This is a genomic window from Elusimicrobium sp. (genome assembly GCA_015062115.1).
GTDB lineage: Bacteria > Elusimicrobiota > Elusimicrobia > Elusimicrobiales > Elusimicrobiaceae > Avelusimicrobium.
Genome location: SUVG01000007.1, coordinates 1 through 111715, shown reverse-complemented (window position 1 = coordinate 111715; position 111715 = coordinate 1). Strand labels below are relative to the sequence as shown.

Sequence of the window (111715 nt, the reverse complement as noted above, 5' to 3'; positions counted from 1 at the left end):
GAATTTTTCTGCAGGGAATAACCGGTAAGCCCACAAATTATCAAAGGCTTCCGGTTCCGGGGTAACATCTATCCAGGAAAATTCCCCGTCCTCGCTTACGCGCATATTTCGCGGGCCTAAAAATAAGGTATCGGCCGCAACAACCGGTAAAAAAACATTTATTAAAAACAGGAACAAAAGTGTTTTTTTCATAGGTTAATTTTTTTAATAATGGGACGAAGTACCGCCGAAAAAGGGCGCACGGTAACTTGCAACACGGGCGAGGTCTGGCGGCGTTTTAAGTCCGCTTGGTTTACGCGGGTTAATATATCCGTTACCATGCCTGGTTTGACGCGAAATTTTTTTGTAATTTCTTCCGCCGTTAAATTATCTTCCAAGTAAGCACGCAAAATTTTATCCAACACGGAGTAGGGCGGAAGGGTGTCTTCATCTTTTTGGTTGGGCGATAATTCCGAAGTGGGCGCACGATCAATAATACCCTGGGGGATAATTTCTTCTTCCCTATTTATATATTCCGCCAATTCATAAATTTCGGTTTTATACAAATCGCCGAGCGGTTGTAAATTTCCGCCCGAATCACCGTAAAGCACCATGGAGCCCACGGCATTTTCGCTTTTGTCGTCCGTGGAAATAAGCATGGCATTATATTCGGCGGCCAACGCCCCGAGAACGGCCGTACGCAGGCGGGATTGCAATTCCTGCTGGGTTACTTCTTTGGGTTTGGAAACAATATGTTCAAACACCTCGTTCGTTTTTTCAAGAACAGGGTTTACCCCGACTTCTTCTAAATTAACACCTAAATTGAGGGCTAATTGTCCGGCCAGGGTTTTGCTCAAATCGCTTGTGCAGAAAGAAGGCAAAGAAACACAGTGCACACTTTCCCCGCCCAAAGCACGGGCCGCCAACACAGCCGTAACGGCGGAATCAATCCCGCCGCTTAACCCAAACACCACTTTATCAAAACCGCTTTTATGGGCATAATCTTGCACACCGAAAGTCAACGCGGAAAGAAGTTCCCCCTTCTCCTCTTTTTTGTAGATAATAGGCGTATATTTTCCGTCCGTATCAAAAGTCAACACCTGTTCGCGGAACAGTTCCCCCAACAAAACAAGTGTACCTTTCTTATCTGCTACAGCAGTAAGCCCGTCAAAAATCATTCCGTCCCCGCCGCCTAACAAATTACACAGGCAGGAAGGCACCGCATACTTTTTGGCAAATTTTTTAAGGGCATCTAAGCGCGTGGTAATGTTTCCTTTTATATAAGGGCGGGCAAGCAGGAAAAGGACTGTGTCGGCGTCCGGGTCGGGCTGAAAGTCTTGCGGGTCGGTCAGGGTAATTTGAATATTTTTCCCGTTTAAGGAAATAAGTTCCGAATCAAAAATCTTGGTAATTTTTCCTTTATATATATAAGCGGCAGCGGTGGTATGGGCTTTTCCATCTTTTTCCAGATATCCCAGCACGCATGGAGTATTTTTGATTTCCTTGGCAATTTCTTTCAAGGTAACAGCGTTCTGCGTTTGAAGACATTTATCATCAAACAAATCAAACAGAGGGCAACCGCACAAGGCCGCTTCCGGGAACACAAACAAATCTGCCTGCGGGGCCGGGGCACGCAAAAGTTCTACTATTTTGCGGCCGTTGCCGCTTATATCCGCAGAAAGCGGATTAAAAGAAACCAAGTTGATTTTCATAAATTACCTCTGTTTTTATTCTAGCAATTTTTATTTCTTTTTTTATTCCCCTAATCTTGCGGAAAATTGCTAAAATAAAGCATAAACTTAAACTATTTTGGAGGAATTGTAAGAAATGAAAAAATTACTCGCAGTTGTAGTCTTGTTTTTGGCAACGCTTCCGGCTGCGGCCGAAACGGCTGTTTTTAAGCTTTCGTTGTGGGATCATTTGGCTTTAGCCACTCCCGCAAACACGCAAGATGTAACAGGCGTAGATTTTGGTATTATGTCCAACACGGCTACCGTTACCGGTGTTCAGTTAGATTTGTTAATCGCGCAAACGCAATACGAACTCAAAGGTCTCAGCTCGGCTTGGATTGTTAGCATGGTTGGTGAAACTTACGGTGCCCAAGCGGCCCTGCTTACCAAAACCGAAAAACTGACAGGAGCCCAGTTGGGTGTTGTCAACATGGTGGAAAACAGCGGCACGGGTGTTCAATGGGGTTTCTTTAACAAAGCCGAATTTATCCATGGGGCCCAATTAGGTTTTGTCAACTATGCCCGTACGATTGAAGGATTGCAAATCGGTTTAATCAACATTGCCGAAAACGGTTGGTTCCCGGCCATGGTTTTTGTGAACGGACGCTTTTAGTAGGTATAGAAGTAAATAAAAGGAGAAATATACATGAAAAAACTAGCAGTGTTATTAGCCTTTGTGCTCTGCGCCGCGCCGGCTTTTGCTGAAAGCGGTATTGTAAAACTCTCTTTGTGGGGTAAAAGATTGGCTATCGCCGCTCCGGCGAACACCCAACACATTACCGGGTTGGAACTCGGTATCGGTTCGGATACTGATTACCTGGCCGGTGTTCAGTTGGACTATGTGTACGGTAAGGCCGGCGAAGTGAAAGGGGTACAAAGTGCTCTTCTTTCCCGCTCCAACAAATTGACCGGTGCGCAATTGGCCGCTATCAACTTATCCGAAGGATATTTGAAAGGCGCCCAACTCGGTTTCTATAACCAAGCCGAAAGTTTGACCGGTGTACAGTTGGGTTTCGTGAACAATGTAAAAAACATTCACGGGTTGCAAATCGGTTTGGTAAACATTGCCAAAAACGGTTGGTTCCCGGTAATGGTACTTGTAAACGGCCGCTTCTAATTTATTTAGAAACACATGAACCGCGTACCACTAGGTGCGCGGTTTTTTTATTTATGGTATAATATATCAGGTGTAAATTGAGCGGGAGAGCGAAAAAAGTTCGTAAATCCAAGCCTGTCCCGACGACACCAACGGCCAAAGCCACCCGGGTAACCTCTACCCAAATTTAGGCGGCGGCCACAGGAGAATAAAAATGAGCAATGTATCTATGAAAGCCATGCTGGAAGCCGGCGTGCACTTCGGTCACCAAACTTCCCGCTGGAACCCCAAAATGGGTCGCTTTATCTTCGGTGAAAGAAACGGCGTCCATATCTTAGACTTACAAAAAACCGCCAAAGAACTTAAAAAAGCCTGCGCTTTTATTAAAGAAGAAAGCAAAAAAGGTTCCAAATTTTTGTTCGTCGGTACCAAAAAACAAGCCCAAGAAGCCATCCAAGCAGAAGCCGCCCGCTGCGGTGCCTACTGCATCCATGAAAAATGGTTGGGCGGTACGCTTACCAACTTCCAAACCGTAAAAAAATCTGTCGAAAGACTTAACGAATTGGAAAAATGGGAAGCCTCCGGCGTGTTCAAAGCCATCTCCAAAAAAGAAGCCAGCAGACTCGGTAAAGAAATGTTGCGCTTGCAAAAATTATTGGGTGGCATCCGCGATATGAAAGTATTGCCCGATGTGGTTTTTGTAATCGACCCGGTTGATACCGCCGGTGCTGTGCGCGAATCTTACGCGCTCGGAATCCCGGTAGTAGCCGTGTGCGATACCAATGCCGACCCCGATATGATTAGCGTTCCGGTTCCCGGTAACGACGACGCCGCGCGCTCCATTAAACTTTTCTGCGCCGCTATCGCCGATTCCATTTTGGAAGGTAAAGCCGAATTGGAAGCCGTAAAAACCGCCGAAGCCGCTCCCGCCGACAACCCGGTAATGGCCCAAGCTTTTGAAACTGCCATGTTGGCCGCTGAAAAAGCCGAAGAAGCCAAAGAAGAAGTTGCCGCCGAAGAAGTAAAAGCGGAAGAAGTGAAAGCGGAAGAACCTGCTAAAGAAGAAGTAGTGGTAGAAGAAGTAAAAGAAGAAGTAGTAGCCGAAGAAGTAAAAGCGGAAGAAAAACCCGCCAAAAAACCGGCCGCTAAAAAAAGAACCACTACCAAAAAAACCACGGCTACCAAAACCAAAAAAACCGTAAAAGCCAAAGCTGAAAAAGCCGAAGAAGTTACGGAAGAAAAAGCCGAAGAAGCCAAATAAATTTGCTTCAGGGGAGGTTCCCGCCTTAAAACGGGGACTTCCCGCCAGTTTTACCTTCACTTAAATAGGAGAAACAAATGTCTTTAGCCGAAGATATTAAAGTTTTAAGAGAAAAAACCGGGGCTGGTTTGATGGACTGCAAAAAAGCCCTGATGGAAAACAACAACGATATGGAACAAGCCATCGTGTTCTTACGCAAAAAAGGTTTGGCCGATATGGCTAAACGCTCCGACCGCGCCACCAAAGAAGGCCGCGTCAGCGTAAAAACCGACGGTAAAAACTATGCCATGGCCTACTTGGGTTGCGAAACCGACTTCGTAGCCAAAACCGATGCCTTCATTCAACTCGCCGAAGACTTGGCCCAATATGTATTGGAACACCCCGGCGTAAACTACAATGAAGACGAATTCATCAAAGGCCAAATCACGGAAAAAGCCCCCAAATTCGGGGAAAATACCACCTTCAAAGGGGCCTACAACTGGGCCCCGGCCGAAGGTTCTGTGATGGCGTACTATGTTCACTCCGACAATAAAAAAGCCTCTTTGTTGGAACTCGCCGCTTCCGGCGCCTCCGACTTGGAAGCCGTAAAAGAAATTGCCCGCGGGCTTGCCATGCACACCGTAGGTATGCAAAGCAGCTGGATCAAAGCCGAAGATATTCCGCAAGAAGTAATCGACAAAGAATTGGATATCTACAAAACCCAGGCTTTGAACGAAGGCAAACCGGAAGCCGCCATTGAAAAAATGTTGCCCGGTAAAGTTAAAAAATTCGCCAAAGAAAACTGCCTGTTGGAACAAGGCACCATTAAAGACAACAAAGTTACCGTTGCCGATTATTTGGCCGAAGAATCTAAAAAACTCGGTTGTGAACTCAAAGTTGTACGCTTCGTTCGCTTCTAGTTTTAGAGCCCCTCACAAGAGGGGCTTTTTTTTGTGCCTGTGTGCCACCGCGCAAGCAGAAGAAAAAGCCACTCGTTTTGTGGTAAAATAACTTAAATATACTTTTGCTAAAGAAGGAGATTACCCATGCCTGCCACCTGCCTGCAACCTAAAAAGAAAAGAGTATTATTAAAACTTTCCGGAGAAGCCTTGATTAACGAAGGCCAACGCGGAATCAACCCTCAAGCCCTTAAAGAAATCGCCGAAGAAATTGCAGACGCTTACAAAAAAAGCTGCTGTGAGTTAACCATTGTTATCGGCGGCGGAAATGTGTGGCGCGGCGTGCGCGACGGCGGCGGGGTAATCGACCGGGTAAACTCGGACAGTATGGGTATGCTTGCCACTGTCATCAATGCAATAGCCTTGCAATCTGCCATTGAAGAAGCCGGCGTACCTACCCGCGTGCTTACCTCTATCAACATTTATCAACTGGCCGAACCCTTTGTGCGCCGCAAGGCCTTGCGCCATTTGGAAAAAGGACGCATTGTTATTTTTGCGGGCGGTACGGGAAACCCCTTCTTTACAACCGATAGTGCCGCCGCGTTGCGTGCCTCGGAAATCAATGCAGATGTCCTGTTAAAAGCCACGCAAGTGGACGGCGTGTACGACAGCGACCCGCGCAAAAACCCCGATGCCAAACTCATCAGCCGCATTACCTATGCGGAAGCCATTTCCAAACAACTCCAATTTATGGATACCGCCGCCTTGGCCCTGTGTTTGGAAAATAAAGTACCCGTACAGGTATTCAACTTGCACAAAAAAGGGAATATTCAAAAAGCCCTCTGCGGGGAAGAAGTAGGTACTGTCATTTATTAATATGAACAATATAAGTGCCACTACTTCGTTATGGGTAGGGCTTTGGCTTGCAATTGCCACGGTGTATTTTATTTATCATTATTTCAAAAAACCGAAAAAATCACGCCCTAAAATGGATAAACTATTGAATCATTCTAAGCAAGATTCTACCCACGAGCAAGGGCCGGACGGTTTCCCTATTCCCCCGTCGGGTATGTATTTGCACGATAAATACGCACAGCCTTCCGTAAACGCCGAACAAAACCCTTCTCACGTGGTTACTATTAATAAATTTTTATTGTATGCTACGAGTTTATTTTGTGCCGGATATGTGGTGGCATTTTTTGCGTGTCTTACGCCTTCGCAAAATACAGTATTATTTTTGATAGGGGTAGGACTCTTCTTGATACACGCGTGCTTTCCCGCGAATTGGGTACGAAAAAACTTTCCCATCACCCTGGGCATTTCGTTTTTTTTGGTGCTAGTTTGTTTTACCCTCGGCACCGAAATCTATGATATAGAATTTGAAAGAAGAACAAAACTGATTTCCGTTTTTACACAATTATATATGGTTAGTTTTGCCGCTTTAAGGTTGAAATATAAGATTTCTTCCGCTAAATAACTAACGCTAAACAAGTTTGGCAAAAAATAAATATCGCCTTCTTGCTACGGAAGTTACCCAATAGTTTTTCTTTCTGCTCTTTTTAGCGGGCGGCTTTTTTTCACTGCTTTTGCTTGGCATTTTTATTTTGTCGTCAAATACTAAAAAATCTATCCCTATGAAAAAACTTATTTTTTTATTTGTGTTGTTTTCCCTAACTGCTTGCCAAATGCAACAGTCGGAAACCGTTTTGGCCGAGGTTGCCTTGCCCGAAAACGCCCCAATCCAAACGCCCGCTGTATCCCTTCCTTTATGGGAAGATACTTCATGCGAGCAATTACCCTTGCCGGAGAACACCCACCCGAATCTTTTCTGCAAAAAAACGCAAGAGGCTTTTTGTTCGTTCTTTGAAAACGGACACCCTTATTACGGGGAACAAGAAACCGAAACAGGTAAAGTGGCCTATCTTACCAACAAGTGGGGCTCATCCGTAACGGTTACCGTTTACGACAAAACAAACCGCCCGCTGACCGAACGGTACTACGCTTACGGGCAGATGAAACGCGCCGCCAATTTTGAATACGAAAAAGACCTCATCAGCCGTATTTGGTGGGACGAAAACCAAACGCGTCTGTATCAAACCAATACGGGCGGGCGCACCCTAAACAAATTCTACTTTTCTCCCCAAGGAACTTTTATCCAATATCCCGACGGAAACGACATGGGCGAAATAACCGGTAGTTGGACAAAAGACGGAAATAAAATTTATTTGGAAGGAACCTTTCTCTACGAACTCCCTATCCAAAATACAGCGCCCGACCTTTGCCAGATTTTTGACGGTTCTTGTGCCACAAATGACAGCACGAAATAGAATTGCTATAATTTAGAAAATACATTAAAAACGAGGTTTTATTTTATGGAAGGCATCACTAATTTGCTTAACAAATCCAAAACTCAAATGGGCGAACATGTAGCCCGCTTAGAACGCGACTTGGCTACCATTCGCACCGGCCGTGCCAGTGCAGGGCTCTTGGAAAATATCCGTGTAGACTACTATGGCACCCCCACCCCCATCAAACAAATGGCGATGATTAACATTTTAGATGCCAAAACCTTGGAAGTGCAGCCGTGGGATATCAGCTCCTTAAACGATATCGACAAAGCCCTTCAAAAAGCCGATCTCGGTGCCAGCCCGGTTAACGACGGTAAAGTAATCCGCATCACCTTGCCTTCCATGACCGAAGACCGCCGCAAACAACTGGCTAAAAACATTTCCAAAATGAGTGAAGATTTCAAAGTGGCCGTTCGCAACGAACGCCGCGATGTATTGGAAAAATGCAAAAAAGCCCAAAAAGCCGGCGAAATTACCGAAGATGACTTGAAACGCTACGAAGCCGATGTGCAAAAAGCCACCGACGCGCACATTGCCCAAATTGAACAAGTCATTAAAAACAAAGAAGCCGAAATTATGAAAATCTAAGTTTTTGCTTGCAATAAAAAACCCCCGATTCCTCGGGGGTTTTTCTTTTTTGTGCAACCTCTTTTCATTTTTTTAACTAAAAAAGATAAAATATAGATATGTCTAACCAAAGTAAAAATACTACACCCCGCCATGTGGCAATTATTATGGACGGTAACGGCCGTTGGGCCAAAAACCGCCTGTTGCCGCGTTTGGCCGGGCATAACGCAGGAGCAAAAGCCGTAGAACGCACCTTGCAGGCTGCCCAAAAAGCAGGGGTGGAATTTTTAACCTTATATGCTTTTTCCACTGAGAATTGGGCCCGTCCACAGGAAGAAATAGACGGCCTTATGAAACTTTTGGAACAGACGCTGGATAAATATACCCAAGAAGCCAAAAAACACCGTGTGCGCCTGTGGGTAAGCGGAGAACGGGAAAAATTACCGCCCGCTATTTTGGCTAAAATTGACGAGGCCGTTTCTTCCACCTCCAATAACACGGGCTTGACGCTTAACCTGGCACTCAACTATGGGGCCCGGCAGGAAATTGCCCACGCCGTTAACCGTTTGCTTATGCAAGGGAAAACCCAAATCACTCCGGCCGATATCCAAGCAAACCTTTACCAACCCGCATTACCCGACCCGGAACTGATTATCCGCACCTCAGGAGAAGAACGCCTTTCCAACTTTTTGTTGTGGCAAGCGGCCTATAGTGAATTTTATTTTACACCTGTCCTGTGGCCGGACTTTGACGAAACGGAATTCCAAAAAGCTCTGACAGCCTATCAAACCCGCACCCGCCGATTCGGAGGAATCTAATGGATCCGGTTACCCGTTCCCGTGCGGCTGAGATATTGGCCCGCATAGAGAGAAATTCCTCCCCCTCCTTCAAAAAACAGATGAAGGCGCGTTTTGGCATCAACACCCAGTACGCCGTCGGCACACCCGTTACCACCCTGCGCCTGTTACTAAAAGCAATTCCCTGCCCGGATCAGGACTTGGCCGAAGCCCTTTGGCAAACCGGTGTACACGAAGCCCGCATCTTGGCCTCCATGGTGGCAGACCCCAAACAAATGACCCGCGAGAAATTGGACGCTTGGGTAAAAGAATTAAACTCTTGGGATATCTGCGATTTGTGTTGCCAAAATTTATTTTCCAAAGTAAAAAATCCCGCCAAATTGGCTGAACGTTGGATTAAAAAGGAAGACGAATACACCCGCCGCGCCGGGTTTGCCGTTCTCTGTTTTTTAGCATCACCCCGCGCTAAAACTACTGACGAAGATTTAATCAAATTTCTACCCCTCGTCAAAAATCATGCCGCCGACCCGCGCCCCATGGTTTACAAAGCCGTTAATTGGGCGTTGCGCAATATCGGCAAAAAAAATTCGAAACTTACCCCCCATGCCCTTACCTGTGCGGAAGAAATTTTGTACCTCTACGAGGACAATAAAACTGCTCAATGGGTAGCCAAAAATGCACTTTGGGAACTCAATACCCCCAAAATAAAAGCACTCATAGCCAAACGCTAAATTTCCCACCGTTTCCCTTTAGGCGTTTTAGTCGCGCACGCGCGTACGGAAATATAGTAAAATAAAGATATGCTATTACCTAGAATACTAACTGCCCTGATTGGGATTCCCGTTGTTATCGCCGCCATCCATTTTGGCGGTATCGTTTACATGACTTTTGTGGGTTGTGTAATCTTGCTTTGCCTGTACGAATACGGCCTAGCGTTAACCGCCGGTAAAAAACCCGTGCATCTGGTAAGCCTGATGCTGTTTGGGTTGTTAATGGCCGTTGTCGCCATTTTGGGCCGTGCTACCATGCCGGGTTTGGAACTCCCGGACAACTTATATCCCTTCACTATCAGTGTGGTTATCTTCGGGGTGCTTTTGTTTGAAGTTCTTACCCCCAAACGCTCGTGGGAACGCGTGTGCAACACTTTCACCGGTATCTTCCTGATTCCGTGGGCTTTAGCACACATGATCAATATCCGGGATATTGCCACCTACGGCGAATACTTAACGCTTTTTATGATTATCACGGTGTGGGTGTCCGATACCGGGGCCTACTTCAGCGGACGCTTCTTTGGGAAACACAAATTAAACAAAGAAGTCAGCCCCAAAAAAACATGGGAAGGTGCCATCGGCGGTACTTTGCTGGCCGTGGGCGGTGCGGTGCTGATGCGTAACTTGTTTCTTTCCACCCTTTTCTCCGTACAGGAAGCCATTTGGATGGGGCTTTTGGTAGCGGTAGTAGGCCAAGTATCCGACTTGGCCGAATCGGTGCTTAAACGCTCTTGCGGTGTGAAAGATTCTTCCAATCTTCTGCCGGGGCACGGCGGTTTCTTAGACCGTTTCGACTCCTACCTCTTGTTGGCGCCGTTATTCTATTATGTGGTGCTTTACACTTTATGAAAAATTTAGTCATTTTAGGTTCCACCGGTTCTATCGGCACTTCCGCGCTTGATGTTGTAGCCCGCCTAGGTACGGACTACAAAGTCCTCGCGCTTTCCGCCAACAACAACACGGAACTTTTTCTTAAACAACTCCATGCCTTTAAGCCGCGCTTTGCCGCGGTATTAAATCCGGAAAGTTACGAAAAAATCAAAGATCAAATTCCCGCCGAAACGCGCCTTTTGCCGCCGGAAATCGACAGTCTTTGCTTTATGGCTTCTTTACCGACGGCCGATTTGGTAGTCAGCGGGGTAGTAGGTGCCGTAGGCTTTCAGCCGTTAGTAGCGGCCATTAAAGCCGGCAAAGTAATTGCCCTTGCCAACAAAGAACCCATGGTGATGGCCGGTAAAACCCTTATGACCGAGTGCGACCGCTGGGAAGCGGCCATTATCCCCGTAGATAGCGAACCTTCCGCCATTTTCCAATGTTTAAGCGGTATTGCCGATGAATACGGCTACCACAAAATTGAAGACCAAATTTCCAAAGTATTTTTAACCGCGTCCGGCGGGCCTTTTGCCAAACGCCAGGGCTCTCTTTCCACCGTTACACCGCAAGAAGCCCTTAACCACCCGCGTTGGAAAATGGGTAAAAAAATTACGATTGACTCCTCTACCCTCATGAACAAAGGGTTTGAAGCCATCGAAATTATGAACCTGTTTAACCTGCCCGAAGAAAAAGTGCAAATTGTGATTCACCCGCAGTCTATCGTGCACTCGGCTGTGGAATTTCACGACGGGGCTATTTTGGCGCAAATGGGCGAACCCGATATGCGTGTACCAATTCAGTACGCAATCACTTACCCGCAACGCTTGCCCGGCCCCGTGAAAAAATTAAATCTTTTTGAAGCGGCTAAACTGGAATTTTTCGAGCCGGACTTAACCCGCTTTCCGTGCTTGGACTTGGCCCTTTCCGCAGCCCGCAAGGGTGGCATTTTACCTGCCGTTTTAAGCGCGGCGGACGAAGTGGCCGTAGATGCATTTTTGAAAGAAAAAATCCAATTTACCGATATTCAAAAACTCATCTATACGGTGTTAAAAGCCGCTCCGCAAACCTCGGGAGTAGCCACCATTAACCAAGCCTTAGAGGCAGATGCTTGGGCACGCGAAGCGGCCAATGCTTCCTTGGCAGACAAAACCTATACCCAAGCCATTATTTAGGAGAAACAAATGTTTTTAACCGTACTTGCCGTACTCATCGTACTGAGCCCGATTGTAATTATCCACGAGTTCGGGCACTACATTGCCTGCCGATTAACCGGAATCCGCGTAAAAGAATTTTCGTTTGGTTTCGGTAAAATTTTGTGGCACAAAAAAGTGGGCTACACGGATTATCAAATTCGCCTTATTCCGTTTGGCGGGTTTGTGGAGCCGGCCGGCCCCATGTTCCACCCCGAAGGTGCCGAGGAAGCCCCCAAACCTTACGAGTTTGCCGCCAAACCTTGGTATTCCAAGTTTTTCATGGTGGTAAACGGCGCCTTGTTTAACTATTTGCTCGCGGCACTTATTTTCGGCGTGCTTATTTACATCAAAGGTATGCCGGAAACGGACGTTACCAAAATCCCGGCGGTGGTGGGAACCGTGGCCGAAGGTTACCCGGTGGAAAAACTGGATATGAAACCCGGCGACTTAATTTTATCCGTAAACGGAAAAGCAATTTCCCATTGGAAAGACCTGACCGACACCTTGGCCGCCCGTCAAGAAAAAGATGTAACCCTTACTTATAAACGGGGAGAAGAAACCCTTTCCGCTACGGTAAAAAACGATGATTTCAACCCCAAATATCCCAATACCTTGGGTATTACGGTAGAGGCCGTTTACAACCCCGTAGCTTGGTGGGAAGCGGCAGGGTTGGGGTTCTACCAATGTTATTATTGGACGAAAATGTCCCTTTCCTCTTTGGCGGAAAGTTTCACCAAAAAGAAAGCCCCCGAACTCGCCGGCCCGATTGGCATTGTAAATGTAATTCACCAATCGGTACACCGAAGTTTGCTCGATTTTGTGTTTTTAATTGCCCTGCTTTCCGTAGCCGTGGGTATGTTCAATTTATTCCCTATCCCGATATTGGACGGAGGCTACGCACTTGTTTATTTATGGGAAGGGCTGACCAAAAAATTGCCGACCGAAAAAACCCTTAATATTGCGGTAAATATCGGTATGTATATTTTAATTTTGCTCGTTATTTATGCGTCTTATTCCGATATAAAACGCATCTTCTTCAAACCCAAAACCGCCGCCGTGGAAACTACCCCGGCCCCGGAAATTTCAGCCGAAGCGGAGAAAGCAAATGTACAAGACTAGAGAAGTAAAAGTAGGCCCTTACACCTTGGGAACCGGCCACCCCGTGCGCGTGCAAAGTATGTGTAATACCGACACTCGCGACGCCGAAAAAACGGCGGCGCAAATCAATTTGTTAGATGCCGCCGGTTGCGAAATCAACCGCGTGGCCGTGCCCGATATGCAAGCCGCCCAAACCATTGGAGAAATTAAAAAACGCATTTCTTCCCCCCTCGTGGCCGATATCCATTTTGATTATAAACTGGCTTTGGAAGCCATCAAACAAGGCGTAGATAAAGTGCGCATCAACCCCGGCAATATCGGCGCTGTGGAAAACACCAAAGAAGTGGTAAAAGCCGCCGCGGATAAAGGGGTTGCTATTCGCATCGGGGTAAATGCAGGTAGCGTAAAATACCTTAAAAGCGTACAGGGCCGCATGGAACTTTCCGACGAAAAATGGGCCGAAGTAATGGTAAATGAAGCCCTGGAACAAGCCAACATTTTGGAACAATTAAATTTCAAAAATGTAGTGGTTTCCTTAAAATCGGATAATTTCAAACGCACCGTTCTGGCCAATGAACTCTTTGCCAAGCAAAGCGATATTCCGCTCCATATCGGCTTAACGGAAGCGGGCAGTTTTTTAAGCGGTGCGGTAAAAAGTTCTGTTGCGTTGGGAACGCTTCTTCAAAAAGGAATCGGCGCCACGATTCGCGTTTCGCTGACAGAAGACCCGCGCCTGCAAGTGCGTACCGCGTACGAAATTTTGAAAGCCTTGGGCTTACGCGAATACGGGCCGAATTTAATTTCCTGTCCCACCTGCGGCCGCACACAAGTAGATGTAACGGGTACGGTACACGCCTTGGAAGAACGCATTTACGCGGACAAAGACCTGCTTGCCAAAGCCACCGGGCTTAAAATTGCCGTGATGGGTTGTGTGGTAAACGGCCCGGGCGAAGCACGCGATGCTGATTTTGGTATTGCCGGCGGCGTAGGCGAAGGTCTTTACTTTGAACACGGCCAAACCATGTTCAAACTCCCCCAAGAAAAATGGGTAGATTTTTTAATTGATAAAATTAACACTTGGAAAAAATAAGGAAAAACTAAAAATGAAACTATCGAATTACTATATTCCCACCCTTAAAGAAGCACCGAAAGATGCCGATACCCTTTCCGCTAAACTGATGATTCGCGCGGGGCTTATCCGCAAACTGGCTAGCGGGCTTTATGAATGGCTGCCGCTCGGCCTTAAAGTTCTTAAAAAAGTAGAAAATATTGTGCGCGAGGAAATGGATAAAGCCGGTGCGTGCGAAGTGTGGTTACCCGTCGTGCAACCCAAAGAACTGTGGGAACAAAGCGGCCGTTGGACTTTCTACGGCAAAGAACTTTTGCGCTTTGCCGACCGCAAAGATGCCGAGTTCTGCATCGCCCCTACCGCCGAAGAAGTCATCACCGATTTAGTGAAAAAAGATGTTTCCTCTTACAAGCAACTTCCCGTGTGTCTTTATCAGTTCGGCACCAAATTCCGCGATGAAATCCGCCCCCGCTTTGGCGTAATGCGTGCCCGCGAATTTTACATGAAAGACGCCTATTCTTTCGCCGCGACGGACGAATCTGCCAGTGAGTGGTACCAAAAAATGTACGATGCCTATCAACGCATTTTTACGCGCTGTGGGTTTGAATTTAAGGCGGTAGAGGCCGACACGGGTTCTATCGGCGGTAATTTCTCGCACGAATTTATGGTACTTGCCGAAACGGGCGAAGATGCCATTGCCAACTGCCCCGCCTGCGGTTATGCCGCCAATACGGAAAAGGCCGAAATTCAAGCCCCGGCGGAAGAAGTTATTAACGAGGCCGACCTCCTGCCCATGGAAAACCGCACCACCCCCAAAGCCTACACCGTGGAAGATGTGGCCAAAATGTTAAATGTTCCCACCTCTAAACTAATTAAACTGCTCGTGTTTGTGGCGGACGAAAAACCGGTAGTGGCTTTGGTACGCGGCGACCACGAATTAAACGAATTTAAATTCAAAGCCCTTCTTAAATGCACTACGCTCGAAAAAGCCAGCGAAGAAGTGTATACCCAAGTAACGGGTTCCTTCGTCGGGTTTGCGGGCGCACAAGGCTTAAAAGAAAAGAACCCGAATGTAATGATTTATGCCGATAACTATGTGAAAAACATTGTAAACGGCGTAGCCGGCGGAAACGAAAAAGACGTCCACACCGTCAATGTTACCCCCCGCCGCGACATTAAAGTAGATTTGTATGCCGACTTGAAAATGGCCTCCGCCGGCGATAAATGCGCCCGCTGCGGAGCCGAATTTTCTTTCACGCGCGGCATTGAAGCGGGACATGTGTTCAAACTGGGAACCAAGTACTCCGCCGCCATGGAAGCCAACTTCTTGGACGAAAAACAAACTTCCAAACCTATGATTATGGGTTGCTACGGAATCGGTATCAGCCGCGTGGTAGCCGCCGCTATCGAACAATCTCATGACGATAACGGCATCATCTGGCCGGCGCCGATGGCTCCGTTTGATGTGGCTTTGGTCGCCATTGATTACGATTCCAACCCCGAAGTAAAACAACACACAGACGAAATCTGCGCCAAATTGGAAGGCGCGGGCTTATCCGTGTTGCTAGATGACCGCGATGAACGCCCCGGTGTGAAATTCAAAGATATGGACTTAATCGGTCTGCCCCACCGCTTGGTAGTCAGCAGCCGCACCGTAAAAGACGGTCAATGCGAATACAAAAAACGCTCGGAAAAAGATGCCGTCCGTTGGAACCTGGCAGAAGCCGTTGAAAACTTGCTGAAAGCCGCCGGCAAATAAAAGATATAACATAATACCCCCGGGTTTAAGAGCCCGGGGGTATTTTTTTTGATAACAAAAATTAGAGGAGTCCGGTATTTTGAAATTCTTGGCACAAGGCCGCCGAAATTTTATTGGCGGTAGGATAGGCGTAGCAAATAACTTTGTCCATATTATCGGAGTTCACGCTAAAATAATACTCTGTACCCAATCCGCCGTTGCCGTTTACCCGTTGGGCAACCGCAATTTCCGTTGCTCCGGTACCTTGGCAACTATAGGCAAAATCTTTCGTTCGGTATCGGTGCTGACCGCTATAAGCGATCGTAGAAGATTTAGGGAATTGCAAATCTAAGGTTTCCATTTCCTCAAAAGAGGCATAGCGTCCGTTGGACATATAAAAAATTTTTTGGGCTTCTACAATCTTTTTCACTAAGATAAGGGCCTCCGTCATGCGAGATTTTTCTACCGCTTTTTGATATTGAGGCAGAGCCACCGCAGATAAAATACCGATAATAAGAACAACTACCAACAGTTCAACCAAAGTAAACCCTTTATTCATAAAATTCCTCTAAAGTTTAGTTTTTTTTATTCTAATAAATTTTTGACTTTTTTGGAAATGAAAAATATAAAACAAAAAACCCGGGAGAAACTCTCCCGGGCAAATAAGAGGAAAAAACAACTTATTTAATCATACCGCCGGCGTTGCCGTTAGCAATGTTTTTGCAGATGGCAGGGGCACCGGAGGTGGCATCAGCAGTCAATACAGCGGTAGCAGGGGCTGCCGTGCATTGGCGGCGAATGGTACCATTAGAGTCAATGGACAAGTTAATAGAGTATTCGTTGTCCGCGCTGGTGGTAGCCGTACCGTTGTTGGCGCGTTGAGCGGTAGCCAAGAAGGTAGTGTTAGTAGCCGTGGTGCTGGCAGGAATAACAATTTTAATGATGAAGTTCTTTGTGGTAATGGTGTTAGTGGCAGTGCTGCTAACGCCGGGCAACTGCAAGTCCAACACGCTCAAATCACCGGTGTATACACCTTGGCTCATTTTGTAGATTTGTTCGGCAGTAGACAAGTTACCAAGCAAGGTCAAGGCTTCGGTCGCGCGGGATTTTTCTACCGCTTTGGTATACTGCGGCAAAGCAGTAGCAGACAAGATACCGATAATGAGTACCACTACCAGCAATTCGATGAGGGTAAACCCTTTGTTCATAAGTGTATCTCCTTTTGATGAATATAAAGAAATGTCCTACCCTTATAATATAGTTTAGTTTTTATTTTTTTTCAAGTAATTTCTGGCAAGCGTTCCCAAAATGGTATAATAAGTATTATGATAGATAGAATCAAACGCTTAGAAACCCTTTTTTTGGAAGAAATCAACACCATCATCACCAAAATGGCCGCCAATGGCGATTTTGGCGGGTTCGTTACCATTACCGCGGTGCGCATCAGCAAGGATTTGGCCAACGCTAAAGTATATTTTTCCGTGTTCGGCAGCCCCGAAGACCGCAAAAAAACGCAAGAGTCTTTGTCTTTGTTGCGCAAAGAAATCGGTGCACAATTACGCGGACGCCTGCACTTAAAACGTATTCCTTCTTTTAGTTTTGAATATGACGACACACCGGAAAAAGCCTCCCGTGTAGAAGCCATTTTTCAAGTAATCGAAAAGGAACACGAAAATGAAAAATAGAGAAGAAAGTTTAGCCCGCGTGTGGGAAGCCCTCCGCGCCGGAAAAAAATTTTTTATTGCCGGGCACTTAAACCCGGACGGTGATTCCTTGGGTTGCACGCTGGCGATGACTTCTCTTTTGGAACGCCTGGGAAAAACCGTTTACGCTTATGCCGCCCCGGCAGTAGGGAACGATTTGAAATTCTTACCGGGTTTGGAAAAAATCCATGTAGATATCCTTCCCGAAAATCCGGATTTTGATACCGTCCTTTTACTGGAATGTTCCGACCGCCAACGCGGCGGCGATTTGGAAAGTGTCCTTTCCAAGGCCAAAACGCTCATCAATGTGGATCACCACTTGGTAAGTGATGCTTACGGAACAGTCAACCACATAGATTCCAAAGCCTCTTCTACCGCAGAAATTATTTTCCAATTATTTGAAGCCTCCGGAGAGGAGAACCTGCTTCCTACCCAAGACGAAGCCACCTGCCTTTATACAGGCCTTGTAACCGATACGGGCCGTTTTGTTCACTCCAATACCACGGCAGAAGCCCTGCGGGTTGCTTCCGCTTTGGTAGCCTTGGGGGCAGATGTGGACCAAATCAACCGCGTGATTTATTTTACCAAGTCCTACATTGAACTGAAACTCTTGGGTCGCGCGCTTGAAAAAATGGAACTTCGTTTTGACAATAAATACAGCCAAATTATTTTAACCCGCCGCGATTTTGAAACCTTCGGTGCCACTTCTGCCCAAACGCAAGGTATCGTCAGCCAGCCCACCATGATTCCGGGCGTGGAAGTGTCGGCCCTTATCAAGGAAGAAGAAGATAAAGTTTCTATCAATCTCCGTTCCCGCGGGGCGGCAGATGTCAGCAAAATCGCCCAAACTTTCGGTGGCGGCGGCCATGCCCGCGCTGCCGGGTGCAAAGTAGTCGGTAAGCCGTTAGACGAAGTAGCCGATGAACTGGCTAAAGTGGTACATGATGTTGTCAAAAACCTGCACTGAACCCGCTAAAAGCGGCATTTTGCTTATCCGTAAACCGAAGGACTTTTCTTCGCACGATATTATTGCCATTTGCCGACGGGTCATGAAAACAAAAAAGATAGGCCACAGCGGAACCTTGGATCCCATGGCTACGGGACTGCTTATTTTGCTTATCGGGCGCGAAGCCACGCGCAAGCAAGACCAATTTCTAAAATTGGATAAAGTATATAGTGCCACCTTAACTTTGGGAGAAGAAACCGATTCCTGGGACGCTTACGGAGAAGTAATCCGCACCGCGCCCGTCCCCTCCCTTACGCAACCCCAACTGGAAGAAGCCGTTAAATCTCTCAGCGGTAAAATCCGCCAACCGATTCCCTTTTTCAGTGCCAAGCGCATCAACGGAAACCGTATGTACGAACTCGCCCGCAAGGGAGCAGAAATGGAACGGAAATACAACGAAGTAACGGTAGAGTGGTTGCGCGTACAGCTCGACAGCCCTTCCCAAATTTCTTTTACGGTTCGTTGTTCCTGCGGAACTTACGTGCGCTCCCTCGGGTATATGTTGGCCGAAAAATTGGGAACCGCAGGACATTTGACCGTTTTAACGCGCGAACAAATCGGCTCTTTTGAAGTGAAAGATGCCTTTGACGGGAATTTACTTAAAAATTGCGAAGCGGAAACCTTATATAACCGCTTATTACCGGTGATTTAATGAGAAAGGGAAATAAATTTATTACCATCGGCACTTTTGACGGCTTGCACGCCGGGCACCGTTTTTTATTTAACAGGCTGGAAACCCTGGCTGCCCAACATTTAATGAAGCCTCTTGCGCTTTACTTCCCCCTTCCGCCCAAAACGCTGTTAAGCACCCAACCGGAAATGACGGTGCTGTCCACCCCGCAAGAAAAACAAAAACTTTTTAGGGAGTTGGGCGTTCCCGCACAGGCCCTTGATTTTGAAGCGTGCCGTAATTTGTCTCCCGAAAAATTTTTTAACGAAGTCCTCCTAAAAAAATACCGCATGGGCGGGTTGCTCGTCGGGTTGGACTTTGCCTTCGGCAAAGATCGGGAAGGAAGTTTAGCCTTCTTGCGCGAAGAGTGCGCCAAAAGAAATATCCCTTTCGAAGTAGCCAATTTTTACCTGGCAGACGGCGAAAAAATATCCTCTTCCCTCATTCGCAAAACCTTGGCCCTGGGGGATATTCCCCAAGCAACCGAACTTTTGGCCCAATCGTATAAGTTGACGGGAACCGTTATCAAAGGTCACCAACTGGGGCGCAAACTGGGTTTCCCCACCGCCAATTTGGATACGGGCATCTACAAAATTCTTCCGCTGGGCGTATTTGCCGTAAAAGTGCGGGTAGGCAAAAAAATCTACGACGGGTTTTGTAATATCGGCTTTCGTCCCACGGTAAACCCTATTCACAACAAATTACCGCTTGTGGAAGTAAACATTTTTAATTTTAAGAAAAGCATCTACGGCAGAAAAATAACCGTTTTCTTCGCGGCTAAAATACGAAATGAAAGCAAATTTAACGGCCTTGATGCATTGGTGACCCAACTTAAAAAAGACCAAGAAAAAGCGCGCGAATTACTCAAGAATTTTCGGCTTATATAATTTTTTGGTTTTTATGAACCGAAATGATAAAATACCTCTATGAAAAAGCAACGGATTTCCCTTTTCATCATCACCCATAACGAAGAAGCCAACATCGCCAAGTGTATTTTAAGCGCAAGAGAATTAGTAAACGAAATTGTGGTTGTTGATTCTTTTTCTACGGACAAGACGGTGCAAATCTGTCGCGAGTTGGGCGCAAATATCTATACCCGTAAGTTTGAAGGATACACCAAAAAAAAGAATTTTGCCCTCTCTAAGGTATCCAGCCCTTGGGCCCTTTCTTTAGATGCCGACGAAACACTGACCCCCGAACTGGTAGAAGAAATCCGCCAAGCCGTGCAAGACGAAACCGTTGCCGGGTACAAACTCCCCCGAGCCAATTTCTTTTTGGGCAAACGCATGAAGTACAGCGGAATAGCCAAGGAGTATCTCTTACGCTTAGTACGCACTGAAAAAGCCGAGTTTCGCGGAGGACTTGTGCACGAAACCCTTTGCGTGCAAGGGAAGGTTAAAAAGTTAAAGAAAACTTTTAACCACCATTCCTATACCGACATGGAAGACTATTTTGTTAAGTTCAACAAGCATACTTCCCTTGCTGCCGAAACTATGTTCAAAAAAGGAAAAAAATGTAACCTTGCGGTGCTAATTTTGCGCATGCCGTTTGAGTTCTTGCGTCGGTATGTGTTGCGGCTTGGATTTTTGAACGGTGTGCGCGGGTTGATTTGGGCCACTTGTTCCACTTTTTACACTTTCGTCAAATATATTAAACTTTGGTTCTTATGGCAACGCAAACGCTTTTGATAATTTTATTGTCTTTAACGCTTTTGTTTGGACTGGCTACCTTAGCGTATTTGTTTTTCCGCAAGGGCAAACCTACCTTATTGATACTAGTGGTGGAAAAAATAGGAACCCCTGCCGAAAATTCCCGCTTAAAAGAAGAGTGGGTATCTGTTAAATCTCTCGAAAAAACCCTCAACACGCTTTGCAAAAAAGGTTTTTCCTTTGTTTCTTTAGCCGACCTAAAGGAAGGGCACAAACTCCCCCCGAAACCGGTTTTACTTGCTTTTATCGGGGGCTACCAGACCGTATTTACGGATATTTTCCCCCTCTTAAAAACCTGCCGAATTAAAGCATCGGTATTTCTTTCTCCGTCGTTTGTAGATACTTATAATGCCTGGCAATCCCCCGAGGACGAACCTTGGCAAAAGATGCTTACGGCCAAACAATTAAAAACCCTGCAAACAAGCCGCCTGATTTCCTTCGGGACGCTCCCCTTAAACGGTAAACCCTCTGCCGACCAAACTGCCGAAGAAGCCTGTTTTGAATTGACGGAAAGCGCTTTTCGGTTAAAAAATCTTTTGGGATTAAAGGCCGAAGCCTATGCTTGGAACGACACGGAAAAAGAAAATCTTTCCGCTATTCAAAACCGGAGCGAAATGCCTATTCTCTCCTTCCAAAAAGGCATCAATCCGCTACCTGAAAAAAAGGTATTCAAAACACTTCGCTTGGGCAAAAACCCGCTTTTTACCCGTTTTCAAATTTTCAAGCAACGCTAATTTTATTATTAACGAACAAACAAAAAGCCCCAACCGTCAGTTGACCGTTGGGGCTTTTGATAAAACACATTGCTTAATGAGCGTTTTTTATCTTGGAAAATTTGGGATAAAGCGTATCCGTGAATTTATTAAATTCCGTTTCGCCGCCCAAAATTTTCAAGTTTACCGATAACACATACACATCTTTTGTTAAAATTTCGCGCCAATTATCGGGGAATTTTACAAAGTCCTTAAAAGTAGTGATAAGGGGAAGGCCGCCGCGCGTTTCTTCAAAAGTGCGCAGGTTTTCTTCGGTATAATGTTGGTGGTCGGCAAAGCGCCATTTTTGTTTCAGTTCCAACCCCAATTTTTCCAAAGTGTTTTCAAAGGTTTCCGGGTGCCCTAACGCGGAAAAACATACCGCCGGGCCTTTAATATCCTTCAAATCAATTTTTTTGGAAGTACAAATGTCAAAGTAGTATTCCGGTTCGTGTACGCTTTCCAAAATTTCCACCAAATCGTTATGTACGCGGATTTCGTCTTTGATGTCTTCCAACTGGCGTTGGGAAACTTGATCGCAATGTGTAAGCACCACCAGGTTAGCGCGTTTAAGGGCCTTCATGGGTTCGCGCAAAATGCCGTATGGCAAGAGGCCTTTGTTTCCAAAAGGATTCTTGGCATCTACGAGTACCACATTGGCATCGCGGTTTAAGCGGTGATGTTGGAAACCGTCATCTAACAAAATAATTTGGCTTTTGAAACGGCGCAAAGCCTCGATAGCGGCCTCGGCCCGATTGGAAGAAATAACAATCGGCACTTTGTACTGGCTCAGCACGCGGCTCATCATAAAGGGTTCATCACCCGCCAAACGCCAATCGGCATCGGGGTTATCAAAAAGCACCACGGGGCCTTCTGTTTTCTGTTGGCGTTTATAACCACGCGAAACGATTGCCACGCGAATCCCTTCTTTGGCCAAAGTGGTAGCCGCTAACAGAACTGCGGTCGTTTTCCCTGTGCCGCCGGCCGTAATATTGCCGATGCACACCACGCGGGAGTTCACGCTTTTTACCGATTTCCAACCGTTTTCGTAAGAAATACGATCTAGCCAAGCCCCCAGACCATACACTTTGGAAGCCCCGAGCAACACACCGCGGCCGATTATGTTTTGTTCCAAATTTTCCTTTAGTTTAAGTAAATCCATTTTTATTCCTCTTTGCCAAAAGGCTTTTAGATATTTTACCATTTCCGCCAACATTTCAAAACCGGGAGCATTTGAGGCAAAATTGCTATAATGAGAATATGAGCAAAGCCCGTTTTCAAAAAACCCCTTTTCATTATTTTCAATACCTCGCATTAAAATTTTTCTGTGTGAGTCTTTCCTTGTTGCCGTACAGTTTCTCCATCTCGGTAAGCCGTCGGTTAACGGGAGCCGTGCGTTTTGTAATGCCCAACCGTTTTAAGCGCACCGTAAAGGATATATCCCTTGCCTTTCCCGAAATGAGTGAAGATAAAGCCCGCCAAACCGCCTTGGAATCTTGGCGGAACATGGGAGCCATTATGGCGGAATTTATCCAACTAAGCCGTATGTCCCCGGAAAACTTCAAAAAACATTGCCGGGTAGAAGGCATGGAAAAAGTTTTGCAAGCCGAAGGGAAAACCGGCGGTATTATCCATATTGGACACTTTACCAACTGGGAAGCCTTCGGTTTGGCGGCGTCCATTTACGGGGCGGACAAAGCCGTGCTGGCCCAACGGGTAGATAACCCGTATGTGGACGAAGAAATCAACCGCTTACGCAATGTTTTCTCGGGCCGAACCTTTTACAGTAACCATGAAGACAAACCCTTCTTTGCTTGTATGCGTTGGTTGAAAAAGAAAAAAATGCTCGGCATTTTATTTGATCAAAACACTATTTCCAGCGAATTGTGGATTCCCTTTATGGGCCGCACGGCGGCTACTTCGCCGATTACGGCCTTACTTTCCATTAAAATGCAAGTGCCGGTGTTCCCCGTTAAAGTATCGCGGGAAAAGGACGGCACGATCTTGTGTACGATTTTAGACCCCGTTATCCCTCCGCAAGAATACAGTGTGGAAAATGTCCGCAAATTTACCAAAACATTGGTGGGTTACTACGAACAATTCCTGCGCGAAGATCCGGCCTCTTGGTTATGGGCACATAACCGTTGGAAACGCGAAGCCGAAGGAAACCGCTATTTGGAACAACACCCGGAGGAACGGATATGAGCGAAAAAATAAAGGCCGTATTTTTTGACAGAGACGGCACGCTTATTCACGAAAAACCCGGCACCTATTTAAGCGACCCCGCCAAAGTGCGCCCGTACAAAAGCGTACGCCCTGCCTTGGCCCTGTTAAAAAAACACGGATATAAGTTCTTTATTGTTTCCAACCAATCCGGCATCGGCAGAGGATATTTTACGGCAGACAAAGTAAACGCTTGCCACCAACGCCTTAAAAAACTGCTTAAACCCGCTGTAATAGAAGAAATTGTTTTTTGTCCGCACGCGCCGGAACAAGCGTGCAACTGCCGAAAACCTCACCCCGAATTGGGGCTTAATTTGATTAAAAAATACAAAATAGATGCCACCCGCTCTTATATGGTCGGAGATAAAAGAGCCGATGTGGAATTTGGGCACAACCTTGGTTTCAAATCGGTGTTAGTTACTACGGCAAACGGAAAAAATCACCTCAAAAAATACCCAAATTTATCTCCCGAAAAAGTAGCCACCAACTTGCTGAACGCGGCGCGTTTTATCGTAAAAGATGCGGAGGAAAAATGAACTGCCGTTTGTTTGTAATCGGTTTATTTTTTGTTTTTGTATGCGCCTGCGCTTCTAAACAACCGCAAGACGCCCTTATCTCCCCCGCCACGCAAGAACAAACCGCACCTATCCAAACACAAACTGCCCCTGTCCAAACTCAACCCGTACCCGCGGAAAAGGAAACAGCATCTCCCGTTTCTTCTGCGGTAAAAGCGCCGGAAACAAAAACAACCGTTTTGCCCGAAGCAGTCCCCCCGAAGGAACAGGAAGTTCCTGAAGTTTCGCCTGCTTCCGCTCCGCAAGAAACCCCCGAAGACTTTGTAAAACAAGCCCGCGCCAATCAAACACTTTCCGCGCCGGCCGAAGATACACCCGTTTTTGAGGACGAAGAACTTATTTCGTTGGAAGGCCGTCTGTTAAGTCCGCTGGCCTACGAACCCGTTTCCGCCACGGCTGAGCAAACAGCCCCTTGGAAAAACGAAGAATTAAAATACGGGCTTTACTATTCTTTTATCAAAGCAGGAACGGCTTACATTAAAAACCGCGGTATTACCGATATTAACGGACGAAAAGCCTATCTGATTCAAACCTCGGCCTTTTCGGCCCCGGTTATCGATGCGGTTTACAAAGTACGAGACATCAATCTTTCTTGGTTGGACGCCCAAAATTTTTACTCCCTCGGTTACGCACAAAGTTTGCGCGAAGGCCGTTACAAACGCGACGAGTGGTTGACCTTCGACTACAACAAAAACACCTACTACGGCGAAGTAAGAAAAAAAGAGGAACCCCGCATCATTTCGGGAGAACTGCCCATCAAAGTGCTGGATATGTTAACCTCGCTTTACTATGTACGCGCACAGAAATTGGAAGTAGGCAAAGACATTGTTTTCGACATCATCAATCGCGAAAAACAATATCCTCTCGTCGTTAAAGTGCTGGGAAAGGAAACCATTAAAACCGATGCGGGAAAATTTGATTGTATTAAGGTAGAACCCATGTTCCGCGGCGAAGGAATTTTTGTCAGCAAAGGAAAAAGCCTACAGGTTTGGCTGACGGACGACGAATACAAAATGCCCATCAAAATGAAAGTGGAAGTTTTTATCGGCAGCGTTTACGCAGAACTACTGGAATACAAGCGCAATTAAAGATATAATGGAAAAATAAACAAAACGGGAGTGTCTATGCAACAAGTAGCAACCAATCGTTTGAAAGAGATTTTGAATAATTTTGAAGGAAAAGAAGTTATCGTCGTAGGCGACATCATGCTCGACCACTTTATTAAAGGTTCTGTCAGCCGCATTTCGCCGGAAGCCCCTGTGCCGGTAGTAGATGTTAAAAAAGAATTTTTTGTAGCCGGCGGCGCGGGAAATGTGGCCGTCAACTTGGCAGCCTTGGGTGCTAAACCCGTCATGATTTCCGTCGTAGGACAAGACTTGGGCGGCGAAATGTTAAAAGGTTTCCTGCGGGAAAAAAATGTAAGCATTTACGGCGTTGCAGAAGACCCGGATCGCCCCACCACGCAAAAAATTCGCGTCATGGCCGACCAGCAACAAATCGTCCGCTTTGACCGCGAGAGCAAAAAAACCATTTCCCCTTCCGTTTCTTCCGTTTGTATGAAAAGTTTTGAACTTGCCATCAAAACGGCAAAGGGGGTTATCCTTTCCGACTACGGCAAAGGTATGCTCAGTGACCATAATATCCAAACTATTATCGAAACCTGCCGCAAGCATAAAATTCCGGTGTGTGTAGACCCGAAAATCGACAATTTCAAAAAATACAAACACATCACTTGTATGACCCCCAACACCAAAGAAGCGTGGGAAGGCGTGGGCGAAAACCCCAAATCCGGCGAAGAAGCCATGGAAGCCTTGGGAAACAAAATTTTGAATATGCTGGAAGCCGAATCTATTTTAATCACCCGCAGTGCCGACGGTATGAGTTTATTCGAAAAAGGCAAAAAAACCCCCTACACGGTGCCCACTGCCGCGCGCGAAGTGTACGATGTTACGGGTGCCGGGGATACGGTTATTTCCGTGCTGACTTTGGCCTTGGCCGCCGGGGCTAACCTGCGGGAAGCCTCTGTGCTTTCCAACTATGCGGCCGGCATTGTGGTAGGTAAATCGGGCACGGCTACGGCCACCCGCACCGAAATTGAAGGAGTATTGCCATGAGTAATGTACTAATTGCGATTCCTGCCCGTTACGGGTCTTCCCGCCTTCCCGGGAAAATGTTAAAAATTTTAGCGGGTAAACCCGTTATTCAACATGTGTACGAAGCCTGCGTAAAGGCCAATGTCGGCGAGGTAATCATCGCAACGGAAAACCAAATTGTGGTGGATGCCGTGGCAAAATTCGGCGCAAAAGCCGTGATAACCAGCGATGCCTGCCAAAGCGGTACCGACCGCATTTACGAAGCCGCGCAAAACCGCCCCGAACAAATCATTATCAATGTACAAGGGGACGAACCGTTCGTGCAACCTTCCACGATTCAAAAAATTGTGGAGTTGTTGCAAAATGACCCGTCTTGCGATATTGCTTCCGCCGTGGCCCCTACGCTTGATGAAAACAAAATCAACGATCCAAACTGCGTAAAAGCCGTGCTGACCAAAGACGGAAGAGCCCTTTATTTTTCGCGCTCCCGCGTGCCTTTCAAACGGGAAATTACCGAAGAAAACAAGAATATTCCCTACTGGCAACATTGCGGTATCTACGGCTACAGACGCGAAGCCTTACAACGCTTTGTATCCCTGCCGGCAAGCAACTTGGAACAGTTGGAAAAACTGGAGCAATTACGCGCGTTGGAAGACGGCATGGTGTTAAAGTGCGTAGTCATCGATTCCGCCGGCCCGGCCATTGACACCGCCGCCGATTTGGCGGCTGCCGAAGAATACTCTTTGAAAAATCGCTAACAGCGAAGGACTCCCGCCCCGGCGGGAGTTCCTCTTTTTGTATCATTTTTAATTTGTAAAGGAGAAATATATATGTCTAAATTCATCATCATTACCGGTGGTGTGGTAAGTTCCTTGGGGAAAGGAATTTCCGGCGCCAGCATCGGTAAATTACTGCAATTAAACGGCCTCAAGGTCAACATGATTAAGTGCGACCCGTACATCAATGTAGACCCCGGCACCATGTCCCCCTACCAACACGGGGAAGTATTTGTAACCACGGACGGAGCCGAAGCCGACTTAGATTTGGGCCACTACGAACGCTTTTTAGATGTCAACATGACCCGCGGCAACACCAACACGGCAGGCAACATTTACCAAACGGTTATCGATAAAGAACGCCGCGGCGAATACTTGGGTGCTACCGTGCAGGTAATTCCGCACATCACCAACGAAATCAAAAAACGCTTTACCGCTTTTGAAAACGATGTAGATGTATCCATTATCGAAATCGGTGGTACGGTGGGTGATATTGAATCGTTACCGTTCTTGGAAGCGGCCCGCCAACTCCGCTTGGAAAAAGGCGCCCAAAATGTTATTTCCGTTCATGTCACACTGATTCCCTACATTGCGGTGGCACAGGAACTGAAAACAAAACCGACCCAACACTCCGTCAATAAATTGCGCGAAGTAGGTATTGAGCCCAGCATGCTCATCTGCCGCACGGAACAACCGATTTCCCAACACTTAAAAGAAAAGATTTCGCTTTTCTGCAGTGTTCCGTCCAAAGCTGTTATTGAGTGCGCGGACGCGAAATCTATTTATCATGTACCGGAAATGTTTTATAAACAAGAAGTGGATAAACAAATTATCAACCTCTTGGGCTTAAAACCCACGCAAGAAGTGGATACCGACTGGTTCAAATATTTTGACGATGCTTTAACCCCCTCTAAAACGGTTAAAATTGCTATCGCAGGGAAATACTCCGAACTGCAAGATGCTTACAAATCTGTCAGCGAAGCCTTGCGCCATGCCGGCATGAACAACGACGCCAAAGTGGAAATTTCCTATGTGAACACCGAAAAAGACAATGTGGTAGAAAAATTGGCCCATGTGGACGGCATTTTGATTCCCGGCGGGTTTGGTAACCGCGGAATTGAGGGTAAAATCGAAACCATTAAATATGCCCGCGAACAGAAAAAACCGTTCTTGGGTATTTGCGTGGGCATGCAGTGTGCGGTAATTGAAGCCGCCCGCAACCTGTGCGGCCTCCACGATGCCAACTCCACCGAGTTCGACCCCACCACCAAAGACCCGATTGTAGATTTGATTCCCCAACAGAAAAATGTGGTTTACAAAGGCGGCACCATGCGCTTGGGCAACTACACCGCGGACTTGAAGGAAGGCTCGTTGGCTGCCCGTTTATACGGCAAAGAACAAATTGTGGAACGCCACCGCCACCGCTACGAAATGAACCCGGCCTACGTAAAACAATTGGCTGATGCGGGGCTTAAAGTTACCGGTTGGCACGAAGGCGCCCTTCCCGAAATTGTGGAAAGGGAAGACCACCCCTACTTTATTGCGGGTCAGTTCCACCCGGAATTCGGCTCCCGTCCGATGAAACCGCACCCGCTTTTCGACGGGCTTATCAAAGCCAGTTTGAAGCAAAAAGAAGGAAAATAAACTTCTTTCGGTTTTGAATCAACCACCTCCGTTTTAGCGGAGGTGGTTTTTTATAAGTAAGAAGGGCGGATACTCAAATAAACCCCTCAAGCATTACTATAAAATTACAGGCAAAAAAATCCCCGGGCATTAAACCCGGGGATTTTATAACTTATACTAAAAACATTACAACCACACAACTTGATCAGCTGTACAGCTTTCTCCTGTATTTTTTAATCCCAATTTTATTATATAACCTTCATAAGTCTGTCCTGTATAACCAGACCACGGACAATAAGCTTGATAAGTACAATCTAACCCCCCATGTTCCATATTCATTTTTACTCCAGGAACAATATGGGAAGGACAGGTTCCTGTTTGAGCGTTCAAACAATTAACATGGCCAAAAGCATCTGTATATCTAAAAGTTTGCTTGGCTTTTTCATAAACAACGCCACACGAAAATTTAGATTCCCCGCCAGAAGGAGGAGTAGAGGAACTGCCAAAGGTGCAATTTGCCAAAGACAACACTTTCACCTTTTTCGGTGTCGTTTCCGCAGTCGTGCGTTCTTCCCATTTTAAGGTGCACGAACTAATAGAAGTCGCTCCTTCCAAAGACGAACTTCCTTTCGGATAGGGAATATCGTTCCCATGTAACCAAAAACCTTTCGTAGTGCCGGCACTATGCAAAGAAATAGAGGAACCACCATCCCCCGCAATTTCCACATCTCCGCCACTTAAGGTATTTGCTCTTTGTAACAAGACGGAATTTCCGTCCATTGTGTTGCTCACCACGGAGTTGCCATCCTTAAAGGTTCCTTCACCGCCTCTCACAAATACATTAGGGATATACGCACTGCTGTCGCCACTAAATACCGTGTTCGGCATATAAATTTCAGAACCGCTGGCTCCGTCCACAGATCGAGGACTAGTCTGCGCAGTGCCCCCGCCGGAAATGGTAAAATACTGGGGAGCAGTAGAGCCTAATTTCATCCTAACGGTTCCACCGCTACTGATGTTAAGGTCGTTTGTTTCCAAACCGCCAACCAAAGTAGCAGAATTTGCCACCTTGAGATATCTATAATCACCCATGCGGGAGGGGTTGAAACTTACCTCGGAAACAATTTCCCCGTGGCAAACAACCGCACTGAACAACAAGAATAAAACTAATAATTTTTTCATATAGTTTGTCCCCTTTTTTAACAGGATACTCCTTTGTATAGTTTACTAGATGAAATGCGAAAAATCAACTCCTTTTTTTCTACTCTTTACCCAGGCAATTTTGGTAGAATATTAAATATGGCAAAAGCAGTAACGATTCAAGAGAAAAATCCGTTTAAATCTAAAACACTCTCCAAACTTCTCATTAAATTTTCCGCACCGGCAATAGCCGGTATGTTTGCAAACGCACTTTACAACATTATCTCCCGCATTTATGTAGGGCAAGATGTGGGGGCCCATGGCCTGGCCGGTATTACCATTTTGTTCCCGTTGGGGTTAGTGTATATGGGCTTTAGTGCGCTTATCGGGGTAGGGGCTAACGCGCTTTTTTCCATACGATTGGGTGAAAAAAAAGAAGATGAAGCACAGCTCATCTTGGGTAATGCTTTTATTTTGCTGGCCATAGTCTCCGCCACCCTGACTATTTTAAGTTACTTGTTTTTAGATCCCATTTTAGGTTTTCTGGGAGCCGATAATGAAGTGCTCCCTTATGCGCGTGATTATGCCCTGGTGGTTCTGCCGGGATATTTTTTATTTGGCATCGGCGTGGGCATGAACAACTTTATCCGCTCCTCGGGCCACCCCAAAACCGCTATGGGCACGCAACTTATCGGTGCGTTTATCAACTTGGTTCTTGGGCCGTTGTTTATCTTTGCATGGGGCTGGGGAATTAAAGGCGCGGCCGCCGCTACGGTGGTGGGGCAGGTAATTTCCTTTTTATGGGTAATTTTGTTTTTTACCGGAAAGCGTAGTTTTTACCGCTTAAAACCCCAATACTTCCGCCTGAAAAAATACATTGCATTGGACAGTATGGCTATCGGTTTTTCCCAATTTGCGTTTCAATTGGCTTCCAGCACGCTCAATGTTATTTTGAACCACTCTTTGCTAAAATACGGCGGCAACATTGCTATTTCCGCTATGGGAATTGCCGTCAGCGTAAACACCATTGTGCTGATGCCGTTAATCGGCCTTTCCCAAGGGGCACAACCCCTTATCGGCTACAACCACGGAGCGCGGAAATACTCCACTTCTATCCAAACTTTAAAAATGGCTATTCGTTGGGGTGTATTTATTACCACTGCGGGCTTTCTGCTCATTGAAACTTTTGCCTACCCCATTGCGGCTGTTTTCAGCGCGGACGATACTGCCCTTACGGAACTTGCCGCCCGCGTAGTACGTATTTTGAACATTATGCTGCCGATTATCCCCCTGCAAGTGCTGACAACCAGTTTCTTCCAGGCTATCAATAAACCGCTAAAAGCCGCCTTTTTAAGTCTTTCGCGCCAAGTACTGCTGATTATCCCGCTAGTGATTATTTTGCCGCTCTTTTGGGGTTTGGACGGCGTATTTTACGCACCTGTATTTGCAGACACTATTTCCACCGTATTGGCATTGTATCTGTTAAAGCGGTTTTTCGGTAAACACGGACAACGCTTCTTCTTTGCAAAGAAAAAATAATCGTTTTCCCCAACAAAAAACCGGCCCCTTTCCGGAGGCCGGTTTTTTATGTATTAAAACCTTTACTACTTGATGAAATGACACCCGATACTTCGCTTATTGCGTAAAGCGGCGTAGGTAATCATCAAGGCCGTTTTGGTTCCGTTGCGTAAATCTAAAAGTTCTTGGCAAAGGGCGGTTCCTTTATAAAAGGCATCAATTTCGTTTTGCAGATGACGCAAAATTTTTTCCGCACGCACCAAGTGTTTTTCGCTGCGAATCAAGCCTACATAGTTCCACATCGTACTGCGAAGGGTGGCCAAATCTTGCTTGATAAGGTTGATGTCCGGCTTTTCTTCGGGAACAACCCACTCTTTGGGTTGAGGGATATGGAAAGTTTGCGCGGCAATATCTTTGGCGTCCTCTTCGGCACACAAATAGCCCATGCCCACGGCTTCCAACAAAGAAGTGCTGGCCAAACGGTTCGCGCCATGGTAGCCCGTGCAGGCCGTTTCCCCAATGGCATTGAGGTGCAAGATATTCGTTCTCCCTTCCGGCGTAGCATAAATACCGCCGCAGAAATAGTGGGCGGCAGGCACTACGGGAACAGGTGTTTGGGTCATATCAAAACCTTCTTGCAGACATTTTTGATAAATAGCGGGGAAGCGTTCTTTGGTTTCTTCGGCCGGTTTGTGTGAAATATCCAAATAGGCACAATCGTGCGAAGTTTCCAAACGCTCTTCTTCTATCGCGCGGGAAACCACATCGCGCGGGGCCAAATCTTTAAGCGGATGGTACTTCTCCATAAAGGCTTCGCCTTTTACATTACGCAAAATGGCCCCTTCTCCGCGTAAAGCCTCGGACAACAGAAAATTCTTCCCTTTTGCAAACACCGTGGGGTGGAATTGCACAAACTCCATGTTCATCACGCGCGCACCTACACGGTAAGCCATGGCAATTCCGTGGCCGTAGGCATGTTCGGAATTGGTCGTGTGGCGGTAAATCTGCCCCACACCGCCTGTAGCCAAAACCGTCTTTTTGGCACAAACGGCAAACACTTCGCCCGTTTTGTTATCCAACACATAGGCACCGAAAGCGGTAAGCGGGTGGTAGCGGTCTTTCAAATCTAAAGAACTGTGGGAAAGCGTTAACAAATCGATAGCAGAAGCATTTTCCATTACCGTAATAAACGGGTTTTGACGGACAGCTTCCTGCAAGACAGAAAGCATCGCATGCCCGGTAGTGTCTTTGGCATACAAAATACGATTTTTGCGGTGGGCCCCTTCACGCGTAAAGCGAAGAGAGTTGTGTTCGTCCCTGTCAAAAGGAACCGATAAATCTTTTAAGAAGATTTCCTCCACCGCTTGGCAACCGGCTTTGCTTAAAGAACGCACGGCCTTTTCATTACAAAGGTCGGCCGTAGCCAAACGGACATCTTCCAATAAATCTTCCAAATTCAGGTTGGGCTCGTAAACAATCCCCCCCTGCGCCAGGTCACTATTGGTTTGGGGCATTTCCCCACAACACAAAAGTAAGGTCTTTAACCCCTTTTTAGCAGCTTGGTGCGCATAAACACAGCCGGCGATTCCAGCGCCGACCACCAAACAATCGGTATGTAATACTTTCATACTTATATTATATAAAAGGGATAAGACAAAAAGCAGGAGAAAAAGATAAAAAAAACTTGCTTATCCCATTTATATTTGTTATTATATAAACCCAATTTTTACAAGCACATTAAAAAATTGTATAATATTAGAGCAAGATAAGAAGTGTCTCCTTATCTGAGTTTTACAAAAAAGGAGAAAAATATGTCGAAAATGTTGGAAAAAATCGCTGAAGCGCTTATCATCTTAGGTGAAAATATCAGCGGTGCCAATTATATGATTGGTCGCGACTAAGCGCCAAATACCGGGCAAGAGGCTCGGTTTGCAAGCAGTTTGAAGCCGGTTTAGACAATCACCGGCGGACAGGGGAAGAAAATCTTCCACCTGTCTAAAACGGCAAAAAGACACTCCGTAAAGCACAAGCTTTATGGTTTTTTTATTTTATACTCCCTTTTTATCCATAAAAAAACCGCCCTTCCAAAAGGAAGAGCGGAAAGAAAAAAGCATTTCTTATTTGGTACACTGGTTGCTGCTGCAAGAAGTATAACCCATGGTTACGCACAAATCTTGCCCGGCAGAGTTGCTGAAAGTACATTCCGTGCTTCTTCTCATGTTAGAGCCGAAGGTTTCCGGATAGACCACAATGGCATAGTTCCCGGCCGTACTGCCTTTCATGCGTTGGGCTTTGGTGTAACCATCATAAAGCGTAATTTCAAAGTATTTGGTTTTAGTGCAATAACTGCTGGAAGTTGTGCAAGCACGGGAATTTTCCAATCCGACATCCAACTTGGCTAAAGTCGGGCGGGAGGTAGCCGTATTAGAGCCGCTGAGGAGCGCATGGTCGTTGTAATAGCGTTCAGCCGCTTGCATAATGGTGCTGGCGGCCACCAATCCTTCGCTAAAATGGCTGCGTTCCACTGATTTCTTAAAAGAACCTAAGCCTACCGTGGCCAAAATAGCCAAAATAACCACAACCGCCATTAGTTCGGAAAGTGTAAACCCGTGATTTTTCATTTTTAGATGTTGAAACATAAAAAACCTCTCAAAAAAGTAGATACCTTTATTATAGCCTTTTTTCACGCGCTTGCAAGGAAAAGATATTGAAAAAACCTTCCAAAACCGATATACTAAACGGAAAGGAGAAGATTTATGAGAAAAAAACTTTATCGTTCCGGGTTCACCCTTGTTGAACTTTTAGCCGTCGTTCTTATGATTGGTATTTTAACTTCTATTGCCTTGCCGCAATACCGCCGCTCTGTACAACGCGCGGAAGCCATGGAAGCCATGGTCAATTTACGCTCGTTATTTGATGCCGCGCGCCGTTACCGCGCCGCCAACGATGCGGCCCCCACTTCCTTAAAAGGGTTGGATGTTACCTTTTTCGATGCGGCGGAAATTTCTGGTGGATTTGAATTAGGTAAGTTCCGCTATCATTTTTTTGATGATTATATCGAAGTTTCCCCGCTGGACGGAGGATACGGCCTTTTGATGTTCTACAATCACCCCACTTACGGAAAAGATACACTTCTGTGCGGAGGCGATACAACCGGTAAATATGCAGAAATTTGCGACCGCTTGGGCGGAGATTCTGTCGGCGGTGGTATGTATCTTATCAAATAAACTGTTTCTATACAAAAAGGCCGTTCGTAAAGAACGGCCTTTTTTATTTTCTTTTTTTACGCTTGAAAAATTTGGAGGGAGCCCCCTTTTTGTGCTTGTGGGCGGAAAAACCTTTATCCGTCCGTCGGAAATTTTTTTGTAATTTCTTTTTACTGGCTCCTACTTTTACTGTACGAAAAGGGTTTGGCTCCTCTTGCGGTTTTTCCTCTAAAATAGACTCGGTTTGAACAGCCTTGCGGAAAGTTTTTACTTTGCGAAGAGGCGTTTTTTCCTGCGCTTGGGGAACAGGTTTTTTCTTTAGTTCCTCGCCTTGCGGCAAATACACTTCCCCTTCGGCTAACAATTTTTTTGCCAGTTCCGTAGCCTTGGAAGGTTTTTCCGCACGCACCGGGCGTTGTTTTTTGCGGTTACGGGCATGGGCAGAACCTTCTTCCTGTGCCACAAATTTAGGTTCAGGTAGCGGTTCAATCGTTTTTTGAACAGTCTTAACCGGAATAGAAAATTTGGTTACCTTGCAAATATCCTGCCACTTATCGCCGTCGTCTGCGATAAAGGAAATGGCACTTCCCACAGCGCCGGCACGGCCCGTACGACCGATACGGTGGATATAATCTTCCGGGCATTGGGGCAAATCGTAGTTAATTACATGGGCAATGTGCGGCACATCGATACCGCGGGCGGCCACATCGGTAGCCACCAGAATCCGTACCGTTTGGTTTTTGAAAAACTCTAGCACTTGCCTACGGCGGTTTTGCCGTAAATCACCATGCAAGGCATTACATTTTTGACCGTAGAGTTTCAGTTGTTTGGCCAGGCGTTCCGCCCCGTGCTTGGTGCGTGTAAAAATCAACACAGAGCCTTGGCGGGAATTTAATTCGTGCAGTAATTGGGGTAATTTTTCGCGTATGGTTACTTCTACCACTTCCTGCAACACCAAATCGGCAGGCGAAACGACCGAACCGATTTGCACCCGTACGGGGTTTTTCAAAAATTCCTCCGCTAAGGAAACGATTTCCTTAGGCATTGTGGCCGAAAAAAGAAAAGTTTGGCGCGGAGCAGGCAACGCCGCCACGACGCGGCGCATATCGTCAATAAAGCCCATATCAAGCATTCTGTCGGTTTCGTCCAACACCAAGTAATGCGTGTTTTTTAAGATGATACTTTTGCGTTGCATGTGGTCAATCACGCGGCCGGGGGTAGCCACAATCACACGCGGTTTGGAGCGCAAGTCCGCAAATTGTTTATGGATATTATCCCCCCCGATAATCAGCACGGTTTTTAAGGGGTTTTCATCATCGGTCAGTTTTTTAAGTTCCTCGTAAGTTTGCTGTGCCAGTTCCCGAGTAGGCGACAAAATAAGTGCATTTTCTTGCGGATTTTCCTGCAAATGTACCACAAGCGGTAAAAGAAAAGCCAGCGTTTTCCCCGTGCCGGTTTGGGCAGTGGCTAAAACATCTTTGCCTTCCAGTGCGGGGCCGATGGCTTTTTGCTGGACGGGAGTAGGCGTTGTGATGCCTTGCGCGGTAAGGGCCTGTTGCAAAAATTCGGGTAAAGATAAAAAAATGTTCTTCATCGGTTATTCTGCTCCGTTTAGGGCGGCCTCGTATTCTTCGTTTAGGCGCAACCACTCTTCTTCCGCGTCTTTTAACTGACTGTTTAGAAGCGCCAGTTCAATACTGCTGTCTGCCGAATAAGCCGCCACCAGTTGTTCTTCCAAGGCGGTTTTACGGGCAGTTAATTTTTCTATTTTTTCGTCTAACGCGCGAATTTCTTTTTTCAATGGGGCTACCCGTACGCGGCGTTCGGCGGCGGCTTTACGCTGGGCTTCTTTGGAAGTCATCTTGTCGCTAGCCAAATCGTTACGGTCGTTATTTTTTAAGAGTTGCGCTTTATAGTCGTCCAAATCGCCGGTAAAAGTTTGGCAGGTTCCGCGGCGCACCAACCACAAAGTATCACAGGTCAGTTCTATTACGTGCAAATCGTGCGTAATGAGGATAACCGCTCCTTCGTAATTATTTAAGGCTTCCAACAAGGCTTGACGAGATTGAATATCCAAGTGGTTGGTGGGCTCGTCCAAAATCAGTAAATGGGGCGCATCTTTAGTGATAAGTGCCAATAGCAGGCGGGACTTTTCCCCCCCCGAAAGTTTGCCGATTTCCGTGTCGGACTTGGCTTTATTGAGCCCAAAGGCCCCCAGTTGCGCGCGCACCTGCGTTTCCGTGGCCAAAGGCATGGCGGCGGAAAGTTGCTGGTAAGGGGTTTTTTCGACATCTAATTCTTCCGTTTGATGCTGGGAGAAATAGGCAATTTTCATTTTTTTGGCTAAGGTCATTTTTCCGCCCATTAACAACAAACGGTGCGACAAAATTTTAGCCAAGGTAGATTTGCCGTTTCCGTTGGCACCCAGTAAAGCAATGCGGTCGTCCGGCTCGATACGAAGGTTTAAGTTTTCCAACACGGGTTTTTCGTCATATCCGGCAATACCGCCTTCTATGGTAACCAAAGAATTTTGGAGTCTTTCGGGTGAAGGGAACTGAAAGTGGGCTTCCGGGTCTTTGGGAATTTGGGGTGCGCTGCCTAATTTTTCAATCATTTTAATACGGCTTTGCGCCTGTTTGGCTTTGGTGGCTTTGTAGCGGAAACGATCCACGAACGACTGCAAATGTGCCACCACCCGTTCATGTTTGGCGGCGGCCAAACGGGCCCCTTCTATGGCGGCGGCGCGGGTGCGTTCGTAGGTATCGTAATTGCCGTTGTAAAGTTTTAATTGGGCCTCTTCCACATGGATAATTTTATCGCATAAACGGTTTAGGATATGGCGGTCGTGGCTGATGATAAAAATAGTTTTGTCCAGGCGTACTAAGTAGTTTTCCAACCACATGGCGGTTTCCAAATCTAAGTGGTTGGTAGGCTCGTCCAATAACAAACAGTTGGACGGGGCATACAAGGTGGCCGCCAGATTGGCACGAACTTGCCACCCGCCGGAAAATTCTTTTAAGGGGCGTTTGAAATCTTCGTTCACAAACCCAAGCCCGCTTAAAATAGCACTGGCACGGGCTTCTGCGCTATGAGCCCCCAAAAATTCCAATTTATCAAAAACTTCGGCCATGCGCTCACCGGAAATTGAAGGGTTTTCCAACTCTTTATTTAGCGCGGTTAATTCTTTATTGGCAGCAAGGACATAATCTAAAAGCGGTACGGACGGGTCGGCAATTTCCTGCGCGACGGAAGCAATCTGCGTGCCGCGCGAAACATCTATTTTTCCGCCGTCGGGGGAGAACTTCCCTTCAATCAGTTTGAATAAAGTAGATTTTCCGCACCCGTTCGGGCCCACAAGCCCCACCTTTTGCCCGTCTTGAATCATGACGGATGTGTCTTCAAACAAAGTGCGTAAACCGAAATGGAAGGAAAGGTCTTTAATATCTATCATAGATAACTATATTTTACTAAATATAGAGACCCTCCGCGGGAGCAGTTTTGCGTAAAAAACCCCCGCTTTTTTGCGGGGGTTTTATTACTATTGAATTTATCATTTACAGCTAGAATTAAGGCCATGTCTTTCTAACTACATAATATGTATTCGCCCCAAGGATACTTCCCACTTCCCCCGGTTCTGCATACTCCGCACAAATTTTTTTCGCGGTTTCCCCCCCGGCAGAAGTGGCAATACAATTAACTTGAATCTGTTGGGGACGGTTGTTATAATGGTACAAACGGACTTCCCAAAGAACTTTGTTTATTCCATCCGATTTGAACTGACAGTATCCCCCCTGTCCTTCTCCAAAACAATTCCAATCTCCCACATCTATACTCAAAGATTCTAAATCTGTTGTATAGTTTCCGGTGGCTAAGTAATGCTCTATTTGTGCCAATTCCATGGCTTTTACACGCGCCAAACCTGTTGCCGCGCGAGATTTCATAACAGATTTTTCATATTGCGGAAGTGCCACGGCAGACAAGATACCAATGATTAACACCACGACCAAAAGTTCTATCAAAGTAAAACCCTTTTTCATACAAAACCTCTTATAAATAAGTTTTCGGCAAGCAAACAACATTTTAATTCTTTCTGCCTGCCGATTAGGTACATTGTAAGAAAAAAAAACGGGTCAAGCCTTGGGCGAGAAACCCCTTCTTTTACGACCCCAAAAAAACAAAAAAGTAGTCGCCCCGAGGCGCGTTTTATAAACCGGGTAAAAGCGGGTTTAACAGCACAACAAAACAAATTTATTTTCTACGACGGTAAATTTCAAAAACTAAATCAGCAGTTTTTCCGTTCCCCCTCTGTAAATTTGACATCTCGCCAAATTTGTTAAAATATCCAAAAGGAACCCCTATGAACCGCAATATTTTATCCCTGGATTTTTACGGAAACGAAATAACCGCCGTGTTAGCCGCACAGGACGAGGAAACCAATACCCTCCGCCTGCGCCATGCGTTGCGCCGACCCGTAAAAGCCTTTTCCGGGGCTCTGGTGCGGGATATGGTTTCCGCCCAAGAAGAACTTACCTCTATTTTTACCGAAATTGCCGAGTATGTATCCGAAAGCCCGGCATTGGTGGTAGGGGTTCGGGGCAATTTTCTATCCTTCAAACACACAAGCGGTTTTAAGTCTATCGAATCGCGCAACCGCATGATCACCCAAGCCGAAATTGATGCCGCCATACGCAATTCCGTTCCCGTTACTTTAAGTGACACTTTGGAAGTGGTGGATATTTTGCCTCTCTCTTATACGATTGACGGAAATGTAGGTATTACCAACCCAAAAGGCATGTCGGGGTTTACCTTGGAAGCGGAAACCTTTATTTCTTATGCGCTTGTTACCCATTTGAACAATCTAAATAATGTGCTGACCCAAAGCGGCTGCAATGCCTATCAACTGATGCCTACCTGTGTGGCCTTGGGCGAAACAATCTTAAAGGCGGAAGAAAAGCAAGCCGGTGTATTACTGCTGGACTTGGGAGAGGCCGCCACTTCGGCCTTGATGTATCACAAAGGAGCCTTGGTGGACGCGTGGGAACTGCCTATCGGCCGCCATACCCTGCATGAAGCCGTGGCGGAACTGTTACAAAACGATTTGGAAACAACAAAAGAAATCCTGCAAGATTATGAACCCGGCTCGGACGAAATTATGGACGAAGTATTGGAAGATGCCGGCATCAAACTGCTTGAGAAACTGAAAAAAGAATTGGTGCAATCTTCTCTTTCGTACTTACGTACGCCGGCTTCCCAACTGGTGCTATGCGGCGCGGTGGCAGATAAAAATTTGCTGAAATTATGTAAAAAAGTGTTGGGAACCCGCAAAACACGCTTGGGAATTTTTGAAGATTTAATCGATGATTGTAACGCCACCCACCCAGCCTATGCGGGGGCGCTCTCGCTCCTTACCCATGCCTTGGAACGCGAAAACAACGAACAAGGCGTATCCCAAACCAAAGAACCCGGCTTGTTGGACGGACTTTTAAGCAAACTGGGGCTTGGGCAACTTTTCTAAAATTACAAAGAGAAAACAAAAACGGACGTATTTTTTATCCGTCCGTTTTTTATGGAATACTTAAAAAGGGACTTGGTTTTACAAGCCCCTTTTTATCAATCGTCAGGCGGCCGCAGCGGCTTCTTCTTCCGCAATTTCGGCGGCCTTTTCGGTGCGCTTTCTAAGCAAGTGCGACAAGATTTTTTTGCGCAAGCGAATAGAACTCGGCGTAATTTCGGCCAGTTCGTCCGGCGCGATGTATTCCACCGCTTGTTCCAAACTCATTTGGCGCGGAGGAGTGAGCACATAAGATTCGTCGCTGGCTTTACTGCGCATATTGCTTAAGTGTTTGGCTTTGCACGGGTTGACTACCAAATCGTTGGAGCGGGAGTTCTGCCCCACAATCTGGCCCGCATATACTTTTACCCCGGGGCCCAAGAAAAGTTCGCCGTTGTCTTCAAGAGCAAAAAGCGCGTAGGGCGTGGTTTCGCCGTCTTCTTTGGCGATTAACACCCCGTTGCGGCGCAAATCCGGCAGGTTTACTTTAGGATAGTACCCGTGGAAACTGTGGTGCATAATACCCGTACCGCGGGTGTTGGTTAAAAATTCGTTTTTGAAACCGATTAACGCACGGGAAGGAATCAGGTATTCCAAACGCAGGCGGTCTTCCCCTTCCGCTACCATGTTTTCCAGTTTGGCCGCGCGCGTACCCAAGAGCGTAAACACCGCCCCTTGAAATTCGCTTTTAACATCTAAAATCAGGTATTCCATCGGTTCCAAAATTTGGCCGTTTTCTTCCTTGTAAATTACTTCGGGAGAAGATACCGCAAGTTCAAAACCTTCGCGGCGCATATTTTCAATCAGCACCGTCAAATGCAGTTCCCCGCGGCCGAAGACCTTAAATTTACCTTCGCCTTCCAACTGTTCCACTTTCAACCCCACATTGGTTTGGGCTTCTTTTTCAAGGCGGTTTTTGAGGTGGCGGCTGGTAACAAATTTACCCTCTTTTCCGGAAAACGGACTGTCGTTTACCATAAAGTCCATGGACATGGTGGGAGCATCAATCGTAAGCGGAGGCAAGGGCTTTAAGGCATCGGGGCGGCAAATGGTATCGCCCACATCTACCCCTTCCAAGCCGGCAATGGAAACAATATCCCCCGCTTGGGCATCTTCCACTTCCACTTTGCCAAGGCCCAAGTAGCGTTCTATTTTGGCGGCTTTGGCCTGAGATACGCTGCCGTCGTGATGAATAAGCGCAACGGGTTGGCCTTTTTTGATGCTACCTGCCAAAATACGCCCGATACCCACATGGCCCAAGAAGTTGTTGTAATCAAGCATGGTTACTTGCATTTGCAAGGGCTCGTCCAAACGGGCTTCCGGCGCAGGGACATGACTTAAAATCGTATCCAAAATGGGGGCAATATCGGCACCTTGTTCTTCCATTTTCAAACTGGCCCAACCGGCACGACCGGAAGCGTAAATAATCGGGAAGTCCAATTGTTCGTCCGTAGCACCCAATTCCATAAAGAGGTTGAACACTTCGTCCACCACTTCGCTGGGGCGGACATGGTCGCGATCCATTTTGTTAATAACCACGATGGGGCGCAAGCCGAGGGCCAAGGCTTTGCGAAGTACAAAGCGGGTTTGCGGCATGGGGCCTTCCACGGCATCTACCATCAAAATAGCGCCGTCCACCATACGAAGAACGCGTTCTACCTCACTGCCGAAATCGGCGTGACCGGGAGTGTCAACAATGTTAATGGTGTGGTCTTTGTAGCCGATAGAAGTACATTTGGCTAAAATCGTAATACCGCGTTCGCGTTCCAAGGGGTTGGAATCTAACACAGTGTCTTGGGCTTGGTCTTCTTTTACTTTGAATTCTCCGGCAAATTTAAGCAGGGAGTCCACCACAGTGGTTTTACCGTGGTCTACGTGGGCAATAATGGCCACATTGCGTACATCTTGGCGGGTGTTATTCATACTAAGTTAATTTCTTCCTAATTAATTTCCACAAAAATACCCGCAAGTGCGGGAGTCGGCGGGCGCATAAGCACCCCGCAATAAAAAATTCGTAGATAGTATATTTTACTATTTTTTGAGCATATTAACTATAGAAACCCCTTTTTTCTTACGCTTAAAATTGGCTATAATACCCTTATGCAACGATTATTGGAAATGCTACTGGCGCTTGCCATCTTGTATGCGGTCTATGCGCTGGGCATGAAAAAATGGAATTATACCTCTCAAGCCGACCGGGAAAAACGAAAGACTGAACTTAAAAAATTAGGTCTTTCCAACACCTTTTATTTTATTCACGAATACACTTTCTTGGTGCTGAACCTGGCCAGTGGCGGGTTGTTTTCTTTTTATTGGATTTATAAACAATGGCAAGCCGTCCTGCAAGGGTTTAAGCGTTTGGAAGGCGGCCCGCTGAAACACGGGGCGTTCGTACGAACTTTAGGCGGAGGATTTACCTTTTTTACTTTAGCCGCGCTTATCAACCGCACCTGCGAATATATGCGTAAAAAAACAGCCTGGCCGGCCGGCCTGTGGGGAACCCTGTGGCTGGGCGGACTGATGCTCGTATTCTGCCCCTTTGGAACCTTCTACCGTTTAACGGGGTATGCCCTGTTCTGCCTGGCACCGGTGGTATATCAAAAACGCTTGAACGCCCTACCGAACGAGCAGATTTCCCCTACCCCCAAAATGACGGAAATTATCGCTAGCGTAATGGGACTGCTTGTTGCGCTTTGTGTGGCAGTAGGGGTGAGGGTGTTCTTCTTTGCTAAGTAAGAGAACAACGCGTCGTTTGACCGGAGCAATTACTGTCCGGCAACAGATAGAATCTTCTTCCGTAAGTTTGGCGTAGCAAGGTGCCGGAAAGCCCCTTGCAAAACTCATCTCCTACACAAATAACACAACCACATTTACTAAATGCTTTTCCATGATGAACATACAAAAGGCCTTGGCCTTTGTAGGTGCCGCTTTTCCATAGCGCATAACTAAGATGAACACTGTAGTCATCATTGGAAAGTTCAAAGTAAACATTTTCCGGTGCAATATCTCCGGCAGAATTGGTATTGTAGGGAAGCGATAGTTGGGTAATGGCCGTAGCACGAACCCCATTTTCTAAAAAATAAATTCTCTCTGTATCCACAAACGATTTTAGAGCCGTTTGTAACTGAACAGATTTAGAGCGTAACACGGCTTTATTATACTGTGGTAAAGCCACCGCGGATAATATACCGATGATTAAAACCACTACTAAAAGTTCTATCAAAGTAAAACCTTTCTTCATGCAAAACCTCTCTTAACCCATTTTACGGCAAGTAAACAACATACTATTTTTATCAGCCTGCCGCTTAGGGGTATTGTACGAAAAAAAAAAAATAGATCAAGGCTCTAACAAAAAAACCTTACCTAAAATTAGGTAAGGTTTTTTTGTTAGCAAAAGTAATTACAATTCCTTTTGATAAACGCGGTAGCGTTTGGAAGGGTGACAACCGCTTTCCATAATGCCGCGAATGATGCCTTCGTTATCTTCCAACACCCAGGATAGTTCGGCCTCGTTCCATACGGCTACCCCATGATCTACAATGTGTTTGATAAGCACCAAATCTATTCCGCGTTTGCGAAACTCCGGTGAAACCCCCAACATAATCAGGCGGGCATCTTTAATCTTGCGCCAAGCCCATAAGGCTTTTAATATCCGCCAAGGATTAGCCAAACTTCCGCGAAGTTCTTTCAAAGCATGGTTCATATTGGGAATAGCGATATAAAACCCGGCCGGTACGCCGTCCACTTCCAACACGCAAGTACCTTCCGGCTTTACTACCAGTTTTAACTCGTTTACCACATCGGCCATACCTTGTTTATCAAGCGGAACAAAGCCCCAGTTTTCCGCCCAGGCTTTATTGTAAATATCGCGGATAATTTCGGCTTCCTGTTCCAAATTTTTCAAGTTTAAGCGGCGAAGGGTAATGCCTTTTGCGCGTTCACAACGGGAACAAACCTTCAAAAACCGTTCGGAAAATTTATCCTCTTTTGTGCGGTGGAAGGCAAGCAAATCTTTTACTTTGCTAAAACCCGCCTTTTCAATCAACTCCATATAGTAAGGAAAATTGTAAGGCATCATAATAGCGGGCATGGAATCAAAACTATCCGTCAGTAACCCATACACATGGTTGCTGGACGGATTAGCCGGGCCGCGTACGGCAGATACACCTTTGGCACGCAACCAATCTTCGGCTTTGGCAAAGAGCGCGGCTGAAACTTTTTCGTCATTGATACAATCAAAAAAACCGAAAAAGCCGATATTTTCTTTTTGGTATTCATTATGGGCCTGGTTCACCAAGGCCATAATGCGGCCGACGGGTTTGCCGTTTTGACAGGCTATAAAAAGGGCTCTTTCGGCATGATGCCAAAAAGCATTATCCTGCCGCAAAAGTTTAACCGTATCCGCTTTCAATTCCCCCACCCAATAGGGGTTGTCCTTATACAGTTCAAACGGAAAATCTACAAACTCTTTTAATTCGTTATCAGTAATCAACCGAACTTGCACACTCATATTTCCCCCTCAAAAAATAAAGCCCCGCCGTCAGCGGGGCTTTTTACAGTAAAACTATTTAATGATTCCCACCGCACGGCCCGCTTGCGCAAACGCCGCGATGATTTTTTCCACATGTTCGTCCGTGTGGGTAGCCATCAAGGTAAGGCGCATAAGTGCGCGGCCCGGAGGCACAGCAGGACTTACTACCGGGTTGGAGAAGATGCCCATTTCGTGCAAGGCGCGCCACATTTTGAAGCAGTTTTCGTTGCTTCCTACATGTACGGGCAAGATGGGCGTAGTGCTGGTGCCCAAATCAAAACCAAGGTCTTCCAAACCTTTTTTAAGTTTAGCAGTTAAGCGGAACAAATTGTCGCGACGCGAGGTATCGTTTTCAATGAGTTCCAAAGCTTTTGTAATGGAAGCCACAGAGGCCGGAGGAAGCGCGGCAGAGAAAATTTGGCTGCGCGCAGAGTGGCGGATATAGTGAATCACTTCTTCGGAGCCGACCACAAAACCTCCGACGGTGGCAAAGGTTTTGGAGCAGGTACCCACTACCAAATCGACTTCGCCGTTTTCCAACCCGAAGTATTCGCAGGTGCCGCGGCCCGTTTTACCAATGATACCCGTAGCGTGGGCATCGTCCACCATAATGCGGGCGCCGTATTTTTTCCCGATTTTTACAATTTCGGGCAAGGGGCAGATGTCCCCTTCCATACTAAACACACCGTCCACAATAATCAGTTTACCGGCTTCTTCGGGGAGTTTGGAGATAACGCGTTCCAAATCGGCAGGATCGTTGTGCTTAAAGCGCACCATCTCGCCTTCGGAAAGTTTAATGCCGTCCAAGATGCTGGCATGATCCAATTTATCTACAATGGCATAGTCGCCTTTTTTAACAAGGCAAGACACCACACCCAAGTTCATCTGATATCCGGTAGAGAAAATCAAACCCGCTTCTTTGCGCTTAAAATCGGCGATTTTTTGTTCCAACGCATCAGCGGCTTTGGTGTTTCCGTTCAAAAAGCGGGAACCCGCACAGCCCGTGCCGTATTTCAAAGCGGCTTCACTGGCGGCTTTTTTCATTTCCGGGTCATCGGCCAAACCCAAGTAGTTGTTGGAACCTGCCATAATATAGGTTTTTCCGTCCAATACCACTTCGGGCCCTTGCGCGGACTCAATCGGTTGGAAATAACCGTAGATGCCCATACGCATGGCAATTTTGGCGTCCTTAAAATTCCTGCATTTCTCAAAAATATCAGACATGTTTTTTCCTCGCAAAAAATCCCCCGGGGCCTTTTGCCCGGAGTATTTTATTTACTTACTTTTTTAATAATGTTTGTGGTGGAACGGCCCTTTAACAGAGCAAAGCGCACCACTTTTTTTGCAAATTCACGGCCCACAATTTCGCTGGGTTTATAATCGCCCCCCTTCACAAGCACATCGGGGCAAACGGCTTTGATTAAATTATACGGGGTATCTTCCTCAAAAATAGCCACGGCAGATACGCTTTCCAATCCTGCCAACACCAAAGCACGATCCGCTTGTGTGTTAACGGGGCGGGTAGGGCCTTTTAACCGACGGACGGAAGCATCGCTGTTCATACCGACAATCAACACATCGCCTTTAGCGCGGGAGAACTCCAACACACTCACATGCCCGGCGTGCAAAATGTCAAAACATCCGTTGGTAAATACAATTTTCTTGCCGGCGGCGCGTTCATTTTCCACGAACTTTTTTAGCGCGCGCGGGCCTAAAATTTTATTTTTGGCTTTCACTTTTTTCCTGTTCCTTGGCCATCATGCGTTCAATGAGGCCCGTATCCATATTGCCGTTTATGAAATCTTCGTTTTCCACTATTTTGTGGTGAAACGGAATCGTGGTTTGTACCCCGCCGATAACAAATTCGCCCAAGCAACGGCGGCTGCGTTCCAAAAGTTTGGCGCGGTCGGGGGCGGTAACGATTAACTTGGCAATTAAACTGTCGTAATAACTGGGGATAGTGTAGCCCGTGTACATATGGCTGTCCACACGAACTCCCAAACCGCCGGCAGGAATCCACTCTTCAATGGTGCCGGGGCACGGCGTAAAATTTTTAGAACTGTCTTCCGCGTTGATGCGGTGTTCAATGGCATGGCAATTGATGGTGGCTGCTTCTTCCTGCGTGATGTGAAGCGGTTCGCCCTGGGCAATTTGAATTTGCATTTTCACCAAATCTTGCCCGCAAACGGCCTCCGTAACCGGGTGTTCCACCTGAAGGCGCGTGTTTACTTCCATGAAATAAAATTCTTTATTTTGCGCCATCAAAAATTCCACCGTACCGACGCCGCGATATTTAGCGGCTTTTACGAGTTTGCAAGCCGCTTCGCAGAGTTTTTTGCGGGTAACGGCATCCACAAACGGGGAGGGTGATTCTTCCACCAATTTTTGGTGGCGGCGTTGCATACTGCAGTCGCGCTCGGCAAAAGCCACGACATTACCATAGTTATCCCCCGCCACTTGTACTTCAATATGGCGCGGATTCAAAACGAGTTTTTCAAAATAAACACGGTCATCGCCGAAATTGGCTTTGGCTTCGCCTTGGGCCGTCTTCATCATGCGTTCCAAATCTTCTTCTTTTAAGCATGCACGCATCCCTTTTCCACCGCCGCCCAAAGAAGCTTTAATCATAATAGGAAAACCGATTTTGCGGGCTACTTCGCGGAAGTTTTTACCGACTACTCCGTCGGAACCGGGCGTAATCGGCACGCCGGCTTTTACGGCAATATCGCGCGCGGTAGATTTGACGCCCAACATGGAAATAGCCTTGGCGGTCGGGCCGATAAAAGTCATACCGGCTTTGGTAACGGCCTCGGCAAAATCGGCATTTTCGGAAAGAAAACCGTACCCCGGGTGCACGGCATCGGCCCCCGTAATTTTAGCCGCAGTTACAATCGCATCAATGTTTAGATAACTTAAAGAAGAAGGCGCAGCCCCAATGCAAACGGCTTCGTCGGCCATGCGCACATGCAGGCTGGAGCGGTCGGCCTCGGAATATACGGCCACCGAACCGATGCCCATTTCTTTAAGCGTGCGAATTACACGCAAGGCAATTTCGCCGCGGTTGGCGATAAGAACTTTTTTGAAAGGAGTAATTTTGATTTGCGCGGACATGACTGACTCCTATTTTTCAATAAAGAAAAGCGGCAAACCAAATTCTACGGGAGCCCCTTCCTGGGCGGTAACGACACGGAGTTTACCGGAAACGGGAACCGTAATTTTATGCTTGGCAGAAACGGTTTCCACAAAGCCCAAAGAATCCCCTTCTTTTACTGCTTGGCCTTCCTTAAAAACGAGGTTTTTTCCTTTTTCCGCCGCATGATAAATACCTACCGCCGGGGAAGTGACCGGGACAAGAGAACAAGCAAATTGCGCAGGTTCGGGCAGGGCTTCTTGGGTTTTTACTTCGATAGAATCGCCGTCTTTTTCGTAACAAAATTCGGCTAAATCGGTGGTCTTAAGCCAATTGGTAATTTCCGTAATCAGTTTGGTGTCCATAGAATCCTCGAATTTGAAAATATAAATACGATTGTTTTTATTTTACCATTTTTGGCCCGACTCCGCACAAAGCACCTAACCCTTTTTTAGGGGTTTAGATTTTTTTTTGTTTTTCTAAATTAACAACAAGGGGGTTAAAAAATGAAATTCATTAAGTTTATTTTTTGGTTGGCTCTTTGCCAACTGGCGGGCCTGGTGGGTTCGGAAGCCGTCATGGAAAACATGGACTGGTACAACCAACTAACGGCCCCGCCGTTTACTCCGCCCAACGGCATTTTCGGGCTGGTATGGGCCGTATTGTATGTGCTGATAGGGATAGCAGCTTTTTTGGCACTTAAAGACTTTCCAAAGTCAACTACCAAAAAACCCGCTTGTTTGTTTTTACTGCAACTGGCACTCAATGCTTGCTGGACTCCTATTTTCTTTGGAGAACAAAACTTGGGAGCGGCTTTTATCTTGGTGGCAGGTATGCTGGCGGAAGGGGTGTGGCTGTTAAAAGCCTTTTACAAACAAAGCCGTTGGGCCGGCAACCTGATGATTCCTTATATGATATGGATTGCCTTTGCCACTTATTTAACCGGAGCATTCTGGCTGCTCAACCGTTAGTACTTAAATCAAGCATATAAAAGAGTAAAGGCATAACCTGTGGGTTATGCCTTTACTGATAAGTTCTTATATTTTATTTCTTTAATTGTTTTACTAAACTGATTCCCAATTTAAGCGCTTTATAAAAACCGGTGTCTAACAAAGAAGACACATTGTCAATCAGTTCAAAAGTGCTTTTGGTTTTTTCTACATTTTCCGCGGTAGTTACAGCCAAGTATTCCACGGCTTCGGCCGTGCGGGAAATTTGCAAAAGCGTCCGCACCGCAAATACTACAAACGCTACAAAAGCCACTACGGCTACTAATACACACCATTGATAAAAGTTCATATTTATCCCCCCTTTATTGGTTTCTTTTTCTTCATTTAACTACTTTGGGCCCTTTCCGTCAACCCTAAAAAAAGATTATATTACTTCTTTATACAAACTAAAGTGCAAAATTTTTTCCTTATTTTTTAAGCAATATGCCATTTTCTAAAAAAATTGCTTGACAAATATCTCACTTATTAGGAATAATTACTAATAACAAATAAAATATTTTTTGTTTGTTCGGGTTTATAAAATTTTGATTTTATCGACGATAACTCTTTTTTTATCGGGCCTTAAAAAAATAATTTTTAGACGAGATTTGCATTTTTAGTCTGTATTTGTCAAAATTTTAATAACCGCTAGTTCTGCACTGGCGGAAACACCCCACTAAAACTTAGGAAATGTAATTATGGAAAACTCTGAAGTAATCACCCATATCGTCAAAAGAGACGGTACAACCCAACGTTTTGATTCTAAAAAAATTACGAAAGCGATTTCTAAAGCCGCCGAAGTAACCGGAGAATTTGATGCGGAAACCGCCAAAAAATTGACGATCCGCGCCATTAACATTATTCAACAACTTTATTCCGATACGGTTCCCAATGTGGAAAACGTGCAAGACATTGTGGAAGATGTGCTGTTGACCTCTAACTACCACAAAACGGCCAAAGCCTACATCTTATACCGCGACCAACACGCCCGTATGCGCGAAATTACTTCCAAATTCAATGTAGATTTGGTAGACCAATATTTGCAAAAAATGGATTGGCAAGTAAACGAAAACAGCAACATGGGATATTCGTTGCAAGGGCTTAACAACTACATTTCCTCCGAAATCAGCAAAGTATATTGGCTGAATAAAATCTACCCGGACAATGTAAAACGCATGCACTCGGAAGGCGATTTCCATCTGCACGATTTGGGCCTCTTGGGTGCCTATTGCGTAGGGTGGGATTTGCAAGATTTACTCTTAAGCGGGTTTACCGGCGTAGTGGGAAAAGCCGAAAGCAAACCGGCCAAACACTTCCGCACCGCATTAGGACAAGTAGTTAACTTTTTCTATACCTTACAGGGTGAAAGTGCCGGGGCTCAGGCCTTCAGCAACTTTGATACATTGCTCGCTCCTTTTATCTATTACGATAAACTTTCTTATGATGAAGTAAAACAAGCCTTGCAAGAATTTTTGTTCAATGTAAACGTGCCGACCCGCGTGGGTTTCCAAACGCCGTTTACCAACTTAACGCTGGACTTGACCGTTCCTTCTTACTATAAAGACCAACCGGTCATTATCGGCGGTAAATTGCAAGACAAAACCTACGGAGAATTCCAAGACGAAATGGATATGCTCAACCGTGCGTTCTGCGAAGTAATGCTTGCCGGGGACGCCAAAGGCCGCGTATTCACCTTCCCGATTCCTACCTATAACATCACCCGGGATTTCGATTGGGATAACCCGAAACTTACCCCGTTGTGGGAAATGACGGCCAAATACGGTATTCCGTACTTTGCCAACTTCATCAACTCCGACATGAACCCCGAAGATGCCCGTTCCATGTGCTGCCGTTTACGCATCGACAACCGCGAACTCAGAAAACGCGGCGGCGGCTTATTCGGCTCTGCCCCGCTGACGGGTTCTATCGGTGTGGTAACCATCAACTTGCCGCGCTTGGGTTACCTCTCCAAAAATGAAGAAGAATTTTTTGCCAATTTGAAAGACCGCATGGAAGTGGCCAAAACCAGTTTGGAAATCAAACGTAAAATCATTGAACGCTTCACGAAAGGGAACCTCTATCCGTACATGAGTTTCTACTTGCGCAGCGTCCGCCAACGTTTCAACGAATACTGGAAAAACCACTTCTCCACGATTGGTTTGGTGGGCTTAAACGAAGCCGCGGTAAACTTAATCGGCGAAGATATCGGTACCGAAAAAGGAAAAGCCTTTGCCGAAAAAGTGCTTACCTTCATGCGCGAAACCTTGGTTTCTTTCCAAGAAGAAACCGGCAACAACTACAACTTGGAAGCCACCCCGGCAGAAGGTACTTCTTACCGCTTGGCCAAATTAGATAAAGAACGCTACCCGGAAATTATCTGCGCCAACGAAGCCCTTTACAAACAAGGCCACCAACCTTTCTACACGAACTCTTCCCAGTTGCCCGTCAACTATACGGACGATGTGTTCGAAATGTTAGATTTACAAGCGACGATTCAATCCAAATACACCGGCGGAACGGTACAACATATCTTCACCGGTGAAAAAATCAAAGATTTGGAAGCGATGAAACGCTTTATTAAAACGGTGTGTGAAAAATATGTATTGCCGTATTTCTCCATCACGCCTACGTTCAGCGTCTGCCCCAAATGCGGTTACATTGAAGGCGAACACTTTGAATGCCCCAAATGTAAAGCAGAACGGATGCAGGAACTTGAACGCAAAGTAAAACTTTTAGAAGAACAGTTGTATAGCAAATAGTTCTTCCACCTATACCTTTTTTGGGTTATTTTTCGCCAAAAGATAACCCAAAAAAGCAGTTGAAACGGGGGTACGAAAGTGCCATAATAAAGTACGGGTTTTCACGGGCCCGTATGCCGTAAGACCAGCCATAAACTCTAGGAGAATAATTATGACCGCACAAGAAAGACAAGCCGTAGAAAACCAAATTTCCGAACTTAAAAAAGAAATGGCCGAAGTACATGGTTCCAAATGTGAAGTTTACTCTCGCGTAGTAGGTTATTTGCGCCCGGTACAAAACTGGAACAACGGTAAAAAAGAAGAATTTGCCATGCGCAAAACCATGCATGTGGAATGCGGCTGCGACTGCAAATAATTTAACCCCATTGCTGTGGTGTTCGGATGAAAATAGGCGGATTGATTAAATTTACGCTCATAGATTTTCCGGGAAGACCGGCGGCGGTAGTATTCACCCAAGGTTGCAATTTCCGTTGCCGTTATTGTCACAACCCGGAACTGGTATATCCGCATCTTTTCACCGAACCCATGGCAAAGGAAGAAGTATATGCCTTTCTAAAACGCCGCCAGGGCACCCTGGAGGGCGTTGTTGTTTCCGGCGGGGAACCCACCCTGCAGGAGGGATTACCCCAGTTTATGGCCGATTTGAAGGACATGGGCTATGCTACCAAACTGGACACCAACGGAACCCGCCCGGAAGTGCTTAGAAATTTGATTGAAAACAAGTGGGTAGATTTTATTGCTATGGATCTAAAAGCCCCGTTGGAAAAATACTCCCTTATTACCGGGGTAGATTTCAACCCTTCCGTGCTTTTAGAATCGATTGACCTCATCCGCACCAGCGGTCTTGGTTATGAATTTAGAACTACCTACGACAAAGAAGTGCTAACCGATGCGGACATCGCGGCCATTTCCCAATTGGTAGCAGGTAAAAACTACCGCGTACAGGAGTGTCTGCCGGTATCCAAAGAAAAGGCCTCGCTAAAGGTGTTACACTAATCCTTTTCCGCTTTACGAAAAACCCGCCTCAAAGCGGGTTTTTTTTTGTCAAAAGCACAAAAAAATCTCCGACGATGTCGGAGATTTTTTGTTATGAGTAAAATGTTATTTTCCTAAATCTTCTGCCAACGCTTCTTGGAAGGCATCAAAGGCATCGCGTTCTTGGTTTCCGCCTCTCATGGCACATTGGCAATGTTCGCTTCTATCGTAGAGGACTACGCTTTCCATGCGCACATAAGATTCTACATGAATTTGGTAAGAACCGCCGGCAATCTTTACTTCCGTATTGATTGTTTTAGCGATATCTTTGGCGGCAGCCGCATTGGCTTTGCGCAAAGCCATATAGGAATCGCGCACGTTGCGCAGGGCGGTAAACATGGCTTCATAGCTGTAATAATCTAAATTAGCCGCATGCTTTTTGAAGGTACCGAATTCCTTTAATACAGTTTCCTTCATTACGTTGGTAAACTCTTTTTGGGGAGCTATTTGCTCTATCAGTTCGGCTTCATAATATCTAATGGTACGCACAGAACCATAACCGTTCAAACTGTCTTCCGCACGGTATTCTACGGCTTGCAAGTTTTTCATGGAACCGTAGGGATGGTTACAAAGTTTGTAGACTTCTTGATAAAGTTTATAGTTTTTAAGTTTCAAAGCGGCTAAATCTTCGTTCAAAGATTCAACTTTGTACAAGAGAGATTGCGCCCAAGTAGAACCCGTTTGGTTTTGGGAGCCTTCCACCAAAGCGGCGTGAGAGGCTTTAACGGCGTTAATTTCTTTCGCAAAGGAAGGATTTTCAGCCGCCAACACATACAACTCGGCATTAACTTTTTCCGTAGCAGTGGCTACAGCCAAATCGGCAGCCAACGCTTCTTGGAAACTGTCAAAATCGGCACGATCTTGCGATTCGGAATAAATCATCACCGATTCCATATTGCAATAACTTTCCACCCGGATAGAATAATTTCCGTTATCAATGGAAATGGGAGTGTTGATGATAGGGGCCACTTCGCGCGCGGCAGAAGCATCTAAACGGCGAAGCTTCATGTAGGAATCACGCAAGTAAATCATAGATTGGAAAATAAAACTCCAATCCGAGTAATGCACACGGGCCACACTCTTTTTGAAGGTTTCAAAATCGGAGATTACTTCTTTTTTCAACGCACTCACTTCTTCTTGGCGCGTTTTTTGTGCGCTTTGGGCCTTGCTTGCTACCTTGGCAGATAATTTAGCCGTTTCCGCCGCAGCAAACAAGTTCGGCGCTAACAAACCCGTCAATACTACAAAAACCAACAGTTTTCTCATAACACTCTCCCGAGTAAAAAGTTTACTTCTTACTATTATTCTAAAAAAACAAACTGCACATAACAAGAGTCTTTGGACCTAGATTTTTTCTGGGCCCTTGTCCCTTTAATACTTAAACTCTCCCTTCTCGTACACTACCTGGGTAGAGCCGTCTTTCAAGCGGGCGGTGACCCGTTTATTTTCGGTATTGATTAAATCCCAGTGTAAGGAAGAATCGTTAAAGCCCAATTTTTCCTTCATTTTTTTATCCAACTTGCTTTGCGGGCCGGAGAAAGTATCGGCATAACTCGCACCGATAGCCACATGGCAATTGCCGTATTTCCCGCCGAAGTTTTCATCAAACAAAATATCCGCCATGAATTTATTGATTTTGGAAAAACGGCGATCCGTGAGCGAAAACTCGCCGATTTGCGCCGCCCCGCGGTCCATAGCCACCATTTTGCGTACAAAATCTGCCCCTTGTTCGGCGTCTGCCTTTACCACGCGCCCGTTCTTAAATTCCAACCGAACGCCTTTTACATAGTTTCCGCTTCGGTAAGAAGACAAATCGGCAAAATAAACCCCGCGGGTTCCGCGCCAATCGGGAGAGGTAAAAATTTCAAAAGACGGTATGTTACACCCCCCGCCCGCAATAAAGCGGCGTTGGGAACCCAAAAGGACTTCAAAATCCATATGTTCGCTTTCTACACGCAAAGTATCAATAGGCAAAGAAGTTAACCACGCCCCGATTTCGTCGATTTGCTTGGTTACTTCCTTCCATTTTTTTACCGGGTCTTTTTCGTTAAGAAAACACGCCCGCACAATTTGATTGGAGTATTCCTTCACACTAAGCCCGGCACGCCCGGCCAATTCTTCGGTAGGATAATTACACAGCGTCCACGAAAAAAGACCTTGTTGTTCCCGCTCGTCTAAAATTTCCCGGATAGGTTTGCGCGCCACGGCATTTTTGGCAATACGGGCAGGATCTATATTTTTTAAGTGGGTTAAATCTTGCGGAGCATGCAACGCAATCAACCCGTTGATTGCTCCTTGAAATTCTTTTTCGCCGGGAGCCATAAAAGAAAGTTGTTTATTATCACCCAATTCATAAAAAGATTTTGAAAAACCTTCCGGCACCATAATGCGCGTAACTACATTAAAACGGGCCGCCAATAATTTTTTATAAATAACTTCAGCAAGCGGCAAGGCTGCCGTATCGGTGCGTAAAAGCACGGTATCGTATTTTTTAAATTTTCCGTTGCGGCGGGCGGCTTGCATGGCCCAAATCATCACATCTGCATATCTTTCGTTTTGTAATTTCGTAAACATTTTTATTTTCCCCTTCTACCTATTTAATGTTATAATAGCAAATAAAGAAACACGAGAGAAACCTTATGAAAAAAATCTTTCTTTTAACCCTTTTGTCTTTTCTTTTTTCCCCGCTTTGGGCCGATGTATCCCCCAAACCGGAAATGGCCTTTTCGTTTATTTATAATACCGAGGCCAAACCGCTTATTGACCCCCTCCATAGCGAACAAATCCAATGTAAAGATAACCAATGCATGGAAACAAAACCCCTCGGTAAATATGGGATTCAAAAACTTTACTGCTCGGCCGGCACTTGCTTCTCCATTGCCTACGAATATGACCATTTCCAAAAACTGATTATCGCCTTTGAAGACGGAACAAAACGCGAAAGCAATGTGTTTCAAGTGCCCGATTCGTTACGCTCCCGTTTTAATGTATATGTGGACGAAGACAAACTAACCGTTGAGCCGACGGACTTGCTCCCTCCTGCCGGCGATTGGGTTCGTACGGATGCGTGGCTATCGTTGGGAATTATTCTGGTATTGGAACTGTTGGCTGCCGCCATGTTTTTGGCTTATATCCAAAAACCGTTTACCGTGTTGTATAGCGTAGCCTTGGCAAACCTGCTGACTACTGCCGTCTCTTGGCTTGTTTTGGCCCGCTATGTAAAAGAAACAGCCTTCCTGTGGTTTTTCTGTCTACTGACGGAAACCTTCATTATCCGCCTGATGAACAAGCGGAAAATGTCTCTTAAAAATTCTTTCCTGCTCAGTTTGGTCATCAATGTAACCAGTTATTCACTGGGCATGATAATTGCTTTTTGGTTAGACCCGCTCATTTTTTAATTCTTCAACCGGCCCGACAGCCGGCTGTTTTATAGGAGTTTCTATGTCTCGTTACGAACGCATGAAATACAATCGCAGCGGCAAAAGCGGACTTAAATTGCCTTCCGTTTCTTTGGGGATTTGGCACAATTTCGGCACTCACGACGATTTTAATAATATGCGCGCCATGTGCTTAACCGCCTTCGACCACGGCATTACTCACTTTGATGCCGCCAACAATTACGGCCCCGTTCCCGGTTCGGCGGAAGAAAATTTCGGCAAAATTTTAGCCACCGATTTAGCCGCCCATCGCGATGAACTTATCATCAGCACCAAAGCCGGCTACACCATGTGGGAAGGCCCGTACGGAGATTGGGGCAGCCGCAAATATCTTCTTTCCAGTTTAGACCAAAGCCTCAAACGCTTGGGCATTAAATATGTGGATATTTTTTATTCTCACCGCATGGATCCGCAAACGCCCTTGGAAGAAACCATGGGGGCCTTGGCCACGGCGGTACACAGCGGGCGCGCATTGTATGCCGGTATTTCCAATTACGATAAGCGAACTACCCGCCGCGCGGCAGAGATTTTGGAAGACTTGAAATGCCCGTTTATCATCAACCAAATCCGCTACTCCATTTTTGACCGCCACATCGAAAAAGACGGCCTTAAAAAATGGGCCGGAAAAAACGGCCTGGGCCTGATTGCTTTTAGCCCGCTTGCGCAGGGACTTTTGACCGATAAATACTTAAACGGAATCCCGCAGGATAGCCGCATATCCAAAAGCGGAATATTCCTGAAAGCCGAACATTTAACGGAAAAACGCTTGACCCAAATTCGCGCGTTGAACGAAATTGCCAAACGCCGCGGACAGACACTCGCGCAAATGGCTTTGTCCTGGGTGTTAAAAGACGAAGATATCACAAGTGTACTTATAGGAGCCTCTAAGCCCGAGCAAATTGCCGAAAATGCGTATGTAGCCGAAAAAGCCACCTTTACTGAGGAAGAATTGGCAGAAATCGATGCTATCTGCGCCGAATAAAATTGAATACAAAAACCCCGCTCAAACGAGCGGGGTTTTTAGTCATTATATTTATTTCAAAAAATAAGTAGCGAAACCGCCATCACAAACATTCCGCCGACAACGCCCCAAATCACTTTATGCCCTTCGCCGTATTCGTGGGCAGTAGGTAACAACTCGTCTAAAGAGATATACACCATAATGCCCGCAATAAGAGCAAACATCACACCAAACGCGGCATCGTGCAAAATGGAGCGCAGTAAAAGAAAGCCCGCCAAGGCTCCCAAAGGTTCGGCCAATCCCGAAAGAGCACTATAAAAAAATGCTTTCTTGCGAGATCCCGTTGCATGATAAATCGGCAAGGAAACAGCCACCCCTTCGGGGATGTTGTGAATAGCCACCGCTACCGCAATAGATACCCCCAATGTGGCATCTTTCATACTGGCCATAAAAGTAGCCAAGCCTTCGGGAAAGTTGTGAATTGCAAGTGCCAACGCCGTAAATAAACCCAAATGTTTTAACTTGGAAGATTTATCCAAGGTATGTTCTTCCACATGGTGAGAAGGCAACAACGTATCAATCAGCCACGCAATCACTATCCCGCCGAAGAAGATTCCCACCCCCCACCAAGCACCGGGTTTTTCACCGTATAATCCTTGCAGGGTTTGCGTTGCCTGCGGGAAAATTTCCATAAAAGAAACATAAATCATCACCCCGGCCGAAAAACCAAGGCCCATGGAAAGGGCGGATAAATTCTTCTTTTTAATAAAAAAAGCTAACGCTCCGCCGACGGCTGTGGCCGCCCCGGCAAAAAAACTGAGCAGTAATGCACTTAAAATGGTATTCGTCATAAATATATCATAGCAATAATTAAGTTGAGGATAAAAAAATTCTTCATTAAAAAAATAATTAGAAAACCCCCCTTCTCTTTTTTGCGGGAAAATGCTATTCTAGAGTTCCAGGCAGCAGACGGTTCTAACTTAAGGAGGCGTACTTTATGAGAATGATTGATGTTATCATCAAAAAAAGAAACGGTAAAACGCTTACACAGGAGGAATTTAATTTTGTCGCCAACGGCGCGGCTAAAGGCACCGTGCCGGACTATCAACTTTCAGCTTTCTTAATGGCGTGTTTCTTAAACCCGCTTTCCGACAAAGAAACCGCCGCTTTCACCAAAGCCATGGCCCTTTCCGGCGGGCGTTTAGATTTCAAACATATTAAATTCCCCAAAACGGACAAACACTCCACCGGCGGTGTGGGTGACGGTATTTCCGTAGCGCTTGCCCCGTTAGTGGCCTGTGCGGAAGTGGCAGTGCCCATGATGTCCGGCAGAGGATTGGGGCATACGGGCGGAACGCTTGATAAATTAGAAGCCATGAAAAACTTTACTGTTTCCGTTCCCGTAAAAGATGTTTATAAACAAGTAGAAAAAACGGGTTTGTGTATGTTCGGCCAAACCAAAGATTTGGCCCCCGCCGATAAAAAACTCTACGCTTTGCGCGATGCTACCGGCACCGTGGAAAGCCGTCCGCTTATCGTAGCCAGTATCCTTTCCAAAAAATACGCGGAAGGTGTCGGCAGTTTACTAATGGATGTTAAATACGGTTCCGGCGCATTTATGCAAAAACTGGAAGACAGCCGCAAACTGGCCAAAGCCTTAGTTACCACCGCCAAACTCCTGGGCCTTAAATGCCGTGCCATGATTACTTATATGGATCAGCCTTTGGGCCGTGCCATCGGAAATGCAAACGAAATTTACCAAACCATTGAAATATTAAAAGGCAATAAAACACTCGCACCGGACTTCTATGAACTTCTCATGCAAGAAGCCGTACAAATGCTTTTGCTGAGCGGAAAAGCAAAAGACGCCAAAAAAGCGCGAGCCTTCTTTGAAGAACAAATCGAAAACGGAAACGCGTTGGAAAAATTCCGCCAGATGCTCAAATGGCAAGGAGCCAACCCGGATGTGGCCGACCACCCGACCAAACATCTCAAAAATGCAAAACTGTCTTACAAGTTTTGTGCACCGAAAGCGGGATATGTGCAACACATCGATGCCAAAACCGCCGGAGTGGCTGCCGTATTGTTAGGTGCCGGCCGCAACACCATGGAAGATAAAATCGACTACGGGGCCGGCATTTGGTTGGAAAAGAAAGCCGGAGAAAGTGTTAAAAAAGGAGAAGTTATTGCCACCTTATATGCCTCCGACAAGAAACGCCTGGAAGAAGGCACCGCCTTATTCAAAACAGCCGTTAAACTGGGAAGCAAAAAACCGGCTCCTTATCAAATTGTAAAAGAAATTATTAAATAAAAACAAAGGGCCCCGATTCCTCGGGGCCCTTTTTTATGGGCGGTTTTCTCGCTCTAAAAGTGCTATCATATAGATATGATTATTGATAACGATAAATTACAACGAATTTTAGAGAAGGCCAAGTCCCACTCGGACTCGGAAGTTTCCTCCATTTTAACCAAAGCCAAAGAATTAAAAGGAATTTCTTTGGAAGAAGCCGCCGTCCTGTTAAATCTAACCGACGAAAAACTATTAAACGATTTGTTTGATACGGCTAAATATGTAAAAGAAGCTATTTACGGAAACCGCATTGTTTTGTTCGCACCGCTTTACATTTCCAATATTTGCACCAACGAGTGCATCTACTGTGCTTTTCGCAAGTCGAACACACACCTAAAACGCCACGCCAGTTCGCAAGAGGAAATCCGCCAGGAAATTACCGCCCTTTTACAGCAAGGTCATAAGCGCGTGTTGATGGTGGCGGGTGAAGCCTACCCCGGCGGAGGGCTTCAGTATGTGTACGACAGCATTAAAACCATTTACGATACCCGTTGGAACGGACAAAATATCCGCCGCGTAAATGTGAACATTGCCCCGTTAACAGAACCCGAATTTGAAGAATTAAAAAAATGCAACATCGGCACCTACCAGTTGTTCCAAGAAACTTACCACAAAGAAACATACGAACAACTGCACTTGGAAGGAGCCAAAAAAGATTACCAATTCCGCTTAGATGCAATGGACCGCGCCTTGAAAGCCGGTATCCACGATGTGGGCATCGGCCCGTTGTTGGGGCTCTACGACCACAAATACGAAATCTTGGCGACACTCGAACACTCGTGGTATTTGGACAAAACCTACGGCGTAGGGCCGCACACCATTTCCATTCCGCGCATTGAACCGGCGGAAGGGTCGGAATTCAGCCAACATCCCAATGATGAGTTAACCGATAACGATTTCAAAAAATGCGTTGCCGTTTTGCGCTTGGCTGTGCCGTACACCGGTATCATTTTAAGTACGCGCGAATCTCCTGCCATGCGTAATGCCTGCTTGGAGTTGGGCGTATCGCAAATTTCCGCGGCTTCCCGCGTAAATCCCGGTGGATATTCGTACGATAAAGATAACGGCAGCCAGTTTACCCTCACGGACGACCGCAGTTTAGCCGAAGTCATCAGTGCGGTGGTAGATGCCAAACATATGCCGTCTTTCTGCACCGGTTGTTACCGGTTAGGCCGCGTGGGAAAAGATTTTATGGATTTGGCCAAACCCGGCCTCATTAAAACCCACTGTTTGCCTAATGCCATGTTTACCTTTGCCGAGTACTTGGAAGACTTTGCCCCTGCCGACCTAAAAGCCAAGGGGTACGCGCTTATCGAAAGTACCGCCAAAGAAGCGTTTGCAGAAGGAACACCGATTCGCAAACTGATTGAGGAAAACTTAAAAACCATTAAATCCGGTAAACGCGATTTATATTTTTAAGAACCCGCTTACGCCCCCGAAAAATCGGGGGTATTTTTTGTTTGGTTCCTGTTTACAAATCAAAAAGGATACGGCCCGTTTTTTCCCGTGCCAATATGGTAAAATGAGAATATGATTGCGTATTTGAAAGGTGAAATTTTAGAAGTAAAAGAAGACGGCGCCATTATCTTGTGCGGCGGGGTCGGCTACGAAGTAAACTTGGCCCACTCCTCTGCGCTGGAACTGACTGCCGGCACCGAAGCCGCTTTTTATGTAGCGGAGTCCATTTCCCCCTACGACGGAACGGTTTTGTACGGTTTTTTAACCAAAGAAGATAAAGACCTTTGGTATCTTTTCAAGACGGCTATTCCCAACACAGGCCCCAAAAAAGCAATGGAATTTTTGAACAAAGCCTTGCGTTCGGTGGCCGATTTTCATAACGCAATTATAAAAAGAGATCCCAAAATTTTAACGGGCATTTTTGGTTTCACCGCCAAAACGGCCGAAAAACTAATCAACTCCCTGAAAGATAAAATGGACGCTATTACCGTTCAAGGGGAAAGCAAAATTAAAGTATTGGACGAATCCCCCTATCTTAGCGGAGTGATGGAAGCTTTGGGTGCGCTGGGGTATTCTGCGGCCGAAGCGCGCAGAGCGATGGAAAAACTCCAAACCGAAGGCATCAATCCAAACGATAAAATTGAAAACATTATTAAAGAGGCCCTGCGGGTGTTAAAGAAATGAGCAACCAAAACGAAATTTTAGATGTTACCCAACTCCCCGAAGAATCCGCAGGCATGGAAGCGGCTCTTCGCCCGGCTACCTTAAAAGAGTTTGTCGGTCAGGAAAAATTAAAAGATAATCTGCGTATTTTTATTGATGCGGCTAAGTCGCGCAAAGAAGCCTTGGATCACTGCCTCTTTTACGCACCGCCCGGCCTGGGTAAAACTACGCTGGCCAATATTTTAGCCCACGAAATGGGTGTAAACATTAAGGTAACTTCCGGCCCGGTACTGGCCCGCCCCGGCGATTTGGCCGCCATGCTTACCACCGAACTCGCCGAAGGGGATATCCTTTTTATCGACGAAATTCACCGCCTTAACCCCGCCGTGGAAGAAGCCCTTTACCCGGCTATGGAAGATTTTACTTTCTTTATCAATACCGGTAAAGGCGCCGGCTCTACTACGCTTAAACTCGCCGTTCCTCGTTTTACTTTGGTAGGGGCCACCACGCGTTCGGGGTTGCTTACGGGCCCTCTGCGTGACCGCTTCGGCATTGTGTTTAATTTAGGTTTTTACGAAGTCCCCGAAATCACCGATATTTTGGAACGCTCCGCAGGACTTTTAGGTATTGAAGCCGACCGCGAAGGCTTAACCGAACTGGCCAAACGCTCCCGCGGAACCCCGCGTATTGCCAACCGCTTGTTGCGCCGCGCGCGCGACTTTGCACAAGTGAAAGGAAAAGGCATCATTACCTACGAGATTGCCCAAATGGCCATGGACTCTTTGGACATTGACTGCGAAGGGTTAGACAGCGTTGACAAGCGCATTTTGGAAGCGTTGATTGACCGCTTTTCGGGAGGCCCGGTTGGGGTAGAAAACTTGGCGATTGCCGTTTCGGAATCGGTGGATACTTTAACTGATGTAATAGAACCGTTCCTCATCAAAGCCGGGTTTATTGCCCGCACTCCGCGGGGCCGTGTAGCCACGCGCAAAGCCTACGAACATTTAGGGCGCAAACTTCAAACGGAACTTCTTTTTTAATTCATGAAAAATACCTTCCGCTCCGTTGTTATTTTTTGTTTATCCGCCGTGTTGTGCGCGGCATGTGCGGCCCCTTCCCAAAAACGCGCGTTGCAAAACACGCAAGGGCAAGTAGCCCCTTTGCAAACTCCGTCCGTATTGGCGGACGCGGAAGACTCCGCTTTACCGCCGCCTACCGTTACGGGAGATTTAACCGTCCCTCCCGCCCAAGATCCTTCCGCTAAAAAACGCCCCGCGGATAAAATCGTGCGTGTATTACTGGCGGACTCCCAAAAAACGGCAGAAATAAAACACTCGGGCCGTGTGTATATTTATACGCAAAATTTAGACAAAAAATACAAAGTTTCCGCCCCCGGAACTTTAATGGTAAAGGCGCTTAATAAAAATAAAATTCAACTGGGCACTCTGCAAGCCACCCAACCCATTATTTTGGAACCCGCCCAAGGAACTTTACTGACTTGGAACAAAAACATCTATTCGGGGAAAATCGTTATTATTCCGGCGGGAAATTCTTTTCACTTGGTGGAACACGCACCGCTGGAAACTTATTTGTACGGTGTACTCCCCTACGAAATGAGTTACTCCTGGCATTTGGAAGCCCTCAAAGCCCAAGCCGTAGCCGCCCGCACTTATACGCTTAAAACCTTGGAAAATGTGAAGCGGAAAAATTTTGATGTATATAGTGATGTGCGCAGCCAAATGTACAAAGGCGGCGGCAAGCAGTACGAATCCGTCAAAAAAGCAGTAGACCAAACCCGCGGACAAGTGCTTACCTATAGCAATAAACTCTTTCACACCTACTACCACGCCAACTGCGGCGGCGGAACGGACGATGTAAAAAGTTGGAGTCCGTCCTCCACTTCCATTAAACCGTTGTCGGGAGCGTCCTGCAAAACCGATTCCCACTCCAAAAGTTATTCATGGAAAATGAACGTCTCCCATGCCAAAGTTCTTGCCTATGCCAAAAAGGTCGGCCTTACGGGCACGCTAAAGAGTATTAAAATTGCCCGCAAAACCGCTACGGGGCGCGCCACTAACTTAACGATTCGAACCTCCAAAGGCTCCAAAACCGTGCCGTGCGGAAACTTTCGCCTGGCTACGGGTATCCGCAGTTGCAAAATCACCAAACTCTCCGTTACCGCAAAAAATGTGGCGTTTGAGGGCAAAGGATACGGGCACGGCGTAGGTATGTGTCAGGACGGCGCCCACGGCATGGCCAAAAATGGAAAAACGTACAAACAAATTTTGAAAAATTATTATCCCGGTGCTACGATCACCGAATTGAAATAGAGGACTTATGGCTTTTGAACGCTTCAAAGAATTAGATTTAGATCCCCTTATCGCCAAACAACCTGCCACCCCGCGGGATAGTTCGCGCCAAATGGTGTTAAACCGCCAAGCGCACACCATTGAACACCGCACTTTTAGGGATATCCACGAATACTTTAACCCGGGCGATACCTTGGTGATAAACAACACCAAAGTATTCCCTGCCAAACTGTTTGCCCATAAACCTACCGGCGGAAAGGTGGAAGTACTTTTGGTACGCCCTACTGTCAACAGCCGCACATGGGCCGTTCTTACGCGCGACTATAAAGAAAATATCACCTTAGATTTTGGAGACGGCCTAACCGCCCGCACTTTGGGAAAAACCGAAAATAACGAAGCCATTTTGGAATTTAACCAAGATGATATTTTGCCCTTTTGCGATAAACACGGCCTGATGCCGTTACCGCAATACATTGAAAAAGCCCGTAAACACAATGGTATGACGGCCAGCATAGAAACCGATAAGGAACGCTACCAAACCGTTTTTGCCAAGCACCAAGGTTCTATTGCCGCCCCCACGGCTGGCTTTCATTTTACGCCGGAACTATTGCAAAAATTAAAAGAGAAAGGTGTAAATATCTGTTACATTACTTTGCATGTAGGTTGGGGTACTTTTAAGCCCCTTCGCGGAGAACCCGAAGAACACAAAATGTTAGCCGAACTGGGCGAAATTTCGCCCGAAACGGCAGAACTGTTAAACGCTACGCGTAAAGCGGGTAAACGCGTATTTTCCTGCGGAACAACCAGCACGCGCACCATTGAAAGTTTTACAGATGAAAACGGACATACAAGTGCTGGTAAAAAATGGACGGACTTGTTTATTTACCCCGGCTATCAATTCAAAGGGATAGATTGCCTGATTACCAACTTTCACTTCCCCGATTCCACCCCCCTGTGCATGACAAGTGCTTTTGCCGGGGAGGACTTTATCTACGAGGCCTACCTGCAAGCGGTAGAAAAAAAGTACCGCTTTTACTCGTTTGGCGACAGTATGATGATTTTGTAAAAAAACCCACAAAAAAACCCCGACTAATCGGGGTTTTTTATTTAGTAAATTTAAGGCATTTTATAATAATCTATATGGTTAATTTTTCCAATTTTACTTGCTCCATAAAAGGGTTTACAAAAACCAACGTCAGTATGCTCAAAACAATACAATTCCCCTTTCTGTAAGGAGGAAACATCAGCAGGAACCAAAAGTATAAGCAGGCCAGCACCTTTATAAGGCCCGCGGAGAAACATCGCTGTGCTGGCAACCACTTTTCCCGCAATATTCACTACCAATTTATAATCTTTATTGGCACGTACGGCATCTGATGAAGCCACTGACAAATAACCACTTAATTCTCCAGGGTTTTTATCCGGTAGACTATCAAAGGAAAGGTCTAATTCACCAAAGGTTGTAGCATATTTTCCGTTTGCCAAGTAATATATTTCTTGCGCGGTGGCCAGGGCCTTTACGTTGGGAAGCATCGTGGAAGCACGGCTTTTCCAAACCGCTTTTTCGTACTGCGGAAGTGCCACTGCGGACAAGATACCGATGATTAACACCACGACTAAAAGTTCTATCAAAGTAAAACCCTTTTTCATACAAAACCTCTTATAAATAAGTTTTCGGCAAACAAATAATACTACAATTCTTCCTGCCTGCCGATTAGGTACATTGTAAGAAAAAAAAAAACGGGTCAAGCCTTGGGCGAGAAACCCTCTTTTTTTACGGCTCCAAAAAAACAAAAAATCCTCGGGTAATCTACCCGAGGATTTTTTTATAGAAATGATTACTTAATAAATGGCGTTCCAACTGCGTTTAGTAAAAGTAAACTCTACCCGACGGTTGGTGCGGCGCCCTTCGCTGGAGTTATCCAAAGTAAGCGGTCTGTCCTTCCCGTGGGAGTGGATACGGATACGCTCCGCATTTACCCCGCGGCTTACTAAGTAAGATTTCATCGCCGCCGCGCGGGAAGCCCCCAACCAATAGTTGTATTCTTCCGTACCGAGCACATCGGTGTGGCCTTCCACAATGAGGTGCAAAGAAGGATGTTCGTTCATCACATTGGCTACTTTATCCAAGAAAGGGTAGGCATAGTCCGGCGGACGGACGGAATCAAATTCGTAAGTAATGGCGGGAAGTTCCAAGGTTTTGGCCATGCGGGCTTCGCTTTGGTTATACAGGCGTTCGTTCTTTTTGGCCTGTTCTTCAATAATCGGGTCCCGTTTGGTGGGTGTAGGGATATCTTCCTCTTTTTGTGCAGAGGAGCAGGCAAAAAGGGCAACAGAGCAAACAAATAAACAAAAAGTTTTCAATTTCATGGTAAAAATCCTCCTGTCAAAATTATAGCAAAACCGCGCGCATACGCGTAAAAATTTTGCAATTTATAAGTTGTCCACATACTGTGGATAAACTGTGGATAACCCCTATTTCTCCCTAGAGTTATCCCCAAAAAAAATTTTCATTTTTTATTTTTACCCCGTTTTTTAACAAGGCCTGTGGATAACTTCGTTTTTCTGTGGATAACTTGGCTTTTCTATAGGGGGTCAACCGATTTTTATCCCGTTTCTCCGTCGGGCTTTTTAATAGTTTGCTTTTCGGAGCCGTTTTTCACAAATCTAAAAAAAACTGTTGACAAGTTGTATTTTTTTTGCATAAAAACGCATTTTTGTGCATTTTATGTTATTTTTTAAGCCTTAATTTTACAGAAAAGTTCACATTTTCCCGCACAAAGTGAATTTTTACACTTCCCGTTTCGGCTCCGGGCAGAGCAGAAAGAGCCCCCAAAGAGGGATTCCAAACCAAGAAAGGCGGGCTCATGCGAAGAGAGGAAGGCACATAGTCAAAGGCGGTTGCATTTTTTAAGCGGGCCGTTACTTTCAGCCCCACCGATTCCCTGCCCGATAAAGAGAGGGCGGAAGCGGCTAATTTGCCTTTCAAAGAAACCAAGGCAAGATCCTCTTTGGCGGCTAATAAATAATCTTTTTTTAACAAGTCCCAAATGTTATTTTTTGTATTTTGCAACAAAGCAAAATCGGGGCCGTATTCCCAACCGTTTTCTTCTAATGCTTGTTGGGTGGCGGCCAGTTCTGCCTGTGTGCCTGCCGCCAAAATGCGTGTAAGCCCGCGCGCGGGAAGCACAAACGCACGCAAGGCATCACCGGGCGAAAGCAACGCCGTTGCACCGAAGGTTTTGGGGATACCTGCCAGCAGTAACGCTACGCGGGCGCCGCCTTTTCCCTTGGCAACAATAACGCGGTTTTTTTCACCGGGCAAAACGGGATAATTGGTCTCCAGGTAAGGTAGTAACTCTTTGGATACAAACCGTACGATTTTTTCCGGTTCGTTATAATCTTTTTCCGTAAAATTAACCCCGGCAACAATCATTTTATCCGTCTGTAAAAAGGTTTCGGCGGCTTCGCTTTCTTCCGCCCCGATGCCCAACACCACCGCCAAAGGATAACGCCCTTTCAGCGGCACGAACGGTTCGGGCAGAAATACGGTTAAATTGTATTTATTTCCAAGGGTGGCGGAAGGGAAATGCGCAAAAGTTTCCCGTCCGGGGTTAATAATCATCAGTTCGGTATTGTCCTGTGCGGACAAAAACCCGCTCCATAAAATACATAAAGCAAATAAAATAATTTTTTTCATATTTCGATTTTACAAAAAACTCTCTTTTTCAGGCTAGGGCCTATCCCCACCTAGGCCCAAAGACCCTTGTTTTAAGCCTTGTAAAACAATAAAGTATAAGTAAGAAAGATTTAGGAGTTATATTATGAAAGCCAATTCCAATTTACATTTTTTACTGGCCTTGGGAAATACCAAGGTAGTCGTGCTGAAAGAAAACGATGAACTGAAAATTTATTCGGGAGAAAGAAATAAACGCGTGCGTTCTTCCGTCGCGCCCGAACGCTTGGCCGAGGCCCTTTCCTCCCGCTAGTTTTTTGTTTATCCCCCTATTCCCCGCCCTCCGTTCGGGCGGGGTTTCTTATCCCTAAAACTCCCCGAAATAATTGATATAATGTTAGTATGAAAACGAATTATTTTATTTTAATGTGCTTGGCGTTTTTCTTTTGCGCCACTTCTTTAACGGCGCAAAGCGAACTCCAAAAAGCCTTGCCTCTTTTGCAAAAAAATAACCGTACCGAGGCCGAAAACAGACAAGTTTTACAACTGTTCCGCTCCTCTAAAACGCCCGATGTGGTTTTTGCCGCCGGGGCCAGTTTGGTCAAAAATCCGCCTGCTAAAATTCAGGAACCTGCTTTATTCTCTTTGGTGTTACGCCAAGGGGATAGCCTTAAACAAACTTTTGCCGCTATCATTATTACAGCCATGGGTTCTGCGCATGAAGAACTTCTGCCCGTGTTGGAAAATGCCTTATTAAGCCAGGACATGCTCCTCCGTTCCTATGCCGCAGGTGCACTGGCATTATTAAACCCGCAAAACGAAACATACGCGGACGATATCGTCCGCTTGTACGCCTACGACCCGGCTTTTGCCCAACGCGCACTCAATATGTTTTCCAAGCCTGCGGTAAAATACCTCAAAACGGCTTGCATACACGAAGATGCTTCCGTCCGTGCGGCGGCCGCTGCGTGGTTGGGCACTTTGCATAGCGAAGAAGCCTCCAAACAACTTTTGAAAATGGCCAAAACAGAACAGGATGCCTCTGTTCAAACGCACTTGGCAACCGCTTTGGCTAAAAACCGCGATTTTACCCAAAATTCCGTCTTCAAAGAATTAAAAAGAGATTATAATTCCCCCGTTTCCGCCACTTATGCGTTAGCGCTTGGATTTATGACCGGAAACGCGGTGGAAGATGTACGCCAAGGCCTTATCAGCGACAAAGAAAATGTCCGTATCAATGCGTTGCGTGCCGTTGCGTACATGGCCGGGGTTCTTTCCAACGACGATGCATTTAACTACACCACCGACCGCACCTTTGATATTCGTTTGTTAAAAAGCCTTATCCCGCAATTGAGCCTCTTGGCCCGCACGGGAAACCCGACAGTCAAATCTTACGCGCAAAACGCGATGAAACAAATTGAAAAATTATTGGATTAACTTATGAGCAACCTGACCATGAAAGTAAAAAAATTAGCCCCCCACGCCAAACTTCCCCTTCGCGCCCACGCTACCGATTCCGGTGCGGACTTGTTCGCTTTGGAACGCACGGTTCTGGCGCCCCGTGCCATCACTTATGTGCATACCGGAATTGCCGTAGAACTTCCGGAAAGTACTTCCGGCATTATTTGGGGGAAAAGTTCCGTGGAAAGCAAAGGCATCAAAGCCATGGCAGGGCTTGTGGACGCGCCGTACCGCGGAGAACTGATTGTGTGTATGTATAACCTCAACGATACGGAATTTACTTTTGAACAAGGCCAAAAAGTAGCGCAACTTGTGGTATTGCCCACGCTCTATCCCGCCTTTGAAGAAGCCGAAGAACTGACGGATACCGCCAGAGGAAACGGCGGATTCGGCAGTACCGGAAACAAATAACTTTACCGAAAAAAACCCCGGGCCGAAACCCGGGGTTTTTTATTTTCCTAAAACTAAATCACCTTATAACCGGCAGAGGTTAACGATTTACAAACACCGATGCCGGTTTTCCCTACCCCTTTGCAGGTGCGGATTCCGTCCTGGTTGCTCTGCACAGTGTAAAGGATAAGCTCGTAAGAATTGCTGGAATCAATGCGGCGCGTAATTCTAAGATAGTCCCGGTTGGAAATATCGTAAGAAAAATCTTTGTTCGTAAAGACCGTACCCGTAGCGTTCCAAGAACCTTTGTTCAAGCGAATGTCCAACAAATTTTTGTTACTCACTTCCCCCGCTTGTAATTTGGGGATTTCATTGATGGAACGATTCATGGAATCGAGTAATGCCTTCCCGTTGGACATGGCTTCTGCCGCACGGGATTTTTCTACCGCACGCGTATATTGCGGCAATGCTATCGAAGATAAAATGCCGATAATCAGCACAACAACCAATAATTCTATAAGGGTAAAACCTCTCTGCATAGTTCCTCCTAAAATAAACTCCTGACTTATAGTATAAAACACCCGGAGCCAAATTACAAGTTTTTTTACTTTCTTTTTCCTATAGAAAACGGGTAAAATTTGCTATCATTAAGTATATGCAAAAAACTATTCAAATCGGCAGTTATAAAATTTCCAACACCCGGCCCCTTTCTTTTATGGCGGGGACGTGCGTTATTGAAAGCGAAAAACATTATTTGGAGACGGCAAAAAAATTAAAATCTATCCTTGCCAAAACCAAACACCCTTTTATCTTAAAAGCTTCTTTCGATAAAGCCAACCGCACTTCGGTGGAAGCGTACCGCGGGCCGGGGCTCACCAAAGGGCTCGACATTTTGGCTAAGGCCAAAAAGTTGACCGGGCTTCCCGTGGTGGTAGATGTACACGAACCGTGGCAAGCCGAAGAAGCTGCCCAGGTAGCCGATATTTTGCAGATTCCGGCCTTCCTGTGCCGCCAAACCGATTTGGTACTTGCCTGTGCCGATACCGGCCGCGCCATCAATGTGAAAAAAGGCCAATTTTTGGCTCCGGGCGCAATGGAACAAGTCATCAAAAAAATCGAATCGCGCGGAAACAAAAAAATTCTTCTTACCGAACGCGGTTCCAGTTTCGGTTATGGCGATTTAGTAGTGGATATGCGTTCCCTGCAAACCATGAAAGAATTTGGATATCCGGTTATTTTTGATGCCACCCACTCCGTACAAAAACCGGGAGCCTTGGGCTCTTGCACCGGCGGCAACCGCCAAATGGCCCCTATCTTGGCCAAAGCGGCTACCGCCTTGGGTATCGCAGGCGTATTTTTTGAAGCACACCCCACGCCGGATACGGCTTTGTCTGACGGGCCCAATTCGCTGGATATGAAACTGGCCGAAAAAATGGCTCGCGAACTTTGCTTAATTGATCAAGTAGTAAAAAAATTCAAATAATGACCTATACCCCCGCCTTTATTCCCTCTCTTAAATGGCACGCCCGGTTTTTGGGTGCGCTGTTAGCGGTGTGTTTGGCGGGGTACTTTGTTTTCTTATATGTGACGGCCAAACTCCCCGCCCCATACCAAACAAAACAGCCTTCCGCGCAAGCAACTCCGTGGATAAAAAACCCCGCATAAAGGAAAAATTATGATTAAAACTTATTCTGATTCCGCTATCAAAAAAATGGCTAAAGAAGTTCTCTCCGTAGAACACAAAGCGTTGGAACTCAGCCAAAAAAGTATCAACGATAATTTTTTGCAAGCCGTTAAAGTAATCGCCAAAAGCAAAGGGCGCGTAGTGGTTCTTGGAATCGGCAAGAGCGGGCTTATCGGACGGAAAATAGCGGCGACCTTGGCCTCTACGGGCACCCCTTCCTTTTTTGTTCACCCGGTAGAAGCATTACACGGCGATTTGGGTATGATTACCCCCGGGGATATTATTTTGGCCTTGTCCTTTTCCGGCCAGACGGAAGAAATCAATAAAATTCTGCCCTCTTTGGAACGCCGCAAACTGACCATTATTTCCATGACGGGGCACGAAAAAAGCAAACTGGCTTTGATGTCGGATATTCATATTCCCGTTCATATTGAACGCGAGGCCTGCCCGTACAATTTGGCCCCCACCGCCTCTACCACTGCTACTTTGGCGTTAGGCGATGCGTTGGCGCTGTGCTTAATGAAAGTGAAAAATTTTGAAAAGCGTGATTTTGCTACCTTCCACCCCGGAGGTTCTTTGGGGAAATTGCTTACCCAACAGGTAAAAGATGTCATGCGTACGGGAAAAAATAACCCCGTTGTTCCGCTGACGGCTACCGTAAAAGATGCTCTTTTTGTGATGACGAAAACCGACGGGGCAGGTGCTACCAGCGTGGTTAACAAACAAGGTAAATTGGCCGGATACTTTACGGACGGTGATTTGCGCCGCCTCTTGCAAACGGGCGAAGATGTGTTGGGTAAAAAAATAACGGACGTAATGACAAAAAATCCGCATCACTTGCTGGACACTATGCCCGCCATAGAAGCCGCCAAGATGATTCACACCACCCATGTAGATAACTTGCCCGTACTGAACAAATCGGGCAAAGTGGTGGGCATTGTGGACGAAAAAGATTTAATTGAATTTTTAGCGTTATTGGATAAAAAATGAGAAAGAACATTGCCCTCTTACTTGCCTTTGTTTTTTTAACCGCTTGCGGCGGAAGCGGGGATATTTCCCCCAACGATGCTTCCGATATGCAACTGGCTACCCGTGTGTCTATTTTTGAATCAAAAGACAACCAAAAACAATGGATTTTGCAGGCCGATACGGTGGACTTTGCAGATCTTAAAAGTGCCACACTCAAAAACCCGCAACTTCTGCTGAAACAAGACGGGAAGGATAGCGCAAGCGTAACCGGGAAAACGGGTACTTTTGACTATATTAAAAAATTGGTAACGGTAGAGGGAAACGCACAAATTGATTCGTTTTTGGAAGATGTAAAAATTACGGCCAACCGCTTTTTTTACGATATAGATAAGGATAGGGTCTGGTCGGAAGGGAAAACGGTTATCACCCGCGGGGGAGCCAAAATCACGGCACGCGGAGGGATTGAAACCGATTCCAAACTTGTTAAAATCGAAATGAAAAAACAATCTACCCAACTTCCGCAATCAACCCGGGAATTGCAACGGAAAAGCAAATGAAAAAGACCTTCATTATCCTTCTTACGGCTTTGGTTTGCACCGCGTTAAACGGTTGCAGAACCGTTCATGTTCAAGGGCCGGAAATTCCCGCCCCGGCGGTCAAGCCGAAAATTGCCGAAGCCAAAAAGACGCTTAAATCGAAAGCCCCTACCGAACTGCCTGCCGTGTTGGGCGGAATTGTGCAAAGTGATTCGTGGGTTATTTACAAAGACAAACAACAGGAAGAATTTTCCGGTAATGTTTCGTATGATAACGGCACCTATCAATTCCGCGCCGATTATGCCCTTTCCGAACGCGCCAAAAACCGTTTTACAGCACGCGGAAACGTCTATCTGAAACAAAATGATCCGCAAGGTTCTTCCTATGAAGCATACGCCCATTATGCCCGTTACAACTACAAAACCCAACAAGGCGAGTTGAAATCTTCCGCGCAAAAACAAATTAAACTCATCTACACGGACGAAAAGAAACAAACGGGAACTGCCTGGACGGACAAAGCCACCTTTGATTTAGCCCAAAAGATTTTTACTCTGGAAGGAAATGTACGGGTAGAACGCCCTACGCCTGCCGGGAAGGAAATTTTGACGGCCCAAAAAGTTACCTTCAAGCAATCGGTTAATTATGCCATACTGGAAGGCGACGCTAAAATAACGGACGGGTTACGCACTTTAGACGCGCAAACTATCGTCTATGACGGAAATAAAAATTATTCTTATGCCTACGGCGCCCGCCCCATGGCTTACGGAAAAAACGAAGAAAACACTTTTGCCATTATCGCCGACCAAGTATCTGCCGACAACGAAGGTAAAAAAATCGTGTTGGACGGTAAAGTGCAAGGGTGGGTGGTAGCCCCGAAGTTAAACGAGGCGGACATCAATTCCAAATTTTAGAGGTTTTTATTATGCAACTTCGCAGCGAACAAATTGTTAAAGTATACAAAGACCGCATGGTCGTAAAAGGCGTGGATATTCATGTAAAAACAGGTGAAATCGTAGGATTGCTGGGCCCTAACGGAGCCGGAAAAACCACCTCTTTCTACATGATGGTAGGTTTTATCCGTCCCACCACGGGGCGTGTGTTTATCGATGACGAAGATGTTACCGCTCTGCCCATGTACGAACGCGCCCGCCACGGGCTTGGATACTTGGCCCAAGAGCCGACCATTTTTAAGGGTCTTACGGTAGAAGAAAATTTGCTCGCCGTGTTGGAACGCATTTTGGACGATAAAAAAGAACAGAAGCGCCGCGTGGACGAACTGCTAACCGAATTTGGCCTTACCAAACTGGCCAAGCAAAAAGCCTGGACGCTTTCGGGCGGAGAAAAGCGCCGCATGGAAATTGCGCGTTGTATGATCAGCAACCCCAAAATCATTTTGTTAGATGAACCTTTCGTGGGGATTGACCCGATTACCGTATCCGATTTGCGCCAAATGATTTTCAAACTTAAAGATAAGGGCCTCGGTGTGCTGATTACCGACCATAATGTACGCGAAACCTTGCCCCTTACCGAACGCGCCTACCTTATCTACGACGGTAAAATCTTGGTAGAAGGAGACCAAAACACCCTTCTTAACGACACCAATGCCCGCCGCCTTTATTTAGGGGAAGATTTCAAAATGTAAGGAACCGGGATATGAGCGATTTATTTTCCACCGTTGCCAAAGAGTTAAAAAATACTTTTGATAAAAATTTTTTTGAACGGGCCAAGTATCTGCCGTCCGCCAAAGAAACGGTGGAAATTTTTTCCGCGCTCAAAGACTTCTTATACCAATATCCGCTGGTTTGTAACAATTCCTCTTGCGCTACACCTCTTGAAATTTTGGCGGTTCGTTTGGAAAAGGAAATCAAAAATTCCTTTTGCTTTTTCTGCGAAGAAAAGACCGACTGCCACTCCTGCGAACGGCGCGCCAAAGAAATTACGGAAAAATTCTTTCAAATCTTGCCTTCTATCCAACGCTTGTTAATGACCGATGTGCAAGCCGCCTACGAAGGAGACCCGGCCGCCGTTACCCCTGCGGAAACACTTTTGTGCTATCCGGGCGTAACGGCCATTGCCTATCAGCGCATGGCACATTTCCTGTACAAAGAAGGCGTCAAGTTAATTCCGCGCATTGTAACGGAATATGCACACAGTTTAACAGGCATAGATATACACCCCGGAGCGCAAATCGGCCCGTCTTTCTTTATTGACCACGGCACGGGTGTGGTTATCGGCGAAACGTGCGTGATTGGCGCGCATGTGAAACTCTATCAAGGGGTTACTTTGGGAGCCAAAAGTTTCCCGCTTGATGAAAACGGAAACCCCGTTAAAGGCATCAAACGACACCCTAACCTGGGGGACCATGTAATTATCTATGCCGAATCTACCGTGCTTGGCAATGTAACCATTGGCGAAAATAGCGTAATCGGGGCCAATAAATGGATTACGGAAGATATCCCCCCCAACAGCAAAATTTAAGCGTGTACTGTAACCAAACAAAAGCCCCGCTCCACAGAGCGGGGTTTTTACAACGACAACTATTTACGCAAACTATTGATAGTAAACAGTACCTTTGATAAGACAACCGCCGTCATCAGATACTCTTGTTTCAGACGATATGCTGACTGAACAATTACAGCATTCTCCACTACAAGCAATGAAATGCAAAGCAGCACAGGTTCTAGCTCCGCAATCTGCAACTTTCTCAAAGGAAGAAGGAGACGGGCATCTGGTACTGCTACTGCCACCGCCGGAACTGCTACCGCCAGTTATACAGGTACAGCCCACTCTGGTACCGTCTTCATATACTGTGGCACCGTCACAATTATAATTACAGCAAAGGCCGTTATTGTGTTGTTCTATATCCACTTTGACTCCGGCTAAACTGTATATATCTCCATTGATACAACAACTACCGTAATCCGGGAAGGCCCCAAGCCCTAAGTCCACCGGGTGAGTGCAGCTACAAAACGAGGAGTCTTTCACACTACACGCTCCCCAACTGCCAACAGACCATTCCCCGGTACTGGTGTCGCAAGAAACGGTTCTTAATTGAGTACCGCAATATTACAAGTTTGGCTATAGGCCGGTTTGGTGCCGGAACAAGTACACGTAGCCGGGGCATCACAAGCACTCCATTCACTCCACTCCCCGGTAGAAGTATTGCAAGTGCGCGTTTGAACACCCGCATTGTTGCAACCGCAAGTTTGCGTGGAAGGGCCGGAACATTCATACACGGGCGGCGGAGCGGCAACCGTTCCCGCACAAGCAGTTCCGTCGTCATAATCGGCTTTGGCTAAAAGTTCACTGCATAACGGATAGTCTTTATTTAATTTCAAACACTCCGTTTCATTTTCACAGCAAATGCGGCCGTCCGCATAAGACGGCATTTGTAATTCGTAAGCGTATTTGCCTTTGCTCGAGGCTTTAATACCCGTAGAGGTAAGCGTATATGTAAAATTTTTGGTGGTGTCCGTAGGCAACACTTCGGTAAGTTTTGTAACTTCTGTTAAATAGTCCTTATCCAACGCACAGCGTTTTTCCTGTTCCGTGCGTACGGCCGCCATCAGTTCTTCCGCTTCCGTCGTTTTGCGGGTTTCCAAAATCTTATTAAATTTGGGAAGTACCACAGCAGACAATACCCCAATGATAATTACTACCACCAAGAGTTCCGTTAATGTAAATGCTTTTTTCTTTTTATTTAATTTCATTTTTTCCTCTTATTATATAGGGGCGCTGAACGCGCCCCTTCCCTTTCTACACTTTTAAGGAGGGCAGTCCGGGAAAACGATTATACGGCTCTAAAAACGCCAACAACAAGCCTCTTAAATTTAACAGCCCAAAAACTCCCTGTTTTTTCCATTGTAAGAAACAAAAAAAAACGGGTCAAGTCCTCGACGAGAAATTCTTCTTTTTCTCTCCCAAAAATAAACACAAACCCCGCCCGTACAAAGCGGGGTTTTTTAGTTTTCTTCCAATAATTATTTGGTATAAGGTTTCAACGACTCGGTATAAATGGTGCGTACTGCTTCGCGGTCGGCCTCCGTCGGCGCGATAGACAACAAGCCCCCCAACGAAGGAGTATTAAAAGCCAGTTCCACTAATTTTTCCACATCTTCGGCTTTGAAACCTTCATCTTCCAATTTATGGGTACAACCCACGGAGAACAGCCATTTTTCCACACCTTCGGCCACTTTATCGGCTTCGCACGCGCAACCGGTTAAACCGGGCACAATCGGGGCCAAAACATCAGCCAAGGTGGCGGGTTTGGCTTTGTAGATGTTTTTAATAACCGCCGGCAACAACATGGCAAGCCCCAAGCCGTGGGTTAAGTTCGGGTTTACGCCGGAAAGCGGATGTTCCAACGCGTGCGTGTAGTGCAAGAGACCGTTATCAAAACTAATACCCGCAATCAAAGCCGCATACGCCAAGAAATAGCGCGCTTCCAAATTTTTCGGGTCTTTGAGTGCCACGGGCAGGTAGGCGGAAACCAATTTCACTACCGATAAGGCCAAATCAATCGCATAAGGCGAAGTTACTTTGGTGGTAGCGGCTTCTACCACGTGGTTAACCGCGTCGATAGACACATAGCGCGTTTGGTCTTCCGCCAGGCCGGTCATCAAAGCCGGGTCGTCAATGGAATAAAGCGGATAGATGCAATCATAAGCGATAGCCGGCTTGAAATCTTTTTCTTCGATGGATACTACCGCGAAACGGTTGGCTTCCGTGCCGGTGCCGTGGGTAAGATTGATAGCCACAATCGGCGCCGCTTCGGTGGGCGTAAAGGTAAATTCGTACAAATCTTCCGCCGTTTTGCCGGGGTATTTCATCAAAATAGCCACACTTTTACCGGCATCAATGGCAGAGCCGCCGCCAATGGCCAACATGGCTTTTGCACCAAAATCAAGCGCCATTTTGGTGGCTTCGTTTACATGGTGCGTGTTCGGGTTAGGAGTTACTTTATCGTAATGCACATATTCAATGCCGTTATCGGCAAATGCTTTGGTAACATACTCCCAAGCACCTGTTTTTTTGTAAGCACCGCGGCCCGTTAACACGATTAGTTTATCTAATCCGCGGGCTTTCAAATCTTTACAAATATCCCCGATTTTTGCAATCGCCCCTACCCCAAAATATACCGTAGAGCGGCTGCGGATTTCGCGTACTTCGTGAATGTTAATATCTTTTTCCCACATAGTAAAACCTCTCTTTTAAGTACTACTTCTTCACTTGTTACTATACTAAATTATAAGAGATTAAACCCGACAAAAAAGGGTTAGTTTTAACGGGACAAAATACTGGAGAAAGAGAGGATATAATAGTCGGCCGTTTGGGAGAGGTAAGTAGCCGCCGCGGCCCCGTGTTTGGGCTCAAAAACACCCAAAGTGGGAAAACCCGCCTGCAGTGCAGTTTCCAACGCATAGGGGGCATCTTCCACTACCAGCGTATGCGGCTTGGCAGTACCCAATTGCTTAAGGGCTTGCTCGTAAACGGCGGAACTTCTTTTGCCGACACCGACTTCATCGCAAGTAATAATAAAATCAAAAAACGGCAACACCCCTAACCGTTCCAAAGCCGTTTCGGCAAGCACCCGATCCGAGGCGGTAGCCACGCACAGTTTTATCCCCAGAGATTTCAAATGAAACAGCATTTCCGCCACTCCGGGTTTTAAGGGTAAGTCGGTGGCATAGCGTTTATAAATAGGGGCCAGGGTGCGGCGTAAAATTTCTTCGGCTTCTTCGGGAAGGTTATACATTTCTTTTACCAAATTGGCTCCGTCCAATAAAGACATTTTAGCCAATTCTTCGTCCAACCACTCCGCCGGGGTAATACCTTGCGAACGCAAATAGTTCGTGCCCGAGTGTTCCCAAGCGGCCAAAGAATCTAACAAGGTACCGTCTAAATCGAAAATTACCGCATCTATTTGCTCCCAATCGGGAAGGAGCGGTTTTAGCGCGGGAAGAACGGGCGGGAAAACCCTTTGACGAAGGATTGCCCGCTCCACCAAAGAGGTCAAATGCTGGGGAGCAACCGGCGGCGTATAATCAAAACCTACCGAAACCACCGAGTGTTGATACACGGTTGCAGCCAAGCGAAGAGAAGGAATTTCGCGAACGGAGGAAACGCTGAAACGGGCAGAAGGTTGGGCGGCTTTTTTCAAAAAACGGGAAGTTTTTAACGGCCCGCTTGCGTAAGCGGAAAGAAACGGAAAACAAACCGTCAAAAACAAAATAAGAAAGCGAAAAAATGATGAATACGCCATATATAAATTGTACTTTTTTGCTCGGCCCCAATGCAAACGCCCCGAGCGGTTTGCCCGGGGCGTTTGAGAAGTCTGCAAATTGGAATTATTCCAAGTTTTTAATCATTTCTTCATGGCGGGCCGAGGCCGTTTTGGAAGCACGGTGAGCAATATTCTCCATCAAGTTCTGCATATGCCCCGCCAGTTCTGCCTGCGCTTTGGAAAAACGCTCCGCCAGTAAACTGACCCGGCTGAACCCAAGCCACACCTTTCCTTGGGCATCTTCCCAAACGGCAATACGTAAAGGAAGTACCGCGGCCAAACTGGGCTCCTGCTCCAAAGCCTTGGCACGGGCACTTAAAAGCCCAAAAACCACCGCTTGCACAGGCCGAAGCGTTACCCCCTCGCCGGCTACCTCTTCCGCATGATTGTACACATGATACACGGGAAATTGTTTTTCCTCTAAAATACTTACCAAACGCTTGATGGTTTCTTCTACCCCCAATTCGCACGGAAGTATATAGAGTTCTTTTTCCAAATCGTTTTGCCCGTCGGTTGCAAGCCTCATAAACCCCTCCTTTGGTAATACGGCCCCTTCAAAAGACACGCCGCTCCTGCGGATATTGTAGAAAACAAAATTCTCCCTTGCCAGTCAAAAAAAGGGTTAGTTTTTCCACAACCGGAACAAGACACAAAGCCCGCTAAAGGTTCAGTGTTTTGCAAACAGAAGCACACCAGTCCGCAGTCCCGCGGCATTCCACTTGTCCGCCTTTAGCATGGTGATCAAAATATACATACAAATAGCAACCCTTAACGCTTTCACTTTTGTAGTTGCCGCAATCATCTCCGTATCCGCCGTAAGCATACCACTTGGTGGGATCCGTAGCGGAGCCGGCTAAATTGTTGATACAGGTTCCGTTAGAATAAATTTCCTCACCGGAAGTGGTAATGGAGTGGACATCTCCTTTGGGAATTTGTATATCCAATGGGCTTAAATCATCAGTATAGGTTCCGTTGGCCATATAATACACTTCTTGTGCATCTTTGATTGATTTTAGAAGAGCCCATACCCTATTCACGCGGGCTTTATATACCGCTTTTTGATACTGCGGCAAGGCTACAGAAGACAAAATACCAATGATTAAAACAACTACTAGCAGTTCTATTAAAGTAAAACCTTTTTTCATATAATTCTCCTTATGCCACTAATTATAACAAATAGGCCGGAGTAAAACAGCACAAAAAATCCCCCGGGTAATAAATAACCGGGGGAGAAAGTTATGAAAAAATAATTTACAGCTTCAAGAGTTTTACCGCCTCTTCGTGGTTTTTAACGGAACCTTCCCACTGGGCACGGCGTACGCGGTCTAACGCGCCCGAAATACGGCGCCCCATCAGTCCCATTTCCTTTACTTCGCGCCCTTTTAAGAAACAAGGCTCCAACGCACCCGGAGGTAAGCCCGGCAACACCGCTTTTAAAATTTCTGTTTGCAGCGGAGAGAGTTGCGAAAGCGGGCTCATTTTTTCTTGTGTCACTTTCCAAGCACCCAAAATTTCTTGGGAAAATTCTTTCGGCAGATGAAGGCTCCGCAAAAAATCTTCGCCGCTTGGGCCTAGCAAACACACCAAAATCCCCGTGCGCTCGGCCACATCGTCCGTGCGTAATAACGCATCGCTCCATTGAAGGCCGGGATAAGCAAACTTGAGTAAATCATATTTTTCCATGAGCGCAAAAATTTCTTTGATTTTCGGCTCTTTTAATACTTTCAAAAATTCACGGCTGAATCGCTCGCGCGTTAGAAGAAGCGGATATTCTTCCCGCACCGCTTCCATAAGGAGGCGTTCCGTTTTGGGGGCCAATTTCCAACCGAACCGCCCCGCAAAACGCACGGCACGATACATACGGGTAGGGTCGTCCAAAAAACTTTTATCATGCAAAATGCGAATCAGCCCCGCCTCAATATCCTTCTGTGCTCCGTACGGGTCGTAGGGTTTACCAAAAGTAAGCGGGTTAATGGAAAAACACCACGCATTTACCGTAAAATCGCGGCGGAATAAATCATCCTTAATCACTCCGTTCGGCTCCACTACGGGAAGCGCACCGGGATATGGGTAAGATTCGCGCCGAGCACGCACCATATCAAACTTAAGGCCGTTAGCCATATTCACGCGAAAGGTAGAAAACTGGGAAAATTTCCGTTTTCCGCCGCCCCATTGTTTCACACAAAAATTGGCTACGGATTCTTGGTTCCCGTCGAAAGACAAGTCTATATCCGAAGTAGAACGCTTGAGATAAAAATCGCGCACGGCCCCGCCTACTACCCATGCCTTGAGGCCTAGTTTATTTGCATATGCTCCCACCGCATATAATTGCTCTTTATACTTTCTTGGGATAAAGGACTTCATAAAAGTAACGGGCTTTGGGCCCCCTCCTCACTCATTCGATCCTTAAAGTTAGCAAGCAAAGGGCTTTTTACCCCCCCTTTGAGCACTTTCGCGGCCGCGATAGCATAATCGTTTGCCTCCCCCCCGGTAGCGGCCGGTACATAATACGGGAAATGATGTTGCCTGGCGTATGACGGTTTCAGGCGCACCACCCTAAAGCCTTGTTCTGCGGCAGAAGCGGCAACCGCTTCCGACTCGAACACTATTTTTTCTTCTTCTTGTAAGATATTTTTTAAGCCCTCCAGGCCAAATACATATAATGGAGGATAATCCATATTTAATTGTTTTAACAAAGTGTTTTTAATAATGCCGTAATCTTCCTGCATGCGTTTGATAAGTTCGGGTTCTTTTTTGCGGTCTTTCTCCGAAAATACAAAAATAAGCATTTCGGCAGGGGCATCAAAATAAATTAAATCTCCGTCATGGTGAAAAAAAGTGCCACATTCGGGGCATTGTACCAAGTTGAGTTCTCCGCCTAAAGCGGCTTCTTTCAAATCGGGGTTTTGGTCGGCACTGATGAGCGACCAGTATTCTACTTCAAAAGGTTCACAGTTATTGGGGCAGCGGGCTGCTCCGTCGTTTTTAATAGATTTCATATTCTTATTTATATCAAAAAAATTTTTTTTTGACCATTTTTTTCTACCCGCAATTTTATATTAGTTTTTTGCAGAGGGCATCTTTATTGCGCTACGCTACCGCCGAGTGTTCTTTTTTGCTACAATAAAGTAAGTGTTATGCCCCGTTAGCTCAACTGGATAGAGTACCGGTCTTCGGAACCGGTGGTATGGGTTCGAATCCCATGCGGGGTAAAATTTTGAAAAAATTTTAACACACAAGCAGACAAACTGCTTTGCCTGCGTTGGGATTCGAAGACCGGAGCGATGTTTTTGTTTGAGCCGATGGCAGTTTCCATCGGGAAAAGGCAAAAACCGCGAGGTCCGGCCCGAAGGCATTTTGAGTCAACAAAATGACCGTAGGGGAATCCCATGCGGGGTAAAATAACTTCTATCATTAGGCTCACTAAAAATTTGCTAGAATAGAAGTATCTAAATCTGCAGTAAGGAGTATACCCATGGGTGGACATTCGCACTGGGCCGGTATTAAACACAAAAAGGCCCTCGTAGACGCCAAAAAAGGCAAAGTATTCACTAAAATTTTAAGAGAAATCACCATCGCCGCCAAAATGAGCGGCGGTAACCCGGATCAAAACCCGCGCTTGCGCAAAGCCATGGACGATGCGCGCGCCGCGAATATGCCGTCTGACAACGTCAAACGCGCTATCATGAAAGGTACGGGCCAACTCCCCGGTGTATCTTACGAAGAAATCACCTATGAAGGTTACGGCCCCGGTTCTGTGGCTGTAATCGTAGAATGCACCACGGACAATAAAAACCGCACCTTCGCCGAAATCCGTAAAATTTTCACCAGCCACGGCGGTTCTATCGGTACGGCTGGCTGCGTATCTTATATGTTCAAAAGCAAAGGCTTGATTGTTGTAAAAGCCGAAGATATTTCCGAAGAAGAACTTATGGATGTGGCTTTGGAAGCCGGCGCCGAAGATGTGCGCACCGCGGGTGATGTGTTTGAAGTACTCACCAACCCCGATGTAGCCGAAATGGATGCCGTGAAAAAAGCCATTGAAGCCAAAGGCGTCACCCCGGTATCGGCCGATTTTTCCATGTTGCCCGATACGGAAGTGTCCATTACCGATGAACACACCGCCGAAACTTTGATGAAAATGTTGGATGCTCTCGATGACCACGATGACACCAAAAACGTGTACGACAACTCCGACATTGACGAAGCCATTGCCGCTAAATTAGCCGAGTAAGACAGAGGAAACTTGACTGAAACGAATACCACCGTTTTAGGTATAGACCCCGGTTTAGACAGAACGGGATGGGCAATCCTAACCAGGAGCGCCCGTTCCGTTCTTTCTTTGCGCGCCTGCGGGCTCATTCACACCGGGGCGGAACAACCCCTCCCCAAAAGGCTGGATTATATCTTTGCGGAACTTCAAAAAATTCTTTCAACTTACCAACCCGATCAAGTAGCCATGGAACAAAACTACTTCTTAAAAAGAGCCCAAACCATGGCCAACACCGTAATGACGCGCGGCGTTATCTTACTGGCCTGCGAACAGGCCGGAAAGGAGGTTACTTTCTATCCCCCCACCCGTGTAAAAATGATGATTTGCGGCACAGGCACCGCGGATAAAAAACAAGTACAACGCATGGTGCAATTGACACTGAACTTGGATAAAGCCCCGTCCCCCGACGATACAGCCGATGCCGTGGCCATTGGTATTTGCCACCTTAAAACGGCTCCCTTAAACAATAAATTAAATGTAAAAGCGGCCTTCCTTGCCAAACTGAAAGCCGCCCATGAAAAGCAAATCAAAAAGAAATAAAACCCTTGGAAATAAGTTTACGGCAAGCAAACGGCATTTTAATTCTTCCTGTCTGCCGATTAGGTATATTGTAAAAAAAACGGGTCAAGTCCTCGATGAGAAAGCACTTCTTTTTTTTAATAAAAAACCCCGCGTAAAAGCGGGGTTTTTCAGCAAATAAGAATCGGGTTTTACGGTTCGATATAGCCGTAAATTTCCAAAAAGTTTTTCCACGCAGGCAATAAGCGGGAAGGAAGGTCTCCGTGGCCTTGGCGGAGTTGATTTAGTTCCATAATATTTTCTTCCCTTACAAACACGAGCAAATCTAACAGGTTTCTGTTCAGTTGCAAAGTTGCTTCGCGCATACGAAGGAAGGAAAAGTGAGAGGACAAGTTCCGTTCACTGGTAGTGGCAAAATCGGCGGGTAATTCTCTTTTTAACTCTTGAACATGTTGATAAGATTGTTTGACAATATCGTTTAAGTAAGAATATACGGCCATTTGTTCCAGCGAAATTTTCTGCATATTTAACAGGGAGGCTCTGTCCAAAAGAGGGGCAAGCACTTCATAGCGCTCCGCCAACATTTCCCCGTGTTCCAACAGGCGCACAAAACCGGCTTTTTCCAACTCTTTTTTCACTTTGTTCAGGCCTACATTATCCAGTTGAAGTTCTTGCTGATAATTGTTTTTATACACCCAACCGCCTACTTTTATTAAATCTTCCTGAGCCTCCACAAATTTTCGGCCGATGCGGTGCGTAAGAACTTTTAAGGAAACCTTTTTGTTAATGTAGTCCACTTCCGCCATTTTTTCTACGGAAGGATAGGCCCCCAGCTCCTTCAACAACTCATCGCGCGAAGTGAACAAGCCCTGGTGAGCGTGTTGTAACCCTTGCGCATAGGTTTGGGCCCCGATGGTTTGGCGAATAGTGGCCTCGGCCACGCGGCGCTCCACCTGCAAGGCAAATGCTCGGCCCGTAGCATTGGGAGCCGCAATTTGTTTAATTCCGTTCCAAATATTTTTACCTATGTTCCCTTGGGCAGAAACATTTATGGAAATAAAGGTTAGAAAAATCAAAATAAAAGTTTTTTTCATAGACACTCCAAAAACAAGATATGCTAAATTATCTCAAAAATCGGGGCAATTACTCAAGGGCCAAAGGGCCTACTTAAAAACAGGTCTTTTTCCCTATAAAATGAGGTTTGCCAAATACCCCCCAAAGTTATACAATATATAGGAGCCGGGGTATCCCTCCGGGCTCCCGTGTTTTTATGCACGGAATTTTACCGATTTAAATTCTAAAAAGGAGACTTCCTAACTATGGCTAAACTAGTTGCTATGGACGGCAACGGTGCTGTATCCCACGTCGCCCATGCCACCAACGAAGTAATCGCTATTTACCCGATTACCCCGTCTTCCACGATGGGCGAAATCTGCGACGCGAAAAGCGCCAAAGGCGAAACGAACATTTGGGGTAACGTTCCCTCTGTAAGCGAACTCCAATCCGAAGGCGGTGCCTCCGGTGCGGTACACGGTGCGCTGACAGCCGGTGCTTTAACCACCACTTTTACCGCCTCTCAAGGCTTACTTTTGATGATTCCCAATATGTACAAAATCGCGGGCGAACTCACCCCGACCGTGTTCCACGTGTCTGCGCGTGCCATCGCCACGACCGCTTTGTCCATTTTCGGTGATCACTCCGACGTAATGGCCGTCCGCCAAACCGGTTGGGCCATGTTGTGTTCCGATAACCCGCAAGAAGCCATGGACTTGGCCTTAATCGCCCAATCTTCCACCTTGCGCTCCCGCATTCCTTTTGTACACTTCTTTGACGGTTTCCGCACCAGCCACGAACTGAACATGGTGGAACCCTTGTCTAAAGAACAAATGAAGGAAATGATTAACGACGAACTCGTCGCCGAACACAAAGCCCGCGGCTTGAACCCCGAACACCCCACCGTGCGCGGTACCGCCGCTAACCCCGATGTGTACTTCCAAGCCCGCGAAGCCGTCAACAAATTCTACAACGCTGTTCCTTCCATCGTAAAAGAAGAAATGGCCAAATTCGAAAAATTGACCGGCCGCAAATACGATTTGTTCCAATACTTCGGTGATGAAGATGCCGAAAGACTTATCGTCATTATGGGTTCCGGTGCGGACGTAGCCCAAAACGCCATTGATGCCATGAAAGGCGAAAAAGTGGGTGTTTTGAAAGTTAAATTGTTCCGCCCCTTCTCCATTGAAGACTTCATCAAAGTTATTCCGTCCACCGTCAAAAAAGTGGCCGTGCTTGACCGCACCAAAGAACCCGGCTCCTTGGGCGAACCTTTGTTCCAAGACGTTTGCGCCGCTTTCTTGACCGCTGAAGCCAAAGCCAAATTTGCCGCCACCCCGCTTATCATCGGCGGCCGCTACGGTATCGGTTCCAAAGACTTTACGCCTTCTCACGTAAAGGCCGTATTTGAAAACTTGGCCAAAGACGAACCCGTGAAAGATTTTGTGGTCGGTATCCATGATGACCTGACCGGCAAATCTTTGCCCGTTTGCAAATTGGAAAGCAAAGCCGCCGGCGATATTTTTGCCGCCTTGTTCTACGGATTAGGTTCCGACGGTACCGTAGGCGCCAACAAAAACACGATGAAAATCATCAGCGCCAACGGCTTCTTTGCTCAAGGTTATTTCGTCTATGACTCCAAAAAATCCGGGTCTATGACCACCTCTCACATCCGCTTCGGTAAAAACTATATCCGCGCGCCTTACCTTATCCAATCTGCGGACTTCATCGGCGTGCATATGTTTGACTTCTTGGCCCAATACGATGTACTCGGTAAAGCCAAAGAAGGCGCCACCGTACTTATCAACTCCCCCTACGGGCCGGAAGAAGTATGGAACCACTTAACCGCCGAAGTACAAAAAACCATCATTGACCGCAAACTCAAAGTGTATGTCATCGACGCTTCCGAAATTGCGCTCAAAACCGGTATGGGCAGCCGCACCAACACCATCATGCAAACCGCCTTCTTCGGTATTGCGGGTGTAATCCCGGCTGAAAAAGCCATCGCCGATATTAAAGACGCTATTAAGAAAACCTATTCCAAAAAAGGTGAAGAAATCGTACAGAAGAACTATCAAGCCGTAGATGCCGCCTTGGCGGGTTTACACGAAGTAAAATATCCGGCTGAAGTAACTTCCAAACTCCACACCAAAGCCGCTGTACCGGCCGAAGCCCCCGCTTTTGTAAAAGATGTGTTGGGCGAAATGATTGCCGGCCGCGGGGACGAACTTCCCACCTCTGCCATGCCGGAAGGCGGCGTCTATCCTACCGCTACCACGCAATATGAAAAACGCAATATCGCCATCATGGTACCGGCTTGGGATCCGAACACTTGTATCCAATGCGGTTTCTGCTCTTTGGTGTGTCCGCACGCTGCTATCCGCATTAAAGCCTATGACGGCGAAGCTTTGAAAGATGCTCCTAAAACTTTCAAATCTGCCGACGGAAAAGCCGACTTGGCCGGCCTCAAATTCACCGTACAAGTAGCGGTGGAAGACTGCACCGGCTGTGGCGCTTGTGTATTCAACTGCCCGGCTAAAAACAAAGAAAACCCGGAAAAGAAAGCCATCAACATGGTACATCAATTAGATGTTCGCAATGATGAAATCGATAACTATGCTTTCTTCTTGGGCCTCAAACAAGCCGAAGTAAAAACCAAAAAAGAATCTGTGAAAGGTTCCCAACTCAAACAACCGTTGTTTGAATTCTCCGGCGCTTGCGCGGGCTGCGGTGAAACGCCTTATGTGAAACTCTTAACCCAGCTCTTCGGTGACCGCTTGGCTGTTGCCAACGCTACGGGTTGTTCCTCCATTTACGGCGGTAACTTGCCCACCACCCCCTATTGCAAACGCGATGACGGCAAAGGGCCGGCTTGGGCGAACTCCTTGTTCGAAGACAACGCCGAATTCGGTTTGGGTATGCGCTTAGCATTTGACCAATTAAACGCCGATGCCAAAGCCTTGCTCGTCGAAAACAGAGAACAATGCCTCAAAGATCACACCGCCTTGGTTGATGCCTTGTTAAATGCCGACCAAACCACCGATGCGGGCGTAGAAGAACAACGCAAACGCGTGGCCGAACTCAAAGCCTTCTTAACCGGCAGAGATTGCCCCCGCTGCAAACGCCTCTTAAGCTTGGCCGACTACTTGGTTCGCAAATCTGTGTGGATCTTGGGTGGTGACGGCTGGGCCTACGATATCGGTTACGGCGGCTTGGATCACGTCTTGGCTTCCGGCAAGAACATCAAAATCTTGGTGCTCGATACCGAAGTGTACTCCAACACCGGCGGTCAAATGTCCAAAGCCACTCCGCTCGGTGCCAAAGCCTTGTTTGCCGCCGGCGGCAAAACCATGCCGAAGAAAGACCTCGGTATGATTGCCATGACCTACGGCAACATCTATGTAGCGCAAGTAGCCATGGGTGCCAACATGAACCAAACCATCCAAGCCTTGGCGGAAGCCGATGCTTACGACGGCCCGGCCTTGGTAATTGCCTATGCGCACTGCATTGCTCACGGTATTGATATGTCCAAAGGTATGGGTGAAGCCAAACGCGCCGTACAAGCCGGCCGCTGGATCCTCTACCGCTTCAACCCCGAAGCCCGCTACGAAGGCAAAAACCCCTTGCATGTGGATAGCCCCTTGGGCGCCCCCACCCTCCCGTTGGCCGATTACATGGGCGGCGAAAACCGCTTCAAAGGCCTCATGAGAGACAACCCCGAACTCGCGAAAGAACTTATCAAACGCGCTGAATCGGAATATGCTTGGAGACGCGACTTGTACAAACAACTCGCCGCTATTGAGCCTACCGAAAAAGTAGAAAAATAGTTTAGACTAAAACCCAAACCCCCGCTTCACGGCGGGGGTTTTTTTATTACCAACCGGCCCTTCTTTTTTGCTAGAATAAAACCAACTTATGAAAACACTTAATGTTGCCGTTATCGGCTTTGGTTTTATGGGGAAAACCCACACTTACGGATACAAAACGATTCCGCTTTATTACGAGCCGGATTTTAATATTCGCCTCGCCGCCGTGTGTAGCGGCCGCTACGAAAATGCTTTAGCCGCCCAAGAACGCTATGGTTTTGAACACGCTTGCCATAACTTAGAAGAAGTACTGTCTTTACCCGATATAGATATCATTGATATTTGCACGCCCAATGCACAACACGCACAGGCTATTTTGCAAGCGTTAGACCACCATAAACACATTTATTGCGAAAAGCCCGTTGCCTGCGGGGAAGAAGAAACCCAACGCATTTTGGCGCACCCGAATTTAACCCGCGTAACCACCCAAACGGCTTTTAACAACCGCTTTATTCCGGCGGCCAAATTAGCCAAAAAACTCATGGACGAAAACCGCCTGGGAAAAATTCTTTCCTTTCGGGCACACATGATTATGCCTTCTCATATAGATCCTACCAAGCCCGCCCGTTGGCGCAACAGCCGCCAAGCGGCCGGCGGAGGAACTTTGTATGATTTGGGCGCCCATGTAATTGATATGCTCACTTGGTTGGCCGGGCCGGTGGCGCGTGTTTATACCAAAAATCAAACGGCTTATGCCACCCGACCCGACGGAAAAGGCGGTATCTGCCTCATTGACACGGACGACGCTTCCTACTCCGTTGTTACCCTTCAAAACGGAGCCGTGGGCACGGTGGAAGCCAACAAACTGGCCACCGGTACCAATACGGACTTATTTATCGAAATTCACGGGGAAAAAGGTGCCCTAAAAATTGATTTTATGGACGGCAACTGGTTGTATTTTTATGATGTAGCCAATCCGCTTGCCGGTTATACCCGCATTGAAACCGTGCAGAAATACTCGGAAGTAAACAACTTCCCCCCTTCCCGTCACCCCTTGGGTTGGATTCGGGGCCATGCGGACAGTCTGTACACCTTTTTGCAGGCCGTGCATCAGGAAAAGCAAAGTTCCCCTTCAATAGCGGAAGGATTAGAAGTACAAAAAGTGTTAGATGCCATGTACCGTTCAGCCGATACAAACCAAGAGGTTTGTTTATGATGCGCAAAATCTCTTTGGCATTGGTAGTAGCGGTTGTGGGAGGGTTGGTTTTTACTTATCATCAAGCCGACAAAACCCAACGCGCAGAAACCCTGATTGCCGATGCTTATTATGGCGATTTACTGGCCGTAAAAGAAGGCTTAGAGCAGGGCGCGCCCTTGCATCGTACGCTTTATTTTTCGGACGAAGAACGCGGATATGGCGGAATAGAGTTTAATGCGTTGCATGCGGCGGCCTCCGGCGGGAATGAAGATATTATTTTATTTCTGTTGGAAAAAGGCTTAGATATCAACGCCGCCACTCCGCAAGGGTGGACTCCTTTATTTATCGCCGCGCGGGACGGACAAGCCGAGGCGGCCAAACTGTTAGTTTTCAAAGAAGCAAAACTTAATATCCAAACCGATTTGGGCGCCACGCCGTTACTCATGGCTATTACCCAAAAATACCCCTCGGAAAAAGTTCGGCAAGATTTACTGCTCTACCTCTTAAAACGCGGCGCAGACGCCAATTTGGCCGATAAAAAAGGCCTTCCGCCCTTGTTCTATGCGGCAGCCCTGCAAAACGCACAGGCCGTCCGTTTACTGCGGCAATATGGGGCGGAAAAATTGCCTGCGCAATTACAAAAAAAATTATTGGAACAATTGGAAAAGAAAGATAAAAAAGCAGCCAAAGAAATTAAAAAGGCCCTCACACAAAAAATAGAAAGGGCCCAAGAAGAACAAGAGTAAAAAAACGACAGCCAAACAATATAAATACACTAAAGAGTACAAATAAAAGCCCCCTCGGTATTTGAGGGGGTTTTTTATTAAAACTAAATCTACAAGTTCGGATCCATAGGAACAGGCGTTAAAGGAACATCTATCGGAACATCCGAATTAGAACCACTTCCAATATCCCAACAGTCTGTTCTTTCCTCGCCTTCCGCACAGTCGTCCAATTCCGTACAGACAGCATAAGCCACATTATAGAGGGTTCTTACGCTACCCGGCCCATACGCATACTGCATCATATTTTTACAAGTAGCGCAGTAAACACCATTAGAACTACTGGCATAGTAGGCATTTAACTCACAGGAATCACATTCCTGCCCCCAAGAACACCCCATAGGAACTTGCTTAAAAGTGCTGTTAAAATCATCTCCGCCATACATACCAATAGCAACAGCACAACCATTCAAGTGGCCAAAACCCCTTTTAAGATCGCTACAATCGGTAAGCGTATCTTCATTATATGCGCCGCTATTTAATGCCCCGGTACCGACATCCAACAGTTTACACCATCTGCGTTTGGTTAAGCATCTCTTTTTAGTATTTTTACAGGTGTTTTTTGTTTCTTTATATGCACAGAGACCTGTGTCCCAAGTCATAGTAATAGAGCCGGTTTGGCCTGTAGGACAAAAGTCCGTATAACTTGCACCTTTCGGCCCTTCTCCGCAGGGAGCATCAAAAGAGGCTTTGCTCTTAAGTACAAAAGATTTAGCATAAGTGCTTTCCTTCCCGGTAGGACATGTCCCATCCGTTTTATAAGCCTCGCATTTATGGATGTTACTCCAGTGCATATCAAGGCCTACATTGTCGGGCCGGCTTGCAACCGTTTTGGCTTTTCCGAGAATCATAGACCCTGCATAGCCGCCAACAAACTTACCGGTATTCGCAAGCGTTAATGTTCCGCTTACTTCACTTTTGGCACTAGTCGATCCTTTATAGGATAAACTCGTCGCTAAAAGAGATTTCCCCGTTACGGTGCCCCCGGGCCCAATTTCAAAACGGCCCGTAGTATAATAGGCCGCCAAATTACCACTACTCAGGGTCGTTCCGGACGCTAAGTGAAGGAATTTAATACTGGGGGCTTTTTTTACCAAATCGATTTGGCCCGTCCCTACCTTGGTAGTACCAAAGTTAACAAATTGACTTCTTGTAGCAACAGCAGGGTCAGCCGTTTCCAAACGGCTGAAGGTTCCTAACGGAGAAGAAAGCAAGGTTACAAATTGCATACTCTCCGCGTACAAGGCACCACACGCAAACAGCGCGGCACCCAATAAGATAAATTTCTTCATAGTTATAACTCCTTAAGGAATTTCAAAAAACAACACTTACAGATATTGTACTATTTTATCCCCAAAAAACAAGGGGCAAATAGCCAAAATTTTATACAGCAGAGGCTATTAAAGCATAACCGTCCACTTTCCCCTCTGCATTTTTGCACACAAAAACGTCCCACGGAGTATCTTCGTAGAGACCATTTTCGCGCAGTAAATCTAACCGCACTTGGAAAGCCTGCGCGGTAGAAGATTTTTCCGCCGCCTTGAACATTTGTTTAGAAAGGTCATCATTGCGAATAACTTCTTCGAAAAAATCTCTCCCTAACATATTACTCGTTCGTCTGCCGGTAATGCGCAACATGGCATGGTTTACAAAGGTGACATGATAGTCAAGCCCAATAATAACAGCCGGCATTTCCACATATTCCAGGGTTTTTGCCAAGGAACGCGAGGCTTCGCTTAACATTTTACCCGTTTGGCGCAGTTCCAAACGAAGGCTTAAAATGCGCGCCATAATGCCGATTAACTCCTCGGCTCCTTCCGGGAAATTGCGGCACGGTTCCTGAGAAGCAAAACAAAGCGCCCCGGTAACCTTTCCCCCCATATATAAAGGAGCGGCTAAAAGAGCATTTAACCCTTTGGCTTTGTGCAAACAACGCGTACAGGAAAGGGCTTCCCCGTCGGAAATTAACACTACATTTCCGTCGGCTACATCGGTCAAGCACTCTTCTACGGCAAACTCCATATGGCGTTCTAAATGCAAATCGTTTTTGGTAGCATATGCCACCATACTTTCCAACTGCTCCCGATTTTTGTGGAAACGCAACACCAGCCCCACATCACTGCGGAAAATTTTACGCCCGAAAGCCAAAATCTTTTCCACCTGTTCGGTAAGGGAAAGGCCCGGTTCGCGTGTAATGCGGTAAAGTTCGTGCACTTTTTCGTCATAGGCGTGTTTGCCCGATACATCTTTTATCCACAGTACCGCTTCTCCGCACCCGGAAATAGGTGTAACAAGTACTTCGTAATAGCGAACCTTACCGGATACTTCCCACTCAAATTCAAACCGAGTACTCACATTGATAGACAACGCCTCTTTAATGGCAAAAAGTGCCCGCGAAGCAGTTTCCGCAGACCAATACTGACCGGGGAATCTGTCCAAAAAGATATCCTGCGTTTGTTCGTTATCCAAATAATCTAAATTGGAATATACTTCCAAGGCCAACCCTTCGCTATCCGTTTTTAAGTACAACCCCGGCAACGCTTGGCGGACACATTTGAGTTCTTTGGCTTCTTTGGAATCTTTGGCCACACGGTCGAGTTGCTGGAAAAGATCGTAAATAATTACCAAAGCGGCATCTTTGGAAGGGAGATCCAATGCGCTAAGCATCACTTGTGCTTCAAACACTTCGCCGTCTTTTTTACGCACCGGCAAGCGGAAGGAAGTTTTGCCATGAGAGGCAAGTTCCCCTTCTGCTTGGGCTAATACTTGGGCCGGGTTAGCAGCCGCCCCTTCCCCGTTTGTAAAGAGATCGGCAAAAGACATCCGCACCAATTCTTCGTGCGAATAGCCCAGTTTGCGGGAAAGAAATTTATTGGCTTGTTCAATTTGGCCGAAACGGTCTTTTTCAAACCAAACGGAAAAAACAATGCCGTCCGTCGCTTCCAATAAAGCATTGAGTTGAGCGGAGCGTTCTTCCAAAATACGCATAATTTGCTGATGAAAAGCCAAATTGCGCAACACAAACAAATACCGCCCGTCCGCTTCCTTTACCGCGCTGACCCGGACGGAAGTGCTTTCCAACCCGCTGGCCAGGTTAAGCCGGTATTCCCGGTTGGAAATAGCCCCGTCCGCAGAAAGAGTGAATAAATCTTGCGTAAGAGCTGCTTGAAAATCGCTATGGAAAACATACATAATCGGCTGACCGATCAGTTCGTTTTCTTCCAGTTGGCACAAAGAACGAAAAAGCGCGTTGCAGGAAAGTATTTTGAAATCTTTGGAGCAAAGCGCATAGGGCTCGCTGTTGGGGAGCACTAAAGTTTCCCGTGCGTGAGAAGAAAGCGCCGCCGGCGCTTGTTGGGGCTTTTCCGGCGGTGGAGGTGGTAAAACGACCGGTGCTTTGGGTTCTTCAACCGGGGCAACCGGGGGTTTAGGCGCAGGAGGTACCGAGGAGGGCGGTTCAGGCTCGTCCTTCGGTTCCTTTTTCTCTAAAAAAACAATGTAGTCTGCTTCTACCGTGCCATCCTTGGTATCGCGCTTGTTTATCGGCACAAAATTGGCCAAAAGATGCAGTTGGCCCGTTCCTTCAATGCGGCCGGGGAATTTTTCTGCGGCACGTTCGAAATCAAAGGTATAGTCCATTTGAGCGGGCTGACCCATTTTGAGATTCTTGCGAACCGCCAGGCGAATCGCCGGTTTGATATACACATTGCGGTAGAACTTTTTGTCTGTTTCCGTAAAACCGAACAAATTGCGGCAGGCTTCGTTCATTACCGTAATATAACCTTTACTGGAAAGGATAAAAGACGGGGTGATGCTCTTTTCGAACGCCGAACGCAACGATTCGCGCTCCGTCTTCATATCGCGCAGCATACGGTTGGAGGTGGTTACATCGCGCACGAAGCACAGGGTAATACGGCGGCCCAGGTATTTGCTGGCAACGGCGGCAAACTCGGCCTCTACCTCGCCTCCTTTCTTCTTTACAAAATGTACTTCCATGGCGTTGGAGGCGTTATCCGCCCCGGCCAAGACGGAATCACATTTATCCTTAAGGAAGGGGCGGTGGTCTTCTGCGGCAAAGTCCAGCAGGGCTTGGCCTTTGATATCCGCGGGGTCTTCGTAACCTAAAATATGGCAGAAGGCGCGGTTGGTGTAAATAATTTTTCCGTCATCTAAAATAACAATCCCTTCCCGCGCGTTTTCTACCAAGAGTGTATTTTTATCGCTTGCTTCGCGAATCTGTTTTTCCATGCGGGTTTTGGCGGTGATATCTTCAGACACGACAAGCAAGCAGTTCGGGGTGCCGTCCGAATTAAACACCGGGGTTTTAACGGTATGCATAATTTTTACGCCGTCAGCAGCGGTAGAAATAAGTTCTTGCGGGATATCCTGCTCTTTTTTGTTTTCAAACACACGCAAGTCCGATTCGCGCAAAAATTCCGCTTGCTCCCTGTTGATATCGGCCCGATAAGAGGTACGACCGATTACATCCGCCGCACCTACACCGAACAAGTCTTCACTTTTCTTGTTCCATAAGATATATTTACCGTCGTAGTTTTTAACCGACAACGAAAGAGGCAATTGGTCAATAACCGTCTGCAGGAAGTTTTTGGCATCCACGATGGCTTTTTCCTGTTGCTTTTTCTCGGTAATGTCTTCCGCTACGGTCAGCACCATGAAGGGGTTTCCTTCTTTATCAAATACAGGGGCTTTGATGAGGTGTAACAAAATTTTATCCCCGCGCAAGGTGGTGTACCACTCTTCCGGGAATTCCAACACTTTCCCTTCTTTGAAGATGTTTTTCTCGCGTTGTCCGTAGAAGTCGTCCTTGGCGACATATTCTCTTTCGTCCGGGAAAATTTCATGCGCGCGGCGGTTAATGTAGCAAAGCGTATCGTCCACTTTGCGGGCATAAATGGCCACAGGCACATATTCCAAAATAGTTTGCAGAGAGTTCTTGGTTTCAATCAAACTGCGTTCTTGCGCACGTTTTTCCGTTACATCTTCCACCATGGTTACCACAAACGATTCTTGCCCGGATTCTTCTTTTACGGGAACTTTAATGAGGTGGAGCAGGCGTTCTTCTCCGGCGGCAGTAACATAAGGTTCCTCGGGAATATCAATGATTTGTCCGCTTCTCAACAGTTCCTGCTCACGGGCTACATACGCATTTACCTGTTCCTCTGTTTCGTGCGGGAGTTTACCGGTAGAATCAAAAGCGGATTCCGTTTCTTCCCCAAACAAATCCGCACATTTGCGGTTGCGTAACAACATGCGGCCGTCCGCCGTGCGCGCATACAAGCCCATCGGAGCATTTTGCAGAATAGCGGAGAGAAGGCCGTTTACGCGCTTGATTTCTTTTTCTTGCAAGCGGCGCGCCGTGATATCCTCCACAATGGTCAGCACTACCGGGTTCGGGCCCGCGTCCCACAACGGAACTTTAATCATGTGCAGGATAATTTTGTTGCCTTCCGCGTCCGTATATATCTCTTCCGGAAAATCGCGGCGTTTACCTTCTTGCAAAATTTGCGCTTCGCGTATGCGGTGAAATTCCACTTGGTCGGGCGATTGCAAGGCATGGGGTTTATCCGTGCGGGTGGGGTCTGCTTCGTTAAGCACCTTCATGCTTTGCTTGTTAAAGTAGGTCATCACACCTTTGTTGTCGCGTGTGTAAAGCCCTAAGGGGACGTTGTCCAAAATAGCCTGCAACAAAATTTGTTTTTGAGACAACACATGCTCCTTTTCGCTACGCTCCGTTACATCGTCAAACAGGCTTAAAATGTAGCGCGGTTTTCCGTCCGGGCCGGGAATAATCTCTTTATCCACGGAAAGCACCCGGTCTTTCCCGTCTTCTTTTTTACAAGAAAACTGCACATCACGGCGAGATTCCTGTTTTTTGCGGAGTTCTTCGTCTAAACGGCGGACGGCTTGCTCCATTTCTTTGGGCAATAAGTCGTAAATAGATTTGCCCTCCACCTGTTCGACTTTATGGCCGAAAAGTTCTTCCGCGTGTTTGTTCCAAAATACGCAGATGCCGGCAAAGTTTTGCACCACTATCGCTTGCGGCTCTTTATTTAAGATAGAGGCAAAGAAGGCCTTTTCTTCTTTTAGTTGCTGAAAATGAGGAACATCTTCCAAGGTAAGCATGATAAACGGCGTGGAAGCCAAAATGGTGGCCCCTACGCTGACCGTCAGGGAATCGGCATCCGTAGTTACCACTTCATGCACCATTTTTTGAGGGTTTTGGGCGTCTGTCATAGAACGCACCTGGGTCATGGTAAGGCCGAAACGATCTACCGTGGAAGAAGTAAGAGCGGAAACTTTCGTGCGCAGTAAAGCCGATGCAGCCATATTGGCAAAAACGATTTTACCGCTGTTTTCCAATAAAAGCACAGCTGTGGGGAAATGCTCCAAAAAGGCATACATCTCCGGGGTTAGGGTTTTAACGGGTTCGGTAGTCGGTTCGGCATCTTTAGAAAAAAACGAAAATAATTTATTAGACATAATCCCTCATTTTCAGCAGAAAGATAGTGCTACGATTATATACTAATAAATTCCGTCCACACTTGCAATACAAAACCGAACGCGCGAGCGAGTGCGTGCGTTCGGGAAAGATTCTAACCCTATTTTTCCCTGGGGAAAAATCTTTCCCCCCGCTAGACTATCCGTAAGAGACGGGAGCAGAAGGCATGAAAAAAAATTTACTTATTTTGTGTTGCCTGTTGGGAACTTTTTATTTAGCAGGAAGTTCCCCAAAACTAAAAACAGTACGCCAAACACCGCAGTATCTGTCGGTTGATGCTTCGTTGGTGGAGGATACCTGCCTCGGGCATGATATCCTAAAACCTTTTACCTGCAGCAAAAACAACGGGGAAGACTTCTCATGTTTTGATGTATACCTTGTGCAAGGAACCCCGATAGCTCAAGAACGCTACACCCTGTTGGATGAAAAATTGACCGAAGAAAACACAACCGCCGAGCCCTCCTGCCCGTTCGACACCCTTACCTGTGAAAATTTTTTACAAGAATTAAAATACAATTTGGACTTTTCCTGGTTTATTGCCAACTATCCGTCTTCCTCTTTTACCCAATGCGCGGAAACCTATTCCTGCACCCGCATTGCCTGCCTTAAATCTCTTCCCGATGCCCCTTCGGGCTCGCCCCGTTCCCAAAAACTTTCGTGCGTGTTTAAGAAAAATCAATTTTTCTTTTTAGGCGCGGACGTTTCTTGCCAAGCCAAGTAGATGAAACCGGGCAATCTTCCAAACGGCTCCGGGGCTAAACTTGGTATAATTTAAGTATGTTGTGGTTACATTTCAAAACGATTTTTTCTTTTAGTTTTTACAAACGCCTCTTGTTTGCTTCCCGCAAGCAGATGATAGCGTTTGGCGTGTATTTGTTTTTGCTTTCCGTACTTGTTTTTCATTTTGCGGCTGACCACCACATTGAAAAAAACTTACCCGTTTTACTAAAAAACTTCCCGCAGGTTACCTTTGAAAAAGGGGTGCTTACCGCTCCGCAAGAGCCTTTATCCGTTACAATTCCCCAAACTGATTTTCGAATTGTTTTCGATGCCGCACGCCAAGTCCCTCCGACACAGAGCGAAATGGCGGAAAAAGGGATACTGATGTTGGTAACCGGGAACCAAATGTATATGCCCACTTCGGCCGGAGTACAAGCCCAACCTATTCCCGCAGAGGCCACTTTCACCACCACACAAGAGTTCTTGGCTAAACAACAGGATACGTTGGAATTTTCGCTCAGTGCCATTTCGTTTATGGCAAGCCTAATGATTATCCCCTTTGTTCTTCTATTCGGTTTTTGTGTAGCCTCGGCGGTAGGGCTTTTCTTTAAGTTGCTCGGCGGCCTTTTTATCCCCCGCGCGGCCATTTTCAAATGGGCGTTTTTTATCTTAGGCCCCTTTTGCGCGCTTTGGTATGTGCGCCTGTGGTTCTATATTCCGCTTTTTACGCTGGCTCAAGTGATTTTATGCATCATTTATGTGCAACAAATTTTCAACACTTTAACCGAGGAGAAATAGATGCTTATTAAACTGATTCGTTCTTTTAGTTCGGCCCACCGCCTTCCGCATTACGACGGCCCCTGCCACGATTTGCACGGACATACCTGGAAAGCCGTTTTTGTCATTGAAGGGCCCGTAAAAGAAGACGGTATGGTATGCGATTTCAAAGTAATCAAAAAATTATTGGACGAAAACCTGCCCGACCATCAACTCTTAAACGACTGGGTAGAAAACCCCACCGCGGAAAACTTGGCCCAGTTTCTGTTCCAAAAAATCGGAGCGGAACTCGCCCAAATGAATTTAACGCTTAAAACCTTGGAAATTTGGGAGAGCGACAATGCCGCAGCCATCGTGGAAGGTTAACGAAATCTTCTATTCTATCCAAGGCGAGGGCCGCCATACCGGTATGCCCGCCGTATTTTTGCGTCTAGCAGGTTGCACCATGGGTTGTTCTTTTTGCGATACCAAATACGCCTTCCAAACAGGGGAAGAAATGAACTCCCTGCAAGTGCTTGTGGCCTTGGCCGAATACCCCTGCAAAACGGTGGTAATTACGGGCGGAGAACCTGCCGAACAAGATTTGCCCTCCCTCATTGCCGCCTTAAAATCGGCCGGATATTGCGTCCACTTGGAAACAAACGGCGCGCACGATTGCGATGTAAGCCGGGCAGATTTTGTCTGCGTTTCGCCCAAAAAATATGTCAGCCAGGAAATGCTGAAAAAGGCCGATGTTATCAAAATCGTAGTAGGCCAAGAAACCGACCTTGCCGATTTGGAAAAATACTATAATTACGAAAACGACAAAACACAAATTTATCTACAACCCGAAAGTAACTTACAGGAGAATATAGCCCTATGCGTAAAACTGTTAAAAAAACATCCCGCCGCGCGGTTAAGCCTGCAAACGCACAAACTGATAAACATTCGTTAACCGAAGAAAAAATTCTAAATAATCTGCGCGAAATTTTAGCCTATATCGGCGACGATCCGGCCCGCGAAGGTTTATTGGAAACCCCCCACCGCATTTTACGCAGTTGGAAAAAACTTTACGGCGGTTACAAAATGAAACCGCAAGATGTGCTTAAAACCTTTACGGAAGGTTCTTGCGAAGAAATGGTCGTCCTGAAAGATATTGAATTTTATTCTACCTGCGAACACCACCTTCAACCTTTCTTCGGCACCATCAGCATTGGCTACTTACCCAAAGGCCGCGTGCTCGGTATATCCAAATTGGCCCGTTTGGTGGAAGTGTTCGCAAGGCGCTTGCAAATCCAAGAAAAACTGGTGGCGGAAATTGCCGACAGCTTAATGGAAACCTTGGAGCCGCACGGTGTGATGGTGGTATGCAAAGCCAAGCATATGTGCATCAGTTCCCGCGGTATCGAAAAACACAACGCCGTTATGGTAACCAGTGCTATTCGCGGCGCGTTCAAAAAGTTGGAAGTTCGCAGTGAATTTTTGGAAATGATTAAATAATCTTTTATGACCGCAAAACTCATGGGCATTGTAAATGCCACGCCCGATTCTTTTTTTGACGGAAACCCGCAAAATAACCTGCCGGCCCTGGTAGCGAAGTGCCAGGAATATGTGCAAAGCGGGGCCGATATGCTTGATATCGGCGGAGAATCTACCCGCCCGGGGGCAACCCCCGTATCCGCCGAAGAAGAACTTTCCCGCGTGCTCCCGGTTATTACGGCTGCAAAAAAGAATTGGCCGAAAATTCCCCTCTCTTTAGATACGGTAAAACTTCCCGTGGCCGAGCAAGGGCTCAAGCAGGGCATATGCATCATCAATGATGTCAGCGGTACGCCCGACACGGATATGTTCCGACTGATTAAAGATTTTAAGGCCCAAATTGTGCTCATGCACACGCGCGGAACGCCGCAAACCATGCAGGAACATACCGACTATGCAGATTTAATCGGCGAAGTAAAAACTTTTCTCGCCGCTAAAATTGCCCAAGCCGAAAAATTCGGCCTTACCAAAGAGCAAATTATTATTGATGTGGGTTTTGGTTTTGCCAAAACACGCGCGCAAAATTACCAACTCTTAAAGCATCTGAGCGAGTTCAAAGAACTGGGCGTACAAATGCTTGCGGGTCTCTCGCGAAAAACCTTTTTAAGCCAAAAGTGCGAAGGCGCCCCCAAACGCAAAGCCCAAACATTGGCCGCCAATTTAGTGGCCTTGCAAGGCGGGGCCGATATTCTGCGTGTGCACGACGTAAAAGAGACACGCAAAATCATCAATTTTTACCAAGAATTGGAGTCTTCAAAATGAAAAAAGTTTATCTTACCCAGTGCGGTCAGTTTGCCGCCCGCCACGGACACGGCGGCACCTTGGCGGAAGCCTCTCACGAGCATAATTTTCACTACGAAATTACCTTCCACGGCCCCTTAAACGAGGAAGGATATTTAATTGATTTTCGGGTATTACAAGATTTTTTTACACATAAAATAAATACCCGCTTGCACCATGCCGATTTGAACTCTTTATTTTCCAACCCGACTACCGAAACCTTGGCCATTTGGTTGTTTGAACGGGTACAGGCGAAGTTCCCTTTTGTGTACAGCGTAAAAGTAGCCGAAGAAAGTGACCGCTGGATTGAATACAGAGGAGAAGAATAATATGGCTCAAGCCGTTCTTGCTTTGGGAAGCAACATTGCTCCCGCCAAAGAAAATATAGACCGCGCCGTAAAAGCCCTGGCCGATTTGGGCACCGTTAAAGAGGTGGCCCCCTACATTGTGTCCAAGCCCGAAGGGTTCCCCAACCAACCCGATTTTGTAAATACGGTGCTGATTTTAAGTACGCCGTACAAACCGCTCGATTTACTTAAAAAATTAAAAGCCCTGGAAACCAAACTGGGCCGCGTACCTACTTTTAAGGACGGGCCGCGCGTGATTGACCTGGATATTTTATTTTATGACGACCAAATCGTCTTTGAAGATGATGACGAGTATATGCTCTTTATCCCCCACCCGCGTTTGCACGAGCGGGAATTTGTATTAAAACCCCTTTCTTATATTCTGCCGGAGTATGTGCACCCCAAACTTCAAAAACCCGTTTATTTATTGTATCGGGCTTTAATGAAAAAAAAGGGAACACCCGAGTGTAGAATATTGTAGAATTAGAATAGAAAGTGAGACTCAACAGGAGAAAGCAAAAATGAAAAAAGTAGCCGTCGTTTTAATGGGTGCTTTGTTCTTGGGTGCCTGCCACTGCACGAACACCTGCACCAAATGCAACACCACCGCCGCTAAACCCGCGGCCAAAGAAACCGTAAAACAAGAACCTGTCAAAAAAGAAGCCGCCAAACCGGCTGAAAAACCGGCCCCCAAAGCCGTAGAAGAAAAAGATTTTGCCGAAGTGGCTTCCGTAAAAACCCAAACCGCCGGCAGAACCGTTCTTTCCTATAAAGAACCGATTAACTTCAATTACAACAGCGATGTTATCGCCGAATCTTCTTTGGATCAAATCAAAAAGACGGCTGATGCTTTGAAAAAATACCCCAACGCCAAAGTGCGCGTAGCCGGCTATACCGATTCGTACGGTGATGCCAACTACAACATTGACCTTTCCCAACGCCGTGCCAAAGCGGTTGCCATGGAATTGGTAAGAGACGGCGTACCGGCAAAAAATGTAACCTTCATCGGTTACGGCGAAGCCAACCCGGTTGCCACCAACAAAACCGCCGCGGGCCGCTATCAAAACCGCCGCGTGGAATTGGAAATCACCAACAACTAAGTTTGTATTACAAAAACAAAACCCCCGACGAAAATCGGGGGTTTTTTATTTAGATTATTAGTATTTTTCTAAAGTATAATTACACACAGCAGAGCCACAATCCGATTGGGTGATGCTATGATCTAAAATCAACGCTTTACAAATTTTTTGTGCCAATGGTTCATCAGGCAAAGCACCACATTCTATTTTTTTATTCTTGGTAAATGTTTGAGGTGCAAAATAAATTTCCAGTTTTAGATATGAAACAACTTTCTTAGAGCCAATATAACACCGAGCCGAATTAAGCCCCGTTGGCATTGGAATACAATAACTGTTATCTGAAAAATATAGATTTCTGTTGTGAGAAACAGTATGTCCCTGTAAGTCTATATCTAAATCTTCCCACTCAGTTGCATATGCCCCATTAGCCAAATAATAAAGTTGCTGGGCTTTATTAATAGAATTTAACCTCTGAATAATACCAATAGCCTGTGCTTTCCCAACCGCCACTTGATACTTCGGAAGAGCCACCGCTGTCAATATACCAATAATTAGCACTACAACCAAAAGTTCTATCAAAGTAAAACCCTTTTTCATACAAAACCTCTTATAAACTGGTTTTCAGCAAACAAGCAACATTTCAGTTCTTCCTGCCTGCCGATTAGGTACATTGTAACAAAAAAACGGGTCAAGTCTTTTCATTTTTCTCTTTCTTTTATTAACAAAAACTACCTTTTCCCCCACCGGGCGGCCCCTTTCAAAAAAGCATAAAACGCGTTATTTTTCAACTGATTTGTTCTACTTATATAGAACAAATAAAATAATTCTTAAAATAAAAAATGCTTATATTTTATATGTTTTCAAAATTGTCTTTACTTTTTTAATAAAAAATTATAGAACATAGTATAGAACGGAAACAAAACAAAGGAGATGACAAAATGAAAGCGTTACACCCCAAACAAACCGAATTGTTGGAAATTTTACGCACCCATATTTCCGATCCGCTAACCATGGAAGAACTGGCAGAACGCCTCAATGTAAGCGGAAAAAGTGTGGTTTTTCATCACATTAAACAGTTAGAAAAAAAGGGTTATCTAAAGCGCAACCCGGCCAACCCGCGCGATTACATTATCTTAAAAGACCCGGAAAGAAATGTAATTTATCTTAAAATGTACGGCATGGCCAAATGCGGCCCCGAAGGGACTATTTTGGACGGCACCCCCACCCGTATCGTGCCCGTGGACCCCAGCATGATTTATTTTCCCGCCTGCAAAGGTTTTATGGTGGAAGCCAAGGGCAATTCCATGGAAAGCCTGATTGCTCCGCACGATTGGCTGATTGTAGAGCAAAGCCACCAACCCCAAAATAAAGATGTGGTTGTATGCGTTAACAACGGCGAAGTAATGGTAAAGCGTTTTACGCAGGACGGCGAAAATGTGATTTTACAGTCCGAAAACCCTTCCTATAACCCGATAGTGGCAGACCGCGATTCGTTCCGCGTGGAAGGCATTGTGCGCAGTATTATTAAGCGCAGTTTTAATTGCTAAAACCGTTCTACATACGCTTTCTGCTGGCTCCGGGAGCCGAACCCGGGGTAATTAGTCGTAACCTCAAGGCGGGTTCTTTTCACGGGGAACCCGCCCTTTTATTGTTCAGTTTTGCTAAAATAATAAAATCACACGGCACAGAAGGACTTTATGAAAATAGCCTTAGACCCCAAGCAATTACCATCCGTTACCTTCGCCTGCGGCCCCAGCCAAGGGTTAGAGGCCGTGCGCCAAACCCCGTTACACAAAACTTTTTTTGAACGAAGCCACCGCGCCGCCGATATTTCTACCGACGGGCTTTATAAACAAACGACCGACAATTTGCGCCTTCTTTTGGGCCTGCCGCAAGATTACACCGTTATCTTCTTCCCCGGCGGAGCAACCGTCGCGTTAGATGCCGTTGTGTGGAACTTAACCAAAGATTCCATTTCAGGGCTTGCCTTCGGGGCCTTTTCCCATTTATGGAACGAAAAACTGGCCACGCGTTTAGGGCCGACGGTACACCGTTCTATCCGCACGCCCGAAGAAGGAGCCTTCTTCCCAAAGGAAAAACCCGATTTCAATGCCAGTTTGGTGCTCCTCACCCCCAACGAAACTTCCACCGGGGTTCAAATACCTGACGAATACTTGGAAAATGCTTGGAACTTACGCGGCAAAGACACCCTGATTGCTTGGGATACCACTTCGTGCGTGGGCGGACGCGTGTTGCCGTCAAACAAATTTGATGTGATGGTTTTTTCCTTGCAAAAATGTTTTGGAGCAGGCGGCGGAACGAGTGTAATTATTCTCAGCCCTAAGGCCGCGCAACGCTTGGAAGAAACAACCGACTATCGCACCGTACCGTACATTTTGGACTTAAAACAAGCCGCCCAATTAGCCCGCGAAAAAGTGCAAACCGTTAACACTCCCTGCAATACCAATTTGTATATGTTAAATGAAGCCTGCAACTGGATGAACGCGCACGGGGGCCTAAACGCCATGGAAAAACTCTGTAAACAACATGCCGATTTTCTGCTCCGTTGGGCCGCGAAAACGGACTATCTGAAACCCTTGATAGAACAAGAGGCCTTCCGCTCTTTTACCACACTTACCTTGCAAATTACCGACCCTTCGTTGCGCGATACCGACATTTCCGCCGCCCTGCAGGCCACCGGTTTACCAAATTTGGCCGACGGCGTGAAAAAATATAAGACCGTTTTGCAAAATTCTCTTCGTATAGCCTGCTTTCCTTTTGTAGATGTAAACGGAACAGATGAATACCGAAAACTGACGGACACGATAGACGAAATTGTGCGGCAACTACGCAACCGTTAATTTAACCGTAAAACCCCCGCTTTTTTGAGCGGGGGTTTTTATGTAAAGTAAAAGATTATTTTTCGTCTTTTACAATGTAGCCGAATTTTTCCAGCATTTTACTGCTGTTACGCCACCCGGGCGATACCACTACATTGAGTTCCAAACGATATTTGCGGCCCAAAAACTCTTCCAAGCGCTTTTGGGCAGACTTTCTAAGTTGGGCTATCGCGGCACCGCCTTTGCCGATAATAATGGGTTTTTGGCTTTCGCGCTCCACATGGATATTGGCCCGAATATAATTTTTGGGGCCTAAATCTTCCGTAAAAGTTTCAATTTCCACAAAAGTACTGTAAGGAATTTCTTTTTTGTATAAAAGGAAAATCTGTTCGCGGATAAATTCCGCCGCGTAAAAGCGTTCCCAACGGTCTGTCCATTGACCGGCGGGGAAATAGGCGGGGCTGAAGGGCAACGCGTCCACTACGGCCTCTTTCAAGGCGGCAGTTCCCTCCCCTTTGGCGGCCGAAATACGGAAAGTTTGGCGAACGGGCAAGTCCTCTTTCACGCGGGCTTCCAACGCATCTAACACTGCATCATCTTGCACCAAATCGGTTTTGTTAAGAATCAGGAATATAGGACAATAAAGCGTTTTTAATTTTTCTACCAGTTTGGCGTTTTGGGCATAATCGGCGGCGGCATCAACGAGAAAAAGCACCAAATCGGCATCTTCTCCCACGGCACGATCCACACAGGCGGCCATGGTCTGCTGTAACTTATACTCCGCTTTTAAGAACCCGGGGGTATCCACAAACACTACCTGGTAATTATCCCCTTCCGCAATGGCCAAAATATTTTGGCGTGTGGTTTGAGGCTTACAGGTAACGGCGGACAAAAGACCACCGGCCAAATTGTTTAACAAAGTGGACTTACCCGCGTTGGGCAGGCCCGCTAATACGGCAAAACCGCTCTTAAAGTTTTTATCGTCCATAGAAGTATTGTACAAAAAAATCCCGGGGATAGATAACCCCGGGCATAAGTTTTTTAATCGGTTAAATAACTGTCCACGATTTCCGCAATATAAAAGACGTGGTAATCGTCGGGCGTTTTGTTATACCACAGTTCGTTGAGGGCTTTATCCAATTTTTCGGCCCCCATTAAACGGTCGTAAACGATTTTGCACTCATAATGCATACCCGGCACATCTAACACCGGTGTATCGATTTTTTGCCCGGGTAATGTCTTCAGTCCGCAAAGGGCCAGTTTATCCATATTCCGGCCGGATTTACTGCCGCAAAGTTGCACGGCTTGGGGCAGGTCTGCATACGGGAAAGTAACCGTAAATTCACGCGATTTTTCCAAAAGTTCATAGGTAAAACGACACTTACGCACCATAGCGATAAACACAGGTAAACGCCACATTACCCCAGTCGTACCCCAACCGATAACCATGGTGTTTATTTTATTACCGGATTTGGTGGTTAAAAACGCAGCCTTGGAAAGAATTTCCAAATTCCGTTCCGCATTAAAATTGAAATTGACTCGTTTAATTTGCATAAGTCCCCCTTTCGTTCATTATAACCGGGCTTGCGCACACACGCAAGGTTTTTTTCGGGTTAGAAAAACTCCCCCCATGAACGGAGGGAGTTTTCTGTTGCTTAAAAACTAACGATGCAGGTTTACAAAAGCCGCCGCCTCTATGCCGGCCTTCGCCCCGGAACCCGCGGCAATAATGGCTTGGCGATAATACTTGTCAGCACAATCACCCGCGGCAAAAATTCCTTCCAAAGTGGTGTGGGTGCGTTCGTCGGCTAACACCAGGCCGTTATCGGCCAGAGCCACCAAAGAATCTTTCAAAAAATCCGTCTGCGGTACGGCACCGATAGCCACAAACACGCCGGAGCAAGCCAACTCCTTCTCTTCCCCCGTTTGAACATTTTTTACTTTCAGGCCTTCTACTGCGTCCGTCCCCAACAGTTGGGCGGGCACGCTGTTGAGTACCAGTTCGATATTGGGTGTATTTTTTACTTTTTCTACCGTTACTTGGTCGGCACGGAAAGCATCACGGCGGTGTACTAAATACACTTTCGGGCAGAATTGGGAAAGAAAGAGCGCATCTTCAAAAGCCGTGTTCCCGCCCCTACCACGCACACGCTTTTACCGCGCATAAAAAATCCGTCGCACGTGGCACAGGCAGAAAGACCATGCCCCTTAAATTTTTCTTCTTCGGCAAGGCCCAGCCAACGCGCTTTGGCACCCGTAGCAATCACAATACTTTTGGCTTGATAGGTTTTTCCTCCTTCGCAAGTAACGGTAAAGGGTGTTTTTTCGCCTTCGATTTTTACCACTTGATCCGTGGTAAATTCCACCCCCAAGCGTTTGCATTGTTTGTGCATGGCGTCCATAATTTCAAACCCGCCGACAGGATTTACAAACCCGGCATAGTTTTCAATATCGCTGGTTTGCAACAGTTGCCCTCCGGGGGCCGCTCCGCCGGCAATAACGGTTTTCACCCCCGCGCGCACGGCATAAATAGCCGCACTGCAACCTGCGGGCCCGGCTCCAATAATTAACAAATCGGTTTCGGTCATCATGCTAAAAACTCCTTAAATAATTTTTCAAAAAATTCTACCGGAAAGCCCACCACATTGGTGCGGCTGCCGACGATTTTTTCAATAAATCGGTCGTCCTTGTCCTGCACGGCATAGGCACCGGCTTTGTCCATGTGTTTCCCGGCCAATTCCTCCAATTCTTTCGTCGAAAGACGGCGGGCCTTACATTTGGACATATCATGCCCGTAAAGCATTTTCTGTTCGGCCAAACAAATAATGCAAATACCCGTATAAACGGTTTGCCAGGAAGCGTTTAATTTCTTCAAAATACGCAAAGCATCGGCCTTATCTTTCGGTTTGCCGATTACTTCCCCTTTGCAATACACCAAAGTATCGGCTCCGATTACCACGGCTTGGGGATATTTTTTGGATACTTCAAAAGCCTTTTTTATCGCCAAGTCTTTCACCCGCAAGGACGGGCGTTTATAATCGGTATGTTCGGGCGCTTGGGAAGGGATAATTTCAAACTCTTTGCCAAGTTTTTTTAATAATTCAATTCGCCGCGGCGATTTGGAGGCCAAAATCAAACGCATATTATTTCTTTACAAATTTAGCAATAATCAAATATCCCAGCACCAAACCAATGGCTCCGCAAATGGTAATGTGCAAGGAAATCGGGTGAATACCGATGCCGTAAACGCGGGTCAGCGCGCTGCCGATTTCACCGCCGAGCATACCGGCCAGTTTTTCCAAACCGAGCCCGATAAGCCCCCCGACTACAAAAGTTAAAAGCGCAAAAATAATTCCTCTCATTTTTTGTCTCCTAGCGTATTTTAATTTATTATATCTTTTTAACGGGAAACAGACTCTGCGGGTTTTCCGTTTTCTTCGGGGGTAAGGTCACGACGCATAGACCAAAAACCTAAGCCCGAAATGACCGCCACCGCCCCTACAATCAACCATGGGCCGGGCAAATAATGCGGGGCCACATAAGTCCCCAATAACCCGGCAGAGAAAAAACCGACGGAAGACCCCAGATTGTAAAATACCATTAACATACCCAAATAGCGCCCGCGCGTTTCACGCGAAGCAATATTGGATACCAAAGTTTGCTCGCCCGGAGCCACAATCAGTTCCCCGATCCCTGCAAAAAACACCCCCACCCCGATTAAAACAAAGGTGTCGAAAAACCCGACCGAACCATATCCCACTGCGTATAATAAACACCCCAAAAGCATGGAAGTAGTCAGTCTTATTTTGGTCATCAATTTGGTAGCCCAGTATTGCAAAAACACAACCACTAAACCGTTAATGGTAAAGAACCAACCAATGTAATTTTCGGGCATTTGCAGATATTGCTTACAATGGATAGAAAGCCCTACCACCAATTGGGAATTAACGGCCGTAATCAATAAAACAAAAAAGCAAATTTTGGCCAAGCGCGTATCCTTAAGGGACAATAAAGCCGATACAAAACTGGGTTTACGCGTTTTACAGGGGATGTGTTTATCTTCAATCAAACGGCTTAAATACAAGGTTGTTACCGCATACAACAGAGCCGTTAAGCAAAAGGCCAGGCTATACGAGTGGCTTACCAAAAATCCCCCCACGGCAGGCCCCAAGGCCCAACCGATATTGAGCCCGATACGAATAATGCCGAAAGCCTCTACTCTTTCTTTCGGGGTTGTATTATCCGTTACCCACGCATTGGATACCGGGCGGAAATAAGCCCCCAAAAAGGTGGTTAGCACATGGCAGGTTAAAATCCACCCTATATGCGCATTAAACTCAATAGACATTCCCAACGCAAACATGGCGATTACTTGGAGGGCCAACCCCCACAACATGATAAATTTGCGACCAAAGGAATCGGCCAATTCACCGCTAATAAAACTGGATACACAACGAGATAAACCCGCCAAAGCAATTATCAAACCCGCCCAGGAAGGGGAAAGGCCGCGTTGGGAAATAAGATAAATGGTAAAAAAAGGAAGGGAAAGACCGTAACCAAACACCAATAAACCGTTGGCAAAGGCTATCATCATCATACTGCGACGGGTAGATTTCTTCATAATTATATTTTAGTAAATTCTATAGATGCCCGACATAAAAAAATAGCCACGCTCTTCTTCATAAAAAATAGGTCTTACTACCTAGGAACAGGTGGGTCTTTTGCCCCTATTTTTAAGAGGGGATATTAACTATAATATGACTATGAAAAAATTCTCGCTTTTGTTATTGTGTTGTATTTGTATGTGGCCTCTTCGCCTGTTCGGGGAGCCTTTTGCCTTGGCTACCGAGGGGAAAACTTATACTTCCCTCATCGGTAACATTGCCCAACAAAAGCCCGTTTTTCTTTTCGTGTACGACTTAAACAGCCCTTCAAGTCACTTACAACATGATGAACGCTTTTTTGCGCTGGCGCAAGAGTCCTTTACGGTTTGGTTCAAAAATGTACTTACCCGTATAGAACCCGGCTCCGTGCAGGAAAAACAAATCCAACCCTTATTGCCGGCCATTCGGTTTGGAGCCGAAAAACAAAATTACCGCTACAAACGCACCGGTGAAAACTTACGCATTGCTTTTGCGGATACCCGAACCGTCCGCCGCCGTTGTGGCGGAGCCGCCTGCGTTTCCAACGGGATACTGTATATTTTTTACCCGGAAAACGAAAAGTTTGAATCCATTTTTCTCCATGAGATAGGCCACACGCTGTCGCTTGAGGACTTGTACTCCCAAGAATACCCGGTAACCGCCGGTACTTACGGTTCGGGTATTCAAGATTCTATTATGAACGAGTCCCCCACTCTTACCTGTGATGATGCGGACGGCATCGTAAATGCCCTTTATCTGGCCCAAAAGAACTTGGGTCTCTACCCCCAAGAAGATTTTGTATTCACCTCTTTTTGCCGGGAAAACCGCACTTTCTTAAATGCACAAATGCAAAACCGCAAAACCCAACAAACGGACTACCGCGGAAAGCGCACCATTTTCACTTACTGCCCGCAAGGCCCCGTGCATACATTGACGGAAATTGACCCCCGCAACCCCCAAACCCTTTATGTACATCAAGTTAAAAACGAATGTGCCAATCCTTCGTCCTCTTTTGCGACTCACACCCGCTACAGTTTTGAAGATTTTTTGGCACACAAACCCTATCCCGCAGAATTTCCGCACCATAACGAAATTGTGGTAGATTTACCCTCTTACGAAAACCCGTTAAAATTGACCATTTCCCATACGGCGCAATTCCCGTTACAGGCCCACATTACGGATTCCAAAGGGCGGACGGTATTTTTGTTCTCCCGTTTGGATAACGAATTTAATTTTGTGTGGGACGCCCCTTTAGGCCGGGGTGGAACGGTGATGGTAAATACAAAAGAAGGTTTCCAAGCCCGCAGTGAAGCCTCGGTGTATATCTACAACCGGGATAACCCCAACGAATACTATATTTTCCAACGGGAACACCGGCAAAACGAAGCCTGTTCGGCCAAAGACCCTCAACGCTGCCAACAAATGCAAGAAATTGCCGAAAAAACATTACATGCCTACCAGGAAAAATACAACCTGCTCCTGCCGTCCGGCGGTTGGGTGTTGGAATATGCTCAGGATAACATCAAAATGGCCCAAAAATGGGAAGAATTCCTGCAGACAAATGTGCCTCCCTTTCATTTAGTTACCCAAAACATGAAGAAAGCAATAGACGAAGAATTAAAGAAAATGACGGTAAAGCCGCTTCCGCTAAAACGCTAGCGTATTTAATCTAAAGCGTACCATTCAAAATTGGAAGCTGTAGGGCTCTGTATTTTGGCGGCCGAAGTCAAAGAGGGACAAATCTTTAATTTATCCGCTTGAGAATTTTTTTGCACATAACAATAAAATTTTTTCCCAGCAGTTCCTATATTTTGCATAGAAGAATACCAAATAAAACCATACTGCCAATCATAAGCCCCGCCTTTGCGCCAAGATTGCAAGCGAGGGCCATTTTGGATACAATACCTAAAATTTTTACTAGCAATACAACCGTCAGCATCCGGGGTTGTGTTGGAAGGAAGCAAGGTCAACTCTTCAAAACTGTTTGGCAAAGTGCCGTTGGCGAGTACATATTCTTCAAATCCGGCAGAAAGGCTTTTCATCATAGATACCGCCTCGGAAGCGCGTGCCTTCTCTACGGACTTTGTATATTGCGGAAGAGCCACGGCAGACAAGATACCAATGATTAACACTACGACTAAAAGTTCTATCAAAGTAAAACCCTTTTTCATACAAAACCTCTTATAAATAAGTTTTCGGCAAGCAAACAACATTTTAATTCTTCCTGCCTGCCGATTAGGTACATTGTAAGAAAAAAAAAAACGGGTCAAGTCCTCGTCGAGAAACCCCTTCTTTTT

The 111715-nt window shown here is 46.4% G+C and carries 111 protein-coding genes, 1 tRNA gene and 3 pseudogenes; 70 read left to right on the top strand and 45 right to left on the bottom strand.

Going from position 1 to position 111715, the window contains the following annotated elements:
- Window positions 1-192: hypothetical protein (locus E7027_06510; GenBank protein ID MBE6421755.1), on the bottom strand; the 192-nt coding region annotated here is incomplete at its 3' end.
- Window positions 189-1691 carry an NAD(+) synthase gene (gene nadE / locus E7027_06505; GenBank protein ID MBE6421754.1) on the bottom strand — a complete coding sequence of 501 codons (1503 nt, stop codon included), beginning with the start codon at window positions 1689-1691 and terminating at the stop codon, window positions 189-191. The genes E7027_06510 and nadE, both read right to left, overlap by 4 nt.
- A gap of 115 nt (window positions 1692-1806) precedes the next feature.
- Between nadE and E7027_06500 the strand changes: the two genes are divergently transcribed.
- The 15 genes from E7027_06500 to E7027_06430 all read left to right on the top strand — a co-directional run bounded on the left by E7027_06500 (window position 1807) and on the right by E7027_06430 (window position 15418).
- The gene (locus E7027_06500) at window positions 1807-2322 is read left to right on the top strand and encodes a hypothetical protein (protein ID MBE6421753.1); all 516 of its coding nucleotides are present in this window, start codon (window positions 1807-1809) and stop codon (window positions 2320-2322) included.
- 33 nt (window positions 2323-2355) lie between these two features.
- Window positions 2356-2826, top strand: a complete 471-nt coding sequence (locus E7027_06495; protein MBE6421752.1) for a hypothetical protein — start codon at window positions 2356-2358, stop codon at window positions 2824-2826.
- A 193-nt stretch (window positions 2827-3019) separates the two neighbouring features.
- Window positions 3020-4066 carry a 30S ribosomal protein S2 gene (gene rpsB, locus E7027_06490; GenBank protein ID MBE6421751.1) on the top strand — a complete coding sequence of 349 codons (1047 nt, stop codon included), beginning with the start codon at window positions 3020-3022 and terminating at the stop codon, window positions 4064-4066.
- A 77-nt stretch (window positions 4067-4143) separates the two neighbouring features.
- Window positions 4144-4965 carry a translation elongation factor Ts gene (tsf, locus tag E7027_06485; GenBank protein ID MBE6421750.1) on the top strand — a complete coding sequence of 274 codons (822 nt, stop codon included), beginning with the start codon at window positions 4144-4146 and terminating at the stop codon, window positions 4963-4965.
- A 126-nt stretch (window positions 4966-5091) separates the two neighbouring features.
- Complete coding sequence (locus E7027_06480) at window positions 5092-5820, top strand: UMP kinase (protein ID MBE6421749.1); 729 nt, start codon at window positions 5092-5094, stop codon at window positions 5818-5820.
- Window position 5821: 1 nt separating this feature from the next.
- Window positions 5822-6421, top strand: a complete 600-nt coding sequence (locus E7027_06475) for a hypothetical protein (protein MBE6421748.1) — start codon at window positions 5822-5824, stop codon at window positions 6419-6421.
- A 157-nt stretch (window positions 6422-6578) separates the two neighbouring features.
- Window positions 6579-7271 (top strand): hypothetical protein, encoded by a 693-nt coding sequence (locus E7027_06470; protein MBE6421747.1) that lies wholly within the window; start codon window positions 6579-6581, stop codon window positions 7269-7271.
- Window positions 7272-7316: 45 nt separating this feature from the next.
- Window positions 7317-7880, top strand: coding sequence for a ribosome recycling factor (locus E7027_06465; GenBank protein ID MBE6421746.1), 564 nt, complete (start codon window positions 7317-7319; stop codon window positions 7878-7880).
- Between the two features lie 98 nt (window positions 7881-7978).
- Entirely contained in the window at window positions 7979-8677 is a 699-nt protein-coding gene (locus E7027_06460; GenBank protein ID MBE6421745.1) for an isoprenyl transferase, read from the top strand.
- Window positions 8677-9387 carry a DNA alkylation repair protein gene (locus E7027_06455; GenBank protein MBE6421744.1) on the top strand — a complete coding sequence of 237 codons (711 nt, stop codon included), beginning with the start codon at window positions 8677-8679 and terminating at the stop codon, window positions 9385-9387. Before E7027_06460 ends, E7027_06455 begins: the two co-directional genes overlap by 1 nt.
- Window positions 9388-9456: 69 nt before the next feature.
- The gene (locus E7027_06450) at window positions 9457-10275 is read left to right on the top strand and encodes a phosphatidate cytidylyltransferase (GenBank protein ID MBE6421743.1); all 819 of its coding nucleotides are present in this window, start codon (window positions 9457-9459) and stop codon (window positions 10273-10275) included.
- Window positions 10272-11471, top strand: coding sequence for a 1-deoxy-D-xylulose-5-phosphate reductoisomerase (locus tag E7027_06445; protein MBE6421742.1), 1200 nt, complete (start codon window positions 10272-10274; stop codon window positions 11469-11471). The genes E7027_06450 and E7027_06445 overlap by 4 nt, the downstream gene beginning before the upstream one ends.
- A gap of 9 nt (window positions 11472-11480) precedes the next feature.
- Window positions 11481-12611, top strand: coding sequence for a site-2 protease family protein (locus tag E7027_06440; GenBank protein MBE6421741.1), 1131 nt, complete (start codon window positions 11481-11483; stop codon window positions 12609-12611).
- Entirely contained in the window at window positions 12598-13680 is a 1083-nt protein-coding gene (gene ispG, locus E7027_06435; protein MBE6421740.1) for a flavodoxin-dependent (E)-4-hydroxy-3-methylbut-2-enyl-diphosphate synthase, read from the top strand. Before E7027_06440 ends, ispG begins: the two co-directional genes overlap by 14 nt.
- Window positions 13681-13693: 13 nt before the next feature.
- Window positions 13694-15418 carry a proline--tRNA ligase gene (locus E7027_06430; protein MBE6421739.1) on the top strand — a complete coding sequence of 575 codons (1725 nt, stop codon included), beginning with the start codon at window positions 13694-13696 and terminating at the stop codon, window positions 15416-15418.
- Between the two features lie 61 nt (window positions 15419-15479).
- Here the strand turns inward: E7027_06430 and E7027_06425 are convergent, their stop codons facing one another.
- Window positions 15480-15956, bottom strand: a complete 477-nt coding sequence (locus E7027_06425) for a prepilin-type N-terminal cleavage/methylation domain-containing protein (protein ID MBE6421738.1) — start codon at window positions 15954-15956, stop codon at window positions 15480-15482.
- A 520-nt stretch (window positions 15957-16476) separates the two neighbouring features.
- A pseudogene (locus E7027_06420) lies at window positions 16477-16605 on the bottom strand (prepilin-type N-terminal cleavage/methylation domain-containing protein).
- A 117-nt stretch (window positions 16606-16722) separates the two neighbouring features.
- Here E7027_06420 and rbfA point away from each other — a divergent pair.
- From rbfA to E7027_06390, 6 genes are read left to right on the top strand one after another with little or no spacing between them, the layout of a single operon-like run.
- On the top strand, window positions 16723-17082 hold the full coding sequence (gene rbfA, locus E7027_06415; GenBank protein ID MBE6421737.1) for a 30S ribosome-binding factor RbfA: 360 nt from the start codon (window positions 16723-16725) through the stop codon (window positions 17080-17082).
- A complete protein-coding gene (locus E7027_06410) occupies window positions 17072-18067 on the top strand; it encodes a bifunctional oligoribonuclease/PAP phosphatase NrnA (GenBank protein MBE6421736.1) in 996 nt (331 codons plus the stop codon). Before rbfA ends, E7027_06410 begins: the two co-directional genes overlap by 11 nt.
- Entirely contained in the window at window positions 18021-18758 is a 738-nt protein-coding gene (gene truB / locus E7027_06405; GenBank protein MBE6421735.1) for a tRNA pseudouridine(55) synthase TruB, read from the top strand. The genes E7027_06410 and truB overlap by 47 nt, the downstream gene beginning before the upstream one ends.
- A complete protein-coding gene (ribF, locus tag E7027_06400; GenBank protein ID MBE6421734.1) occupies window positions 18758-19663 on the top strand; it encodes a riboflavin biosynthesis protein RibF in 906 nt (301 codons plus the stop codon). The genes truB and ribF overlap by 1 nt, the downstream gene beginning before the upstream one ends.
- Window positions 19664-19702: 39 nt before the next feature.
- Window positions 19703-20464, top strand: coding sequence for a glycosyltransferase family 2 protein (locus E7027_06395; GenBank protein MBE6421733.1), 762 nt, complete (start codon window positions 19703-19705; stop codon window positions 20462-20464).
- Window positions 20443-21219 carry a hypothetical protein gene (locus tag E7027_06390; protein MBE6421732.1) on the top strand — a complete coding sequence of 259 codons (777 nt, stop codon included), beginning with the start codon at window positions 20443-20445 and terminating at the stop codon, window positions 21217-21219. The genes E7027_06395 and E7027_06390 overlap by 22 nt, the downstream gene beginning before the upstream one ends.
- A gap of 73 nt (window positions 21220-21292) precedes the next feature.
- Here E7027_06390 and lpxK read toward each other — a convergent pair whose 3' ends face one another.
- Window positions 21293-22552 carry a tetraacyldisaccharide 4'-kinase gene (gene lpxK / locus E7027_06385; GenBank protein ID MBE6421731.1) on the bottom strand — a complete coding sequence of 420 codons (1260 nt, stop codon included), beginning with the start codon at window positions 22550-22552 and terminating at the stop codon, window positions 21293-21295.
- Here lpxK and E7027_06380 point away from each other — a divergent pair.
- The 6 genes from E7027_06380 (at window position 22498) to E7027_06355 (ending at window position 28548) form a co-directional block, all read left to right on the top strand.
- Window positions 22498-23442: a hypothetical protein gene (locus E7027_06380; protein MBE6421730.1), complete on the top strand. Its 945-nt coding sequence runs from the start codon at window positions 22498-22500 to the stop codon at window positions 23440-23442. The two genes, lpxK and E7027_06380, sit on opposite strands and share 55 nt — an antisense overlap.
- Window positions 23439-23996: an HAD family hydrolase gene (locus E7027_06375; GenBank protein MBE6421729.1), complete on the top strand. Its 558-nt coding sequence runs from the start codon at window positions 23439-23441 to the stop codon at window positions 23994-23996. Before E7027_06380 ends, E7027_06375 begins: the two co-directional genes overlap by 4 nt.
- Window positions 23993-25123 carry a DUF3108 domain-containing protein gene (locus E7027_06370; GenBank protein MBE6421728.1) on the top strand — a complete coding sequence of 377 codons (1131 nt, stop codon included), beginning with the start codon at window positions 23993-23995 and terminating at the stop codon, window positions 25121-25123. The genes E7027_06375 and E7027_06370 overlap by 4 nt, the downstream gene beginning before the upstream one ends.
- 36 nt (window positions 25124-25159) lie before the next feature.
- Window positions 25160-26149, top strand: a complete 990-nt coding sequence (gene rfaE1, locus E7027_06365; protein ID MBE6421727.1) for a D-glycero-beta-D-manno-heptose-7-phosphate kinase — start codon at window positions 25160-25162, stop codon at window positions 26147-26149.
- Window positions 26146-26886, top strand: coding sequence for a 3-deoxy-manno-octulosonate cytidylyltransferase (kdsB, locus tag E7027_06360; protein ID MBE6421726.1), 741 nt, complete (start codon window positions 26146-26148; stop codon window positions 26884-26886). Before rfaE1 ends, kdsB begins: the two co-directional genes overlap by 4 nt.
- A 72-nt stretch (window positions 26887-26958) precedes the next feature.
- The gene (locus E7027_06355; GenBank protein MBE6421725.1) at window positions 26959-28548 is read left to right on the top strand and encodes a CTP synthase; all 1590 of its coding nucleotides are present in this window, start codon (window positions 26959-26961) and stop codon (window positions 28546-28548) included.
- Window positions 28549-28713: 165 nt separating this feature from the next.
- Here the strand turns inward: E7027_06355 and E7027_06350 are convergent, their stop codons facing one another.
- Window positions 28714-29709, bottom strand: coding sequence for a hypothetical protein (locus tag E7027_06350; protein ID MBE6421724.1), 996 nt, complete (start codon window positions 29707-29709; stop codon window positions 28714-28716).
- Between the two features lie 54 nt (window positions 29710-29763).
- Here E7027_06350 and E7027_06345 point away from each other — a divergent pair, with 54 nt between their 5' ends.
- On the top strand, window positions 29764-31206 hold the full coding sequence (locus E7027_06345) for an MATE family efflux transporter (protein MBE6421723.1): 1443 nt from the start codon (window positions 29764-29766) through the stop codon (window positions 31204-31206).
- A gap of 65 nt (window positions 31207-31271) precedes the next feature.
- Here the strand turns inward: E7027_06345 and E7027_06340 are convergent, their stop codons facing one another.
- Window positions 31272-32813 carry an FAD-binding protein gene (locus tag E7027_06340; GenBank protein MBE6421722.1) on the bottom strand — a complete coding sequence of 514 codons (1542 nt, stop codon included), beginning with the start codon at window positions 32811-32813 and terminating at the stop codon, window positions 31272-31274.
- 489 nt (window positions 32814-33302) lie between these two features.
- Entirely contained in the window at window positions 33303-33806 is a 504-nt protein-coding gene (locus tag E7027_06335; protein MBE6421721.1) for a prepilin-type N-terminal cleavage/methylation domain-containing protein, read from the bottom strand.
- A 135-nt stretch (window positions 33807-33941) separates the two neighbouring features.
- Here E7027_06335 and E7027_06330 point away from each other — a divergent pair, with 135 nt between their 5' ends.
- Window positions 33942-34412: a type II secretion system protein gene (locus E7027_06330; GenBank protein ID MBE6421720.1), complete on the top strand. Its 471-nt coding sequence runs from the start codon at window positions 33942-33944 to the stop codon at window positions 34410-34412.
- A 43-nt stretch (window positions 34413-34455) separates the two neighbouring features.
- On the opposite strand, the gene E7027_06325 is transcribed toward E7027_06330, so the two are convergent.
- From E7027_06325 to E7027_06315, 3 genes and pseudogenes are all read right to left on the bottom strand, one after another.
- The gene (locus E7027_06325; protein ID MBE6421719.1) at window positions 34456-35985 is read right to left on the bottom strand and encodes a DEAD/DEAH box helicase; all 1530 of its coding nucleotides are present in this window, start codon (window positions 35983-35985) and stop codon (window positions 34456-34458) included.
- A 3-nt stretch (window positions 35986-35988) separates the two neighbouring features.
- On the bottom strand, window positions 35989-37842 hold the full coding sequence (locus E7027_06320) for an ATP-binding cassette domain-containing protein (protein ID MBE6421718.1): 1854 nt from the start codon (window positions 37840-37842) through the stop codon (window positions 35989-35991).
- Window positions 37843-38344: 502 nt separating this feature from the next.
- Window positions 38345-38428 (bottom strand): annotated as a pseudogene (locus E7027_06315) (prepilin-type N-terminal cleavage/methylation domain-containing protein).
- Between the two features lie 320 nt (window positions 38429-38748).
- Between E7027_06315 and E7027_06310 the strand changes: the two are divergent.
- The gene (locus E7027_06310; GenBank protein ID MBE6421717.1) at window positions 38749-39906 is read left to right on the top strand and encodes a hypothetical protein; all 1158 of its coding nucleotides are present in this window, start codon (window positions 38749-38751) and stop codon (window positions 39904-39906) included.
- A gap of 102 nt (window positions 39907-40008) precedes the next feature.
- Here E7027_06310 and typA read toward each other — a convergent pair whose 3' ends face one another.
- Window positions 40009-41865: a translational GTPase TypA gene (typA, locus tag E7027_06305; GenBank protein MBE6421716.1), complete on the bottom strand. Its 1857-nt coding sequence runs from the start codon at window positions 41863-41865 to the stop codon at window positions 40009-40011.
- Window positions 41866-42042: 177 nt separating this feature from the next.
- Here typA and E7027_06300 point away from each other — a divergent pair, with 177 nt between their 5' ends.
- Window positions 42043-42678 (top strand): hypothetical protein, encoded by a 636-nt coding sequence (locus E7027_06300; GenBank protein ID MBE6421715.1) that lies wholly within the window; start codon window positions 42043-42045, stop codon window positions 42676-42678.
- On the opposite strand, the gene E7027_06295 is transcribed toward E7027_06300, so the two are convergent.
- The 6 genes from E7027_06295 to E7027_06270 form a co-directional block, all read right to left on the bottom strand.
- A complete protein-coding gene (locus E7027_06295) occupies window positions 42671-43183 on the bottom strand; it encodes a prepilin-type N-terminal cleavage/methylation domain-containing protein (protein MBE6421714.1) in 513 nt (170 codons plus the stop codon). The two genes, E7027_06300 and E7027_06295, sit on opposite strands and share 8 nt — an antisense overlap.
- 159 nt (window positions 43184-43342) lie before the next feature.
- Complete coding sequence (locus E7027_06290; GenBank protein MBE6421713.1) at window positions 43343-44452, bottom strand: GNAT family N-acetyltransferase; 1110 nt, start codon at window positions 44450-44452, stop codon at window positions 43343-43345.
- Between the two features lie 54 nt (window positions 44453-44506).
- Window positions 44507-45697 carry a pyridoxal phosphate-dependent aminotransferase family protein gene (locus tag E7027_06285; GenBank protein MBE6421712.1) on the bottom strand — a complete coding sequence of 397 codons (1191 nt, stop codon included), beginning with the start codon at window positions 45695-45697 and terminating at the stop codon, window positions 44507-44509.
- Between the two features lie 47 nt (window positions 45698-45744).
- Window positions 45745-46209, bottom strand: coding sequence for a D-glycero-beta-D-manno-heptose 1-phosphate adenylyltransferase (rfaE2, locus tag E7027_06280; protein ID MBE6421711.1), 465 nt, complete (start codon window positions 46207-46209; stop codon window positions 45745-45747).
- Window positions 46193-47584, bottom strand: a complete 1392-nt coding sequence (gene accC / locus E7027_06275) for an acetyl-CoA carboxylase biotin carboxylase subunit (protein MBE6421710.1) — start codon at window positions 47582-47584, stop codon at window positions 46193-46195. The genes rfaE2 and accC overlap by 17 nt, the downstream gene beginning before the upstream one ends.
- A gap of 9 nt (window positions 47585-47593) precedes the next feature.
- Window positions 47594-47968 carry a hypothetical protein gene (locus tag E7027_06270; GenBank protein ID MBE6421709.1) on the bottom strand — a complete coding sequence of 125 codons (375 nt, stop codon included), beginning with the start codon at window positions 47966-47968 and terminating at the stop codon, window positions 47594-47596.
- A gap of 141 nt (window positions 47969-48109) precedes the next feature.
- Between E7027_06270 and E7027_06265 the strand changes: the two genes are divergently transcribed.
- Window positions 48110-48574: a tryptophan-rich sensory protein gene (locus E7027_06265; protein ID MBE6421708.1), complete on the top strand. Its 465-nt coding sequence runs from the start codon at window positions 48110-48112 to the stop codon at window positions 48572-48574.
- 73 nt (window positions 48575-48647) lie between these two features.
- Here E7027_06265 and E7027_06260 read toward each other — a convergent pair whose 3' ends face one another.
- Window positions 48648-48902: a hypothetical protein gene (locus E7027_06260; GenBank protein MBE6421707.1), complete on the bottom strand. Its 255-nt coding sequence runs from the start codon at window positions 48900-48902 to the stop codon at window positions 48648-48650.
- Between the two features lie 388 nt (window positions 48903-49290).
- On the opposite strand from E7027_06260, the gene E7027_06255 reads away from it, so the two are divergent.
- From E7027_06255 to E7027_06245, 3 genes are all read left to right on the top strand, one after another.
- Window positions 49291-51351 carry a ribonucleoside triphosphate reductase gene (locus E7027_06255; protein ID MBE6421706.1) on the top strand — a complete coding sequence of 687 codons (2061 nt, stop codon included), beginning with the start codon at window positions 49291-49293 and terminating at the stop codon, window positions 51349-51351.
- 151 nt (window positions 51352-51502) lie between these two features.
- Window positions 51503-51706: a hypothetical protein gene (locus tag E7027_06250; GenBank protein ID MBE6421705.1), complete on the top strand. Its 204-nt coding sequence runs from the start codon at window positions 51503-51505 to the stop codon at window positions 51704-51706.
- Window positions 51707-51732: 26 nt separating this feature from the next.
- On the top strand, window positions 51733-52347 hold the full coding sequence (locus E7027_06245; protein ID MBE6421704.1) for an anaerobic ribonucleoside-triphosphate reductase activating protein: 615 nt from the start codon (window positions 51733-51735) through the stop codon (window positions 52345-52347).
- Between the two features lie 105 nt (window positions 52348-52452).
- Here E7027_06245 and E7027_06240 read toward each other — a convergent pair whose 3' ends face one another.
- Together E7027_06240 and E7027_06235 are read right to left on the bottom strand one after the other, a co-directional pair.
- Window positions 52453-53652, bottom strand: coding sequence for a hypothetical protein (locus E7027_06240; protein ID MBE6421703.1), 1200 nt, complete (start codon window positions 53650-53652; stop codon window positions 52453-52455).
- A gap of 105 nt (window positions 53653-53757) precedes the next feature.
- A complete protein-coding gene (locus tag E7027_06235; GenBank protein MBE6421702.1) occupies window positions 53758-54960 on the bottom strand; it encodes an aminopeptidase in 1203 nt (400 codons plus the stop codon).
- A 65-nt stretch (window positions 54961-55025) separates the two neighbouring features.
- Here E7027_06235 and E7027_06230 point away from each other — a divergent pair, with 65 nt between their 5' ends.
- Window positions 55026-55784 carry a hypothetical protein gene (locus E7027_06230; GenBank protein MBE6421701.1) on the top strand — a complete coding sequence of 253 codons (759 nt, stop codon included), beginning with the start codon at window positions 55026-55028 and terminating at the stop codon, window positions 55782-55784.
- Window positions 55785-55827: 43 nt separating this feature from the next.
- The gene (gene mgrA / locus E7027_06225) at window positions 55828-56805 is read left to right on the top strand and encodes an L-glyceraldehyde 3-phosphate reductase (GenBank protein ID MBE6421700.1); all 978 of its coding nucleotides are present in this window, start codon (window positions 55828-55830) and stop codon (window positions 56803-56805) included.
- A gap of 56 nt (window positions 56806-56861) precedes the next feature.
- On the opposite strand, the gene zupT is transcribed toward mgrA, so the two are convergent.
- Window positions 56862-57635, bottom strand: coding sequence for a zinc transporter ZupT (gene zupT / locus E7027_06220; GenBank protein MBE6421699.1), 774 nt, complete (start codon window positions 57633-57635; stop codon window positions 56862-56864).
- 146 nt (window positions 57636-57781) lie between these two features.
- Here zupT and E7027_06215 point away from each other — a divergent pair, with 146 nt between their 5' ends.
- The 6 genes from E7027_06215 (at window position 57782) to queA (ending at window position 64630) form a co-directional block, all read left to right on the top strand.
- Window positions 57782-59095 (top strand): thymidine phosphorylase, encoded by a 1314-nt coding sequence (locus E7027_06215; protein ID MBE6421698.1) that lies wholly within the window; start codon window positions 57782-57784, stop codon window positions 59093-59095.
- A 75-nt stretch (window positions 59096-59170) separates the two neighbouring features.
- Window positions 59171-60553 carry a [FeFe] hydrogenase H-cluster radical SAM maturase HydG gene (hydG, locus tag E7027_06210; GenBank protein ID MBE6421697.1) on the top strand — a complete coding sequence of 461 codons (1383 nt, stop codon included), beginning with the start codon at window positions 59171-59173 and terminating at the stop codon, window positions 60551-60553.
- Between the two features lie 111 nt (window positions 60554-60664).
- Complete coding sequence (locus E7027_06205; GenBank protein MBE6421696.1) at window positions 60665-61276, top strand: hypothetical protein; 612 nt, start codon at window positions 60665-60667, stop codon at window positions 61274-61276.
- On the top strand, window positions 61273-62295 hold the full coding sequence (gene ruvB / locus E7027_06200) for a Holliday junction branch migration DNA helicase RuvB (protein ID MBE6421695.1): 1023 nt from the start codon (window positions 61273-61275) through the stop codon (window positions 62293-62295). The genes E7027_06205 and ruvB overlap by 4 nt, the downstream gene beginning before the upstream one ends.
- A gap of 3 nt (window positions 62296-62298) precedes the next feature.
- Window positions 62299-63585 (top strand): SpoIID/LytB domain-containing protein, encoded by a 1287-nt coding sequence (locus E7027_06195; protein MBE6421694.1) that lies wholly within the window; start codon window positions 62299-62301, stop codon window positions 63583-63585.
- Window positions 63586-63592: 7 nt separating this feature from the next.
- Complete coding sequence (gene queA, locus E7027_06190; GenBank protein ID MBE6421693.1) at window positions 63593-64630, top strand: tRNA preQ1(34) S-adenosylmethionine ribosyltransferase-isomerase QueA; 1038 nt, start codon at window positions 63593-63595, stop codon at window positions 64628-64630.
- 50 nt (window positions 64631-64680) lie between these two features.
- On the opposite strand, the gene E7027_06185 is transcribed toward queA, so the two are convergent.
- From E7027_06185 to E7027_06175, 3 genes are all read right to left on the bottom strand, one after another.
- Window positions 64681-65214 (bottom strand): prepilin-type N-terminal cleavage/methylation domain-containing protein, encoded by a 534-nt coding sequence (locus E7027_06185; protein MBE6421692.1) that lies wholly within the window; start codon window positions 65212-65214, stop codon window positions 64681-64683.
- A gap of 192 nt (window positions 65215-65406) precedes the next feature.
- On the bottom strand, window positions 65407-65934 hold the full coding sequence (locus tag E7027_06180) for an OmpA family protein (GenBank protein MBE6421691.1): 528 nt from the start codon (window positions 65932-65934) through the stop codon (window positions 65407-65409).
- 361 nt (window positions 65935-66295) lie between these two features.
- Complete coding sequence (locus E7027_06175; GenBank protein ID MBE6421690.1) at window positions 66296-67264, bottom strand: hypothetical protein; 969 nt, start codon at window positions 67262-67264, stop codon at window positions 66296-66298.
- Window positions 67265-67642: 378 nt separating this feature from the next.
- Here E7027_06175 and E7027_06170 point away from each other — a divergent pair, with 378 nt between their 5' ends.
- Window positions 67643-68677, top strand: coding sequence for a hypothetical protein (locus tag E7027_06170; GenBank protein MBE6421689.1), 1035 nt, complete (start codon window positions 67643-67645; stop codon window positions 68675-68677).
- Window positions 68678-68680: 3 nt separating this feature from the next.
- Window positions 68681-69112: a dUTP diphosphatase gene (locus E7027_06165; protein ID MBE6421688.1), complete on the top strand. Its 432-nt coding sequence runs from the start codon at window positions 68681-68683 to the stop codon at window positions 69110-69112.
- A gap of 410 nt (window positions 69113-69522) precedes the next feature.
- On the opposite strand, the pseudogene E7027_06160 reads toward E7027_06165, so the two are convergent.
- Window positions 69523-69630, bottom strand: a pseudogene (locus E7027_06160) (prepilin-type N-terminal cleavage/methylation domain-containing protein).
- Window positions 69631-69746: 116 nt separating this feature from the next.
- On the opposite strand from E7027_06160, the gene E7027_06155 reads away from it, so the two are divergent.
- The 7 genes from E7027_06155 to E7027_06125 are packed head-to-tail and all read left to right on the top strand — an operon-like array spanning window position 69747 to window position 74758.
- Complete coding sequence (locus E7027_06155; protein MBE6421687.1) at window positions 69747-70574, top strand: 3-deoxy-8-phosphooctulonate synthase; 828 nt, start codon at window positions 69747-69749, stop codon at window positions 70572-70574.
- Window positions 70574-70756: a hypothetical protein gene (locus E7027_06150; GenBank protein ID MBE6421686.1), complete on the top strand. Its 183-nt coding sequence runs from the start codon at window positions 70574-70576 to the stop codon at window positions 70754-70756. Before E7027_06155 ends, E7027_06150 begins: the two co-directional genes overlap by 1 nt.
- A 10-nt stretch (window positions 70757-70766) precedes the next feature.
- On the top strand, window positions 70767-71765 hold the full coding sequence (locus E7027_06145) for a KpsF/GutQ family sugar-phosphate isomerase (protein ID MBE6421685.1): 999 nt from the start codon (window positions 70767-70769) through the stop codon (window positions 71763-71765).
- Entirely contained in the window at window positions 71762-72301 is a 540-nt protein-coding gene (lptC, locus tag E7027_06140) for an LPS export ABC transporter periplasmic protein LptC (protein MBE6421684.1), read from the top strand. Before E7027_06145 ends, lptC begins: the two co-directional genes overlap by 4 nt.
- Entirely contained in the window at window positions 72298-73191 is an 894-nt protein-coding gene (locus E7027_06135) for a hypothetical protein (protein MBE6421683.1), read from the top strand. The genes lptC and E7027_06135 overlap by 4 nt, the downstream gene beginning before the upstream one ends.
- Before the next feature lie 11 nt (window positions 73192-73202).
- Window positions 73203-73922 carry an LPS export ABC transporter ATP-binding protein gene (lptB, locus tag E7027_06130; protein MBE6421682.1) on the top strand — a complete coding sequence of 240 codons (720 nt, stop codon included), beginning with the start codon at window positions 73203-73205 and terminating at the stop codon, window positions 73920-73922.
- Between the two features lie 11 nt (window positions 73923-73933).
- A complete protein-coding gene (locus E7027_06125) occupies window positions 73934-74758 on the top strand; it encodes a serine acetyltransferase (GenBank protein MBE6421681.1) in 825 nt (274 codons plus the stop codon).
- 569 nt (window positions 74759-75327) lie between these two features.
- Here E7027_06125 and E7027_06120 read toward each other — a convergent pair.
- From E7027_06120 to E7027_06090, 7 genes are all read right to left on the bottom strand, one after another.
- Window positions 75328-75990: a type II secretion system protein gene (locus E7027_06120; GenBank protein ID MBE6421680.1), complete on the bottom strand. Its 663-nt coding sequence runs from the start codon at window positions 75988-75990 to the stop codon at window positions 75328-75330.
- 270 nt (window positions 75991-76260) lie between these two features.
- Window positions 76261-77475 (bottom strand): iron-containing alcohol dehydrogenase, encoded by a 1215-nt coding sequence (locus tag E7027_06115; protein ID MBE6421679.1) that lies wholly within the window; start codon window positions 77473-77475, stop codon window positions 76261-76263.
- A gap of 86 nt (window positions 77476-77561) precedes the next feature.
- Complete coding sequence (locus E7027_06110) at window positions 77562-78542, bottom strand: HAD family phosphatase (GenBank protein ID MBE6421678.1); 981 nt, start codon at window positions 78540-78542, stop codon at window positions 77562-77564.
- Window positions 78543-78627: 85 nt separating this feature from the next.
- Window positions 78628-79089 carry a DUF302 domain-containing protein gene (locus E7027_06105; GenBank protein ID MBE6421677.1) on the bottom strand — a complete coding sequence of 154 codons (462 nt, stop codon included), beginning with the start codon at window positions 79087-79089 and terminating at the stop codon, window positions 78628-78630.
- 133 nt (window positions 79090-79222) lie between these two features.
- On the bottom strand, window positions 79223-79708 hold the full coding sequence (locus E7027_06100) for a prepilin-type N-terminal cleavage/methylation domain-containing protein (protein ID MBE6421676.1): 486 nt from the start codon (window positions 79706-79708) through the stop codon (window positions 79223-79225).
- A 106-nt stretch (window positions 79709-79814) separates the two neighbouring features.
- Window positions 79815-80927 (bottom strand): CCA tRNA nucleotidyltransferase, encoded by a 1113-nt coding sequence (locus E7027_06095; GenBank protein MBE6421675.1) that lies wholly within the window; start codon window positions 80925-80927, stop codon window positions 79815-79817.
- Complete coding sequence (locus E7027_06090; GenBank protein ID MBE6421674.1) at window positions 80924-81562, bottom strand: hypothetical protein; 639 nt, start codon at window positions 81560-81562, stop codon at window positions 80924-80926. The genes E7027_06095 and E7027_06090 overlap by 4 nt, the downstream gene beginning before the upstream one ends.
- A 140-nt stretch (window positions 81563-81702) precedes the next feature.
- Here E7027_06090 and E7027_06085 point away from each other — a divergent pair.
- From E7027_06085 to ruvC, 3 genes are all read left to right on the top strand, one after another.
- A tRNA-Arg gene (locus E7027_06085) sits at window positions 81703-81775 on the top strand.
- A 263-nt stretch (window positions 81776-82038) separates the two neighbouring features.
- Window positions 82039-82797, top strand: coding sequence for a YebC/PmpR family DNA-binding transcriptional regulator (locus E7027_06080; GenBank protein ID MBE6421673.1), 759 nt, complete (start codon window positions 82039-82041; stop codon window positions 82795-82797).
- A gap of 12 nt (window positions 82798-82809) precedes the next feature.
- Window positions 82810-83376 (top strand): crossover junction endodeoxyribonuclease RuvC, encoded by a 567-nt coding sequence (ruvC, locus tag E7027_06075; protein MBE6421672.1) that lies wholly within the window; start codon window positions 82810-82812, stop codon window positions 83374-83376.
- Window positions 83377-83546: 170 nt separating this feature from the next.
- Here the strand turns inward: ruvC and E7027_06070 are convergent, their stop codons facing one another.
- Window positions 83547-84449, bottom strand: coding sequence for a hypothetical protein (locus E7027_06070; protein ID MBE6421671.1), 903 nt, complete (start codon window positions 84447-84449; stop codon window positions 83547-83549).
- Window positions 84450-84674: 225 nt separating this feature from the next.
- Between E7027_06070 and nifJ the strand changes: the two genes are divergently transcribed.
- The 3 genes from nifJ to E7027_06055 all read left to right on the top strand — a co-directional run bounded on the left by nifJ (window position 84675) and on the right by E7027_06055 (window position 90158).
- On the top strand, window positions 84675-88235 hold the full coding sequence (gene nifJ, locus E7027_06065) for a pyruvate:ferredoxin (flavodoxin) oxidoreductase (GenBank protein MBE6421670.1): 3561 nt from the start codon (window positions 84675-84677) through the stop codon (window positions 88233-88235).
- A gap of 88 nt (window positions 88236-88323) precedes the next feature.
- Window positions 88324-89430, top strand: a complete 1107-nt coding sequence (locus E7027_06060) for a Gfo/Idh/MocA family oxidoreductase (GenBank protein ID MBE6421669.1) — start codon at window positions 88324-88326, stop codon at window positions 89428-89430.
- Entirely contained in the window at window positions 89427-90158 is a 732-nt protein-coding gene (locus tag E7027_06055) for a hypothetical protein (GenBank protein ID MBE6421668.1), read from the top strand. The genes E7027_06060 and E7027_06055 overlap by 4 nt, the downstream gene beginning before the upstream one ends.
- 89 nt (window positions 90159-90247) lie before the next feature.
- On the opposite strand, the gene E7027_06050 is transcribed toward E7027_06055, so the two are convergent.
- Both E7027_06050 and E7027_06045 read right to left on the bottom strand, forming a co-directional pair.
- Window positions 90248-91486 (bottom strand): hypothetical protein, encoded by a 1239-nt coding sequence (locus E7027_06050; GenBank protein ID MBE6421667.1) that lies wholly within the window; start codon window positions 91484-91486, stop codon window positions 90248-90250.
- A gap of 91 nt (window positions 91487-91577) precedes the next feature.
- Window positions 91578-96695 carry a PAS domain S-box protein gene (locus E7027_06045; GenBank protein MBE6421666.1) on the bottom strand — a complete coding sequence of 1706 codons (5118 nt, stop codon included), beginning with the start codon at window positions 96693-96695 and terminating at the stop codon, window positions 91578-91580.
- Between the two features lie 185 nt (window positions 96696-96880).
- Here E7027_06045 and E7027_06040 point away from each other — a divergent pair, with 185 nt between their 5' ends.
- Genes E7027_06040 through E7027_06000 form a run of 9 tightly spaced genes read left to right on the top strand, consistent with a single transcriptional unit; the run spans window position 96881 to window position 101956 of the window.
- A complete protein-coding gene (locus E7027_06040; GenBank protein MBE6421665.1) occupies window positions 96881-97435 on the top strand; it encodes a hypothetical protein in 555 nt (184 codons plus the stop codon).
- A gap of 56 nt (window positions 97436-97491) precedes the next feature.
- On the top strand, window positions 97492-98232 hold the full coding sequence (locus tag E7027_06035) for a DUF1189 domain-containing protein (GenBank protein MBE6421664.1): 741 nt from the start codon (window positions 97492-97494) through the stop codon (window positions 98230-98232).
- Window positions 98233-98577 carry a 6-carboxytetrahydropterin synthase gene (locus tag E7027_06030; protein ID MBE6421663.1) on the top strand — a complete coding sequence of 115 codons (345 nt, stop codon included), beginning with the start codon at window positions 98233-98235 and terminating at the stop codon, window positions 98575-98577. It begins immediately after the preceding gene.
- Complete coding sequence (locus tag E7027_06025) at window positions 98552-99145, top strand: 7-carboxy-7-deazaguanine synthase QueE (protein ID MBE6421662.1); 594 nt, start codon at window positions 98552-98554, stop codon at window positions 99143-99145. Before E7027_06030 ends, E7027_06025 begins: the two co-directional genes overlap by 26 nt.
- Window positions 99070-99690 (top strand): GTP cyclohydrolase I FolE, encoded by a 621-nt coding sequence (folE, locus tag E7027_06020; GenBank protein ID MBE6421661.1) that lies wholly within the window; start codon window positions 99070-99072, stop codon window positions 99688-99690. Before E7027_06025 ends, folE begins: the two co-directional genes overlap by 76 nt.
- Window positions 99691-99696: 6 nt before the next feature.
- Entirely contained in the window at window positions 99697-100491 is a 795-nt protein-coding gene (folP, locus tag E7027_06015; GenBank protein ID MBE6421660.1) for a dihydropteroate synthase, read from the top strand.
- Entirely contained in the window at window positions 100488-100838 is a 351-nt protein-coding gene (locus E7027_06010) for a hypothetical protein (protein MBE6421659.1), read from the top strand. Before folP ends, E7027_06010 begins: the two co-directional genes overlap by 4 nt.
- A gap of 1 nt (window position 100839) precedes the next feature.
- A complete protein-coding gene (folK, locus tag E7027_06005) occupies window positions 100840-101337 on the top strand; it encodes a 2-amino-4-hydroxy-6-hydroxymethyldihydropteridine diphosphokinase (protein MBE6421658.1) in 498 nt (165 codons plus the stop codon).
- Window positions 101338-101377: 40 nt separating this feature from the next.
- A complete protein-coding gene (locus E7027_06000) occupies window positions 101378-101956 on the top strand; it encodes a hypothetical protein (protein MBE6421657.1) in 579 nt (192 codons plus the stop codon).
- 57 nt (window positions 101957-102013) lie between these two features.
- Here E7027_06000 and E7027_05995 read toward each other — a convergent pair whose 3' ends face one another.
- Complete coding sequence (locus E7027_05995; protein MBE6421656.1) at window positions 102014-102532, bottom strand: type II secretion system protein; 519 nt, start codon at window positions 102530-102532, stop codon at window positions 102014-102016.
- A 341-nt stretch (window positions 102533-102873) separates the two neighbouring features.
- Here E7027_05995 and E7027_05990 point away from each other — a divergent pair, with 341 nt between their 5' ends.
- Together E7027_05990 and E7027_05985 are read left to right on the top strand one after the other, a co-directional pair.
- Window positions 102874-103482 carry a MarR family transcriptional regulator gene (locus E7027_05990; protein MBE6421655.1) on the top strand — a complete coding sequence of 203 codons (609 nt, stop codon included), beginning with the start codon at window positions 102874-102876 and terminating at the stop codon, window positions 103480-103482.
- A gap of 150 nt (window positions 103483-103632) precedes the next feature.
- The gene (locus tag E7027_05985) at window positions 103633-104796 is read left to right on the top strand and encodes an aminotransferase class V-fold PLP-dependent enzyme (GenBank protein MBE6421654.1); all 1164 of its coding nucleotides are present in this window, start codon (window positions 103633-103635) and stop codon (window positions 104794-104796) included.
- A 55-nt stretch (window positions 104797-104851) separates the two neighbouring features.
- Here E7027_05985 and E7027_05980 read toward each other — a convergent pair whose 3' ends face one another.
- The 7 genes from E7027_05980 to E7027_05950 form a co-directional block, all read right to left on the bottom strand.
- Window positions 104852-105763 (bottom strand): GTPase Era, encoded by a 912-nt coding sequence (locus E7027_05980; GenBank protein MBE6421653.1) that lies wholly within the window; start codon window positions 105761-105763, stop codon window positions 104852-104854.
- A 53-nt stretch (window positions 105764-105816) separates the two neighbouring features.
- Window positions 105817-106323 carry a flavin reductase family protein gene (locus E7027_05975; protein MBE6421652.1) on the bottom strand — a complete coding sequence of 169 codons (507 nt, stop codon included), beginning with the start codon at window positions 106321-106323 and terminating at the stop codon, window positions 105817-105819.
- 114 nt (window positions 106324-106437) lie between these two features.
- Window positions 106438-106923: a hypothetical protein gene (locus tag E7027_05970; GenBank protein MBE6421651.1), complete on the bottom strand. Its 486-nt coding sequence runs from the start codon at window positions 106921-106923 to the stop codon at window positions 106438-106440.
- Window positions 106848-107366 (bottom strand): hypothetical protein, encoded by a 519-nt coding sequence (locus E7027_05965; GenBank protein MBE6421650.1) that lies wholly within the window; start codon window positions 107364-107366, stop codon window positions 106848-106850. Before E7027_05965 ends, E7027_05970 begins: the two co-directional genes overlap by 76 nt.
- Window positions 107363-107917: a septum formation protein Maf gene (gene maf, locus E7027_05960; GenBank protein ID MBE6421649.1), complete on the bottom strand. Its 555-nt coding sequence runs from the start codon at window positions 107915-107917 to the stop codon at window positions 107363-107365. The genes E7027_05965 and maf overlap by 4 nt, the downstream gene beginning before the upstream one ends.
- A 1-nt stretch (window position 107918) precedes the next feature.
- Window positions 107919-108137 carry a hypothetical protein gene (locus E7027_05955; protein ID MBE6421648.1) on the bottom strand — a complete coding sequence of 73 codons (219 nt, stop codon included), beginning with the start codon at window positions 108135-108137 and terminating at the stop codon, window positions 107919-107921.
- 38 nt (window positions 108138-108175) lie between these two features.
- The gene (locus E7027_05950) at window positions 108176-109396 is read right to left on the bottom strand and encodes an MFS transporter (protein MBE6421647.1); all 1221 of its coding nucleotides are present in this window, start codon (window positions 109394-109396) and stop codon (window positions 108176-108178) included.
- Between the two features lie 136 nt (window positions 109397-109532).
- On the opposite strand from E7027_05950, the gene E7027_05945 reads away from it, so the two are divergent.
- Window positions 109533-111077: a hypothetical protein gene (locus tag E7027_05945; GenBank protein ID MBE6421646.1), complete on the top strand. Its 1545-nt coding sequence runs from the start codon at window positions 109533-109535 to the stop codon at window positions 111075-111077.
- Window positions 111078-111082: 5 nt separating this feature from the next.
- Here E7027_05945 and E7027_05940 read toward each other — a convergent pair whose 3' ends face one another.
- Complete coding sequence (locus E7027_05940; GenBank protein MBE6421645.1) at window positions 111083-111589, bottom strand: prepilin-type N-terminal cleavage/methylation domain-containing protein; 507 nt, start codon at window positions 111587-111589, stop codon at window positions 111083-111085.
- Between the last annotated feature and the right edge of the window lie 126 nt (window positions 111590-111715).

Coding starts and splice junctions, on each gene's coding strand:
- typA (MBE6421716.1), bottom strand. CDS start 41,865: ATGAATAACACCCGCCAAGATGTACGCAATGTGGCCATTATTGCCCAC.
- E7027_06215 (MBE6421698.1), top strand. CDS start 57,782: ATGAGAATGATTGATGTTATCATCAAAAAAAGAAACGGTAAAACGCTT.
- E7027_06030 (MBE6421663.1), top strand. CDS start 98,233: ATGCTTATTAAACTGATTCGTTCTTTTAGTTCGGCCCACCGCCTTCCG.
- lpxK (MBE6421731.1), bottom strand. CDS start 22,552: ATGCGAGGTATTGAAAATAATGAAAAGGGGTTTTTTGAAAACGGGCTT.
- E7027_06345 (MBE6421723.1), top strand. CDS start 29,764: ATGCGAAAAATCAACTCCTTTTTTTCTACTCTTTACCCAGGCAATTTT.
- E7027_06135 (MBE6421683.1), top strand. CDS start 72,298: ATGAAAAAGACCTTCATTATCCTTCTTACGGCTTTGGTTTGCACCGCG.
- E7027_06500 (MBE6421753.1), top strand. CDS start 1,807: ATGAAAAAATTACTCGCAGTTGTAGTCTTGTTTTTGGCAACGCTTCCG.
- E7027_06310 (MBE6421717.1), top strand. CDS start 38,749: ATGAACCGCAATATTTTATCCCTGGATTTTTACGGAAACGAAATAACC.
- E7027_06205 (MBE6421696.1), top strand. CDS start 60,665: ATGATTGCGTATTTGAAAGGTGAAATTTTAGAAGTAAAAGAAGACGGC.
- E7027_06370 (MBE6421728.1), top strand. CDS start 23,993: ATGAACTGCCGTTTGTTTGTAATCGGTTTATTTTTTGTTTTTGTATGC.
- E7027_05985 (MBE6421654.1), top strand. CDS start 103,633: ATGAAAATAGCCTTAGACCCCAAGCAATTACCATCCGTTACCTTCGCC.
- E7027_06180 (MBE6421691.1), bottom strand. CDS start 65,934: ATGAAATTGAAAACTTTTTGTTTATTTGTTTGCTCTGTTGCCCTTTTT.
- E7027_06355 (MBE6421725.1), top strand. CDS start 26,959: ATGTCTAAATTCATCATCATTACCGGTGGTGTGGTAAGTTCCTTGGGG.
- truB (MBE6421735.1), top strand. CDS start 18,021: ATGAACTGGCTAAAGTGGTACATGATGTTGTCAAAAACCTGCACTGAA.
- tsf (MBE6421750.1), top strand. CDS start 4,144: ATGTCTTTAGCCGAAGATATTAAAGTTTTAAGAGAAAAAACCGGGGCT.
- E7027_05980 (MBE6421653.1), bottom strand. CDS start 105,763: ATGGACGATAAAAACTTTAAGAGCGGTTTTGCCGTATTAGCGGGCCTG.
- E7027_06455 (MBE6421744.1), top strand. CDS start 8,677: ATGGATCCGGTTACCCGTTCCCGTGCGGCTGAGATATTGGCCCGCATA.
- E7027_06115 (MBE6421679.1), bottom strand. CDS start 77,475: ATGTGGGAAAAAGATATTAACATTCACGAAGTACGCGAAATCCGCAGC.
- E7027_06340 (MBE6421722.1), bottom strand. CDS start 32,813: ATGAAAGTATTACATACCGATTGTTTGGTGGTCGGCGCTGGAATCGCC.
- E7027_06290 (MBE6421713.1), bottom strand. CDS start 44,452: ATGAGTGTGCAAGTTCGGTTGATTACTGATAACGAATTAAAAGAGTTT.
- nadE (MBE6421754.1), bottom strand. CDS start 1,691: ATGAAAATCAACTTGGTTTCTTTTAATCCGCTTTCTGCGGATATAAGC.
- E7027_05990 (MBE6421655.1), top strand. CDS start 102,874: ATGAAAGCGTTACACCCCAAACAAACCGAATTGTTGGAAATTTTACGC.
- E7027_06445 (MBE6421742.1), top strand. CDS start 10,272: ATGAAAAATTTAGTCATTTTAGGTTCCACCGGTTCTATCGGCACTTCC.
- mgrA (MBE6421700.1), top strand. CDS start 55,828: ATGTCTCGTTACGAACGCATGAAATACAATCGCAGCGGCAAAAGCGGA.
- E7027_06270 (MBE6421709.1), bottom strand. CDS start 47,968: ATGGACACCAAACTGATTACGGAAATTACCAATTGGCTTAAGACCACC.
- folE (MBE6421661.1), top strand. CDS start 99,070: ATGCGTAAAACTGTTAAAAAAACATCCCGCCGCGCGGTTAAGCCTGCA.
- E7027_06055 (MBE6421668.1), top strand. CDS start 89,427: ATGATGCGCAAAATCTCTTTGGCATTGGTAGTAGCGGTTGTGGGAGGG.
- E7027_06105 (MBE6421677.1), bottom strand. CDS start 79,089: ATGAGGCTTGCAACCGACGGGCAAAACGATTTGGAAAAAGAACTCTAT.
- E7027_06440 (MBE6421741.1), top strand. CDS start 11,481: ATGTTTTTAACCGTACTTGCCGTACTCATCGTACTGAGCCCGATTGTA.
- E7027_06460 (MBE6421745.1), top strand. CDS start 7,979: ATGTCTAACCAAAGTAAAAATACTACACCCCGCCATGTGGCAATTATT.
- E7027_05965 (MBE6421650.1), bottom strand. CDS start 107,366: ATGATGACCGAAACCGATTTGTTAATTATTGGAGCCGGGCCCGCAGGT.
- folK (MBE6421658.1), top strand. CDS start 100,840: ATGGCTCAAGCCGTTCTTGCTTTGGGAAGCAACATTGCTCCCGCCAAA.
- E7027_06230 (MBE6421701.1), top strand. CDS start 55,026: ATGAAAAAAATCTTTCTTTTAACCCTTTTGTCTTTTCTTTTTTCCCCG.
- kdsB (MBE6421726.1), top strand. CDS start 26,146: ATGAGTAATGTACTAATTGCGATTCCTGCCCGTTACGGGTCTTCCCGC.
- E7027_06475 (MBE6421748.1), top strand. CDS start 5,822: ATGAACAATATAAGTGCCACTACTTCGTTATGGGTAGGGCTTTGGCTT.
- E7027_06320 (MBE6421718.1), bottom strand. CDS start 37,842: ATGATAGATATTAAAGACCTTTCCTTCCATTTCGGTTTACGCACTTTG.
- E7027_06090 (MBE6421674.1), bottom strand. CDS start 81,562: ATGAAATCTATTAAAAACGACGGAGCAGCCCGCTGCCCCAATAACTGT.
- E7027_06425 (MBE6421738.1), bottom strand. CDS start 15,956: ATGAATAAAGGGTTTACTTTGGTTGAACTGTTGGTAGTTGTTCTTATT.
- E7027_06380 (MBE6421730.1), top strand. CDS start 22,498: ATGAGCAAAGCCCGTTTTCAAAAAACCCCTTTTCATTATTTTCAATAC.
- E7027_06155 (MBE6421687.1), top strand. CDS start 69,747: ATGCAAAAAACTATTCAAATCGGCAGTTATAAAATTTCCAACACCCGG.
- rpsB (MBE6421751.1), top strand. CDS start 3,020: ATGAGCAATGTATCTATGAAAGCCATGCTGGAAGCCGGCGTGCACTTC.
- E7027_06390 (MBE6421732.1), top strand. CDS start 20,443: ATGGCAACGCAAACGCTTTTGATAATTTTATTGTCTTTAACGCTTTTG.
- E7027_06395 (MBE6421733.1), top strand. CDS start 19,703: ATGAAAAAGCAACGGATTTCCCTTTTCATCATCACCCATAACGAAGAA.
- E7027_06295 (MBE6421714.1), bottom strand. CDS start 43,183: ATGAAGAAAGGTTTTACTTTGATAGAACTTTTAGTAGTGGTTTTAATC.
- E7027_06255 (MBE6421706.1), top strand. CDS start 49,291: ATGGAAAACTCTGAAGTAATCACCCATATCGTCAAAAGAGACGGTACA.
- E7027_06195 (MBE6421694.1), top strand. CDS start 62,299: ATGAAAAATACCTTCCGCTCCGTTGTTATTTTTTGTTTATCCGCCGTG.
- E7027_06165 (MBE6421688.1), top strand. CDS start 68,681: ATGAGCAACCTGACCATGAAAGTAAAAAAATTAGCCCCCCACGCCAAA.
- E7027_06145 (MBE6421685.1), top strand. CDS start 70,767: ATGATTAAAACTTATTCTGATTCCGCTATCAAAAAAATGGCTAAAGAA.
- E7027_06120 (MBE6421680.1), bottom strand. CDS start 75,990: ATGAAATTAAATAAAAAGAAAAAAGCATTTACATTAACGGAACTCTTG.
- ribF (MBE6421734.1), top strand. CDS start 18,758: ATGAGAAAGGGAAATAAATTTATTACCATCGGCACTTTTGACGGCTTG.
- E7027_06335 (MBE6421721.1), bottom strand. CDS start 33,806: ATGAAAAATCACGGGTTTACACTTTCCGAACTAATGGCGGTTGTGGTT.
- E7027_06410 (MBE6421736.1), top strand. CDS start 17,072: ATGAAAAATAGAGAAGAAAGTTTAGCCCGCGTGTGGGAAGCCCTCCGC.
- E7027_06240 (MBE6421703.1), bottom strand. CDS start 53,652: ATGAGAAAACTGTTGGTTTTTGTAGTATTGACGGGTTTGTTAGCGCCG.
- hydG (MBE6421697.1), top strand. CDS start 59,171: ATGATTATTGATAACGATAAATTACAACGAATTTTAGAGAAGGCCAAG.
- E7027_06325 (MBE6421719.1), bottom strand. CDS start 35,985: ATGAAGAACATTTTTTTATCTTTACCCGAATTTTTGCAACAGGCCCTT.
- E7027_06100 (MBE6421676.1), bottom strand. CDS start 79,708: ATGAAAAAAGGTTTTACTTTAATAGAACTGCTAGTAGTTGTTTTAATC.
- E7027_06465 (MBE6421746.1), top strand. CDS start 7,317: ATGGAAGGCATCACTAATTTGCTTAACAAATCCAAAACTCAAATGGGC.
- accC (MBE6421710.1), bottom strand. CDS start 47,584: ATGTCCGCGCAAATCAAAATTACTCCTTTCAAAAAAGTTCTTATCGCC.
- E7027_06045 (MBE6421666.1), bottom strand. CDS start 96,695: ATGTCTAATAAATTATTTTCGTTTTTTTCTAAAGATGCCGAACCGACT.
- ruvB (MBE6421695.1), top strand. CDS start 61,273: ATGAGCAACCAAAACGAAATTTTAGATGTTACCCAACTCCCCGAAGAA.
- E7027_06285 (MBE6421712.1), bottom strand. CDS start 45,697: ATGTCTGATATTTTTGAGAAATGCAGGAATTTTAAGGACGCCAAAATT.
- ispG (MBE6421740.1), top strand. CDS start 12,598: ATGTACAAGACTAGAGAAGTAAAAGTAGGCCCTTACACCTTGGGAACC.
- E7027_06070 (MBE6421671.1), bottom strand. CDS start 84,449: ATGAAAAAAACTTTTATTTTGATTTTTCTAACCTTTATTTCCATAAAT.
- E7027_06125 (MBE6421681.1), top strand. CDS start 73,934: ATGAGCGATTTATTTTCCACCGTTGCCAAAGAGTTAAAAAATACTTTT.
- E7027_06250 (MBE6421705.1), top strand. CDS start 51,503: ATGACCGCACAAGAAAGACAAGCCGTAGAAAACCAAATTTCCGAACTT.
- lptC (MBE6421684.1), top strand. CDS start 71,762: ATGAGAAAGAACATTGCCCTCTTACTTGCCTTTGTTTTTTTAACCGCT.
- E7027_06110 (MBE6421678.1), bottom strand. CDS start 78,542: ATGGCGTATTCATCATTTTTTCGCTTTCTTATTTTGTTTTTGACGGTT.
- E7027_06040 (MBE6421665.1), top strand. CDS start 96,881: ATGAAAAAAAATTTACTTATTTTGTGTTGCCTGTTGGGAACTTTTTAT.
- E7027_06000 (MBE6421657.1), top strand. CDS start 101,378: ATGAAAAAAGTAGCCGTCGTTTTAATGGGTGCTTTGTTCTTGGGTGCC.
- E7027_06035 (MBE6421664.1), top strand. CDS start 97,492: ATGTTGTGGTTACATTTCAAAACGATTTTTTCTTTTAGTTTTTACAAA.
- E7027_06010 (MBE6421659.1), top strand. CDS start 100,488: ATGAAAAAAGTTTATCTTACCCAGTGCGGTCAGTTTGCCGCCCGCCAC.
- E7027_05945 (MBE6421646.1), top strand. CDS start 109,533: ATGACTATGAAAAAATTCTCGCTTTTGTTATTGTGTTGTATTTGTATG.
- folP (MBE6421660.1), top strand. CDS start 99,697: ATGACCGCAAAACTCATGGGCATTGTAAATGCCACGCCCGATTCTTTT.
- E7027_06260 (MBE6421707.1), bottom strand. CDS start 48,902: ATGAACTTTTATCAATGGTGTGTATTAGTAGCCGTAGTGGCTTTTGTA.
- E7027_06350 (MBE6421724.1), bottom strand. CDS start 29,709: ATGAAAAAATTATTAGTTTTATTCTTGTTGTTCAGTGCGGTTGTTTGC.
- E7027_06095 (MBE6421675.1), bottom strand. CDS start 80,927: ATGAAGTCCTTTATCCCAAGAAAGTATAAAGAGCAATTATATGCGGTG.
- E7027_06150 (MBE6421686.1), top strand. CDS start 70,574: ATGACCTATACCCCCGCCTTTATTCCCTCTCTTAAATGGCACGCCCGG.
- E7027_06330 (MBE6421720.1), top strand. CDS start 33,942: ATGAGAAAAAAACTTTATCGTTCCGGGTTCACCCTTGTTGAACTTTTA.
- rfaE1 (MBE6421727.1), top strand. CDS start 25,160: ATGCAACAAGTAGCAACCAATCGTTTGAAAGAGATTTTGAATAATTTT.
- nifJ (MBE6421670.1), top strand. CDS start 84,675: ATGGCTAAACTAGTTGCTATGGACGGCAACGGTGCTGTATCCCACGTC.
- E7027_05950 (MBE6421647.1), bottom strand. CDS start 109,396: ATGAAGAAATCTACCCGTCGCAGTATGATGATGATAGCCTTTGCCAAC.
- rbfA (MBE6421737.1), top strand. CDS start 16,723: ATGATAGATAGAATCAAACGCTTAGAAACCCTTTTTTTGGAAGAAATC.
- E7027_06060 (MBE6421669.1), top strand. CDS start 88,324: ATGAAAACACTTAATGTTGCCGTTATCGGCTTTGGTTTTATGGGGAAA.
- maf (MBE6421649.1), bottom strand. CDS start 107,917: ATGCGTTTGATTTTGGCCTCCAAATCGCCGCGGCGAATTGAATTATTA.
- E7027_06300 (MBE6421715.1), top strand. CDS start 42,043: ATGCAACGATTATTGGAAATGCTACTGGCGCTTGCCATCTTGTATGCG.
- E7027_06470 (MBE6421747.1), top strand. CDS start 6,579: ATGAAAAAACTTATTTTTTTATTTGTGTTGTTTTCCCTAACTGCTTGC.
- E7027_06175 (MBE6421690.1), bottom strand. CDS start 67,264: ATGAAAAAAATTATTTTATTTGCTTTATGTATTTTATGGAGCGGGTTT.
- E7027_05955 (MBE6421648.1), bottom strand. CDS start 108,137: ATGAGAGGAATTATTTTTGCGCTTTTAACTTTTGTAGTCGGGGGGCTT.
- E7027_06430 (MBE6421739.1), top strand. CDS start 13,694: ATGAAACTATCGAATTACTATATTCCCACCCTTAAAGAAGCACCGAAA.
- E7027_06450 (MBE6421743.1), top strand. CDS start 9,457: ATGCTATTACCTAGAATACTAACTGCCCTGATTGGGATTCCCGTTGTT.
- lptB (MBE6421682.1), top strand. CDS start 73,203: ATGCAACTTCGCAGCGAACAAATTGTTAAAGTATACAAAGACCGCATG.
- E7027_06170 (MBE6421689.1), top strand. CDS start 67,643: ATGAAAACGAATTATTTTATTTTAATGTGCTTGGCGTTTTTCTTTTGC.
- E7027_06265 (MBE6421708.1), top strand. CDS start 48,110: ATGAAATTCATTAAGTTTATTTTTTGGTTGGCTCTTTGCCAACTGGCG.
- E7027_06375 (MBE6421729.1), top strand. CDS start 23,439: ATGAGCGAAAAAATAAAGGCCGTATTTTTTGACAGAGACGGCACGCTT.
- E7027_06245 (MBE6421704.1), top strand. CDS start 51,733: ATGAAAATAGGCGGATTGATTAAATTTACGCTCATAGATTTTCCGGGA.
- E7027_06480 (MBE6421749.1), top strand. CDS start 5,092: ATGCCTGCCACCTGCCTGCAACCTAAAAAGAAAAGAGTATTATTAAAA.
- E7027_06495 (MBE6421752.1), top strand. CDS start 2,356: ATGAAAAAACTAGCAGTGTTATTAGCCTTTGTGCTCTGCGCCGCGCCG.
- E7027_05995 (MBE6421656.1), bottom strand. CDS start 102,532: ATGAAAAAGGGTTTTACTTTGATAGAACTTTTGGTTGTAGTGCTAATT.
- queA (MBE6421693.1), top strand. CDS start 63,593: ATGGCTTTTGAACGCTTCAAAGAATTAGATTTAGATCCCCTTATCGCC.
- E7027_05940 (MBE6421645.1), bottom strand. CDS start 111,589: ATGAAAAAGGGTTTTACTTTGATAGAACTTTTAGTCGTAGTGTTAATC.
- E7027_06235 (MBE6421702.1), bottom strand. CDS start 54,960: ATGTTTACGAAATTACAAAACGAAAGATATGCAGATGTGATGATTTGG.
- E7027_06080 (MBE6421673.1), top strand. CDS start 82,039: ATGGGTGGACATTCGCACTGGGCCGGTATTAAACACAAAAAGGCCCTC.
- E7027_06050 (MBE6421667.1), bottom strand. CDS start 91,486: ATGAAGAAATTTATCTTATTGGGTGCCGCGCTGTTTGCGTGTGGTGCC.
- E7027_06025 (MBE6421662.1), top strand. CDS start 98,552: ATGCCGCAGCCATCGTGGAAGGTTAACGAAATCTTCTATTCTATCCAA.
- zupT (MBE6421699.1), bottom strand. CDS start 57,635: ATGACGAATACCATTTTAAGTGCATTACTGCTCAGTTTTTTTGCCGGG.
- E7027_06185 (MBE6421692.1), bottom strand. CDS start 65,214: ATGAAAAAGGGTTTTACTTTGATAGAACTTTTAGTCGTGGTGTTAATC.